Source organism: Sphingopyxis indica, assembly GCF_032879645.1.
Taxonomy (GTDB): Bacteria; Pseudomonadota; Alphaproteobacteria; order Sphingomonadales; family Sphingomonadaceae; genus Sphingopyxis; species Sphingopyxis indica.
The window spans coordinates 395,980-510,145 of the sequence record NZ_CP076394.1; the positions used below are offsets into that span (position 1 = coordinate 395,980).

Consider the following 114,166-nt stretch of genomic DNA (forward strand, 5'->3'; position numbering starts at 1 on the left):
TGTGGTCGTCGAAAAGGCGTCGCTCGCATGGGGCGACGACGGTACGCTGACCGGCAGCCGTCAGGTCAACCGCTGGGCGAAGGGCCGCCATATCCATTTCGCGATGCAGCTGTCGCGCAGGCCCGACCGCGTCCGCTTCTTCGGCGACGGCGACACGCCCGCGCCCGACGGCGCCACGGGAATCGCGGGCAACAGCACCAAGGTCGCACTCTTCTTCGACGAGGCGGGCGGCGAACCGATTCTCGTCAAGACCGGCCTCTCGGCGGTCGATGTTAAGGGTGCGCGCGATGCGCTGGCGCAGGAAGTTCCGGCGTGGGATTTCGACGGCGCGGTCAAGGCAGCGCGCGGCAGCTGGGCGAAGGCGCTGGACGGTTTTCGCGTCGCGGGCGGCACCGAGGACCAGCGCATAATCCTCGCGAGCGCGCTCTATCATGCGCAGCTCGCGCCGACGCTCTTCACCGACCGCGACGGCCGCTATGTCGGGCTCGACCGCAAGCTGCATCATGCGCCGAAGGGTGAAGAGGCGTTCAGCACCTATTCGCTGTGGGATACCTATCGCGCGCTGCACCCGCTGCTGACCCTGATCGACCCCGATCGCGCCGCGCTGCTGACCCGCGACATCTGCCGCCAGACCGCGCAGAGCCCCGCCGGCCCGCTCGTCTGGCCGCTGCAGGGCGTCGAGACCGCGTGCATGATCGGCTGGCACGGCGTCTCGGTGCTCGCCGAGGCGCACGCCAAGGGCATTGCCGCCGACTATGCCGCCGCCTGGCCGAACATCCGCCGCCGCGCCTTCGACCGCGATTACAAGGATATCGACAGCACATTGGGCCGGGGCTTCTATTACGACCTCGGCTATATCCCGTGCGACGAGGTGTGGGAATCGGTCAGCCGGACGCAGGAATATGCCTATGACGACTGGGCGATGGCGCATCTCGCCGACGCGGTCGGCGCGAAGGAGGATGCGGCGGCGCTGCGCGAGCGTTCGCGCAACTATCGCAACGTCATCGACGCCAGGACCGGCTTCGCGCGCCCGCGCTTCAAGGACGGCAGCTGGTGGAAGGATTATGATCCGATCCAGATCGGGCATGATACGGGCAAGTGGCGCGACTATACCGAAGCGAACGGCTGGCAGGCGACCTTCCTCAACCAGCATGACGTCTATGGGCTGATCGACCATTTCGGCGGCGATGCGGCGTTCGAGAAACAGCTCGACGCGCTGTTCAACGGCCCCTCGACCTTGCCCGACAACGCGCCGCCCGACATTTCGGGTCTCGTCGGCCAATATGCGCATGGCAACGAGCCGAACCACCATGTCGCCTATCTCTATGCCTATTGCGGCGCGCCCGCGAAGACACAGGCGATGGTGCGGCGGCTGCTGACCGAAATGTACCGGAACGACCCCGACGGGGTGATCGGTAACGACGATTGCGGCCAGATGAGCGCGTGGTTCATCCTCTCGGCGCTCGGCTTTTACCCGGTCGACCCGGTGAGCGGCGTCTATGTCTTCGGCTCGCCGCTGTTCGACGTCGCCGAAGTCCGCGTGGGCGCGGGCAGGATGCTGACCGTCCGCGCCGAAAATAATGCGCCCGACCGGCCCTATGTCCAGTCGGTGCGCTGGAACGGCAAGCCGCGGAGCCGGAACTGGATCGCGCACGCCGACCTGATCGACGGCGGCGAGCTCGTCTTTGAAATGGGCGCGAAGCCGTCGGCCTTCGGCACCGCGAAGCGCGACCGGCCACCGTCGTTCGGCGCGACGCCGAGCTGAGCCGCAGCCGATACCGACCCGGACATACGAACCGAAAAAAATGATAAGAATGGACTATTTAGTGACCCATGCCTCCCCGCTACCGCCGCGCACAATATCCTGTTCGCTTTCGGCCTTGCACCGTTCGGTGGCACCCTCCACAACAGGTGGTCGCCGGGTGAGGGGGGCGCGCTGATGGAAGATGTGACATCCGGGCGCGACGGCGCGCAGCTGTTCGCCGGCGTCGAACTCGGCGGCACCAAATGTATCTGCACCCTCGCGGCCGGCCCCGACGATATTCGCGGCCAGCGGACGATCGCGACCACCGTGCCCTGGGAAACGCTCCCCGCGATCAAGGCGGTGCTCGACGGCTGGGCGGCGGGCCCGGGCTTCTGCGGGCTTGGCGTTGCCGCCTTCGGCCCGCTGCAGCTCGATCCGGGCGCGGGTGACTATGGCCGCGTCGGCGCGACGAACAAGGCCGATTGGGAGGGCGCCGATCTGCTCGGCCCGCTGCGCGCCGCCTATGACGTTCCGATCGGCTTCGACACCGACGTCAACGGCGCGGCGCTCGCCGAGATTCGCTGGGGCAGCGGGCACGGGCTCGGCGATTTCGCCTATGTCACCGTCGGCACGGGGGTCGGCGTCGGCCTGATCGTTCACGGCCGCCCGACGCGCGGCTTCAGCCACAGCGAGATCGGCCACATCCGCGTCCCGCGCCTGCCCGGCGACGATGCGCCAAGCGTCTGCCGCTTTCACGACGATTGCGTCGAGGGCCTCGCTTCGGGCACCGCGGTCAAGGCGCGGGTCGGCGCGCGCCACCTGTCCGACGTCGCCGCCGACGATCCGGTCTGGGACCCGGTGGTGAACAGCCTGTCGGTGATGATCCATGCGCTCGCGGTGACCACCGGGCCGATACGCGTCGCGATGGGCGGCGGCGTGATCGCGGGCCAGCCGCATCTGCTGCCGCGGATCAACGCCGGAGTGGAAGCAAGCCTCGCGGGCTATATGCGCCTGCCCGAAGACGGTCCCTATGTCGTCGCGCCCGCGCTCGGCACGCTCGCCGGGCCGCTCGGCGCGGTCGCGCTGGCGATGGATGCGGCGCAGGGTCATCAGGCTCTAGAGCCATCGGGTTCTGGCCCCTGGATTTGATTTGCGGCGGAATGTGTCGCTCGTGCGACGGGCGGGGAGGCGATCCTAACCCATTCTTTACGACGATTGTTTAGACCGGAACCCGGGAATTCGAGGGGGCACTTCGCGGCGCGGGGCCGCGCGAACGGAGGTTCGTGGTGCTCGAACAACAGAAGATCCGGCCCGCATCAATCGTCGGGCCGACCGGCAGCATTATGACGCTCAGGGATTTGCCGAAGCGCAACACGCGGCGGTGGGTCAGCCGTCGCAAGGCCGAAGTGGTCGCCGCAGTCGAAGGCGGGCTGATCACGATCGACGAGGCGTGCGAACGCTATAATCTCAGCATCGAGGAATTCGCCTCGTGGCAGCGCGCATACGACCAGCTCGGTATGCCCGCGCTGCGCGCGACGCGCGTGCAATATTATCGCGAGAAGCTGAGTCATTGATCGGACAACGGGGCGCGGCCTTGGCCGCCGCCCCGTGCCGATAGTTGCCCTTGGTTAGAGGCTCATGGCCGTTTTTCGGCCCGGCCCTCCCTCGCTTCCTCGCGGCCGCGCTCGCGCAGCTCGTTCATGTCCTTGTTCAGGAAATAGTTGAGGAAGGTGCGGATCACCGCGATCGCGCCGAGCTTGCCGATGTCGTCCCACGTCGGCGCGAAGGTCGTTTCGACGATGTCGGAGGCGAGCTGAAAGGTCAGGCCCGCGACCAGCCAGCGCCCGAAGGCGAGCCAGACGGGGCGCAGATCATCCTCGCTCGCATTGGTCAGCAACCCGCGCGCGAGTCCGACCGCGCCCTGGATCGACCCCACCGCGATCGCCGCGATAGCCAGGATATTCACCCCGATCGCGACATATTCGGCGAGGATGTCGATTTCTTCCATGCAGGACTACTCCATGTGCTTGTCGAATAGCGGGCGCGGCAAATTTGCGGCCGGCCATCGCTGGCCGGCCGCACCCCTTTTGCCTTTTTGGCTCAGTCGACCGCCATCGCGGCGGCGGCGAGCTTTTCGAGGTCGAGATATTGCGTCTCTTCCACGGTGACCGCGACGCCAAAGATGCGACCATTTTTGAACTCGCCGGGTGAGCTATATTCCTCGCTCACCGCATCGCCGCTGTCGCGCCCGATGCAAAGGCCGTCGCCCGACAGGGTGAATTTGCCGAGCTGCGTCTTCATGTCGCCGTCATCGACCGCTTCGCTGTCGACATAGAGCGTCGTCTTGCCGAGCGATTCGCCATATTCGCCCTGGCCTTCGCGGATGAACTCCATGCCGAGCGTGTGCTTGCCGGGCGTCAGCTTGCCCGAGACGAACTTCTGTTCGGGCTTGATGCCTAGGAAGTTGTACACATAGTGCAGCTTGCCGTCCTTGATGAACAGCGAGTGCCCGCCGAAGCGCGAGCCATGGGCGAAGATCACGCCTTCGCTCTTGTCGGTCAATTCGACGTCGGCGATGATCTTGTACGACCGCCCGCGGACGTTGACCGCCACGCCCTCGGGCACCGGCGAGGTTCCCGGATAATAGATATAACGCTGGCGAGGCGGCTCGGTCGACGGCCGTTCGATAGCGAGCATTTCGGCGGCGCTGCGGTCGTCGAGCGGCAAGACATTGTTCGCCTCGGCTTCCTTCATCCACAGGTCGACGAGTTCCTTCAGCTTTTCGGGATGCTTGTCGGCAAGATTCACCGTTTCGGAACGGTCATTGTCGGTGTTGTAAAGCTCCCATTCGTCCTGATCGAAATGGCCCTTGCTCGTCAGCGGCGCGTGCAGTGCGACGGCCTTCCAGCCATCGGCCCACATGCCGCGCGTGCCGAGCATCGCATAATATTGTTTCTTCTTCTGCGTCGGCGCGTCGGGCTTGGCGTCGAAGCTGTATTTCATCGACACGCCCGACAGCGGATGCTGCTTCACGCCGCGGAATGTATCGGGCATTTCGACGCCGATGCATTCGAGGATGGTCGGCACGATATCGGTGCTGTGGTGATATTGATTGCGCACCTCGCCCTTCGCCTTGATGCCCTTGGGCCAGTGGATCACCAACGGGCAACAGGTGCCGCCGGCATATTCCGAATAGCGCTTGAACATCTTGTAGGGCGCCGAAAAGGCCGCGGCCCAGCCGGTCGGATAGTGGTTGTAGGTTTCCACCCCGCCGAGCACGTCGATATATTTGAGATTTTCCTCGAGCGTATCGGGATAGTTGTTGAAGAATTTATTCTCGTTGACCGAACCGTTCGGGCTGCCCTCGCCCGACGCGCCATTGTCCGAACAATAGAAGATGATCGTATTGTCGAGCTGGCCGCTTTCCTCCAGATAGTCGATAATCCGGCCGACCTGGGCGTCGGTATATTCGGAAAAGCCGGCATAGACTTCGGCCATGCGCGCAAAGAGCTTCTTCTCCTGATCGTTGAGCTCGTCCCACGGGCGCACGAAATCGCCTTTGTTGGCGATCGCGTCGGGCAGGAAATTGAAATCCTCGATCCTGGTGTCGGCGGGCAACAGACCCTTTTCGATCATCCGCGGCACCACCCATTTGCGATAGGCGTCATAGCCCTCGTCGAACTTGCCCTTATATTTGTCGGCATATTCCTTGGGCGAATGGTGCGGGGCGTGGTTTGCGCCGGGGCAGAACCACATGAACCACGGCTTCGACGGATTGCTCGCCTTTTGATCGCGGATCATCCGCAGCGCCTGATCGGCCAGATCCTTGGAAAGATGATAGCCGTCTTCGGGGCCATAGGGCTGGTCGATGAAACCGTTATCCTCGACCAGGTCGGGATACCAGTTGTTCGTCTCGCCGCCAAGGAAGCCATAGAAGCGGTCGAAGCCCTGCTGCAGCGGCCATTCGGAGCGCACGCCGCCCGAGCAGATATCCTGTTCGGGGACGTTATGCTCCTTGCCCAGCCAGAAGGTCGAATAGCCGTTGCCCTGAAGCATATAGCCGATCGACATGACATTCTCGGGCAGGCGGCCGCTCCAGCCCGGAAAACCCTGAGCGCCTTCGGTGATGCAGGACATGCCGCACAGATGGTGGTTGCGCCCGGTCAGGAAGGTCGAACGCGTCGGCGAGCAGAGCGCGGTGGTGTGCCATTGCGTATAGGTCAGCCCGTTGTCCGCCAGCTTTTGCAGGGTCGGCATGTTGATCGCGCCGCCATAGGGCGACCAGGCGGCTTGTCCGGTGTCGTCATACAGCACGATCAGGATGTTCGGCGCATCCTTCGGCGGCGTCGGCGGCGTGAACGGACTCCAATCGGGTGTCGAATCGCGCACATCGAGCTTGATGACGCCCTTGAATTCTTTCTCTGCCACAGCTGGCCTCCATGCGTTGGGTTGGTTGCAGGAAACGTCACCGACTCGCGGCGGAGGGGAGACTCCTGTCCCACCAGCATCGCCAAGCCCCCGATGATCGCCATCGGGGGGACTCCCTAGATGGACACGGGGATGGCCTGAGAGGGCAGGAACCGCGGCTGGAAAGCAGGAGATAACGGTCGAGGGCTGGGCCCGGCCCCCGGGGCGGTTGCGTGCGCGACCGCGGGTTTTTCGGCAGGCGCCGGCCGGTGGCGGCTCAATCGCGCCGGGGGAGCATCGCGGCGACGCTTGTCATGGCGATCATCGCGACCACCAGCGTCACGGCCGCGAACGCCATGGTGTAAATCGGCTCGCCCGGGAAAAAGGCTTGCATGACCGATCCCATCACTGTCGCGACCAGCAGCTGGGGGATCACGACGAAGACGTTGAACAGGCCCATATAGACGCCAAGCTTGGCCTGCGGCAGGCTGGAAGCGAGGATCGCATAGGGCATCGCGAGCACCGACGCCCAGAAGATGCCGATGAAGATTTCGCTGACGATCAAATGCATCGGGTCGCGCAGCACGAAGAAGCTCGCATAGCCGGCGGCGCCGCAGGCAAGGCCGGTCATATGCGTGCGCGCCTGTCCCAGCCGGCGCGCGAGCCAGGGGAGCAGGGTCAGCGCCGCGATCGCGGCGACGCCGTTGTAGATCGCGAAAAGTTCGCCGACCCAATTGGCCGCCTCCTGATAGGCGGCGCTCGCGGCATCGCGGGTGCCATAATGATATTGGGCGACGATCGGGGTCGTGTTGATCCACATGACGAACAGGGCCGACCAGCTGAAGAATTGCACGATCGCGAGGCGCTTCATCAGCGCCGGCATGCCCGAAAAATCGCCGACGATGCTCGACAGCATATTGGTACTGCTGCCGCGACGAGCGAGCGCGATCGCGAGCATCGAGGCGAAGCCATAGCCGGCCAGCAGCGCGCCGAGCAGCAGCACTTCGCGCAGCAGGCCAAGGCGTATCTGAACGAGCGCGACGACAACCCCCGCGGCGATCCATCCGAAGCTCGCCGCATAGCTGTGCGAGGCGAGCGCGCGCATCGGCGGCAGTTCGACCGCATCGCCCGCGGTTTCGAAGGCCGCCATGCGGGCGGGGTCATATTCGTCCGTCGAGACCACCGTCCACAAGACCGACAGCAGCAGCGCCGCGCCCCCGAACCAGAAGGCATAGCGCACCGTCTCGGGGATCTGGCCCGGCGGTGCGACATTCGCGACCCCGAACGCCTCCATGACCGAGGGAAAGAGCGAGCCGACGACCGCGCCGGCGCCGATGAAGGCGGTCTGGACCGCATAGCCCGCGCTGTGCTGGTCCTTGCGCAGCATGTCGCCGACAAAGGCGCGGAAGGGTTCCATCGAGATGTTGAGCGAGGCGTCGAGCAGCCACAGCATCACCGCGGCGAACCAGATCGACGGGCTTTCGGGCATCGCGAACAGCGCGATCGCGGCGAGGATAGCACCGGCGAGGAAATAGGGGCGCCGGCGGCCGAGGCGCCCGAGCCAGGTGCGGTCGCTCAGATGGCCGATGACCGGCTGGACGAGCAAACCGGTAAGCGGCGCCGCGACCCACAGGCCGGGCAGCTTTTCGATATCCTCGCCCAGCGACTGGAAGATGCGGCTCATATTGGCATTCTGCAGCGCGAAGCCGATCTGGATGCCGAAAAAACCGAAGCTGATGTTCCACAGGCCGGCGAAACCTTGCCGCGGCTTTTCCATCTCGCGCTCTCCCCAAACGGCCGCTCGGACGGCTCTCGTCATCCGGAAAGCTTTGCCGCGTGCGCGGGGCGGGGGCAAGCGGCGTGGTTCACGTATACGAATACGCAAAGGCGGGCCACGGGGCTGGAGAAGCCCTGAAAAGCGCCGCCGAACGCTAAACCGCCGTGCTCTGCCGCTTGATCAGCCGTGCGGGCAGCACGCTCGGCTCGACCGTTTCGCCGTCGATGCGGCGGAGCAGCGCATCGACGAGCAGCTCGCCCGCACCCTTCATGTCCTGCATCAGCGTCGTGAGAGTAGGAGAGGTCAGGCTGGCCGAGGGAATATCGTCGAAGCCGATCATCGCGACGTCGTGCGGCAGGCGCAGCCCCGCCTCGGTCAGCGCGCGCATCGCGCCGATCGCGATCAGGTCGCTCGCGGCGAAAATCGCGTCGAAGGCGTGGCCGCCCGCGAGCAAGGCGCGCGCCGCGGCATAGCCCGATTCCTCCGACGACACCGCACCATGCTGCAGCGCCGGGTCGGGGTCGATTCCGGCGGCGCACATCGCGCGGCAGAGGCCGGTGTAGCGATCCTGAAACTCGGGGGCATGGTCGGATGCATCGCCGAGGAAGGCGATCCGCCGCCGTCCGATTTCGATGAGATGCGCGCCCGCCTGCTCGCCGGCACCGACATTGTCCGAGCCGACGGTGAGCCCGATGCTGTCCTTCGACACCGATCCCCAGCGCACGAATTTCGTCCCCATCTCGACCAGATGCTCGAGCTTGGCGCGATAGAGCTGATAGTCGCCATAACCCAGCAGGATGATCCCGTCCGAACGGTGGCTGTCCTGATAATCGACGTGCCAGTCGCTGTGCATCTGCTGAAAGCTGATGAGCAGGTCATAGCCCCTCAGCGCGCACTGGCGCGTGATCGACCCCAGCATCGACAGGAAGAAGGGATTGATCATCGACTCGTCGGGGGTCGGGTCCTCGAAGAAGAGCAAGGCGAGCGTGTGCGTGCGCTGCGACCGCAGGCTCGAGGCGTTCTTGTCGACCGTATAGTTGAGCTCGCGCGCGATGCGTTCGATATTCGCGCGCGTCGCCGCGCTCACCGATTTGCTGCCGCGCAGCGCGCGCGATACCGTCGGCTGCGATACGCCCGCCAGATAGGCTATGTCGAACGACGTCGGCTTGGACGACGGCTGCCGTCCCATTGTCCCTCTCCTGCCGCGGCATCCCCTTGCGGCCAGATTAGCGGCTCGGCGCCGCCGCGCAAGAATTTGCGCCGGACCGCGCGACGGGCCGCGTGCCGTTGTGGCTTTTCGGCGACAGGCGCTCGGCGCGCATAATATGCGTATACGTATACCCTATGGCGGGCGGCGGCGATTGGTTCCAATTGCGAGGCCGCAGATGGGTAAACCCACGCAGGGGTGAGGATGCCGCGCGGACTAAGGTTCCGCGAACCCCCACCGCTGCGCGAAACACCGTCCCATCGCAGCCAGGGGAGCCAGATATGACCATGCCAGCCAGCCTTCGCCGCGGTGCCAGCGCCATCGCGCTGGGCTTCGCCATCACCGCCTTTTTGCCGCGCGCCGCGATGGCGCAGGATCCCGGCGCCGTTGCCGAAAACGAAGCGCCCGCCGACGGCGACATCGTCGTCACCGGCATCCGCAGCGCCATCAACAATTCGGTCAAGGCCAAGAAGGACAACACCTCGATCGTCGAGGTCATCTCGTCCGAAGACATCGGCAAGCTGCCCGACCAGTCGATCGCCGAATCGCTGTCGCGCCTGCCCGGTCTGGCGACGCAGCGCCTCGACGGCCGCGCCAATGTCGTGTCGATCCGCGGCCTTGCCCCCGACTTCACCACGACGCTGCTCAACGGCCGCGAACAGGTTTCGGCGAGCAACAACCGCGGCGTCGAACTCGACCAATATCCCTCGGAACTGCTGAGCGGCGCCATCGTCTACAAGACCCCCGACGCATCGCTGATCGGGCAGGCGCTCGGCGGCACGATCGACATGCAGACGGTGCGCCCGCTCGCTTATGGCCGCCGCGCGCTCGCCGCCGGCGCGCGCTTCGAGGTCAACGACCTCGGCCAGCTCAATCCCGATATTTCGAACAAGGGCTATCGCGCCAACATCTCCTATATCGACCAGAATGCCGACGGCACGCTCGGCTGGGCGATCGGCTATGCGCGTATGCAGTCGCCGACCGCCGAAGAGCGCTTCAACGCCTGGGGCTATCCCGAGGTCACCGACGGCACGGACACCGCCTTCATCATCGGCGGCGCCAAGCCCTATGTGAAGTCGAACGAGCTCAAGCGCGACGGCGTGATGGCGGTCCTCGAATGGGAACCCAGCGACCGGCTGCACACGACGCTCGACGGCTATTGGTCGAAGTTCAAGGACGATCAGCGCCTGCGCGGCATCGAATTCCCGCTCGCGTGGGGCAATTCGACGCTGCTCCCCGGCTTCACGGTCGAAGACGGGCTGGTGACGAAGGGCACCTGGTCGGGGACCGAGGCGGTGATGCGCAACGACGTCGTCCATCGCAACTCGACGATCCTCGCCGGCGGCTGGAACACCAAGTTCAAGCCTAATGAACGGCTGACGCTCGAACTCGACCTCGGCTATTCGCACCTCAAGAAGACCGAGGAAAATCTCGAAATCTATCTCGGCACCGGCCGGGGCCAGAATGTCGGCGCGCGCGAAACCGCACTCGGCTTCGAAATGCGCCCCAATGGCGGCATCCTGTTCGACCCGTCGCTCGACTATGCCGATCCCGACCTGTTCCTCATCACCGATCCGCAGGGCTGGAACAGCTGCGGCGGGACGGTTCCGAACTGCCAGGACGGCTTCGTCAACACGCCGAAGATCAAGGACGAGCTCAAGTCGCTGCGCCTCCAGGCGACGCAGGAATTCGACGGTGCGTTTCGCAGCCTGCGCGTCGGCGCCAATTATTCGGACCGCAAAAAGAGCCTCGACGATCGCGGCTATGTGCTGACCAGCAACAATTATCCGGCCGACACGCGCGTGCCCGACGACTATCTCTATGATCCGGTTTCGCTCGATTTCATCGGCATCCCGGGCATGGTCTCGTTCGACAGCTGGCGCTATTACAACGACGATAATTATACGCTGACCGACGAGGCGGGCTGGACCCCCGGGCGCATCTTCAACGACTATATGATCCACGAAAAGGTGCTGACCGGCTTCGTTCAGGCCGATTTCGACACCGCTGCGGGCAATGCGCCGGTGCGCGGCAATATCGGCATGCAGATCGTCCATTCGGACCAGACGGGATCGAGCTATTATGCGCAGGTCGTCGGCGGCCGGACCCAGTCGACCCCGGTCACCGACGGCGCGACCTATACCGAGCTTTTGCCCAGCCTGAACCTGACGGTCGAGTTCGCCGACAACACCTTCCTGCGCTTTGGTGCCGCGCGCGTGCTGGCGCGGGCGCGCATGGACCAGCTGAAGCCCGGCGGCGGCGTCAATTTCGACGCCTCGAAGCGCAACAACACCGACATCAACGCCTCGCCCTGGTCGCTCGACCTCGGAAATGCGAAGCTGCGCCCGTTGATGGCCGACACGGTCGACATCGCGCTCGAGAAATATTTCGGCCAGGGCGCCTATGTCTCGGTCGCCGGCTTCTACAAATATCTCGAAAATTACATCTATCGCCAGAACAGCGCATTCGACTTCACGGGCTTCGAGGTTCCCGACGGCGGTTCGGTGGCGACCTATGAAGGGATCGCCAAGCAATGGCTGAACGGGAACGGCGGCCATGTCTATGGCGCCGAGGCCTCGCTCTCGCTTCCCTTCGCGACCTTCTCCCAGTCGCTCGACGGCTTCGGCATTCTCGCCAGCGGGTCCTTTACCAAGAGCCGCGTTCGCGAAGGCAATGCCGACCCGATTTCGCTCCCCGGCCTGTCGCGCTGGGTCGTGAACGGCACCGCCTATTTCGAGAAGGACGGTTTTCAGGCGCGGGCGTCGGGCCGCTATCGCTCGAAATTCCTTGCCGAAGTGTCGGGGCTCAGCCTCGCGCGCGACATGTTCATGGCCAAGAGCGAGCTCGTGGTCGATGCGCAGATCGGCTACACCTTCCAGAGCGGCCCGCTCGAAGGGCTCGGCATCCTGCTCCAGGGGTCGAATCTCACCAACGAGCCTTTCGTCACCTATTATAATGACGATCCGCGCCAGATCCGCGACTATCAGAATTATGGTCGCAACTTCATGGCCGGCATCACCTACAAGTTCTGACGGCAAGGGCGGGCCGGCCGGTATGACCGGCCCGCTTGTTTCCGGCCCGCTTTGGCCGCGCCGGACGGGAGGAAATGGGCAGAGTGGGCGACAATCGCGTCACGAAGGTGGTGATCGTCGGGGGCGGAACGGCGGGCTGGATGGCCGCCGCCGCACTGTCGCGCATGATGGGCCATCTTTCGATCCGGCTGGTCGAAAGCGATGCGATCGGCACGGTCGGCGTCGGTGAAGCGACCATTCCCGCCATCCGCCTGTTCAACGCGCTGATCGACCTCGACGAGGATGAATTCATCCGCGAAACGCAGGGGACGTTCAAGCTGGGGATCGAGTTTCGCGACTGGGGCCGGATCGGCGATGCCTATATGCACGCCTTCGGCCAGATCGGACGCAGCCTCGGCATCCTGCAATTTCCGCAATATTGGCTGCGCGGCCGGCGCGAGGGCGTCGCGGGGCCGCTCGCCGACTATTCGCTGACCGAAACCGCGGCGCGCCGGAACCGCTTCGCGCGGCTGCCCCGGATTCCGAACACGAGCCTCGACGGCAGCACCTATGCCTTTCAGTTCGACGCGGCGCTCTATGCCGCGCATCTGCGCCGGATCGCCGAGCGCGCAGGCGCCCAGCGCACCGAAGGCCGGATAGAGGGCGTCCGGCGAAACGGCGAAACCGGCCATGTCGAGGCGGTCATCCTCGAAAATGGCGAGGAAATCGGCGGCGAACTCTTCATCGACTGCTCGGGCTTTCGCGGCCTGCTGATCGAGGAGGCGCTCGAAACCGGATTCGAGGACTGGTCGCACTGGCTTCCCTGCGATCGCGCGGTCGCGGTGCCGAGCGAAAATGCCGGCCCGCCGCGCCCCTATACACAGGCGATCGCGCAGCGCTGCGGCTGGCAATGGCGCATCCCGCTCCAGCACCGCACCGGCAACGGCCATGTCTTTTGCAGCGAATTCATCAGCGAGGACGAGGCGACCGCGACCCTGCTCGCCAATATCGAGGGGCGTCCGCTTGCCGAGCCGCGAACGCTGCGCTTCCGCGCCGGGATGCGCAAGCGGGCGTGGACCGGCAATGTCGTCGCGCTCGGCCTCGCGTCGGGCTTCCTCGAGCCGCTCGAATCGACGAGCATCCACCTGATCCAGAACGGCATCGCCAAGCTGCTCTCGCACTTTCCCGACCGCGATTTCGCAGCCGTCAACATCGACGCCTATAACCGGCGCGTCGCCTTTGACTATGAACGCATCCGCGACTTCATCATCCTTCACTATCACGCCAATCAGCGCACCGACTCGCCTTTCTGGGTGCGGTGCCGCGAGATGGCGGTCCCCGACACGCTGGCACGGAAGGTCGAGCTGTTTCGAAGCCACGGCCGCATCTTCCGCGAGGAAGACGAACTGTTCATCGAAATCGCGTGGTTCCAGGTGCTGACGGGCCAGAATATCGCGCCGCAGAGCTATCATCCGCTGGCCGACGCGCTGACTCATGACGAGCTGGCGGGCTTCTTCTCCGACATCGGAAAAATCGTCGCGAACACCGCATCGCGGCTGCCGTCGCACGCCGATTTCATCGCGCAGCATTGCGCCGCAGGAGTAAGCGCATGAGCCTCTTTGCATCGCTCGCCGCGCTGGCGGCCGCCGCGGCCGCGCTCGCACCGCCCGCGGATTATCGCGAACGCCCCGCGAGCGACGAGATCATCTATTTCGTCCTTCCCGACCGCTTCGAAAATGGCGATCCTTCGAACGATCGCGGCGGCTTGACCGGCGATCGGCTGGCGACCGGCTACGACCCCGCTGCCAAGGGTTTCTTCCACGGCGGCGACCTCGCCGGCCTGACGCGGCGGCTCGACTATATCCAGGGGCTCGGCGCCACCGCGATCTGGCTCGCGCCGATCTTCAAGAACAAGCCGGTGCAGGGGCCGAAGGGGCAAGAGAGCGCGGGCTATCACGGCTATTGGGTGACCGACTTCACGCGCGTCGATCCGCATTTCGGCACCAACGACGAGTTCAAGGCGTTCGTCGACGCGGCGCACGCGCGCGGGATGAAGGTCTATATGGACATCATCGCCAACCACACCGCCGACGTCATCACCTACAAGGAAGGCGCGGAGGGTGGATTTCGCTACCGCAGCCTCGCCGACTATCCCTTTTCGCGCCGCGGCGGGGTCGATGGCGCGCCGATCAACCCCGGCTTCGCGGGCGACGGCATCGCGTCGGCGGACAATTGGGCGAAGATGGCCGATCCGCGCTTCGCCTACACCCCCGTCGTACCGCAGGGCGAGGAGCGGGTGAAGCGGCCCGCGTGGCTCAACGATCCGATCTATTATCACAACCGCGGCAACAGCGACTGGGTCGGCGAATCCTCGCTCTATGGCGATTTTTCGGGGCTCGACGACCTTGCGACCGAAAATCCGCGCGTCGTGCAGGGCTTCATCGACATCTATGGCAAGTGGATCGACGATTTCGGCATCGACGGCTTCCGCATCGACACCGCGCGGCATGTGAATCCCGAATTCTGGCGGGCGTTCGTCCCCGCGATGCTCGCCCGCGCCAGGGCACGCGGCATCCCCAATTTTCACATCTTCGGCGAAGTCGCGCTCGGCGGCGTCGATCCGGGGGCGCTCGCCGCCTATACGCGGCGCGACGGGCTGCCGGCGGTGCTCGATTTCAGCTTCGCACATGCGCTGATCGACGCCGTGGGCGGGACGAAGGGCACCGACGTCTTCGCGCGGCTGTTCGACGGCGACACCCTCTATCGCGGCGGCGCGCCAGCGGCGCTGCAACTGCCGACCTTCGGCGGCAATCACGACATGGGCCGCTTCGCGATGTTTGTGCGCAAGGCCAATCCCGGCGCCAGCGACGATGAACTGCTCAAACGCATGATGCTCGGCCACGCGATGCTGCTGACGCTGCGCGGGGTGCCGACGATCTATTATGGCGACGAGCAGGGGTTCGTCTCCGACGATGGCGACCAGCTCGCGCGCGAGGATATGTTCGCCTCGCGCGTAGCCGACTATAACGACAATGACCTGATCGGCACGGACGCAACGACCGCCGCGGCCAATTTCGACCCCGCGCAGCCGCTCTACCGCGAGATCGCGGCGCTCGCGGCGATCCGGCGCGCGACCCCCGCGCTGCTCCACGGCAGCACCGCGCTGCGCGCCTTTTCGGACAAGCCGGGCCTGCTCGCCGTGTCGCGCTTCGATCCCGCGACCGGGCGCGAGGTCGTGCTCGCCTATAATACGTCTGCAACGCCGCTCACCGCGCGCATCGCCATCGACATGCGCAGCGCCGCCTTTACGCCGCTCTACGGCGATTGCCCGGCGGCGCCCGATGCCCCGGGCAGCCTGACCATCAACCTCCCCGCCTTCGGCACCCTGATCTGCCGAGCCGTCGATAAAATGGAACCATAGTGTGACGACGAAGCCGGTCCTCGCCGATCCCGCCCCCGCCCGCGCGGCCGCCGATCCCTGGTGGAAGGGCGCGGTCATCTATCAGATCTATCCGCGCAGCTTCGCCGATTCGAACGGCGACGGCATCGGCGATCTCGCCGGCATCACCGCGCGGCTCGATCATGTCGCGGGCCTCGGCGCCGATGCGATCTGGCTGTCGCCCTTCTATCCGTCGCCGATGGACGATTTCGGTTACGACATCGCCGACTATCGGGACGTCGATCCGATCTTCGGCACGCTCGCCGATTTCGACGCGCTCGTCGCGCGCGCCCATGCGCTCGGGCTCAAGGTCACGACCGACCTCGTCTTCGCGCACACCTCCGATCGCCACGCCTGGTTTGCGGAGAGCCGGGCGAGCCGCGACAATGACAAGGCCGACTGGTATGTCTGGGCCGACGCAAAGCCCGACGGGTCGCCGCCGACCAACTGGCAGTCGGTGTTCGGCGGCCCGGCGTGGACGTGGGACGCGCGCCGCGGCCAATATTATATGCACAATTTCCTCGCCTCGCAGCCGCAGCTCAACGTCCATAATCGCGGCGTGCAGGACGCGCTGCTCGATGTGGTGCGCTTCTGGCTCGATCGCGGCGTCGACGGCTTTCGCATCGACGCGATCAACTTCTCGATGCACGACCCCGACCTGCGCGACAATCCGCCCGCGCCGCCGTCGAACAAGGTGCGGACGCGGCCGTTCGATTTCCAGCAGAAAATCTACAATCAGTCGCACCCCGACATCGCGCTCTTCCTCGAGCGGATTCGCGCGCTCACCGACCAATATGAGGGCCGCTTCACCGTCGCCGAAGTCGGCGGCGAGAATGCGATGCGCGAGATGAAGCTGTTCACCGAAGGCGAGCGGCGGCTCAACAGCGCCTATGGCTTCGACTTCCTCTACGCCGACCGGCTGACGCCGCAGCTCGTGCGCGAGGCGGCCGAGGGCTGGCCCGATGCGCCCGGCGTCGGCTGGCCGAGCTGGGCGTTCGAAAATCACGACGCGCCGCGCGCGGTCTCGCGCTGGACCCCCGAAGGCGTGGATCGCGCGGACTTTGCGCGGATGAAGATGGCGCTGCTCTGCGCGCTGCGCGGCAATATCATCCTCTATAATGGCGAGGAGCTGGGGCTCGATCAGGTCGATATTCCGTTCGAACTGGTCAAGGATCCCGAAGCGCTCAAGAACTGGCCGCTGACCTTGTCGCGCGACGGCGCGCGCACGCCGCTGCCGTGGGTGGCCGATCGCGTCCATGCCGGCTTCTCCGATGCCGAACCGTGGCTGCCGCTCGGCGCCGGCCACGGCGCGCTCGCGGTCGATCGCCAGCACGCCGACTCCGAATCGATGCTGTCGCTCACCCGCCGCCTTATCGGCCTGCGCGCCGCGCACCCGGCGCTGCGGCGCGGGCGCAACGCCAATTGGGTCGCCGAGGGCGATCTGCTCGCCTTCGACCGGGTCGGCGAAGGGGAGACCGTGCGCTGCCTGTTCAACCTCGGCGTCGCGCCGATCGACGCAAAGGCGCTCGCCGCCGGCGGCACGCCGCTCGTCGCGCTGAACGGCGCCGAACCCGCCATGCTGCCGCCGTGCGGCGTGCTCTGGCTCCAGATGGAAGGATGATTTCGATGTTCCGTTTCGCCCCCCTCGCGCTGCTCGGCGCGATCACCGCTCCCGTCGCCGCGCAGGAAACGCCGGCGCCGCTGACTGCGACCTCGCCCGACGGCAGCCTCACGCTCACCATCGGGGTCGACAATGATGCGCGGCCAACCTGGTCGCTGTCGCGCAAGGGCAAGCTGCTCATCGCGCCGTCGAAGCTCGGTTTCCTGCTCACCGACGGCATCGCGCTCCAGCGCGGCTTCGCGATCGAGGGCAGCGAGCGGTCGAGCGGCGACGACAAATGGGAACAGCCGTGGGGCGAACGCCGCTATGTCCGCGACCATTACAACGAACTCCTCATCCGCTTCCGCCAGAATGAAAGCTGGGGCGGCCATGCGATGAACCTGCGCTTCCGCCTGTTCGACAATGGCATCGGCTTTCGCTATGAACTGCCCGAGCAGGCGGGGCTGAAGACGGCGAAGATCGCCGACGAGATCACCGAATTCGACATCGCGCCGAAGGGCACCGCCTGGTGGATCACCGGTGGCGAGTGGAACCGCTACGAGCAATTTTATCAAAAGACGCCGATCGACGCGGTATCGACCGCGCACACGCCGATCACGATGCGGCTGGAGGACGGCACCCACCTTGCGTTCCACGAGGCGGCGCTCGTCGACTATGCCGGCATGTGGTTCAAGCGCGTCGAGGGGCAGAAGTTCCGCGCGACGCTCGCCCCCTCTTCGCGCGGTGCGCGCGTCGTGCGCGACCTGCCGTTCGCGACGCCGTGGCGCACGATGCGCATCGCCGACGATGCGGCGGGGCTGGTCGAGAATGATCTCGAGCTCAACCTCAACGAACCGAACAAGCTCGGCGACGTCAGCTGGTTCAAGCCGATGAAATATATCGGCATCTGGTGGGGGATGATCCGCGGACCGTGGAGCTGGGCCGAGGGACCGAACCATGGCGCGACGACCGAGCGCACCAGGCAATATATCGACTTCGCCGCGAAGCATGGCTTCGGCGGTGTGCTCGTCGAGGGGTGGAACAAGGGCTGGAACGGCAACTGGTTCGGCCATGGCGACGAATTCAGCTTCACCGAGGCAACCCCCGATTTCGACCTGAAGGCGGTGACCGACTATGCGCGCGAAAAAGGCGTGACGCTGATCGGCCATCACGAAACCGGCGGCAATATCGCCAATTATGAAGCGCAGCTGGGCGACGCGATGAAGCTCTATGGCCAGCTTGGCGTCAAGGCGGTGAAAACGGGCTATGTCGCCGATGCCGGCGGGATCATCGCGCCGGGCGCGACGCCGGGAACGACCGCGATGGAATGGCACGACGGCCAGCGCCAGGTCGAGCATCATAAAAAGGTCGTCGAAACCGCGGCGAAATATCATATCGCGGTCGACGCGCACGAGCCGGTCAAGGACACCGGGCTGCGCCGCACTTACCCCAACTGGGTCGCGCGCGAGGGCGCCCGCGGAATGGAATATAATGCGTGGGGCGCCTTTGCGAACGGCCCCGATCATGAACCCACGCTCGTCTATACGCGGATGCTGTCGGGGCCGATGGACTATACCCCCGGCGTTCTCAGCCTGAAGGGGGCCGAGGACGTGCCGCTGGCCTCGACGCTGGCCAAGCAGCTCGGCCTCTATCTCGCCATCTATTCGCCGATCCAGATGGCGGCCGATTTCATCGAGAATCTCGAGGCGCACCCGCGCGAACTCGATTTCATAACCAAGGTGCCGGCCGACTGGTCCGAAAGCCATCTGATCGCGGGCGAGGTCGGCGACTATGCGATCTTCGCGCGCAAGGACCGGAACAGCACGGACTGGTATGTCGGCGGCGTCAACGACGCGACCGACCGGACGCTGACGCTGACCTTCGACTTCCTCGATCCCGGCAAGACCTATACCGCGACGATCTACAAGGATGGTGAGGGCGCGACCTATCTGACCGACGCGCGGCACCGGATCGCCTATGAAACCATCCGCGTCAAAAAGGGCGATACATACAAGCTGTGGCTGGCGCCCGGCGGCGGCGCCGCGATGCGGCTGGTTGAAACCCGATGAGGCGGTAACCGGGCTTGGCCCTTCGTTCACGGAACGCCGAGCCCGCAGCGCCTTTGCTGCGGGCGGTGGGTCGAGGCGCGCGCTGAGCAGCGCTTCGCCGCGGCTCTGCTGTCGAGAAGAATTGGGTAGTGTGCGCCCGCCGCGTCTGGCGGGATGGTGACCCCTACGGGACTCGAACCCGTGTTTCAGCCGTGAGAGGGCCGCGTCCTGGACCGCTAGACGAAGGGGCCGTTCGGCCGATTGCGATGGTGACCCCTACGGGACTCGAACCCGTGTTTCAGCCGTGAAAGGGCCGCGTCCTAGACCGCTAGACGAAGGGGCCGTCAATCGGTGAAGCGGCGCCTTAGACGGCCATTCGCGCGGGGTCAAGCGCATGAAGGCGGCCTCTGCGCAAAAATATTGCGCGGCCGCGGATCAGTCGGCCCAGGCGGCATCCTCGAGGTGGAGTTCGGCCGCGGGGCGGCTGCCCCAATCGTCGCGTTTCGCGCGCCCTGCAAGCCACAGCCGCCGTCCGCCGCGTGCGTGGAGCAGCGTCTGCCCCAGCTCGCTCCCGGCGCTGCGGAAGGCGATCGCCTTGAAGCGTGCGCCGTCGTCGCCCGCGACGATCAGGCGGACATGATCGGTGCCGACGATCCCCGATTCGACGATCCGCACCGGCCCCGTCGCGACGCGCGGCGCGGGCCAGCCGGCGCCGTAAGGGCCAGCGCTCTCGATCGCTTCGCACCACAGCGGGTTGATCCCCCTGGGCGCGAGCACCGCGTCGATCAGCAGCGACTTGCCGCCGCTCGCGCGCTCGACGTCGGCGGCGAGGCGATCGTTCAGAAAGGCGCCGAGCGCGTCGATCCGGTCGGCGGCGACGGTCAGCCCTGCCGCCATCGCATGGCCGCCGCCCGCGACGAGCAGCCCCGTCTCCTTCGCGGCGAGGATCGCGGCGCCGAGGTCGACGCCGCCGATCGAGCGCCCCGATCCCTTGCCGACGCCGTCTTCGTCGAGTGCAATGACGATTGCCGGGCGGTGGAGCTTTTCCTTGAGCCGCCCCGCGACGATGCCGATCACCCCGGGGTGCCAGCCCGGCGCGGCGACGATCGCGACCGGCGCATTGGCGCACGCGGCGCTCGCCTCGATCGCCGCTTCGAGCACCGCGGCTTCGATCGCGCGGCGTTCCTCGTTCAGCCGGTTGAGCTCGGCGGCGATGTCGGCGGCCTCCTGCGGGTCGCTCGTCGTCAGCAGCCGCACGCCGAGGTCGGACTTGCCGACGCGCCCGCCGGCGTTGATCCGCGGGCCGAGCGCGAAGCCCATGTCGCTCGCGCCCGGCGGCTTGGTCAGCCGCGCGGCGTCCATCAGCGCCGACAGACCGATATTGCCGCGCCGTGCCATCACCTTCAGCCCCTGCGTGACGAGCGCGCGGTTGAAGCCGGTGAGCCGCGCGACGTCGGCGACGGTGCCGAGCGCGACGAGGTCGAGCAGCTCGATCAGCGCCGGTTCGGCGCGCGATGCGAAAAAGCCGCGCGCGCGCAAGGTGCGGAGCAGCGCCGCGCCGAGCAGGAAGGCGACCCCGACCGCGGCGAGATTGCCGTGGATCGCGGCGTCGGGCGCTTCGTCGAGCCGGTTGGGGTTCACCACGGCGAGGGCTTGCGGAAGGGTGGTCGCGCATTGGTGATGATCGACGACGATCACCTCGACCCCCGCCGCCTTTGCCTCGGCGATCGCGTCGAACGCCTGTGCGCCGCAATCGACCGTGACGACGAGCCGCGACCCCGCCTCGCCGATCTTGACCAGCGCGGCGCCCGAAGGGCCATAGCCCTCCATCAGACGGTCGGGGATATAGGCGCCGACGGGCACGTCGAGCGCGCGCAGCAGCCGGACGAGCAGCGCCGCCGAGGTCGCGCCGTCGACGTCATAGTCGCCGAAGATGGTGATTGCTTCCTTTGCCTCGACCGCGTCGGCAAGGCGCGCGGCGGCGGCGTCCATGTCCCGGAAAATCGACGGGTCGGGCATGAAACTGCGCAGCGTCGGCACGCGCTGGCGATCGACATCCTCGCGCGCCACTCCGCGCGCGAGCAGCAATTGCGTGACGAGATCGTCGGGGACGAGGCTGTCGCCGCCCATGTCGGCGCTCGCGCGGCGCCAGTGCCACGGCTGGCCGAGGATCGAGCGGTCGATGCCGAGCGCGGTGCTGCTCATGCTGCGCCCCTTTCGCCGAGGATGCGCGCGCGCAGCGCCTTCGCGATGTCGAGCGGGATCGCCGGAATCTCGTGGCTGCCGAGCGCGCTGCCGCCCGGCACGCCGAACCGCAGCGTGGCGAGGCCCAGCGGGCGCAGGATGAAATCGGTCGCAAGGTCGACGCTCTGCACCGAGGCGAAGGGGAGCAGCGTCGTCTTGGGCTTGATCCAGCCGCTGCGGATCGCGACCATCTCGCCGACCTCGGCCCAGCCGTGAAAATGCGCGCTGATCCATGCGCCGGCGGCGATCAGCGGTGCGATTGCCAGCGGAATCCAGCCGGTGGGCTGTCCGACCGCGAGTGCGATGACGCTGCCGAGCGCCGCGATCCCCGCGCCCACGAAGCCCCCCAGCGCGACGATGCGGTGGCTGTGCGCCCAGGGCCGGTCCGCACCCGGCCTAGCGATACCGATCTCGGCAAGCACGGCGTCGATCTCGCCCAGCCTGCCGAAGGGGACGACCTGATGGTCCTTCTCCTTCTCGCCGTCGCTCGCGAGGCTTTGCAGGCGCAGCTCGTGCCAGCCGAAGCGGCGCCGCAGCCAGCCGGTGACGATGATCGCAGCCTGCACGCGGCGCACCGGCAAGGCGACGTCGGTGCGCGTCGTCAGGCCGCGCGTGCGGCGCAGCGCGCGCGGCTCGCGCGTCAGGCGGAAATCCCAATTGGCGAGGAAGGTCATCGCGATGCCGCTCGCAAAGCCGATGAAGAGCAGCGAGATCGCCGCGCCGACCCCCGCGACCCAGCGGTGCGCGACGACCCATTGGTCGAGCCCATATTGCTCGGCGATGTCGATCCAGTCGAGCGGATTGAAGATGTTGAAGTCGAACGGCAGCACATTGTCGAACAATTGCATCGCCGCGCCGACCACCGCGAGCGCGGCGAGCGAGAAGTTGAACAGCCCGGCGACCAGCAGCCGCTTCGGCGACATCGCGAAGAGCAGCCGGTCCTCGGTCGCCGGCGCGGCCGCTTCGGCCCCGCCGCCGGCGCCGGTCGCGATCACCGGAACCGCCGTCCCGCGGTGCGCGCGGATCGTCGCGCGCAGCGCCTGCGCCGCGCCGAGCCCGATCGCGTCGAGCCGCGCGTCGTCCTTCTTGCCGCCGCCCGCACCCGTCTCGAACCCGACCGTGGCGATGCCGAGCGCGCGCGCGACGAGGCCCTGTTCGATGCTGACGTCCTGAATGCGGTCGAAGGGGATGGTGCGGTGCTGGCGCGCGAGGACGCCGCTTTCGATCACGATCTCGTCGGCGCCGACGGCAAAGCGGAACCGCAGCCACGCGAGCCAGGCGAAGACCAGCGAGAGGAGCAGGAACAGGCCGAGCGCGGGGACGACATAAATCCATTTGCCCGCGATGCCGATCGCCGCGAGCGCGGGCAGGAAATTGACCGAGCGCGGGCCGAGCTTGACGATCGCGAGCAGCAGCGTCGCGGGGTGCAGCCGCTGCCAGTCGGTCTCGGCGACCGCGTCGTCGGCGGGCAGGGCGGCGGCGGCTTCGTTCATGCGAAGTCGGTCTGGATGTGCCGGCGGATCGTCTCGCGCATCGCCGCGGCCAGGTCCGAATGGAGTCCGGGCAAGGTCACCGTGCTGTTGTGCGTGCCCGAGGTGTGGACGACGAGGTGCGACAGGCCGAACCAGCGCTCGATCGGCCCCTGCCCGACGTCGATATGCTGGACGCGCACGAAGGGGACGATCGTGTCGACGCGGAACAGCCAGCCGCGCGCGACGCGCAGCTGCCCGTCGCCGATCTTGAACCCCCAGCGCTGCGCGCGGCGCGAGGGGAAGGTGACGACGATGATCGTGCCGAGCAGCCACGCCGCGACGGTGAGCAGGCCATAGGGACCGCCCTCCGGCCGGATCGCGAGCATGTCGACAAGGGTGGCGGCGATCGCGACCGGCAGCGCCTTGAGCAAGGTCGCGATGCGCAGCACATGCGTATAGGCGGGGTCGACGGGATCGAGCCCCTCGCCGGCGTTGAGCGCGTCGGCCGCGAAGGGGTCGATCGGGTGAGCGGCGATGGTCTCGGTCATCGCCCTTCGATAGTCCCGCTGCACCCCCGCGGTCCATACTCAATCAGAACGCCGCACATGTCGATAGGCGCGGAAATGGCGCGCGCTGCTTCGATGCTTCCGGGTTTTCGGTTGGAGGCTAGGACTGCCGGCCCGTGATCCGCCCGATTTCCTTCGCGACCATGGTTTCGACCATCGCGGGCAGATGGGCGTCGAGCCACTCCTTCAGCATCGGACGCAGCGCGTCGACGACGACATCCTCGATCGTGCGGCTACCCGGAACCGCCGGGGCTGGTGCGCTCGCGGCGGGCGGCGGCGCGATCGCGGCGGTCAGCGCCTCGAGCGACTGGCGCGCGGCATCGGCGCTCGCGGCCGAGACGAGTTCGTCCGCCTCGGGCTGCGAATCGTCCGGCGAATCGGCGGCGGGCTGCTCGTCCTGCAGGTCGAGGACATCGTCGGCGGCGCGATCGTCGCGCGCGGCGCCGGGTGCGTCATCACGCGCGATCACGCGCCGGATCGACGACAAAATATCTTCCATCGACGGCTCTCGCGACATGTCGCCCATAACAGCCCCCTTCGAACCCGCCCAAAATCGGGCGATTAACCACGTCTTACCGGGGCAGGGCAGGGCTTGCCAAGCCCTATTGTCCGTTCTCGCGGTCGATCGGGCCGATCAGCGGGTTGTCGCCGGCGGGGACGCTGGCGTCGGCGGCGGGGACATCGCGCGTCGAGGTCGTCTGCTGCTGCGGCGCCGGATCGTCGGCCCAATCCCAGATCTGCCCCTTCACGCGCTCGTAATTGGCTTCGGGGTCATAGAGCGCTCCACCCTCGATCCCGAGGTCGCGCGCCTCGGCCTTGCCCATCGCGGCGAGCACCGAAAAGGCGGCGACATAGCTGTTGCGCTTTGCCGAGACGAGCTGGACCTGCGCGTTCAGATATTCCTGCTCGGCGTTCAATATGTCGAGGATCGAGCGCGTGCCGACGCTGTTTTCGGCGCGCACACCCTCGAGCGACAGCGCGTTGGCGCCGACCGCCTGCTCGGTCGCGGAGATGATCTGCTGGTTCGCCTTCCACGCGGCATAGGCGCCGCGCGTCTGCGCGATCACCTGCCGCTCGGTCGCGACATAGGTTTCGATCGCCTGGCTGGTGCGCGCCTGGGCCTGGCGCACCTGCGCCGAGGGGCGCCCGCCCTGAAAGATCGGCAGGGTCAGCGTCACGCCCGCGGCGGCGCTCGTCGTGGTGTTCTGCGCATCGACGACCTGACTGGAGATCGAGTTCAGGAAATTATTGTAGCTGCCCGAAACAGTGCCCGACAGCTTTGGCATACGCGACGCGCGTGCGACGCCGATGTCGGCGCGCGAGGCATTGAGCAGCTGGTCGGCAGCCTCGATGTCGGGATTGTCGTTGAGCGCGATGGCGACGGCTTCGTCGGCGCTCGCCGGCAGGTTCGGCAACTGCGGCGGCGGCTGCAGGTCGACCGGGGCTTCGCCGACGAGGCGGGCATAGAGTTCGCGGCTGGCGATCAGCTGCGCCTCGGCGGTGCGCAGGTCGCCCTCGGCGAGCGCGAGCCGCGCCTGCGACTGCGCGACGTCGGTGCGGGTCAGGTCGCCGATTTCGAAGCGGTCGCTCGTCGCCTGCAGGTTGGTCGTCAGGACCGAGACATTCTTGCGGTTGAGCTGGACGATCGCCTGGTCGCGCAGCACGTCCATATAGGCGCCGACGACCTGTGCGAAGATGCTCGCCTCGGTCGCGCGCAGGTCGGCCTGTCCCGCCTCGACGCGGAACTTCGCCGCCTTCACCCCGTTGCGCACCGCACCGCCCTGATAGATCGGCACCGCCACCTGCCCGCCGACCGAAGCATAGCGCATCGGCGAGGTGAAGCTGTTGCCCGGAACGACGAGATTTTCCTGATAGTCGGCCTGCGCCCCCACCGAAGGAAGTCCCGACGCCTTCTGGATCGGCACATTCTCGTCGTTCGCGCGCTGACCCGCGCGCGCCGCTGCCAGCGTCGGGTTGTTCTCATAGGCCTTGGCGAGCGCGCCCTGCAGCGTTTCGGCGGCGGCCGGCGGCGCCAGCGTCAGCGCGCCGAGCGCGAGTCCGGCAAGCCATTGGCCACGGCGAAGCGTCTTGGTCTTGTCACGGGTCTGCATGGTCGCGTTCAGCCTGAAAGTCGGAAAAGGGGAGAGGGGATTTCAGAAGCGAAACCCCGTCGGCGCGGCGAAGCCGGGAAGCGGCGCGACGTCCATGTCGGCAAAGCTGCGCAGCGCGATCGCGCCGCCGGTCTTTACCCCCTGAACGAGCCGCGTCACCGATCCGTCGCGGCGCGCGGCGACCAGGCGGCCGCCCTCGGCAAGCTGGGCGGCGATCGCTTGCGGAAGCACCTCGATCGCGCCGTCGATGACGATGCGGTCGAAGGGGGCATCGGCCGGATCGCCTGCGGCCAGCGGCCCCGCGACCCAGTGGATCGAATCGCTCGCCGTCGCCTGCTGCGCCGCTGCCATCAGATCGGCATTTTCCTCGACCGCATGCACCTCGGCGCCGAGCCGTGCGAGCAGCGCAGCCATATAGCCCGTCGCGCTGCCGATCAGCAGCACGCGCGTGCCGGGGCGGATCGCCGCCGCGACGAGCATGCGCCCCGCGACGAGCGGCGGGTTGAGGAAGCGCCCGCCGCCGAGGTCGATCGCGCGGTCCATATAGGCGACGCTCGCGAGCGCCGCGGGCACGTGCGCTTCGCGCGGCGCGGCGCCCATCGCCGCGACGACCGCGGGGTCGATCACATCATTGGTGCGCAGCTGGCTGTCGACCATCGCCGCGCGCATGTCTGCCGCACTGATTTCGCTGTATCTGGTTGCCATGGGTCGCAATCCGGTTCCTGCAAGTTTCGATCTCGCGAGAGGGCTTCTAGCCGAAGCCATGCTGTATTGCAATAGTAATACAGCCCTGCCCGCGCGCTGGTGCCGCGCATAGCCGCGCAGCCCGGCCCCGCCAACCCCGCATCGCATGGGCGGGGGCGTTGGGCGCGGCGCGGCGAATCCTTGACAAGCACGGCAAAGCCCATCACTAGCGGCGCCTCGCACTTCCCCCGGCCGCGCGCCGGGACGCGGGATAGAGGCCCGATGGCGGAGTGGTGACGCAGCGGACTGCAAATCCACAGATTTTCGGCAGTATGCTAGGTCGTTTCGCGACTTTCGCCTTTCGTTCTATTCACGCTTTTTTGCGGCTTTCGCTGCCCTAGTGCGAAACGAAAAGGCCCTGAAATCGTGCTCGGTAGAGGCGCGATGACCTCGGTGTTACACAGACGCTCGGAAATCGCCCAGATGTCCGACAGGGGTCATTCCCGCCACACCCGGACCGCGACCGCCCCGGCTTCGGCGTCCAGCTTCCGTCGTTGCCCTGAATGCGCCGAGCCGTTCAAGGCGGCGCATCCTCGGCAACTCTTCTGCTCGAATGAGCACAAGACCGCCTTCCACAACCGCGCCACCGTGCGCGGGCGTGCGCTGACGCCGATCGTCATGGCGGCGCGAATCACGCGCGACGGCTCGCGGGGAGACGTCGAGACTGGCAAGGAAGCGCGGCGCGAGGGGCAACAGATGATGGATCGCTGGGCGCGCGAGGATCGAGAGGCCGGCCGTCTGTCGATGGTCGATTATATGCGCGAGCGGCGGCGCATCGGCTACTAACGTCGCGCTGCCCGAGCAATTTGCGCGTTCTGCAAATTGCTCCGAGAGGGTGACTTCTTTTCAGAATGCGCAATAAAGGCCCATGCCCCGCCTTTGGCCCGACCCTCACGACGACAAGCCGGAACCCCCATGGCTCGCATGGTTCGTCGGTGCGACGATCGCCGCGATGATGCTTGGTAATCTGCTCAATGGCCTCTCCGGCCAAGGGTGGAACTGGTAGAGCAAGCCGTCAGGCGTATCCGCGGAGCCCGACATAAACCGCCTCATGGGCCTTCATTTTCCCACGATGATTGACGAAGGCTTTGAGGCGGATAAGGAGTTTTGCGAAATACAGCAGCGCTCCGAACAGCGGGTTCACTGCTGCGATCGAAGCATGATAGCTTTCAATCAGCTCGCGCACCCTGCTATCCGCCATAAAAGCGTGTTCCCGTTCCATCTCAATGCATTCCTGCTCGAGCTTAGGCCCGGGGATCATCAGCGCGATCATATAGGCGAGGAACCGAATGGGCGCGGCGCGCCAAGAATAGGCTGTTCGCAGGTAGTTTGTGCAGAACAGGCGCGCCAAGTCGTCATCGGGATAGTCGGCAACAAGGTCCGCGGCCAACTCCTTCAAGCGGGCACGGTGCGGATTGGCGATAGCGAAGAGCAACGCCAATATGCCGAAATAGGCGGCAACCAAGGCGATAACTGTCATCATGGTCCCTCCAAAGGTAGCTCTGGTTCATCACCTTTGCAAGAAGCCGAAGTCAAATCCGGCCTAATCGAAATCTCTACACAATCATATATCGCACTAGCTGCAAGGCAGATTAACACCGAGCCGATGCAACCATCGATGGTCCCGACGATATCCGAAAATCGGGGGAAGACGCCGATGAAGTCCAGAAAACCACCGACCGCTCCGATCTCGCCGGTGCGGCCGATACCTCTGCGAAGCAGCGAAAAGACATGGATTGCGTCCCCCAACACTAGGGGGAATTGCCCTATTTTTATGCCCGCGTCAATTTCGACAACAATCAATCCGCGTTGACCGAAAACGAAAAAGGCGGGCGCCGAAGCGCCCGCCCTCTTGCTCTATGCCGGCCGTGACTATTCAGGCCACGCGTCGATTGCGGCCTGTCGCCGCGCATCGCATTTAGCCAGGTCGATGTCGCGCGTCCGCAAGGCTGCTTCGCTCTGCGCGCTCGACAGCGACCCGTCGGGATTACGGCGGATCGGGGATCGCGGGCAAGGGACTGTCGCCACCTTGGGCGGCGGCGGCGGGGCGTAGGCCGAGGGCGGCGGCGTCCGCGTCGATCCCCAGCACGCGGTCAGCAGAAAGGCACTCGGCAGAACCAGCAGAAGTTTGAGCATATTTCGTCACCGTGTCGGTTGAGCGGACGATCACCGGCTCGATCGCCGCGATCCTGTCCGCATAGGAGTTCACCGCCTGCGTGACCCGCTGCTCTGCGCTGACGCGCAGGTCCGCGATCTCGCGTTCCTTGTCGGCGATGACGGCTTGCCACTTGGCTTCCTCGGCATTGGCGCCCGCGTCATAGCGCGCTTCGCCGAACAGCCACGCGAGTGCCAGGACGAGCGCAAGCGCGCCCGTCCCGGCCAGCACGCGCCCGAGCATCAGGCTTCGGGCTGTTTGTCGTGGAGAAGCACCGCGATCGCACCCGCAATGCCGGCGACGGCCGCCGAGATGGCCGCCCACTGGTTGTCGGAGAGGCCGAGCGCGAGCGCCAGACCGGCAAAGCCGGCATAGGTCGACGGTTCGCGAAGGCGGTTCAAAAGCCAATCGAGCATAAGAGCTCCTTTCATGGATCGCGCACGCCGCCAGCTTCGGCGCGTCGCAGAGAGTTCCTGAACGCTGGGGAAAGGCGTGCGCTCAGCGCGCGAGCTCGAAGTGCGGACTGTCGCTTTCACCGCGCTCGCGCGGCTTGCCGTCCTGATCCCAGTCGGCGCCCCACCGAATCGGGACGCCCTCGATCGTCGCGGCGCGCAGCATCAGGTGGGCGACCGCGTCGAAACGCTTGAGGTCGTTCCAGTCGATCGGCCATGGTGCGAGGTCGACCGCGTGGCCGAACCCGTCGAACATCTTGCGATGGTTGCTGGCGAACGGATTATTGAGCCACGTCACCTTCGCGGCGCGCGGCTGCGCATATTTGCCCGGGACGCCCTTTGCCTCGCACTGCGCGGCGGTGCGCCCCTTGCCATAGTTGATGCACATCTGCTCGCGGCTGCGGACGCCCTCGAGGACGGTGAAGTCTTCGGCAGGCGTCGCCATGGCGGCGGCGCGCTTCACGACGCGCACCAAATCTGGATGCACGCCAACGAGCCGGGACAGCGACCGCTGCCCGAGCGTAATAGCCATGTCTCTTTCTCCTGATGGTCGACCGCACACGCGGTCAGTCGACGAAGCCCACTTCGTCGTTGCTGATTTTCAGATCATCGAGCAGCTTCTTTGCCCGGACCAACACCATGCTCTCAGGCGCGATCCGCTGAACCTCCTGCCACAGCAGTTCGATCGCGGTCAGTTGGACCGACCGCCGCTTCTGACTTTCGAGCTCACGCTGCTTGCTCTCGAGCTCGCGCTTCTGGCATTCCTCGAGCTTCGTCTCGATCTCGCTGAAGCGCTTCTCGATCTTATTCCAAACGAAGGCGATACCGCCGCCGAGCGTCGTCAGGACCGTCACGCTCGCGGTGATGATTTCCGTGGCGCTCATGCGCTCCCTCCAATGTCGATAAGCCTGAGCGATGCGGCGGCCGCCTTCGCGTCCAGCTTGAACCCAGCGCCCGCCAGCACCGCGCGGCGCATCGCGTCAACCCATGGATCGGCTGCACCGCGCGCGGCGCGTGCCGCCGTATAGACGCGCGCCAGTTCGTCGCGATCGAGCATGACGCCGCGCTTCCGGTCGACCGCCCCGCGCAGCCGGCGAATGAGGGGAGTTCGCATCACGCCGCCCCTTCCAGCGCCGCAAGGCGCGCTTCATGGTCGTTGATCATCGCCTGCTGCGCTGCGATCAGGAAGAGCGCAAGCTGATCAGCGCGGATGCCAAAGAGGTTGCCCGCTTCCGCGATCATGATCGTCTCGATCTCGCCCGTCGGCTCACCGGTTTCGGGGTTGATGACCGGACGTTCCTCGGTTTGATCCTCCCACTCGTCCCAGCAGAGGAAGGCATATTGGCTGTCGGGTGCGATACCGGAGGTTATGGGATCGATCAGCCCCTCATCGGCCATGATCGCCCACACCGATTGCGCCTTGACGCCGAAGTGATAGCGCGCGTTCGCCGCGCCCTTTTTGGCGATGCTATCGTTCCACTGAAAGAAGCCCAGTTCTCCGACGATCCGTTTCGCAGCCGCCAGCTCGGCCGTCGTCATCGCGCCGCGCCACGTCTTTTTGCGTTCATCGGAGGTGCTGATCGTGCTGGACGCCGCGAAGATCACGGAAGGGCGGGCTGGCGCCTGCCCGATGCTATAGGCGTTGTCGACTATAGGAGTGAAATGACCGGCAGCGCTCGAAACATACCAACCACCCCCGGCCGTCGTCAGCTTCAGATTGACCGAGTTTAGGGACGCGCACTCAGATGTGAAAACCTTGTTCCATTGCTTCACGGAGCTTCCGAAATCTTGAGCAAGGTTCGCCCCGGGAACGACCGCGCCGACCGCCGATATGCGAAAGCGCTCGGTTGATGCCGCGCCGGTTTTGAAAGCCAATTCGCCCGTAGAGGCGTCGTTGGTCACTGTAACGATGCCAAGGCCGCCGGCTGCATCGGTCTCCATACGCATTCGGATGGCGCCAGCCGAACCGAGTTGCACCGACCGATTTGCGCCGCCGTTGACCCCTCCCACCGTCAGGTCGGCCGCCCCGACCGTCGTTCCGAGCAGATATTGCCCCGCAGCGTTTTTCCACACAAAATCCGAGCGCAGCGAATAGCCGCCGCTGTTCGCTCCGGTCGCCGCGGGGAGACGATCGGCGGCGGCAGGCGCCGCAATCGGCCCGCCCAAATTCCAGACTTCGGTGTCAGCCACCCATATTCTCCTTCAATACCGATTTTCAGATGGGCTAGGTGCCGGTGACGGATACTCCGCCGCTCAAGCTCAAGGTCTTGGCTGGGGTGCTGCTGTCTCGGGACGCCCAAAGCTCGACGACATAATCGGTGTTGGGCGTGAGGCCCGTCACGCTTCGCGCGACGTTGATAGACCCCGGAGTTCGGACATAGCCCGGCGGATCGAAGACTTCGGTTACTTGAAGCGGCGAGCTATCGTTGATGGCGGCGCCCGCGTTGGTAAAGGATCCTGCACCAACCAGCTTGTATTTCCATTGCGCAATTGCGCCGAAACTGCCAGTTGGTGCATCCCTCGCGCCCATGATGCCGAGGTTGCCGGAAAATTCGATCTTGCCGACCGATCCGGTGTGAACCGTCATCGTGTCGCTGACCTTGACAAGCGTCGTCGTCGAAAACGGATCGAGCGATGCATCGTTGACGATCGTCCCGCCCGTCGCCGTCCCTGTATCGGGCTTGGGCGTGTCGGTTCGGCTGACCGCGATGTCCGTAAAGATGTCGAAGCCCGCGCGGCTCGATTTCACTCGGACGACCGTCGACGTCGGAATGTTGAGCCCGGCAGGGAAATTCACGTTTCCGCCCGAAACGGTCACCGTGCCGCCGGTGATCGCGCCTTGGCTAACAATCGACCATGTCGTGCCCGCGTCGGTCGAGACGTTGGTAGTGCCGACGTAGCGCTTGATGCTAACGCTGTCGGGCAACTGATCGGACGGCGTTATGGTCCCTTGATAATCCGCGACGAACGATAGCGTCGCGCTCGCGGGCTCATGACGCGGCAGCGCCGCGGCCGTGAGGTCGACCAGCGGATCGCCCCATGACGAGCCGGTCCAACGGCGCAGCGCGCCGGTCGACTGCTTGAACCACAGGTCGCCGGCGACTTGCGCCGTCGGCGTGCTTTCCGAAACGAACGTCGTAACCTTGCCGTCCGCCGTCGCCTGCGCGCCCGCGGCGGCCGTGATCGCCGCGCCGATGCCGCTATCCTGCGCAACGACCCACGACGTCCCGTTGTGGCGATAGACCTTGTTGCCGTCATCGGTGTCGAACCATAGATCGCCAAGGGTGCCGCTGCCGGGGGCGCTGGTCTGATAGAAGCTATCAATCTTCCCGTCGGCCGTCGCCTGCGCATAGGCGGCGCTGGACAGCGCCGACGATATGTCGGCCAGCTGCGATGCCGTCGCGCCGACGTTCGCGACGTCTGTCCACGATGCGCCATCCCAGCGTTTCAGATAGCCGGTCGAAGGCTTGAACCACAGGTCGCCGATTGCCTCCGCGGTCGGCGTGCTCTCGCTGAAAAAAGTGCGGACCTTCCCGTCGGCGGTCGCCTGCGCGCCGGCCGCTGCGGTCAAGGCGAGGCCGATACCGGTATCCTGCACCGGCGTCCACGCACTTCCCGACCAACGATACTGCTTGTAGCCATCGTCGGTGTCGAACCACAGGTCGCCGATCGACGCGGCGACGGGCGGCGATGCCTGATAATAGGTGTCGATCTTGCCGTCCGCGGTCGCCTGCGCATCCTGCGCGAGTTGCGCTGCAGCGGCCGTCGCCGAGAGCGCGACCGACAGTGCCGCGTCGATCTGGTTGCGCACCGGCTGAACCGGGGCGGGCGTCCACGTCATCGTCAGCGCGTTGCCGCCGATCATCAGGCGATTGCCGCCGATCGACAGGTGCGTGTCCTCGCGCCTGATCCAGTATCGGCCGTCGGTATCCTGCCAAACATCGCCCGCGATGCTGTTCTCGGCACTCGGCGGCTCGGGCAACAGGATAAGCCGACCGTAACCGCTCTGCGCTCCCACCGTGATCGGGCCAAGCGTCCGCCGCTCGCCAAGCACACCGCGCGAGACATAGGAAACGCCGATCTCATAGGCCGTCAGGGGAGTGACGGCCGCGAACTCCTGAACGGTGACGCCTGCATCCTGCGTCGCCTGCATCAGCCACCGGCGCGCCCAACCGCCCGCTTCATAGACGAACTCGGCGCCGGTCGCGTCGGTGGCGATGTCGCCGATCTCCGGGTCCGCAGGCATCGCGCCGACTGGATCGACCACCGGGCGATATTCGAAGACGACATGGCTGGCGTTCGGGTTGTCGGTGGCGCCGCGCGCCACGATGATCGGCACCGCCGTCCCGTCGGGCGCGTCAATCTGAATGCCCTCGGCAATCCACGCGCCAATCCCCGGCGCGGCGACCTGCGAAATGTCGATCGGCACAAGGCCCGGCGACGGTGCGACCGTCGTGGTCCGGCCGAGCGCGACGTCATGCTTCGACGCTGTTTCCGATCGCAGCGACAGCGCGACATTGCCCGTTCCCGGATCGACGCCGCGGGCGAGCGCGAGCGCCGGCTGCATCGCGAGGCCGACGCGCGGCATGTCGAGGGTGACGAGATCGCCGGGTTCGATCCCGAGCCACTGGATTTTGAGCTCGAGGTCGATCGGGCCGAACTCGCGCGAGTTCAATACCTCATAGGCGGCGAGCTCGGCGCCCTGCTTGATTTGCTGGACAAGCACGAACTCGGTTTCGGCCGTGCGCCGGCCGCCATCTTCGGTCACATAGGTGTCGAACCGCACCGGATCGCACGGCACCTGTTCCCAGCCATGCGCTTCCGATCGGATGATCGGCACCACGCCATTGATGCGCGATCGCTCGAACTGCGTTCCCGCGATCGACGCCGCTCCGACCAGGTCGGTTTCGCGGATCGTGGCGATCGCGACGCGCGGCGCTTCGACGAACGCCGTCAGCTTCGCGCCCAGGCGGATGCACTGCCCGCCGCCCGCCTGGGCGAACATGGTCAGCACGTCCCACTTGTCGTCGACCGAGGAAACGACGCCGCCGCATTTCCAGCTATTCGCGTCGGCGACGTTCGCGGCATCGACGAACGACGCGACCGCGATTTGCTCGATCGGCATCCCGACGCCGATCACCTTCACGCCATTCTCCCAGCGGCCGAGCGCCCACGTCAGTGCGTGCAGCCACGGGTTCTCCGAATAGACATAGGTGTCTTCGTCGAGCGGACGACACGATCCTGACCCTCCCGGATAGGTGCTGTCGAGCCGCGGGTCATAGACCTTGACCGCGCGAATAACCGCACCCGGCCGCCCGAGCCCCGCCGCGAACTTCTTGCCCTTCTTGTCGAACTTTACGACCCAGACGCCGGCGGCATAGCCCGACAGCTTCGACGACGCCCCCCAGCCGGGATAACCGGCGACGGGCGACGTCAGCGCCGGAGAGGGGCAGGCGCCCAGCTGCGTGCGCAGCCACATGAAATCCTTGTAACCGCCGATCGCATTTCCGGCGCCGTCGAAGCTGATCGTCGCCTCGTCGTATCGGAACGCCTCGATCGCGTCGATCGGACCGCCGCCGCCCCACACGATCGTGAAGCCCTGATACTGATTGTCGGTGCCCCACGTATCGCGATGCACCGCATTGCCCGCGAAGAAGGTCCGGCCGACGGGATAGGGAATTCCGGCCGCCGGATCGAGCTTGAAGCTGGTTTGGGAGCCGGCGATCGAAGATTTCGGCTTCGGCGGCGAAATCATGTTGAGCGCCTGAGCCGCGACGGAAGCGACCGTTCCTACCGCTGCGACCGTCGCGAGAGAGGCACCGGTTGCGGCGGCGAAGGCACCGGCGCCGACAATCGCGCCCACGCCCGTCGCCACCGCTGCCACCGCACCGATGACGAGCGCGACCTTCTTCAGCGCTTTCGCCATTAGATGATCCTCCAGCCCCGGAGCGCGGAAATAATGCGACAGGAAACGGGGCCTTCGGTCTCTTCGTGATACATGAAGGCCGCATTGTTCCCGAGCGCGATACCCATCGCGCCGAGCGGATTATCCGCCTCGAACTCGATAATGTCGCCGAGCAGGCACGCCGCCGGCGGGATCGCATCGAACTTGCTGTCGATCAGCGATCCCAGCGTGTCGTGCCCCAGCCGCTTCAGCGCACGCGCGGCGCCGAGCGCGTCGGCATAGCGCCCGGCCTTGGCATAGGGGATCGGTCGGCGCAGGCCGCGAAGCTGATGCGCGACCATCTTCGCGCAGTCGAACTTGCCCCATTCGAACGGATGCCCGTCGAACCGGTCGATCGTCGCCTGCGTTGCGCGCCGGCGACGCTCCAAAGGATGCGTCATAGGAGATTGGGCCGCTTATGATAATTGTCGTTCCAAGGCGAACGGCCGCCGCCGCCACCGCTACCATAGACCGGGCCGTTACCCGGTCGCTCGCCCGGACCCCAGATGATCGTGCGCGTGATGCCGGTGACATAGATCAGGCCCGTTTCGCCGGGCCAGACTTCTTGATGCGAAGCGTCGGCAAGCCGCTGGCCCTCGGTGTCGGCGAACAACTTTTCCCAGCCGCCGCAATCGAATTCGACCGAACGGACGCCGCGGTCGAGTTTCAGCAGCGGGCGGTCGAGCGTGCCGTCGAACAGCGGATAAGGCTCGAGCAGCGCGCCAGCCGCGTCGAGCCCGCCGACCCAAAGCCGCGTGCGCGCGCCCTGATAGAAGGGCGAGGCGAGCAACGCCGCCGCCGTGTCGTTCGGCGTCGCGATCTCGAACGACATTGTCGGCGCTTCGTTGCCGACGCCGTCTTCGGGCGGGTCGAGCGCGGTCAGCGCGCCGAAGCGGCTATCCTGTCCGACAAACGTATCGCCGCTCCACACGATCTCGCCCGAACCATAGAGCAGCATCAGCGGGTCGATCGACGGCAAGTCGATGCGCAGCAACAGCACCGGCAGGCACCGGCCGCTTTCGAACGACGCCGCCAGCGCGGGCGGCAGATGACCGGCCATCAGGCGATTTCCTCAATCTGGAATTGCAGGCCGACCGTGCGCGCTTCGTCGAGCGTCCAGCGCTGTTCGTTGCCGATCAGGCGGCCTTCGATCTCGAGCGGCGAAAAGACGATCGTGTCGCCGACGACGAGCGAGACACGCGTGCGCGGATGCACCGACAGGTTGAAGGATCCTGACGCGCCCGTGTTCGCGTCGGTGTTGACCGTGTGGAAATAGCGCCGTCCGGTCGCTGCCTTGATGATCGTGCAGCCGATCCCTTCGGGGATCAGCTTGTTGGGCGTCGCGCCCGTTACCGGGATCAGCGTCGCTTGTGCCGCCGCGGCGCCGAGGTTCGCGGAGTTGATCGGCGGCGCATAGTCAGGCTGGATGAATTGCAGTCGGACGCCCTCCGACATGCCGCGCTTCAGTCGCGATATCCACACGCGGCCGTGCTTCGTCCCGGCCGTGTCGTCGAACTTCATCGGCGGCAACTGGACGGTGATGCCGTGCCGGTCGCCCAGATGGTCGATGCGCACGGCGTCGCCGCCGCCGACGGTCGGCTCCTGCCAGCCGCCCATGTCCTTGAAATAGGGCTCGGCGACCTTCGGCCCCGGTGTCGTCGGCAGGATGATCATCGGCGCCCCAGGCGGTTGCGGGACCGCTTGTTCATCGAGTTTTGGACCATGTTCGCGCCGCCGAGCGAGCCGCGCATCGCGGCTTCGTCATCCATCGACTTGATCTTGTCCCAAAACTCCGGCGTCAGCAGGTTGCCCGAGAAATAGTAGCTGTTTCCGCGCGCCCGCGCTCCGTTCAGGTTCGGCTCGATCCGCCCCGATGTCGACGGCACGAAAAGCTCGGCGCGCTTCTCGCCGACGATATACGGCTGGTTCGCCATCACCGGCCCGCCGGCCGCGCGAAAGCTCGGCGCGCTCGCGATGTTCGACTGGATCGTCTTGCCAAAGACGCCCAACTGGCCAAGCTGCATCCCGAAGCCGATGATGCCGCTCAGGATGTCGAGGAAGCCGCCGGATTTGACGCCCCGGATCAGCCGATCCAGTTCGCTGAGCGCGCCCTGCGTCATCTGTGCGAAGCTCTCAACCACCTGAACCTTGGTGGCTTCGGCATTTTTGCGCAGCGCGCCGAACGCTTTTTCTACGCGTTCGGGCAGGTCGTTCAACATTCCCGCAGTCGTTTCCTCGAGCGTCTTCTGGCCGTCGACCACGGTAATGCCGACGCGAGGGTCTTCGCCCGCCGCGACGCCGCGATAATCGCGCGACAACCCGAGGTAGGCGCGCTGCAACGCCTCGACCGCGGCGGCGCGCTGCTTCTCGAGCGCCAGCGCATCGCCGCCGCGCGCGATGAGCGCATCATAATAGTCGTTCAGCGACTTCGTATCGCGATCGAACTGATTGCGCTCGGCGCGCTCGGGAAACAGGCGGTCGAGGATCGCCGACACGTCCTGTTGCAGGGACCGGAACTCTTCGGCCGCCTTCGACGTCGCCTGCTGGATCGGCTTGAGCATTTCGGCATCGAGCCGGGCCATATGCGCCCCGATCGCGTCGACCATGTCGGGGATATAGCTGTGCCCGACAACGCGGTCCCAAAGCTCATGGAACCAGTCGCCCGCGGCCTTAATCTTGGCGCGAAGATCGTCGAAGATGGCATTGAGCTTCGCGCCCAGATAATCGCGCACACCGGCGACCAGTTTCGCCACCGACGAAACCGCCGATGTTGCGGCCTCCGCGAACGCCGATTTTATACCTTCCTGCCAATCGACTAGCCGATCGTTGAATGCCCGCAACTCGTCCCACGCGGCGCGCAGCGTGGATTTGATGTTATCGCCCCACCTGTGTTGCTGCTCGTTGAAGTCGCTGAAGTCGGCCCACGCGCTCTTGGCGCCATCCCCGAACGCGTCGAAGAAGTCGATGACGGCAACGCCGGCGTCGAGTGCGCCGAGCTTGATATCCTGCCAGGTCGTCTCGATCTTGCCGATGCTTTCCGCCCGCGAAGAAAGCAGGGCGTTCATGCGCGCTTCGAGCACCGCATCCTGCGCCGCGAGCTGATCCGCGATCTTGTCGGCGTTCGCGATGGTTTCATCGCTGATCACAACGCCCATGCGGCGAGCCTCGTCGGCCCACTCGCGCATCTTGTCCTTGCCTTCAATCAGCAACGGCAACAGCTTCTGCCCCGAACGGCCGAACAGGTCCGCCGCGATAGAGGCTTGCATCGTCGGGTCTTTGAGCCGCTTCATACCTTCCGCGACTTCGGGCAGGACATCTTCGGTGTTGCGGATTCTCCCGTTCGCATCGGTCAGGCTGATGCCGAGCTTCTTCAACGCGTCGGCTGGCTCCTTCACACCAACGGCGGCATCGCCGAGGCGGCGGGTCAACTGCGCGACAGTGTTGTCCATCTCTTCGGTCGACAGGCCGACCTGCGTCGCCATGTAGCGATATTCCTGAAGGGCGCCGGTGGTGACGCCGACTGCCGCTGCGGCTTCGCCAAGGCCGCCGACCGCGTCGAGCGCGGCACGGCCCATCTGCCGGAACTCGTTAATGGCAGCGACGCCGATCAACCCGGCCAGCGCACCCTTGAGCGCGCCGGCGGCCTTGCCGAAGCCGGACATCTCCTTCTTCGACCGCTTCATCCCCTTTTCGAACTCGGCGCTGTCCGCGCTGAGCGAGACGCGAAGCGCGCCGATCAAGGCTCCGAGCATGGCGCCTCCCCTTCCATCTTCGCGTTTTGAACGGCCGCCCAACTGCGCATCGCAGCGAGAATTTCATCGTTGCTTTGGCGCGACGTCATTTGCGTCTGCGCCGAGCGCCCAAGCACCTTCGCGAGCGGCGGAAGCCGCTTCATGCGGGCGAAGATTTCGACGTGCCACGCCAGCGCGAGATGCTGATCCATCTCGATCCGGCGGCGATTGATATAGCCCGACAGGGCGGCGTCGATGCGGCGCGGCGTCTGACGCCAGAAGGCGTCGGGATCGAACCCCGCTTCGCACCACAGGATCAGGAGCTCATCCCACTCCCAGCCGCCGCCCTCGACGCGTTTCCCTCGGCGCTTTCCCCTGCCTTCCTCTGGTCGGGGAACGCCGCGATCACCGCTTCGACCAGCTTGCCGACGGTCGCGATCAAGCCGAGTTCGTCGATGACGTCGCCCGCTTCGGCGGGCGTGATCTCCGGCTCGCTCTGGCGAAGGCACGCCCACACCGCCGCGCGGACGAACTTCAGCGAGGGGGCATTGTCGAGCGTCTCGAGGATTTCGAACATGCCTTTACCGGTCGCGTCTTCGAGGTCGCAAAAGGCATTGGCGCTAAAGCGAAACTGACGGGTCCGGCCGCCTGCCTGGACGATTACGCCGTCGTTCCTCATACCGCCGCAGCCTCGGTGATCGCGCCCGACACCTTGAACGACAGGAGCGCGGTCATCTTGTCGTCGATGACGACCTCGTCCTTTTCATAAGAGGTCACGACGCAGTTGCCGGAGAACTTCCATGCGCCGGCCGAACCGGGCACGGTCATTTCCCATGCGCGGACTTCGCGCGAGACTGCCGCTTCGGAGAAGTTGAGATCGGTCGCCGATCCCGCGAGATAGTTCACGCGGACCGTGCCTTCACCGGTGTCGATCAAGCCGGCGATGAACTCGCGCATCGCGCCCGCCGAACCGTGGTTCGTCGTGTCGATCGTTTCGATCGTCGGGCTCGGCGGCGTGACCGCCAGAACCTCGGCGGCGGCCACAATCGCCACCCCATCGTGCAACCCAAAGGTCGCGCCAAAACCGTGCTTGCCCGCCATGGGTCAGTCTCCTTCTGAAAGAAAATGGGCGCCGCCCGTCACGCGGCAGGGGAAAACCAGACGATAAAATCCATCGAATAGCGCTGCGCCTCTGCGCCGCCGCCGATGTCCTCGGTCACCGGCCCGCGCTCGGCGTCCTGAACCGATATCGAGAAGTCGATGCCGTCGACGATCGCCGGAATTTCGAGAAGGTCGCGGATGGCGCGCGCGCCCGCGAGCGCCTGCGCCGCGGTGGCGGCATAGATGTCGACCTGTAGGCGCGGATTGCCGATACCGTCGGCACCGGCCTGCGTATACATCCGGCCCGGATAGATCACCTGAAGCACCGCGCCGGGCAAGGGGTCGCCCTGCGGCCGCACGCCCCAACTGATGCGATCGGCGAAGATCGCCGATATGGTCGGAGCGGCGAGCAGGCGGGCGGTGAGGGCTTCCTGCATCACTTCGCCCTTCTCGCTTGCCGGGCCGCCTTTCTGGCAAGCCGGGTAGCGGCCTTTTCGATTTCGCCGCCGAGTTCGTTCTTGATGATGTCGAGAGCCTGATCCTGCGTGCTGTCCCACGCGGGCCGAAACCAAGGCTTTGCAGCCTGGCGAGCATTGCCGAACTCGGTCTGGATGCCGGCAGGGTCGGCGACGCCGACATGGACCTCAGCGGTGAACTTGCCCTGACGGCGCGCAGTGGCCGCTTGGCGACGCGTGAGGCGGGTTCCGGTTTTTACGTCCCGTTTCAACGCACCCGAGAACTCGGGAGCCTTTTCCTCCGCGGCCTGTTCGACGGGCTCCGCAGCCTTGATGAGCGTCCTTTTCAGGACATTCTTGCCGGTTGTCTTCGGAAGCTGGGAAAGCGCGCGCTCGAGCTCGCGCAGGCCGTCAACCCGGACCCGGTTCGCCATCGGTCACCGGCGTCTTTTTGGCGGGAGATTTGGGCGCGGGCTTTCGCTTGCCCGCCACCTTTTTCGCCGTCGCCTTCGGCTTCACCGATTTACCCTTGTCTTCGACGACATGGCCGCTGGCGATCAGCGAGCGGGCCTGATCCTCGGGAACATCGTAGGTGTCGTCGACGTCTTTCCGGCGCTGCGCGCCGAAAACATTGTGATGCTCTTTGATGACGCGAACCTTCATGGTGCAATTCCTCCTTCGGAATAGGCGATGGCAACGATCTGGATGATGGTGCGGCGCACCGGTTCGGTGACGCCGATGATTTCATAGGTCAGTCCGCCGCACCGGACGCGCTCGGTCGGCAGGATCGTCTTCGCGCGCGCGCCCCACCGGATACGCCAGACCTTTTCGACTTGCGCGGCAGTCTGCCCGGCCTTCCAGCTTTCGGTCGGGCGCTGTTGCAGTTCTTCGGCCCAGAAGGTCGCGAACTCGGTCCACTCGACGACTTCTTCGTTCAGCGCGTCGCGCGACGGGTTCGATTTGCGCAGGATCGTGATCCGGCGATTGAGACGACCGAGACGCATGGCTCACGCCACGAAGGGAATACGGTAAGGGTCGATCAGCGCCGTGAAGGTCTGCTCGACCTCCGCCGAGACCGCGCCGACGTTGACCGCCTCGCGGTTCTGATCCCAATGCGCGACGAGCAGCTTCATCGCGTGGACAAGGTCGGCGGGAACGTCGGCGGCGGTCGCCCAGCCGCCCTGCCATTCGACCTGCACGGATCCTGCGCGGCAAAGGGTCGACGGCCATGCGCGCGATGGCGCCGGCATCACGGTTGCGGGACGGCTGACCGCATCAACGACATAGTCGGTCGTCAGCATCGTCTGCTGGACGCCGGCTGCGTCATAATATTTGATCGATTGAACATCGATCGCTTCGCCGCCGCCAAGCCAGATGGCGCCGCACGGGAAGGAAAAAAGGTGCGTCTGGCGCGTCTGTCGCAGGATCGGAATACCCAGTTCATTCTCGACCTTCTGGCGCGCGGCGGCGATCAGCGTGCCGATGTGCGCATCCTGATCGACATCTTCGGGCTCGATCCGGAGTTGCCGTTTCGCCGCTTCCAGCGTCAGCGGCTCGCCGACGGGCGCGACGGTGACAATCGTTCCTTGGCGCATGTCACCCCCGTTCGGGCAAAAGGGCGGCCGCCGCGAACGCAGGCGCGCGCGGCGGTCGCAGTTCCAGCGAGGAGCCCGTTACTTCTTGATGTTCGCCGCGACGACGGCCGCCACCTTGGCGGCATGATCGGCGTCGTCGGCAATCTTGACCTTCTTCGCTTTGATCAGCTTGTTGAGGTCGGCGTCCGACATATCCTTCAGGTCGTCGGCTGTGAGGGTAGGAGCGGGCGCGGTAGCACCCTTGCCCTTGTGAAGCGCGGCAATCTTGCGCTCGATCAGGTCGTCCGCGATTTCGTCGGAGAAGCCGGCGATCTCGTCGGTGTTATAGAGAGCCCCGATGGTGTGGGGCATCAGGAATTTCACGGTCTTCATGGGGTGTCCCCTTCGAAGGTTGGAATGGAGGTCGGCGGGCTGGAAGCCGGGCGGGGCCGAAGCCCCGCCGCGGATCACATCGCCCAGGTGACGCCGGTCAGCACCGCGAAGGCGGTGTCGTAGCGGACCTGCGTATCGTGCTCGGCGATCAGGCGAACGACGGTTTCGTCGTTGCTGAACGCCGCGCGGATCGTGCCGCCGTCGTCATAGGCCGCGACGTCCGACGCCGCGATCGCGACGCGCTCGGTGTCGCCGATCAGGAACTGCGCGAAATCACCGAAATAGATTTCGCTCTCGTTCGTGCCGGCGCCGAGATTATCGGGCACCGACGTCGTGACGCCGATCGGATAGATGCCGAGCCTGCCCTGCGCGACCTCGGGGAACGCCTTGTTCCCGTTGCCGTCGCGCAGATTTTCGAGGAAGAGCAGCGTCCGCGGCGACATGATGTAACCGCACTGCGTCATCGGAATGTTCGCCTGCAGCACCGCGAGGCGCAGCTTGCCGAGGTCGTTCGTGACGGTGGCGAGGTCTTCCGTTCCCGTGGCCGCGATGACGTTGCCCGCCGCGATCAGGTTGCGAAGACCAGCCGGCGCGGTGGCCGACCCGACCCCGCGAAGGAACTGCTGATCTTCCTTCACGGCGACGCCCTCGACCAGATCGTCGCGGATCATCATCTGGACGTTCATCGACGAACGGCGGATCAGCTGGTTCGTGATCGGAACCAGCGCGGTCAGCCGCTTCGCCGCCATGGTGATCTGGCCGACGGTAACATCGGTCACCGGCGCCGGCACGCGCTCGCCGACATAGCTGGCGGTGGTGCCCGCAGTCTTCTTGCGCGTGGTCAGATTGCCATCGGGCATCGGGATCGAGCGCGCGCCGAGCTGGCGGATAACCACGCGCGGACGCAGGATGTCGATGAAGTCGGACGAATAGTCGGTATCGACAAGGAAGCCGCCCTTGGTATCGGTCGACTGTTCCATGTTGGCGACGATCTGGCCCATCTCGGAGCCGTAAAGCGTCTCGGCAGCCGCAGCGATCGCGCGCTGGTCGGCGCCGCCGATCGCCACCGCCTGCGCCAGACGCGCGACGATGATGCCGGGCTTCACCTCGGCCTTCGGCTGCGCCGGCACCGTCCGCGAAGCCGGCTGACCGGGGACGGTCACCGGCGCAGCGGCCGACGCCTTCAGCGCGAGCATCTCTTCCTCACGCTTGATCTGCGCCTGAATGCCCGTCGCCTTGGCCTTCAGTTCGTCGAACTTGGCCTGCTCGTCTTCGGTCAGGTCGCGGTGATGCTCGGGAGCATCGTCGGTGGCGGCGACAAGGGCGCCGTCGATGATGGCGTCCATGCTCGCAAGAACGGCCGCCAGGCTCTGCTTGAGCGCGGTGATGCGCATTTTCAGTCTCCTGTTACAGGGAAGATGAAGCGCGCAACTGCGCGACTTCGTTGGAAAGCACCGCGGCGGCCCGCCGTGGCGTTGCTGAACGGCTCGGCCTCGAAAGGCGGGCGAGGACCGCGGAGAGGCCACCGGCCTCCACCTTGTCGATCATGCCCGCTTCCTTGGCCTGCCGTGCAGACTTCGTGCCGCCCGCGCCGAAGTCCCGTTTCACCGTCGAAACAGGGACACCGCGGCCGCGGGCTACGTCGGCCAGAAACACTTCTTCGATCCCGTCGAGCATCGCGCGGACCTTCGCCCGGCCCTCTTCGGTCGACAGGTCCGGGCGCTTGTCGGGCGCGTTCGAACTGACGATGGAGATTTCACGACCGCCGTCACGGTCGAGATCTTCCTGCACCCGGGCAGACATCATCACGCCGATCGAGCCGATCAATGCGAACGGATCGGCGATGACCTCCTTTGCCTGACTGCAAATGTGATAGGCCGCCGAGCAGCAGAGGCCGCTCGCGAAGACGGTCACCGGCTTCTTCGAAGCGGCGACGATCGAACCGAAGGCGCGAACATCGGTGATCTGGCCGCCGGGGCTGTCCGCCACGATCAGGATATTGTGCACGTCGGGGTTGGCCTCGAGCTTGCGGAAGTCGGCGGCGAGCGACGCAAGCGAGGTCGCGCCCGACATTTCGGTCATCATGTTCGCGCGCGGGAAGACGGGGCCGAACAGCGGCATACTCGCGACGCCATCGCGGATCGCCGCGCTGCGCGTTCCCGGCATCGGCGCGCCCATCTCGGCGACTGCTTCGGCCATACGCTCCTGATGCCCGTCGATCTCGACGCCGACGAGCGCGGGATTGTCGAGCGCGCGAACGGCGATGGCTTCGATCGCCTCGAGATACTCAGGCAGGATCGCCCAGGGCTGCGACCGGATCGCAGCCAGAATGCGGCTGTGCATGGTGACAAGTCCTTTACGGCTGTTCGGGGTCCGACGTGTCCGCGCCGGGCTGGTTGGGCTCGCCGGACACCGCCATGTTCGCCGGACGCCAGCGTTCGTTGCCGGCGGCCCCGCCGATCGCATTCATGTTCTCGCGGTTGCGGATTTCGTCGGCGTTCAAGACGCCGGCCTCGCGCGCGGCCTTGTAGGCTTCCCAGCGGGTCTTCACGTCGCCCTTGAGCAACGCGTCGGGCAGGAACTCGAAGAAGTGCCCTTCTTCAGCGAAATAGTGCGTGGCCGCGCTGGCGACGCGCTCATAGTGCGGCATCATGCAATAGGTGATGAACTCGAGGCTCTGCTGCTCGATGTTGCTGAATGTCGCCCGGGTGAGTTCAAACAGAAGGTGCGGCGGCACACCGAATGCGCGGGCGACCTCAACGACGTTGAACGCGCGGACCTCGACGAACTGGCTATCCTTGTTCGTGGCGCCGAGCGTCTTTGCGTCCATTTCCTGATCGAGCACCGCGACATCACCGGCCTTGCGCGGGCCGCCAAACATGCGCTTCCAGTCGATCTTGAACTTCGTCTTGTCCTCGGGCTTGATCTTGCCCTTCGCCGTCAGCAGCGTCGCCGGCTGCGCGTTATTTTCCCAGAAGTGGCGCGCATATTCCCCAGCCGCGACGGCCGCCCCCAGCATGTCGTCGAGCAGACGAACGCGGTTGACGCCGAAAATGCCGTCGCGGCTGAAGCCCGGCACGTGCCAGATGTCCGTGCGCGTGAAGCGGCCGCTGCTCCCGTCCGGCAACTGTGCATCGTAAAAGAGCTCGAGGCCGTCGTTGCGATCCCAGAACTGCGCCGGCAGCACGGAGCGCGGATTGAGGCGGGACAGCGATTTCGGCCGATACATGCCGTCCCGGTGGACATAGGTGGCGAACTGGCCTGCCATCAGCATGTCGCCGAGCATGACTTCCTTGAACAGAAACGCCGATTGAACGTCGTTCGGCCTGTCGTGAAAAATCGTGAACAGCGGCGACGTCTCGACGCGCTGCTTCCCTTCGCCCTCGCGGCGATAATAGATCATCGGCGTCATCGCGAAGACGCCGGTCAAGACCTCGAGCGCGCGAAGCACCGCCGGCAGTCCGAGCGACGTCTGCTCGTTGATGACGACACGCGATCCTGAACGGCCCGAAAGCGCCCAGAAGGTGTCGCTGTTCGTGTCGACGAGTTCCGACGACGCCGAAGGCGCGCCGGCTTCCGGCGTCCCGCCGATCATGCGGGCGAGCGAAGCGCGCAGTCCCATCAGAGCCCCGTGTGCTCGACGACTGCCGCGCCGTCCTGTTCGACCATGACGATCGGTGCCATTCCGTTTATCACAGCGTCCACCCCGTCGATCTTGTTCGGGCTCTCCGGGCTTTCCTTCTTCGGGATGATCGTGCCGTTGACGTGGCGAGTAACCACGGCGTTCGACACCATCCACGTCAGGACCGGATTGCCATCATGTCCAATGTGCTTCGAAGGATCCTTGGCGCGCACGCGCGCCTCCAATTCCTTTGCCGGGTTCGTCACGTTCGCGGCGGACTTGTGCAGGATGACCGCGAGTGGATCATCGGGGCTCGCAAGGTCTTCATTCAGGCGCGAAGCCATCGCCTGCGCGGCTGCGAACTGATCGAAGGTGACCTTGCGAATCGACTGCGTGGCGATCAGCCATCGAATGAACATCTCGACGAGATTATGATCGACGAAGTCTCCGGGCGTGACGAGCATGGATGCGCGCCACTGCTCGGGCAGTTCGGCAAGCGGTTTGGACCAATCGATCTCACCCGCGTCGTCGAGCTCGAACAGTGACGGCAAACCGATCTCGGCGTCGTCGAGTGGCGGGCCTCCGTTGTGACCCGCCCATTCTCCATAGGTCGACTGCCCGGTGTCGCTCTGCGTCTCCCGAACCAGCGCTTCCGAAGGGATGAAAAATACGGGCTTAATCAGGATGCGGCCATCATCGGTCTGCCCGATCAGGGCGACCGCGGTGATATCGTCCTTATCCGCAAGGTCGGCGCCGATCGTGCATTCGAGCCCGTGGAAATCGCTCCAATCGAGCCCTTCGATCGTCGCCTTTTTCCATTGGGCGACCGATAGCCAGGCACTCGCGGCATTCAGCCAGACATTGAGGCGCTTCGTCAGGAACTCGCCGAGCGAAGCGGGGCTGGCCTTTGCTTCCACCGCATAGCCGCGAAGCTCGTCGAGATCGACCGCCGCGCCGAGCAGCGGATTAGCCTTTCGCCACACCCGCTCATCGAAAAAGTCGTCGCCTTCGTCGATCGTGAAGATGATGCCAAAATAGTGATCGGCGTCGACCGTGCCGTTCAGGATTTTGACCAGAAGCGTCCGCTGTTCGTAGCAAACGCCGCGAACATCATAGCCCGCCGTCGTGATCATCCACATCAGCGGCTGCTTGCGCGCGCCGAAGGCAGAGCGGATGACGTCGAAAAGACCGCGATCCTTGTGCGCGTGGAGCTCGTCCAGAATGCCGACGTAGGGGTTCCAACCATCCTGCGTCGAAGACTTCGCATTGATCGGCTGCACCGAACCGCCGTTGTCGGAGCAACTGATCGAACGCGCCCAAGCCTTGAGCCCGAAAGCTTCGCGCAACGCGGACGTGCGGTCGACCATCAGCTTTGCGGGCTTGAAGACCTTATCGGCCTGCGCCCCCGTCGTCGCGCCGATGATGATCTCCGGCCCGAGCTCGTCTTCGCAGGTTAGGCAATAGAGCGCGATACCAGCGGTCAGCGTCGACTTTGCGTTCTTGCGCGCGACCTCAATATAAGCGCGGGTGAAACGACGGCGATCATCGCTCTTTCGCCGAAAACCGAACACATTGACAAGGATGAAGACCTGCGCCGGGTCGAGAGTGAGGGTAGGGCTGTCCCACGAACCTTGAACGTGCGGCATCTTCTCGATGAAGTCGCAGACGTCTTCGGCGTGCCACTCGCTGAAATAGAACGGGCAGTCCCGCCGCTTCGCTCGCTTGAGGTCGCTCAGAAAGCGCTTCGCCGTCAGCCGGACCAGCTCGCAATGGTCGCGCCGTCTTCGATCGGCGACGGCCGCGCGAGCATAATCCAGCGCGATCGCGACGAACGGGCTATCCGCCTCGACGGCCGTTGCGACTGAACGGGTTTTGGCTTTGCGCGCCACCCTGCTTTGCTCCCTGGCGGACGCGCGGCCCGGCGATGCCGAGCAGTTCGCGAAGGCGCCTCAGTTCCGTCAGATAAGCGGCGGGCGGCGCCTCGCCGGCGATGAAGGCGGCGCGGACCAGCGCCTCGGTCGCGCAGTAGGTTGCGAACATCGAGCTATCGAGCTCGGCGACGCCGCCCAGCATCACGCGCGGCAGTTCTTCGATCCAGATTTCCCGTGCTGCCGGTTGCAGATAGTCGGGCATGACAGGCGGGTCGCCCGCCACGATAAGCGATACCGGACCCGAAACCGGCTCGTCCCCGTCCCGGTCTCTCCGCAGCGTCCCCCTCTGCGCCTTCGTCGCCGGCAGGTCCGGCTTACGCCCGCGCTTCATCTTGGGCTTCGACGATATCGACGGCGAGCGGACAGACGAATGCCGCCAACCGGATGATCAGGACGGCAATGCGGGTGCGCAGAAAGAACGAACGCCGCACCGAAACCTGAAGGCGCAGGCGCTCGCCGACGGCCTCGGTTGCGTCGAACGTGTGCAGCTTCACCATGACCCGACCTCCCGCCTCGAAATTTTATTGCGGGCGAAACTTCTATTCGACCGCGCAAATTTTTGACCCCACCGCCGGTCCAGAAGGCCGCCGCTGCCAGAGATTTGACCCCCCATCCCTCCGGACAGGAAATCTCCGACAACGGCGGCCGAGCCGGGGTGCGCGGTGCAAGGGGTTCTCGCGCTCGCCGGCGGATGATGTCAGCCGCGCGATCCGCGCCGTGCGCGTCCCTCGCGAGCCGTCTTGACCTTGTGGCAGGGGTTGCAGATTGCTTCCAAATTCGTTTCGTCGTCGGTGCCGCCGAGATGCTTGGCCAGCCTGTGATCGACTTCGGTAGCGGGCGTGACGCGATCGTTGCGCAAGCAGGGCTGGCACAGATGCTTGTCGCGATCGAGGATGCGAGCGCGAAGCTTTTCCCATTCCCAACCATAGCCGCGCTGATGTCGGCTCTGGCGAGTGGTGGCAGTCCAATTGCGGGATGACCGGCCGCGCTGCGCCTTCAGGTTGGGCGGGCGCTTCGGCATCAGGATACAGAAAAGCCCGCTGGACACGTATCCTGCGGGCGCACTGATTGACGATGACGAAACACTAGCATGTCCTGGCCATCCGTCAAGCGCGAATGCGCCCTTCGGCGACCTCGGTTATCAGCGGCAGCACCCCGATCGTCAGCGCCTTTGCCGCACGAACGAACTGCTCGCGTTCGATCTGCCGCTGACGGCGCACCGACACGCGCACATAGCGTCCCGCGCACAGACGCCGAGCGCTCTCGATGAAGCTCACCCCGTCGACCATAACGCTGTCGAACGCGGCAAGGCAGTCGCGCGGGATCAGGCCGCGAGCCCAATCGACATCGCGCCGTGCCCACAGCGCCGCTTCGCTCGCCGGGACATGCGAATGCACCGATCCGCCGCCGCTGCCCGACACGTCGAGCCCGCACCGGATCAAGCCCGACTGCGCGAGCTCGGCACGATCCGCATACCATTCGAGGCATAGGAACTGCTGACGGTCGATCACCTTCGCCCGATAGAGCGTTTCGAAGTGCGGCACGCGGCGCACCGCCTTGTGCCGATGGACCTGATCGCGAACGACGACCTCTTTGCCATAGGGGTTCGCTACCGTCGTGACCTCATACTCGCCGCGGTCGAGGCGTGCGCCGTTCCCCTTCGCCTGGGCGATCAGCGGGTGGACGTTGCCCGCCATCGGCTCCCCGGCCGCAACGCGCTTCCCCTTGTTCTTCTTCCGCGCGTGCGACCTAGCCATTGTCTGCGATCCTTTCCTTTGCTGCCGTTTCGACGATAAAGCGAAGCCCGTTCGGCTCGCCGGGGCGGGCGGCACGGGCAAGGGCGACGGCAATGCGCTGCCCGAGGTTGGTTTCGGCGTAGGACCGCTGGAACTCGGAGCCGAACGTCACGATCGCCCCCTCTTCGTCGAACGTGATCGCCGCAGGCTTGATCCATTTCGCGTAGGTCCGGCCGCCAAGGTCGCGTTCGAGCAGGTTATGCACGATCGCCGAACGATCATCTTCCCCGGCCTTGGCGGCGACCGGCCGCTGATCCTGCGGTGCCGTGGTGGCTTTCGGCGGCGCTGCGGGCGCGAAGTTGGTCCCGGCCTTGGCGGCCCGCATGATCTTGTCATGCTCGGTGATGATCCACTTCGACCACGCCGCGCGCCAGTTTGACTTTTTCGCCGTCCGGCCCTCGGCTTGCTGCCAGTGGGCGATGAACTGCGCTTCGACGGCCTGATACGCGCCATCCGGCCAAAGCTCGGCGAGGCGGCGCGCCACGTCGCCAAGCTCGGCGATCGGCGGCGCTGTCCAGTCGTCGGGCAAGCGGTGCGGCTTGACCGTCACCGGAGGCGGGGGCAGTTCGACAGGTGCCGGGCTATCCCCGTCCCGATCATCGTCCAAACCGGCCGCGGGGGCCTCTCCGCCGTCAGGCGGAGAAGGGGTAAATGGTTCCAAGGGGGGTTTGGGTGTAGCAGCTACACCGGTAGGGGTGTCGTTGCTTGACCGGTCACGTTCCTTCACCGGTGTAGCTGCTACACCGGTATTGCGTCGCGCTTCTTTCCGCTGCCAGCAGCCGACCATCGGCAGCGCGCGCAGCGCTTCGACGTCGATAGCGTATTCGACGGTATGCCCGTTCACACAGGCGCGCTCCCCAACGACGATCAGCAGGCCGTCGTCGATCAACCCTTGGATCAGCGTGATGACCGTCTTCTTCGTCGTGTCGAGCTCGTCTGCCATCGTCTGCTTCGACGCATAGATACCCCGGCCGTCGTCGCTCGCCTTGTCCGCGAGATAGGCCATCATCGCGAGCCGCGTCATGCTTCCCAGCTTCCGCTTGTGGCACTCGGAGATCAGGTGGTTGCTCACGGCCTCGCGCTCCCCGGTGCGACAAGCCGGTTCGCCGGGTCTTCCCACGCCTTCTCCTCGGTGCACGTCGGGCAGAAGTGGCACCATCCATGCCCGGCGCCGCAATGGACCGCTTTCCAGCCCTCTCGGCCGATGATGGCGAGCGCGGCGCCGAAGACCTTCACACGCGTTTCGAGCGAGGCCGGACAGGCGTCGCAATGGGCTACGAGAGGTCCGCCGTGGAAGTTCGGCCTGATCATGCCGCCAACCTCTCATCTGCAATGCCAGGCTGGTTCGCGGCGACCAATGCGCGCGCGACCGGCGGGCAGACGCTGTTACCGATGGCGCTGATCTGTTCGGCGATCGTCAGGGGCTTCTCGACCCATTTGCCGCGCACGAGCTTCCGAACGACAGGATCGAGCACATAGTCATCGGGAAAGCCCTGCGCGCGGGCAAGCTCGCGGGGTTTCAGCATCCGCAGGCCGATGTCGACGATGACATAGGTCTTGGCGTCGATCGTCACGGTGACGACGGCGAAGCGGTCCTTCGTGGTGACCGTGCCGATCGGCTGGTCGAGCCCGTGCCCGTCGCTCTCGTTGCCATAATATTTGATCAGGAACGCCGCGACCCGCACCGCGCGCTCCATCAGCTCAGCCGGCAGCGCGTCACGCTCGATCATGGTCGTCTCGACGATGCGCTGAGTGCAGCCCTTGCCGACGATCGTCGACAGCGGCTTGCGCGGCGTGTGACCGACCATGCCGGTGTTCGCCTGCTCGATATGCGCGGCGACGACGGCATGGTGCTGGCCACCGGCGCGAGCGGAGCGCAGCGGGCGTTCGGGGTCGCCGCTGCCGTTCGTCTTGTCGCTGCCGTAGAAGCTCGACAGGAAGGCGGTCACTGCGGCTGCCTGCGACCCTTTGGCGGTGACCGTTCCATAGGGCTTGGCGACGTCGAGCGCGCGCGGTGCCTGCCCCTCGCGCTCGCCGTTACCCATCTTGACCATGGTCGCACCGACAAGGCCGAGCGGCATCGCGCCGGCCGGGCGCACAGGCTGGCCGTTGGCGGTGACTGTCGGCATCGGTTCCGTCATGTCGCTACCGACCGCGCCGCCGCGAAACTTGGTGATGTGCGGCGCGAGTTCGCAATCGACGGCGCCATATTCGGGTTGCGTCGTGACCGTGCGCAACGGATCCTGAGGATCGAAGACGCGCGAGGCGCGGGTGTTGGTGAAAGCCCGGCCGACGATGAACGGGTGAGCCGCATTGACGACATAGCGCATGACGCCGTGAGCGATGCGCCGCTTCGTCGCTTCGGCAAGCTCGCGGTCGCGTTCGAAAATCGACGGGCACGGGATCGTCCAGTCGATGCACTCCGCCGCGGTGCGATAGGGCAGCAGCTCGCCGCGCAGGACGCGATTGTCGTTCGCGGGCGCGTGCGTCGGCTTCGGCCACACGATCGGCAGGCCGTCTCGGCGATAGATCATGTAGAGCCGCTTGCGGCTCGTCGGCGCGCCATAATCGCAGGCTTTCAGGATGCGCCACTGCACCCGGAAACCGAGACCGCGCAGCGCGCGGACGAACCGCTTGAACTCGCGCCCCTTCTGGTCGGCAATCGGCACGCCTTCGCCGTCGAGTGGCGCTGCATATTGGAATTCCTCGACGTTCTCGAGGAAGCCGACTTCGGGCTGGGTCTCGCGCACCCATTCGATCACTTCCCAGCACAGCGCGCGGATGGACCGATCCTTGACCGGGCCGCCCTTCGCCTTGCTGTATTCCTTGCAGTCCGGCGAGAACCAGACGCCCCAGACCCTCCGGCCGCGGGTCGCGGTTCGGGGAAGGAAGGGCAGACGAATATCGCAGCAATGATGATCGGTGCCCGGATGGTTGGCGCGGTGGATCGCGATCGCCGCCGAACTGTGGTTCACGGCGATATCGGGGTCGCGGCCGATCGCCTGCGCAATGCCGGTGCTGGCGCCGCCGCCGCCGGCGAAACCGTCGATGAAGAGACCGGGGATGGTCATACCAGCCCCTCCGCCTTGTTGCATTCGCGACAATAGCGCAGGCCCGCGCACTTGATCGGATGACCGTTCGCCTGCCGATAGATGTGCATCTCCCGCACCGGCCGGCCGGGCGCGAGATAGTCCGGCCGGACCTCGATCTCGATGTCGTCATGGATGGTGCCCAACGGCGGTTTCGGTTTCATGCTTCAGCCCCTTCGATCCGCGCCGCCTGCGGAAGCACGCCGGTCGCGTGATACCGGCGCGCGTCGGCTTCGATCATCGCCTCGATCATCCGGCGCGCCTCGGCGGCCGGGATATTCTGGCGCTTGATCAGACGCTTATATTCGTCGCGATACTCGGGCGGGCACCATGCGAGCTTCGTCGCTGCGGACTTCTTGCCATTGGAAATGCGCAGCGGGCTTCCGGCCGGGTGCTTCGACATGCCGCGCTTCAACAGGCCGGTGCGGCGGCCGAGTTCGCGGCGTTTCTCGACGAAGGCAGGATCCTTCATTGCCTCGCGCAGCCCGGCATTCGCGCGCGCGAAATGATGCGCGCGGACGGTGGGGTCGGACAGGTGCGCCTTCATCGCGGCACTCGCCTTTGCGCGGCGCTCCGGCAGGCGGCTGGTGTGCCGGCCGACGCAGCGACGGCAATAGGGCGACTTCTTCGGCTTCTTGGAGAAGCGCGGGACGCCGCAGTCGGCGCAGGTGGGAACGGGCAGGTTCATGCCGCCACCTGCGCTTCTTCGTCGCCGCTCTCGTCGGCGAGCAGGTCGAACAGCGACGGCACCGCGCGCTGACGCTCCGCTTCGCTCAGATAGGCGACGCTGTGGCGGAAATAATCGGGGTTTAGCTCGCTCCCGGCGCCGCACCGCCCCTTCAGGATGGCGCGCATCGGCACGGTGCCAAGGCCGCAGAAGGGGTCATAGACGAGCTCGCCCTTCATGCTGAACCGGTCGATCAGCCGGTCGACGATGTCGAACTGCAACGGGCAGACGTGCTTTTCGCGGCCCTTCTGGACTTGCTCGGCGTTCAGGGTGCGCATCCGCACGATGTCGTCCCAAGTGTTCGGATCGTGCGAGCCCGGCGCGAGAGACATGAAGGTGCGCGGCAGATGACCCCGGCCATCGTTCGGGTCGCGGGCCTCGATCGCTTCGCCGATCGCGACATGCGCCTCATGGTCGTGGATCACGGCACGGTCGGCCGTCGTGAAGGCCTTGACCAGCTTGCCGACGTCCATTTCGGCGAAGTCACCGGCAAGTTCGATCAGTTCGGGCGGCGTCGCCGGACGATCGCCCGACGAGCGCCAGAAGGCGTGCGCGTCGATCTGCCAGCGGGCGAGGCTGTAATCGTCGGCATCCTTCACGACCGGCCGATCGGCATAGCCGCGGCTGCGGTCGCTCTGCGGCTTGCGCATCAGCAGGATATATTCGGGCGATCCGACGCCCATCTTGGTCCCGTCCTTGAGCATTTCGCTGTAGGAGAGGCGATAGGTCTGATTGTTCTCGCGCACGACGTCGGTGTTGACGTGGATCATGCCGAGATACTGGAAACCGTGCTTCATGAAGTGGAAGGCGGTCTTCATGTGAAAGGGATTGACCGTCGGCACCCCTTGCCCCGTCACCGCCCCGAACATGATCCGGTCCTTGACGTGGATGCAGGCGAGCCGCCCCGGCGCGAGCGCGCGGAGCAGTTCGGGCGTCAGAAAGTCCATCTGCGCGAAGAAATGATCGTCGTCGTCGGTGTGGCCGAAGTCGTTATAGCTCGGCGTATATTCATAGTGGTTGCTGAACGGGATGCTGGTGACGATCAGGTCGAGGCAATCATCCTCGAGCAGCTTCGCTTCTTCGACGCAGTCGTTATGGGCGAGCGCCCAGCCGTCGCCGGCGACGATCTCGCGCTCGACGCCGATCGACCGGCGCATCTGGTCGCGCGCGGCGCCGTGATTGAGGCCGTAGCGCCGGATAATCTCCGACATGCGCGCCTTCATTTCGTCGTCGCGCTTCCATTTGGCAATGAGCTCCCGCCGCACCGTGTCCTCCGTCTCTGCGTAGATGATGTCGATCTCGACCGGCTCGCTCTGAAGGAAGCGCTGCAACCGGTGGATCGCCTGGATGAAGTCGTTGAACTTGAAGCCGACGCCCGCGAAGATCGCGCGGTGGCAATGGCGCTGGAGGTTCGTGCCAGAGCCGAGCATGACCGGCTTGGCTGCGAGCATCGGCGTCTTGCCGTCGGCGAACCAGCCGATGATCTCTTCGCGTTCGTCGAGCGGCTGCGCACCGAAAACGGACTTGATCGGAAACGGCAGCGCCTCGATCGCGCGTCGTTCATCCTCGAGGTCGTGCCAGATGATGAAATGATCGGTGGGGCTCGCGGCGATGATGTCGCCGACCTTCGCGATGCGCTCGTCGAGCGTGCGACGCTTTTCGCGCGACGCCGAGACGACGCCGAGGGCCATGTCGCGCACAAGGTTCATCTGGCCGTCGCGGTCGACCGAGGCGTCCGAAATGTCGGCGGCGACCTTGTGCCAGCGGACGGTGATCGGGGGAAGCTCATAGCCTTCGTCGCTGAAGCCGAGATCGGAAGGCCGTTGCAGGAAAACCGCCCAGCTATTCACCCACAGCCAGAATTCGTCTTCCTTGTGCGGATATAGGGTGAGGTCGTTCGCCTTCTCGCTGTTGCGCTGGAAGAAGCGGGTGAGCGCCTGCCCGGTGTCCATGATGCCGAGGAACCCGGCATAGTGGATCAGTTCCTTGAACCGGTTCGGCGAGGGCGTGGCGGTAGCGACAAAGCGATAGGGCACCGCTTCGAACAGCGGCATGAACTCCTGAAACGTCTTGCTGCCATAGCTGCGCAGCACCGATGCTTCGTCGAGACTGGAAACGGTGAACCGGCCGACCGCAATCTTGCCTTCGCGCACGCTCTCGTAATTGGTCAGGAACAGGTGCGTCGCACCCGTGTCGCCGGCCGCCACGATCGCATCGATCTCGGCGTCCGACTGGACGAAGTGGAGCGTGATGCCGAGCAGCGCCGCATCGTGCATGAACTCGCGGCGCACGCCGAGCGGGGCGACGATCAGGCCGAGCGCGCCGAAGTCGACCATCCGAAGGATGATATCGGCGATCAGCAGTTGCTGGATCGACTTGCCGAGCCCGAAGGCTTCGAACAGCGCGCGGCGGCCGCCTTCGACCGCCCAGCGGACGATATGACGCTGATGCTCCCTGATCGGGCGGCCGTCGGTCAGATGCGTCGGAATGTCGTCGAGCGAGCAGGGCAGGCCTGCGGGCAGCGCGAGCGGCGCTTTCGCCTCGAGGAAGTCGCGATAGGCGGTCGGGGCGGTCATTTGACCTCCCGAAGTTCGATATGGGGGAAGAGCGCGCGGAAGATCGCCTTGCGCAGCGTCCAGGCATCGTCGCGGTAGCCGCCCTTCACGTCCTCGACGACCTGGCGCCCGCGCTCGACATAGGCGAAGTCGCCGCAATATCCGACCCGGCGGCCGCTTTCGTGCTTCATCTGCACGCCGCCGACGGCGAACCAGAATTGCGGCTGAACCTCGAGGTCGGTGATCGCGCCGCCGCGTGCGAGCAGATGCAGTTCGTTGCACCGCCGCGCCTCGGCCTTGCTGTCATGCCGGTGACCGTGCTGGCAGTCGGTCTTCTTCGCGTCGAACTTGTTGCCCTTCGCGGGCGCGGACGCGCCAAGAGCAGCGCCGAAGCGCGCCGCTGCGGCCTTGCCCGTCCGCCTTGCCGGCTGAAAGATGGCGCGCTTCGGCATCACGCGCCCTTCGCGATCTTGGCGAGGTCGGCGCGCAGGCTGGCAATCTGCTCGGCGACGAGCGTTTCGAGCGCGGTGATGTCGGCGCGAAGCTGCACGATCTCGGGCGCATCCTTGAGCTCGCCGAACCCGGCCGTGCGAAAGGCGGCGACCATGTCGGGCGACAGGCCCGTTTCCGCCGCGATCTTCGCATCCGACCAGCCCTTGCCATATTGGCCGACCTCGCCGTCGAAATGCTGCGACAGCAGCGTGAACATTTGCGCCTGCGCCTTCATCGCGGCGGGCGAAGCGTTGGTCGCCATTTCGGCTTTCTCCTCTTTGGCTTTGCGGATGCAGTCGGGGCAGATGTTCGGATCGGTCCGCCATCCCGACTGCCGGAACTTCTGGTCCATCTGCTCGGGCGGCATCATCGCGCGGCATCCGAGCAGGCCGATCTTCGGGCATTTGGAGCAATGGAGCTTGGCAGTGATCGACACACCGCCGACGCCGCTGTGGGTTTCGATGCCCCGGCCGCGCAGTCCCTCGCGGTAACTGTGCTTGCGGTGCTTCATCGCGAGGCCTTCCGCGCCGCTTCGGCGAATTTGTCGGCGGCCGCGCGCACCGCCTTCGGCGGCAGCGCGTTGCACACGCCCTTCACCTGCACGGCGCGCGCCGCGGGGAAACCGACGAACTCGGCGGTCGCGACGCGCCGGCCGTCCTTGCGGATCGAGTAGATGTAGAGCGATCCGCCGATGCTGGTGACGCCCGGCAGGTCGCAGGTCGCGCCCGCGCGGACGTAGAGCGATCCGCCGATGCTGGTGACGCCCGGCAGGTCGCAGGTCGCGCCCTCGCTGACGTAGAGCGATCCGCCGATGCTGGTGACGCCCGGCAGGTCGCAGGTCGCGCCCGCGCGGACGTAGAGCGATCCGCCGATGCTGGTGACGCCCGGCAGGTCGCAGGTCGCGCCCTCGCTGACGTCGAGCGATCCGCCGATGCTGGTGACGCCCGACGCATCATCATTTTTGCCGAGGATCAAATCGCCGGCGATCTTGCCCTTGTATGTCGTCATTTTCGAAACTCCCTTCGCTGGTGGGGAGCTTCGGCGAGCGATCGGCCGCCCGCCGAAGCGGGCTTATTCAGGCGTGCCGAACAGGAGCGGCAGGTCGGTTTCCGCCTGCGCGTAGAGGCACGCTTCGCGGAACGCATGGTCGAAGACGCGATCCTCGCGCCAAAGCTCATACCAGAACAGCAGGCCCTCGGACGTCTTGCGATAGCGAAGACGCGCCGCGATCCGATAGAAGGCCCCGTTCTTGAAGACCGGAATGGCGATCAGGAACAGGTTCGGCACCTTCAGCGGCGCGCCGCCGTCGTCGACATGCTCGGACGTGAACCGGATATGCCCCTCGCCCGACGAGAGGTTGACCGTCTCGCTGACGGCCGCCTTTTCGTGGACCTTCAGACCGACCGACAATTCCAGCAGGCGCGACGGGCTGGCGATCCGGCCGCCGATCGCGTTCACGAACTTCTGCATGTCTTCGGGCAGGCTGTCTTCGTCGGGGATCATGTCGAGCACGTCGACGATGCGATCCTCGAGGAAGGCCGCGAAGTCGGACATCTTCATCGGCACGCGGTTCGTGCCCTGCCACGCCTTCCACTCGTCGGAGATCGGGAAAGCGAAGATCGAGCGATGCCTGCCGAAGCGCGGCGCCGCCGTGGCGGCATCACCTGCGCGGTGATAATCGAGCACGGCCGTGATCGACGGCTTGCTGCGGTCATCGACAGCGAACAGGACGCTGTCGTCATCCTTGAAGCGGTTCACATGCTCGACCAGGCTGTCGATCGCCGTGAAGTTCGCCGTGCCCTCGCGCGAGCGCGGTTCTTTCAGATAGCCGTCGAACGTCGTCGAAGGCAGCGGCAGGATTTGACTGCCCGAGATATAGGCGAGCGCTTCGGTGCCCGTGCGCGGATCGGTGACCGTTACCGGCTTGGCGACGGTATATTCGTCGACCAGCGCGCGGACCTGCGCGATCACCGGGCCGATGTCGCTGTTCTGGGTTTCGACGATCAGGTCGCCGCGCGGAGTCTCTTCGGCTTTGTCAGCCATCTTCAGTTCCTTTCCGTTGCTTGGGGATCAGGCGGTGACGTGCTTCACCGCCCACATCACAGCTTCCTCGATCTTGGTTTTCGCGAGGGAGAGTTCGCGGCTGGACCCTATGCTGTCGAAGAAGTTCCAGAGGGCGAGGCCGTCGTCTTTGATGCGCTGCATCTGCGCCTTCTCGCCGTCGGACAGGACGCGATAGGCGTGGCGCATCACGTTATTGACTGTCCGCTGATCCGAAGTGCTGGCAACCATCTGGTCGCGCTGGTCGTCCATCGTATTTCCCTTTCTGTGGGGCCGTCAGGCGTCGCGGAGGTCGGACGAACCCGACACGTCGCGAATGCCGAACAACTCATTCTGACCCGGCCGCGAGCGGGACAGGCGATTGTCTTCGGTCGACCACATGATCGACTTCGGACGGCGGGCCTCGGGGCTGGTGACCTTGAAACTGGCCTTGATCGCGGTGACCGCGCCTTCCTGCTCGAAGTCGAGCGTCAGCGTGACCTTGCCCTTGGCCTTCCCGCCGCTGGTCATCGCGGACGACTTGAGCGCGGCGGAAAGCTTCTTGATCGCGGTGTAGGCATCGGCATCGAACTGCCCGTCCTCGAGCGACCGGATGAAATCGCCCAGCGTGTTACACGCGCCGGGGACGCGCCCGCCGTCGGCCGCCCGCCCGGGCTGGTCGATCGTGACGGGCGCGGATGCACTGTCATTCATGGCTTTAGCTCCCTTGCTGTCAGCCCTTGGTTGGTCGGGTCCGGCGAGACTCCATCGCGGGGACATGAAGCCGCCGAGGCCGTCAGGGCTTCGAATCGTTCCCCGCGATGGAACGGAGTTGCAGGCGCAGCGTGGCGCTCGCTTCGTCGAGTTGGTTGAGCTGCTCGATCGCGACCGCGGCTTCCGCCGGCGTCACCACCTGATCGCGCAGCGCGTCGTTGATGGCCTGCGCGACGTCGCCGAGCTCGGCCGTCAGCGTCATCACCGATTGCAACAGGCCGTTCGCATCGTCCGTCGCCTCGGGCAGCTTGATCATCAGGAAGCCGAGCAGCCGGGCGCGGGCACGCAGGATATGCGGATGCCCGGACTTGCCGTGCGCCATGTCTTCGATCGTGTGCGCGTCGCGGACGGTCAGGCTGTCACGCTGATAGGGCGAGCAACAGCGCGAAAGCTGGCTGGTCGAAATGCCCGTCTCGCGCGAGCAGACTTCAAGCCCCCCGGCCGCCTGAATGGCCTGCTTGGTCGCGCGGGCGAGAACCTGCTCGTCGGTCGTAAGGTCTTCGGTCGAACTCACTGGCGAACCTCGGGGGGAAAAGCTGCCGCCGTTTCCCGCTGACGCGCGGCGAAGCGCGCGGCATTGTCGGGGCATGACGAACGAAGGGGGGAATGGTTTGCGTGGCGAGGGCCTTGGGAGAGGAGGGGGAGCGGCCCCCGCCACGCGTGCACCCCGCGCGCCGCCGGGGCCGACACGCGCGCGGGAAACTGGAATTGGGAACGGCTACGCATCACGCCGCCTCTTTCTGGCGCAGCCCACAATCGCTGCGCGTGCAGGCCTCGCACTCCGGCCGATCGGCCCGGCGATCGCAGACGCCGCACGTCGCGACGGCTTCAAGAACGCTGAACGCCGCCTCGATTTTCTGGATACTGGCAAGGGTCATTCCCCCCTTGCCCGTGCGCCAGTTGGAGAAGTTTGCAGCGTGAACACCGGCCTGTTTGCGCACATCCGAAAGGGCGAAGCCGCCAGCGATGGCGCGCTTTTCCCATTCGGCGAAGATTTCATCGTGGGTCATGGTTAGCAATGCATATTAGCATTAATGCTACATCGCAAGAGCAATTTTGCAACAAGATTGCTAATAGCAATTTTGCTAACATCGTTCAGATGAACGATGGTGATGAAGATAAGGCGCTGATCCATGCGCTTAGCGAGTGGGCGAAATTGTCGCCGTCGGAGGTCGCGCGGCGTGCTGGCCTCGCGGTGTCGACCTTAACGCGGCCGCTCAACCATCCAGTAAAGCACAGGCTTTCAGGAACCACTCTGCGAAAGCTGCGGGCGAAATTTCCGGACTTCCCAGGCTGGGCTGATCAATCTCCCGACATACCGGACGGCGACCCTCAAATCGACTATGTGCAGGTGGAGGTGTTGCCGACCTATGCTGGCATGGGCGGGGGCGGCACCGGCGAGGGCGAGCCGGAGATGGCGCTGGTCCCGCGTTATCTGATCAAGAACGTCTTTCGGGGCGACCCGAGTGACTTCGTCCTGATCCGCGTGCGCGGCAACTCAATGGAGCCGGTCTTTCGACACGACGATGAACTGCTCGTCGACAAACGCGATAAATCGCCAACGCAGCCCGGTCCGTTTGCTCTATGGGATGCCGAATGGGGCGAGTATCTGGTAAAGAACGTCGAGCGGTTGCCAGGCGGACGCGTGCGAATATTTCCTTCAAACGCCGAATTTTCGGCTAACGAGGTGACGCACGAAGAAACACGTATTTTGGGACGTCCAGTTTGGTTTGGACGACGACTCTGAACATTAACGGGGGGGTGAGTAGTATGAAAAACATTTGGGTATGCGCGCTCTTGGCAATTGCTTTAGCGGGGTGTGCTTCGACCCAGACGGTGCTCTCCAAGGCGCCGACCGAGGTCTATCATTCTGACAAGAGCCAGAATGAGGTCGCCTTCTGCCTTGCGAACAAAAACAATACCGGCGCCCTTGAGCGCGATGACGGGTCGAAGGTGGTTCTCATCAAGAACGGTTATGGCGGCGTGTCGTTGGCCTTCACCATCTGGCCTGAAGGAGAGGGAAGCCGGATCGAATATCGGCGCCAGTTCGGAACCATCGGCTCCATTTGGAAGCAATGCGTCGGGATTGACGACGACAAGGAAGCATGATGGGCCGACACTGAACCTTTGGGGAGGGGGCGATGAAATCATGGATGGCAGCGATCGCCGTTCTTGCGTTGGCGCCGGCCGCGTCACCGCTATGCGGAACTGCGCAAGCCTATGCCTGTTGCAAGGTCTGCAAAAAGGGAAAGGCATGTGGAAACAGTTGCATCCCTAAGGACAAGAAATGCCACCAGCCGCCGGGATGCGCCTGCGATGGGTAGCTGATTCGGCCGCGCCAAGCATCGAGATTAGCATTATTGCAAATTTTCAGTTGCACAAATTAGCAATGATGCTACTAAATGACCTCGCCGGGATCGTCCCGGTGGAGGTCATTCGATGCAAACCACCAACATCATCCCTTCGCAGCTCTGCGCAGACGCCGATCGTCGCGAGCGCCTGACCCTGATGCTCGCCGCGGCGGCGATCGCGTTCGCCGCTACCATCTTCGGCTTGCAATTCATCCGCTGGGTGCTGTCGTGAGCGACGACATCGGGAAGACCGAATTTCGCCGGGCAGACGAGCGGGACAACGCGCAGGTTCACGCATTCGCCGAGCGCTTTCGCGCCGCCACTCTCGAGATGGCGGATACGATCCCCGACACGCGGGTATTGCTGTCGCAGTCGATGACCGCAGCGATCGTCTTCGCCGGCATCCAATATGGCGGGCTGGTCGCGATGGGCGACGTCCCCGACAACGAAGACGAGCTCCACTCGATGTTCGCCGCCGTCCGTCACAACTTCGACGTCGGCATCGCCTTGGGAAAGGCGCACGCCGCACGCGCCATCTCGCAAAACGGGATGTTGAACTGATGACCGACACCCCCAGCAAGCTGAAACCGTGCCCGTTTTGTGGAGGCGAGGCTGAGTGGAAAGACGAGCCCGGCATTTGCGGCGTTCCGTTCGGCCTCGTCGTCGATCATGGGCCTTCGTGTTTTCTCAGCATCCCGATGAGCGACGAGGCGATGGTGGCCGCATGGAACACCCGCACCGCCCGTTCAGGCGAGGGCCGCAGCAAGGGGGCGGGGGATGATGTGGTCGATCCTAAACGCCTTGCCCGCGCGATGAACCCGCCGCTGTGGGCCGACGATGAAGAGACGGCGCGCATGGCCGCCAGCCCGCTACAGGTCTGTCACGCCCGCGAACGCGGCATTGAAGCAGCTAAGTTGGTCTTGGTTGAACTCGCCACCCACCAAGGCGAGGGGGAGAGTCGTGGGTGCCAGTTCGTTCTCGAAACCGGCAAAATGGCCGAAAACTGGACAGTCCCGATGATCCTGCACTGCCCTGAATGCGGCGAACGCCACATCGACGAGCAGGAATTTGCCGAGGTCGCGCACCACACGCACGCCTGTCAGGGCTGCGGTTTCGTCTGGCGACCGGCAAAGGTCAACACGCACGGCGTCCGGTTCCTGCCGGGGTATCGCAACGAGGATGCCGCCGCCCTCGCTCAGCCCGAAGCGGGAGGGGATCGGTGAGCGCCGTCTTCTCCACCGGCCAGCGTGTGCGCCACGTCCGCACCGGGCAGCACGGCACCGTCGTCGAACAGCTTTCGCACTGCTGGGTTGATTGGCGGCCCGACGTTTTCGACGGCCCGCCCGATGGCGCCTGTCGCACCGACCCGTCCAACCTCGAGCCGGCCGCGCCGGTGATGAAGCCTATCCGGCATGAAGAGGCGATCGAGCTGCGTTCGCTGGCGGGAAAGACCGTCCAGCATGTCGGCCGCTATCTCTATGGGTGGCGTATGCGCTTCACCGACGGAACCGTGATTTGCGTCAACGAAGGTCAGACCTTCGATCGCGCCGGCAATTTTGTGAGGGAACCCGGATGCCTGTAAACTCGAACGATCCGCGCGCCGAGCAGCGCGACCGCATATATGCCGCCGACCTGCTCAACCGCGCCGGCATTGCCTTCGACGCGCGCGACCTTGCCGTCGTTGCCAAGCTGGTCCCGCTGCTCGAGGATGACGTGGCGCGCTGGCTCGCCCGGTCGCTGCGCATCGCCGTGTCGCGCGAACTGACTGTCGCCGCGGTCCGCGAAGGCCAGCACCGGCCGTCCTACGAGCTCAGGAACGAAGACGGCTCCGTCGCCTCGCGCCACGACGGCGACGGCTCGATCCGGGCGGGAGCGGGCCGGTGAGCGACGTCAGCACCCGCGAACGCGCCGGGGCCTATGACGGCCTTGAAAACGCAAAGCCCGGCGAGCCGATCTTCACCCTTCAGGGCGGCGATCCCTTCGCCCCGCCGACGATCCTGCATTGGGCGGGGCTCGCGCGCGCTGCGGGATTGCAGTCGGCCGACAAGGCCGAGGCGGCGCGACTTCTCCGCAAGGCGGCATCCGCCGAAGAGGCCGCGTGGGCGTTCGTCGACTATCAGAAGGGGGCGGAACCGCTCGCCGGAAGTCGCGCATCATACAGCGGCGCGGAAGACGATGATCGGAAGTTGGAGATCGCAGGCCTCGCCGCGGTGGCCGATCACATCTACAACGCTGTCGCGCACCTTGCCGATGCCGCCGATGGGCTCAAGGCGCTTCAAGCGTGCCCGGAGGCGGAAGTAGCGCTCCGCGAGGCCCTGGAGCCCATCAACGAGGCTGTTCGCGCAGTCGAGCCGCGCCGCCATCTGCGGAGGCGGCAAGGATGATTGTCGTTCGCGTCGAACTCTGGTCGGCCGTCACGGGCGAGCGCACCGAACTCGCGCGCGCCATGATCCACAATGTCGGCGGCACGCTCGATGTCGGCGACTATGAGGCCGAAACCTATCGCGGTCGGTCTTCCGACGCGCTGGACGCCGCGATGCGCGCGCGTCAGGTTACGCGGCGCGGCAAGGTGACCGGCCATCGGCGGCAGGCGCTGCACGTCTGGCATCTGGTCGGCAAGGCGCTCGCCAGCATGGGTTATGGAGGGCAGGGATGACAGAAGCTGTCACCCTTGACGAACCTTGGACGGGATCGAAGCGGCAGCGCGAGGCTCTGCGCGCGAAATATGATGGACGCTGCGCCTATTGCGGAAATGTGCTCGACAAGATGCACGCCGACCATAAGGAGCCCGTCACTCGAATTACGCGTGACCCTTGGGGAAAGCCGCTGCCGGCAGATGAATGTCGCTTGGTCAATCCAGAGCGCAACGTCGTCGCCAACATGATGCCCGCATGTGCGCCCTGCAACCTGCACAAAGGCGGATATTCTCTGGAAGGGTGGCGGGACATTCTTCAGCGATCCGCCGCGATAATGCGTCGAGATACCTCGACATTTAGGGCAGGGGAGCGCTTCGGCATCATCGTTGCGAATGAGCAACCGGTCATCTTCTATTTCGAGAAACTGTCTCTGCAAGCAGAGAGGCTGTCATGAGCGCAGCGCGCGCCGAACATCTGCCCTACTGGCCGCGTCTGATGAACCGGCCGCTCGCCGCCGCCTATCTCGGCATCGGCGAAACCAAGCTGACGATCGAGGGTCCGGCGCCGAAGCGGCTCGGCAAGCGCGTTCTCTATGATATTCGCGATCTCGATCGCTGGGCCGACGCGCTAGACGGACAGCCTCTCGACGACGCGCAGAGAAAAGACGAAGGTGACGACATCGAGCGCCGCGTCCGCGAGAGGCTGATGAATGGCAAAGGCTGACCTGCCCTACACCTACAAGGTGCGTCGCAAGCTCGCTTCGGGCAAGTGGAAGGACTATTACCGCTTCCGCCGCGACGGCACCGATGCCGCGCTTCCGGGCGCGCCCGGCGAGGCCGCTTTCCATGAAGCCTATGCCGAGTTCATGGCGCGCGAGGACCGCATCGCCGAGGAAAAGGCGGAGGCGCCGCGAGAGAGCTTCAACTGGCTGCTCGATCAGTATCTCGAAAGCATGGAGTTCAGGATCCTCGCCGACGCGACGCAGACGGACTATCGTCGCACGATCGACCGCCTGCGCGGGCCGCTCGGCGTAGAGCGCTATGACTGCATCACGCGCGGCGCGGTGAAGGCCGTGCGCGATGTCTATGCGGACCAGCCGCGCACGGCGCACAAGATCAAGCAGATGGTCAGCCGCGTCTATAGCTGGGCCGACGAAAGCGACCTGGTCGACGAGGGCTTCAATCCTGCCGCCAAGCTGAAGAAGCCGAAGGCGAAGGTGACGCCGATCACCATCTGGTCGCAGGAAGAAATCGACCTGATGCTGTCGAAGTGCGAGCCGTTCATCGAGACCGTGATCCTGCTCGCGCTCTATACCGGGCAGCGCCGCACCGACCTCGTTCGGATGGAGTGGAAGGATTATCAGGGTCGCATGATCCGCGTCCGCCAGAACAAGACCGGCGAGCCGTTGATGATCCCCTGCCACAAGGCGCTTCGGACGCATCTCGACAAGATCAGGACGCGCTTCGGCGGCCCGATCGTGCGCGCCAAGGATGGCAAGGCGCTGAACGCCAACGCGCTGTCGTCGGCAATGAACCGGGCCGTCGCGGCGATCGACAACATGCCGCACCGCACGCTCCACGGCCTGCGCTATGCGAGCGCGGGCGCGATGGAAGAGGCGGGATGCACGGTCACCCAAGTGTCGTCCATTATCGGTCACCGCACCTATCAGATGGCGATCAAATATATGAGCCAGCGGCGCGACGCCGAAGCGGCGATCGAGCGTTTGGAAAAGAGCGCCGGATGAGCGTCCCGTTCAATCGCGCTCGTCCGGGCCACCGGAACGCCATTCTGGCGTCGATCTTGCCAAAGGGTGCGGATGGACCTTGCATCTATTTTCTCGGGTGGGCCGGCGGACCGATAAAGATCGGCTACGCCCGCAACCTCGGGAGACGCTGGCAGGAAATTCAGATTGCGGCGCCCTATCCCATCTCGATCTGGGCGGCGGTGAAGGGAGATCGCCGTTTGGAGCGCGAGTATCACCACCGTTTCCGTGCCCATCGATTGAGGGGAGAATGGTTCGACCGAGTTCCGGAGATTGAGGCGGAAATGGCACGGCTCAACAAAGGCACCGTGAACGGCCATCTGGTTATCGTGAAATCCGACGAAAACGCGAAGAATGCGAAATGAACGGATTGCCAGTGCGAAACGAAGCCGCTAGTGGCCCTCAAACCCGCAGAAAGGCCCGATGGCGGAGTGGTGACGCAGCGGACTGCAAATCCGTATACGCCGGTTCGATTCCGGCTCGGGCCTCCAGTATCCTGTCGGCAGACGACTGCTGATGATCCAAAAGACCCCGGTTTTCTGCTGCTTATTAAGCAGTCACTGATTGCCGGCGATCGTCTTTGATTGTCCGCAATGGCAGCCCGTTGGGGGCTTTTTTCGGGGCAGGCGCTGCCCCGAAATGCACGAGGCAGGGTCGTGAACGCAAGACAGGCCGAGCGATTATATCTCGATCATGATGTGAATCTTGTCGGCCGTCGTGCCGACAATCCTGGCAATATGCTGCTTCGCCTCCGCCAGAATCTCCGGTACGTCGGCCCTTGCGTCGCTCCCCACAAGGTCAGCAATCGACACGTCAAGGAGCCGGCTCAAGGTTTCCATCCGGCCCATTCGAGGGCGCGATCTGCCGAGTTCCCAAGCACAGACAGCAGGCTCGCTGACACCGAGAGCCTCCGCCAGATCGGCCTGTGTCAGACCCTTTCGATTCCGCAGGCGCTTCAATCTTGCGCTGAAGCGCTCTGTGGCCAGCGCCGTCGGGAGCAGATTTTCGGGCATGTCACCCGCGTCGCTACGCAGTTCGACCGCGCTCAGCGTCGCTTGCGAGATCGGTGCGGCAAAGATGCAGCCCATCTGGCCTGCGCTCGACCACACAATTTTCGCACGAACGCGTCCCGCTTGCGGGAGGTCGATGTCGATGGTTTCGCCTTTGGCGAACTCGACCTCTCCTGCGATCAGCATCCCCGCCGAGGATATGTTGAGGATGGTCAACGGAATTGCGTCGCCGTCGGGTTTTCCGCCCGTCGAAGACAGGCGCAACGTGCGCCTCGGATGGCGCCGGCGTTTGGCGGGGGCCGCGGATTCGAGATAGGCTGCAAGGGGCATAAGGGTCGTCGATTACCGATCATTCGGGCCAGGAATTAACAGGGGTCACCGGTTGCAACGCGAAGACGGCCCGGCCATCATATCCTTGCATTCTAGCGCCGAGACCAGCGATGGAGCGCACAGCCGGTCTTCCCGGGGGCTCGCACGGTCGCATTTTCCTTTCTGAATTCGCCGGCCTCTTCGCCCGGGTCGCGGATCGAGCGGCGTATGCGATCGCTCGTCGATTTGAACGCAAAAGCTGCGCGAGGCGGTCCCTTGGCAGGTCTGCCGGAAGTCCTATGGACGTCATCAGCTGAACGGCAAAAATGCCAACATGAAAGCGAATGCCGCCAGGAACAGGGAAAACAGGATTGTAATGGCATAGGTCGCGGCCAAGCTGCTCCCCTGCGGTCCTGCTGCGCGAAAATCTTCAGAGAGGCTTGCGGTGTCCCGTTCGGCCTGTTGGCGCTGGTCGATCCCGAACGAAGATTTGAGGAGTGCGGCGCTCAGGGCCCCCTGCGTTACTGGCGACAGAAACTCACAGCCGAACATGCGGCCCTGGCTTCGCCTGGCACGAGCGGGAGTGGGTCCGATCTCCGGAAGCTCGAGCCAGAATATCTCGCCGATTTCAAACGCGGCTTCGGACTCGATCAAAAGCCCGGTGCGCGAAAGATTATAAATCCGCACCGCGGAATCACGATCGAGCGAGCGCCGCGCCGTGCCGTCGAGCGCCACAAGGCGACGCGCATTTCGCCGTCTTTCTTCGCTCTTCTCGGGCGTCAGGATATGAGCGAGCAACGCCAAGCCGGGCTCCTTTGCCCGGAAAATGGCATGGGGGCCTTAATTTTGGGTTATTGAATTCAGGATGGCGACCAGGGGTAGGTCTGGAGGAGCGTCACGATTCCCCCGGCAGCTATGGCGATGCCATAAGGAATTTTGCGTTCGAACAAGCGGCGGCGATGCTCCGGTGGCCCCGAGTCGAAAGCGAGCGCACGAAAGATGTGAAAGAGCATTCGCACCACGACGACAAGCGCGCCCGTGAGCGCCGTAAGCAAGAGCAGCAAAACGGCATCGCCCAGGCCGAACCACAGCGCCACCGCCGCATAAAGTTTGGCGTCGCCGCCGCCGAACCATCTGAAATGGAAAAGAGCCATGCCGGCCGCGAGCGCGAGCGCAAAATGGGCCAGATGTGACCAGATCGGGTCGCGAAACGGAAAACCCCAAACCCAGGCCGCAAGGAAAAGCACTATCATCAGCGCCGGAAGCAAATTCGGAATCCGCAGGCTGCGAATATCGCTTGCGGTCGCGAGCAGCAGGATGGCGACAAAGGCGACTTGGAAAGCGAGCAAATCAGTCATGATGCCCCGCCGCTTCGTCATATTGCCGCCAGAGCCGCTCATCGTGGCGCGGACGTTCGAGAAGCGCCTGCGCATAGAGGGCTTCGGCCAGCTGGACGTGGCCGGCTCGGCGAGCGCCGGCCCCCGCCGACTGCAGACGCCGGCTCCACTGCATATCGTCGTCGCCTTCGGTGCGCCGGGGCAAGCGTCCGAGCATGCCGTTGGCGAAATCCAGATTCAGGGCGATTCCTGCGTCGTCGGGATGTAGCGGCGCGATGGTCGAAAATATCGCCGCCGCTTCCGCCGGAGCGTCATTTGCCAGCAAGGCAACCGCCAGGTCATTGGCGACATCGCTGCTGTGCGGGCGCAAAGAATGCGCGCGGCGTAGCGCGGCCACCGCCAGCGCTGGGCGGCCTGCCTCCAGTTCGAGCCTGCCGAACAGGCGCCAATAGGAGAAATCGTCGCGGCAATCGCCTTCCCGGCCGGCCAAATAGTCTCGGCCGGCTTCGATCCTCCCCAACCGAAACTGCGTCGTGGCGAGAGCGATCGTCCCTCGGCAGGACATGCGCTCCTCGATCGGGAGCCGATCGAGGAGCTTGGCAGCATCTTCCGAACGCCCTGTGAAAAGCAGGAGTTCGCCCCGCATGAGCAGCACCCGTCCGTCATTGTTCGCGCCCAGCCCGTCGAGCAGCACTTTGGCTTCGACCAGACGCCCGCCGTGCAACGCGTCGTCCGCAGCCTCGAGGACATCCATATGGCCCTGCACGGCATCGCCGGTCATCGCGGGCTGAGACGCGGCGAAGGCCGGTCCGACCGGCGCCGACAGCAACATGAGCAATGGCGCAAACGCACGCGCCGCCCGACGACGCGTTGCTGCCAGATCCGCGCCGTCCATATCAATCAACCCTGAACGCAGACCGCCAAAGCGCTGCGATCTGGACGGCCCGCGGGTTTCGGTTCAATTCGTCGAGATAGGCAGCCACCAGTCCCAGATATTCGGTATTCGACATCGGCTGCGCCGCTGCCGCGGGGTCGGCGATCCGACAGATGGTATTGAACGGCTGTCGGCTGATATAGACTTCACCGATGCTCAGGCGGAACATCCTGACAGGCTCTCTGGTCGACGGCGCGGCCTTCGCGCCGGTATCGCTGTCCAGGCAAAGGACCGAGGCCGCCTCCGCGACCGAGGCCGCCGGCATTGGTCCAGAGGACGGCAAGCCGGCCTGTACGAGCAGAGGGCCCAAAGTTCCGCCAAGCGGACTTTCGGTATCGACGATCTCGAAGGACGCAGCCCGAGGCGCGGCAGTCGATGCCGGCCCCCGCCCGTCGTCCGGATCGGCGGCCTGGGGCCGGTTCGCCGGAGCCGCTTCCTCGACCTCGGCCATCAATCTTTGTCGCTTCGACGAACGGCCGATACGCTCATAGAGTCTGGCCAGATTCCGGCGCGTGCGCATATCCCCCGGCCGAGCCGCCAGCGCCTCTTCGAAATAGCGCTCGGCAAGGTCGCGGCGACCGATTCCATCATATGCGATCGCAAGGCCGTTAAGGCTTTCGGGCTTCAAATCCGGGTCGCGACTTGCCGACTTGAACAATTCGATCGCCAAACCGAATTGCCGCGCGGCCAGATATGCCCGCGCCCGTGTCAGCGATGCATCGGGCGACAAATTGGCGAGCACGGGCACGTCGCGCACCTGCGGGAGCGCCGAATGCAGACGCGGGCCAAAGGAACAACCTGCTGCCGTGGCCGCGCAGACAATGAAGAATGCAGATTTTCGCAAGGCCATGTCAGCCGCCTCCTGCCAAAGCGGGCGCCACTTCGCGGATTACGCGAATGACCGCCGGGAGCATCAGAACGCCGATCATTACCGGTAACATGCATGCTACCAACGGTATCGATAGGAGAACGGGCAAGCGGTGCGCTTTCTCTTCGGCGCGCATCTTCCGTTTTTCCCTCATTTCGGCGGCGTAGACGCGCAATGTCGCAGCGATGCTCGAGCCAAGCTTGTCCGACTGGATCAACAGGGTCGCAAATGCCCTGATCTCGTCGGCCGCGGTCCGGTCCGCCATGTTGCGCAGCGCTTCCTCGCGGCTCGCGCCGGCCCGGAGTTCCAGCGTCGTGTGCGAGATCTGCTCGGCAACGAGCGGGTGCGACAGGGCCATCTCGCGCCCGACCCGGTCGAGTGCGGCTTCCAGCCCCATTCCGGCCTCGACGCAGACGAGCATCAGGTCAAGACAATCCGGGAATCCATTCAGAATTTCTTGCTGACGGCGATCGGCCTTTGCCGTCAGGAAAAGGTTGGGGACAACAAGTCCCATCAGCGCAAAAAATGCACCTTGGAGATAGAGGCTCAAAAGCGAAATCGGCTTGCCGGAAACAAACTGCGGCAGAAGGATGATGCTGGGCAGCGCGAAGATCAGGACGATGCGAACGAGGGTGAAAATCTTCGGTGCGTTTGGCGAACGAAAACCGGCCGCCAACATCCGCCGCCGCAGACCTTTTGCATCGGAGTCGGCGAGAGAGAGGCCGCCTCTTTCGATACGTTCGGCGATCTTCGCCCAGCTTCCCTGGATTGCGTCGGCCGAACGCAAAGCCTCGCGCCCCGCCTTTTCACCGCCCGAAACCGGCGTTGTCTCCAGACGTCCCAGAATTTGGCGCCGGTCCTGAAAGACGCGGATGACCGCGAAGAAGAATGAGGTGACCCCAATGAACAGAAAGGCCAGAAAAGCGGTTTTCAAAAAGGGTGAAGAGGCAAGAATCTCGGTCATATCAAACCTTCAGGTCGATCATATGCCGGATCGAGACGAAGCCGATCACATACAGCAGAATCAAACCGCCAAAGCCGATGAAGAAGATCGGATCGGTCGCCACTTCCAGGTAGAAGCCGGGATTGGTAAGAAAGAGCCCGGCGAACGCCAGGATCGGCAGGGCAGTCAGGATGATCGCGGTCATGCGTCCTTCGGAACTGAGCGCCCGCACCTTCATGAACATGCTCGCACGCTCGCGGATGACTTTGCTGAGGTTTTCGAGGATTTCGGCAAGATTTCCGCCGGTCTCCATCTGCACCGAAACCGAAACGACGAACATGTGAATGTCGGGCAGCCCCCAGCGCTCCGCCATGCGCGCCAAGGCTTCGCGGAGATCCAGACCAAAGGCGATTTCGTCGCTTACGATCCCGAATTCCGATCCGACCGGATCGTCCATTTCTTCGGTGAGCAGTTGAAGCGCGGTCGGAATAGGATGGCCTGAACGCAGACCCCGGACGAAAATGTCCAATGCGATCGGAAACTGGCTTTCCATGCGCCGTCGTCGGGCATCGGCCAGCCTGCCGATGACCATCCACGGGAGAAGAAACGCCAGAACGACGGCTATGGCGAACGCGAGCTGGACCACCCCCAGCGTGATCTGAAAGCCCGAAAGGGCCGCTCCCACGATGATCAGGCAGGCCACGGCGGCGGCACCAACCGCCATATAGGCGGCGACCTGCAGTTCGGATGCCCTGATATTGGCGGCATTGAGCGTGCGGCGGAAAGATTTCATCCACCTTGATAGCCAGGGCGGCGCGCTTGCCAGCCCGCGCGGCACCTCCTTGCGCAGCATCGCGACGACCACGTCGCGGTCAACGCCCGATTCGATCAGTCGAAGTCGTTTGTTGACGGCGCGCCGCTTGCCGCTGCGCTCGACGAACCGGCCGACCAGAAACTGCGTTATCAGCACCACAAAGGCGAACAGTGCCAGCATCGTCGCGAGGCGAAGGACAGCGTCGCCCATGTCAATCGAGCTTCCGGTCGGGGCGGAACAAGTCCGCCGGAAGGTCAATGCCATAGGCCGACAAGGTATCGAGGAACTTCGGCCTGATCCCTGTCGCCTCAAACTGTCCGAGCACATTATTGTCGGCGTCGCGCCCCATCATGCGGAATCGGAAAATATCCTGCATGGTGACGACCTCACCTTCCATGCCCGTGATTTCGGAGAGGCTCATCAATCGCCGCCGACCATCGGACAGGCGCCCGATCTGCACGACGACATTGATCGCCGAGGCGATCTGAGCTCGCGCAGCGCGCGCCGGCATGTCGACGCCGCTCATCCCGATCATCTGCTCGATGCGCGACAGGGCGTCGCGCGCCGAGTTGGCGTGAACCGTCGTCATCGATCCGTCGTGCCCCGTGTTCATGGCCTGAAGCATGTCGAAGGCCTCGCCGGCGCGGACCTCACCGACGATGATGCGGTCGGGCCGCATGCGCAGCGCGTTCTTGACGAGGTCGCGCTGCGATATTTCGCCCCGGCCTTCGATGTTCGCCGGCCGCGTTTCCAGGCGAGCCACATGCTCCTGCTGCAGCTGCAATTCCGCCGAATCCTCGATCGTGACGATACGCTCGCGCTCATCAATGAACGAGGAGACCGCGTTGAGCAGCGTGGTCTTTCCTGACCCGGTGCCGCCCGAAATCAGGATATTGCGACGGGCCTGGACGACGCCTTCGAGAACCTCGGCCACGGCTGCCGGAATGCTGCCGAGCGCGATCAGCTTCGCCATGTCGATAGGAATGCGCGCGAATTTTCGGATCGACAGCAGCGATCCGTCGATCGCGAGCGGCGGCACCACGGCGTTGACGCGCGAACCGTCCGCAAGACGCGCATCGACGAAAGGCGAGGCTTCGTCGATGCGTCGCCCGACGGCGCTCGCAATCTTCTGGATGATGCGAAAGAGATGCTTCTCGTCCTTGAAGCGCGTTTCGACTTTTTCCAGCAGCCCCATGCGCTCGACGAACACGATGTCATGGCCGTTGACCAGAATATCGGTGATCGTTTCGTCCTGCAGCAGGGGTTCGAGGGGGCCTAGTCCGAGCAGTTCGTCGAGTACATCGGATACCATCGCCCGCCGTTCATTGGCATTGAGCGCCATCCGGTGACGCTTGATGATGTCCGTGATGAGTTCGCCGGCTTCGGCGTCGATCTGTGCTCGCGAAAGTTTTTCGAGCTGCGCGAGATTGATTTCGTCAAGCAGCTCGCGATGGACCTGGACCTTGAACGACAGCAGATCCGCCTGGCGATCATCCCGCACCTCGCCATGTCTCGCGGCGGCGAATTCGACGGGTTCGGGCGCCGGTTCGGATACGGCGCCGGAACTCTTCTGTTTTTGAAGCTGCCACATTGCCACGGTCAATTCCTGTCCAAACGGTCACCGATCGCGTCGGCCAGCGCGGCGAGGTCGATCGCAACACGATTCTTGCGCGCGACATCCCCGACAAGAACGCCTTGATCGTGCGCGGATTGGACCACCGGGTAATCGCTATGAACGGTGGCGAGGATCGGGTAGCGGAGCGCATCTTCGGCATCCTTGACACTGATGGTCCGGAAAAGCCGCTTTTCGACGCGATTGGCGACGATCGCGATCCGCGAGCGTTCGATTCCCGTTTCCTCGAAAAGCTGAATACGCCGCCGGGCCTGCCGCAGGCTCCCGATCGACAGATCGACGACCAGCAGGATCAGATCGGCCTTGTCGATCGCCGAGAGTGTCCAGTTCGCCCAATTGCCCGGCAAGTCGAGAACGACATGATCATATTCCTCGCGAGCGACCTGCAACACGCGAAGCAACTGGTCCGTATCGATCGATTCCAGCGGCGCGATCCGCTCGGGCGCCGCCACGACGGCGACGCCGCCCGCATTGCTCGCGGCGACGGTTCGCAGCAACTGGCCGTCAACGCGCTGACCGGCAAGCAGGAGATCGTCCATCGTCAGCGTCGCGGTCGCCCCGAGATAGGACGCCGCATTGCCGAACTGCAAATCGAGATCGACGAGGCAGCAGCCGCGTGCTCCGCCCTTCTGCCCCAGATAATGAGCGATATGCGTGGCGACCGTGGTCGCGCCGATGCCGCCAACACTTTGCGCCACGGCAATGATCGGCGCCAACCGCGGCGCCGGCACATGCGATTTCGTCGTGGAAGCGAGCAGGTTGGTAACCGCGTCGCCGAACTCGGCCCGATCGATGGGAAGCGCGATCACATCGTCGACGCCCTGGCGGATCAGCGCGCGCGTCGTGGCCAGATCCGCATCGCGCATGGCGACGATCAGCGGCAGCTTTGGCGCGTGCGCGCGGAGCGCCTGCAACCGCTGCATCGAACGCGGGTCGTGGCCGCGCAATTCGACGATCAGCAGCGCGGCGTCGCCGATCTGGTCCGCGCTGATCGGCTCGCCGGCATCGAGAAGGACGAGTCCGACGGACAGTTCGGGATAATCGCTTTGCGACATGGCCGAACGGGAAAATTCGTCCGCGGAAATGATGAGCTTGATTTTGCCGTCCAAATCCAAGGATCCATTTCCCTCAAGAGAGCCGAAATTTTCATTTTTTCCCATCGATCGTTCCTTTCAGTTCGACCAATCGCCGTCGCCGTCTTCCATCGTCAGCGAATAGCTGAAGTCGGGAAGAGCGATCGAACCGCCGAACAGGATCAGCGTGATCGGGACGAATTGCATGTTCTGAAGGCGCACCGAGATGATCGGGGCGACGTCCGGGCCATTGGGGTCGCCGGCGAAACCGAGCCCCGAATAGCGATAGTCGACGACGACGTTGCCGGCCGCGATGCCCGGCATGATATCGTTCATCCGGTCGACCAGGTTCGTGAAGGCGTCATTGTCGGCCGTCGTCAGAAAATTGCACGTTCCCAAACAGGTGCAACTTGCCGATATGCCATTGCTCGTGCAACTGAGGCCGGGGAACGCCGTTTCCGGAACCGGGGTCCCGGCCGGAATCAAATCATCCCCCGTGGCAAAGCTGTAATCGCGAAGATCGCTGGCGATGATATCGGTCGCCGCCGCCCAGCGCGCGCCGATCTGTGTCGCCTTCTCTGCCCGGTTGATTTCCCACGCATAGCGGCCGACGTCGATGAGGCCGAGCAGGAACAGCAGGATCAGCGGCAGGACCAGCGCGAATTCGGCGGCCGGGCCGCCCCGCTCGTCATGCCAGAGATTCGACCGCCGGATCATGATCCCATCACCGCGGCATTGGCGCTCGCCTGAACGACGGCACCCTTGGTGTCGAAACCCAGCGTCGCGAAGAACGACGGATAGGGAACCGTCGCGGAAACGGTTACGTGAATGGCCCCGTCCGGCTGCTTTTCATAGAGGCCGCCGGCGGTATAGGTGTCCGCCACGGGCGCCTGGCATGCGACGCTCACGGTCACGTCATCGTCGCTCCAACCTGAGATTTTTGCGGTACCCGACGAAAGCTGCCCCGTCCGCGTCAGATTCTTGATCTGCGTTTCGAGGTCCGAATCGACGCCGTCGCAGGTATAGAGGCTGAACGACTGGCGTCCCGCGAACCGCGCGCCGTCGCGGACGCCCTTGATGACCTTCTGCTCGGTCCACAGATAGGCGCCGGCTTCGAAGCTGCCGAATAGGATCACGAGCAGCAACGGCAGGATGAGCGCCAGCTCGGCGGCGGCGGCGGCGCGGTTGCAAGCGGTGAATTGTCGGACGATTCCCATTGTGCCGTCACTCGATCAGGTAGGGAATGTCGCGGCGCACCGTGTTGTCGGTCGTGCCGCCGCCGCCGCCGAGGCGGGTTTCGCCGATGATTTCGCCATAGACATCCTTGTCGCTGGTCCGGTCGCGCGCAAATGAGGGTTCCACCAGAAACATGTCGATCCATTGCGTGACATGAACCCCCGACTTGCGCCCCGACAGCCCTTCCGCGCCGCAGTTGATGACCGCCACCGACAGGACCCGCCGGTCGGGAACCGTTTCGGAGCCGACGATTCCCGGCGGTGAACAGGATGGCGTGCCGTCAGAGAAGTTTCCGTTACCCGCAGCCTGACGGTCGAGGGGCTGCAAGCCGCCCGCCTCGAGCTGCTGCTCCACTTCCCACTTGTAGACGTCATAGCGTTTGGGCGTATCCGTCCCGAAGGTGGCAAGGGGGGAGAAACCCGCGCCATAGGTTGCCTTGTTCGATTCGAAATAGGCTGCCCGGTCCCAGTCGCCGTCGCCGATGCGACCCCCGCAATTCATGGGGCTGACCGCGTGGCATATGTCGCGCGGAAAGCCCATCGGCGCCAGCTTGGCCCGGTCCGCCGCGCTCAGATAGCCGCTGGAAGGCAGATACCGGGCGCCTGAGGCAGGCTGCACCCAGGTATTGCCGTTGCATTTTCCGTTCCCGTTGCCGCGCACCAGATCCTTGCGCGTATTATACGCCGGCGGGCAATATTCGCCGTCCTTGCCGCAGGCGTTGTTCAGCCCGTTGGCATAGACGTCGAAGCGGGTGTTCAAGGCGTCGCGCACCTTCGACATGGCGCCGGGCTCGGTCGTCACGCCGTCGATCGAGATGCAGTTTCCCGGCGGCGCTTCGCGTCCCATCGCTTCCGCCAGCGCCTGCGCACCCTGATCGGCCTTGTCGTTGACCGGATCGGAGATATTGCTGGCGAGGAATCCGAAATTCCCCGGGGCATAGCCGCCATCCGCAATCAGCAACATGCCGTCGCCGATATAGTTGTCGACCGTGAAGTCGGGGTCGGTCGCCTCGGCCGGATTGCACATCATGACCGGCGGCACCTTGCAGATCGCGGAGCCTACACCGGCAAATGCCAATGCGCCGAGATCACCCCTCATGGCCCCCGCAAGCGGGGTGAAGGCGTAATTGGCCGTCCGCGCTCCGATTTCCACCTCGATGAAATGGGCGTTGCTATCGTCGTCTGCGGCCTGCGTCTTGCCCTTGTCCTGCCAGAAGCGGATGTTGCCGTCGGCGTCGCAATCGGGCTCCGGCGCCAGCGTCACGGCGGTGCCGTCCCCATCGTTCGCCAGCAAGGTCATGTTGGCGACGAGCGTCGAGGCGGCGGCGGATGCGCGCATACAGGTCCCGACTTTCCCGTCGAGCTGCGAGGCGCCCGCCAGCGCCGCCTGGTCGGCGGCATTCTGCAATTCGCTGTCCATGCCCGCGAGGCGCGCATAATCGAAGCCGAGGCCGCCGATGGCGACGAGGGCGAAGAGCGACAGGCCGAATACCGCAGCCGTCGCTCCGCTTTCATCCTTCAGCAATCGCTTCGATCGCACCCTCCGCATGATGCCAACTCCCCACCGGCTCCATCGTCACTTTGGCGAACCCGAAGAGCCCGATTGCCCCGACGTCGTTCGAATGCCGACCGGCTTTTTGACCCTGTCGGTTCGATAGCGCTCGACCGCGGCTCCCGCCTTGGCGCCGTCGGTGGTTGGAATCGGATCGTCATATTGCGGGTCGGGGTCGACGACCTGGGCCGCCATCGTCGTCCGCACGGCATTGCCAAGCGTGACGTCGGTCGGCGTGCAGCCGGCGATCAGCGAAAGGGCGGCACCCGCCGCCAATGGCCGCCTAAAATTCATAATCGTCTCCCGTCGTTTGCGCCGGCGCGGGCGCAGCGGCCGGTTTCGGCGCCGGGTCCATCTGCTGCTGCACCGGCGGAATCGGCGGCACAGCGTTATCGGTGCGCCCCATAAGGAAGAGGTCAAGTTCGGTCGGATCGCCAACCCGGTCGGTCGGCAATGCGACCTGCGCGGGTTTGATCGGCTGCACCAGCCGCGGCGTGACGACGATCAGCAATTCGGTTTCGCCGCGTTTGAACCCCGACGACCGGAACAGCGACCCGATGATCGGGATCGAGCCGAGCAGCGGCACCTGGCGAACCGTCGTCGAAAAATCCTGTCGGATCAGCCCGGCGATCGCAAAGGATTCGCCGTCGCGCAGCTCGAGCGTGGTCGAAGCGCGCCGCGTCTGCAGCCCGGGAATGGTAATGTCGTTGAGCACGATCGAGGCGCTGGGGTCGATCGAACTGACCTCGGGCTCGACCACGAGATTGATGATCCCGTCGGCAAGAATCGTCGGAGTGAAGCCCAGGCTGACGCCGAACGGCTTGAACTCGATCGAGATCCCCTGGCTTCCCCCGTTGCTGCCGCCGGTTCCCGAGCCGCTCTGCACGACCGGAATCGGGAATTCCCCGCCCGCCAGGAACGAAGCCCGCTCGCCCGAGAGCGCGACGAGAGTCGGTTCGGCAAGCGTCTTGGCCAGACCCTTGCTTTCGAGGCTGTCGAGCACGCCGAGAATATCGAGGCCGCCGATGCTGAAGGCGTGCCGGACGATGCCGAAGCTGTCGGTAATGGCCCCCAGACGGAGCACGCCTTCGCCCGTGTCGGGGTCGGGAACAAGCTGTGCGCCATTGCCCAGCACGCCGTCCCAGCTGCCCGATTCGTTGCGGAAGAAGCTCCGGACGCCGATCTCCTTGCCGCTCTGGCGATTGATCTCGGAAAAGCGGACCTCCAGCATGACCTGCTGGCTCGACCCGATACCCATCATGTTGACGACCTTGTCGCCCGCATAGGTGCCCGCAATCTGGACCGCATTCTGTGCCGCCGCGGCATTGCTGACCACACCCGAGAGGACCACGGCATCGTTCGAGATGCGCGCGTCGACATTTTCCCCGGGCATCAGCTCGGCGAGCTGACGGCGCAGTGTCACGACATCGGGGCCGACCGCGACGTCGACGATGGTGATGACGCGCCCGCCCTTGTCGAAGATTGTCAGGCTGGTCGTCCCCATCTTCTTGCCAAGGACATAGACCGACCGATCCGAGATCGGCATGATGTCGGCGATTTCATCCGACCCGATCATCGCACGGGCAAAGGGACGGTCGAGCGTGACGGTCTGACTCTTGTTCAGCGGCACGTCGAGCTGACCGGCATGGACGCCGTTCGCGGCGCTGTTGAACTGAGCCTGAGCAGGCAGCGCCAGAGTGGCCAGCGCGAGCGCCGGGGGCGCCGCCAGCATACGCATCAGGATGCGGTGGTGATTACGAGCCATGGCGTTTGACCTCATAAACGGTGGGCTTGGTGCCACGGACGATTTCCACGGTCGGACCGGAAAGACGCGGCGGAAGCGAAGGGCGCGATGCGTGGGCACGCGGCGCCGGCGCTTCGGAATAAAATCCGGGCGGCAGATCGGCCAAAGCCGGCGACTGGGCGCGCCGTGACCGCCATCCGCTGCCGAGATCGCCTTGCGTGATCGTCATATTGGCACCGTCCTCGATGCTGGTGACGTTGCGCAGCGCGAGCGACAGCGTGCCGACGGATTGTGCCAGTGCCAGCTTTTGTGCGCTGACGGGGTCGACCTCGAGCGTCGCGGTCTTCGCGACCTTGGGTTCGGTCTTGCTCTCGTCGGCGCGCTGGTCGATCGCGATCACGCGGATCTTTTCGAGCAGTATATCGGTGGTCTTGTCGTCGCGGCCCGCCCCGTCGCCGTCCATCTGCCGCGTCAACAGGACGTCGACGACGTCGCCGGGCGTCACCAGTCCCCCGACGCCGGTCACATCGTTGACGCGCACCGCGATGGCGCGCATGCCCTGGGGGAGCAGGTCCGAAATGCTCGCGCGGCCATCGCTGCCGCTGATTTTCGAAGAAAGAATGGGTTCGCCGACCGCAATCGGCCGCAGCGCGACGCGCGGGCCGCGCGGATTGTCGACGACGCCGATCGACGTCCTGAACACCCCCGCCGGAAGCGAACTGGCGGGCCAGCCGACCAGTTTCGTGTTCTGCGCCGTCAGCACGGTGCCGAAGGCGAGCGGCTGCGTGGCCACCAGCACCTGCACCAGCTTGAGCTGTTCGACCTGGCGTTGCTGCCGTTCTGCGATGCCGCGAAAATATGTGTTCGCCAGAAAGACGACAAATAGGCCCAAAAGGACCGCGATGCCCAATATGATTGGCGTTCGTCTCGATGCCACCGTCAAGCCCCCCCCTTAACTAGCGACTCCCCAGCTATGCTACCCCACCGGAACTCTGTCCGGTGGGGATGAGCTGGTCTTAGCAGCCGCCGGTAGTCGGGCCGTTTTCGATGCAAGTGGTGGCCGTCTGCATCGCGCCGCTGATCGCGCCGCCCAGAGCGAAAGCCGCGCCGGCAATGCCCGTGCCGACGATCGCGAGGATCAGTGCATATTCCGCGGCCGAAGCGCCGCTTTCGTCACGGACGAAATCTTTCAGAAAATTCTTCATGGTCTGACTCCTAAAATCGCACCGCATCCTGGCGGTGATGTCTGCCCTCCCCCCCCATGGAGTCGGCCAGACATTCCAGCTGAAGGAGTGCATAGGAACCGACGCGACCCGGTATTGAACTCTCCGGCTGGCGCCGGTTCAACCTGTCAATGCGGTCCTCAGCAAGGAACGGCCCGATTCAACCCAATTCCGTGTCAACCGTCAACAGAATATTAACTTGTATTCACAAAAACTTAACTTTTATTTTCTGTTAACCATTCCGTTCAAAACGGCCGCAAAATGGTTAATGCCCCCAAGGACTTGAACTTGATTCGAGCCTGAGTCGAAAAGTTCCGGTCCGCCCAAAATCCGATCGACGAACCGGTGACCGCAACTTCCGGATACCGTTCCTTAACCAAGAGAGTTTACAGCAGATCGGAATTGGAGGAAGTAATGGCCATGACGAACGCGGCATTTGCGCGTATTCAGGCGAACCTCTACGCCAGGAGCGTCCGGTTCGTCGCGCCTCTCGAGGACAAGGTCCGATCGCTCCTGCTCGGCTGGATCGTCGTGGTGACCCTCGCCTGCCTGACGCGCACGATGTTTCCCGTCGTGCCCGGCAGCGGGACCGCCTCATGGCTCCTCCTCGTCGTGCCGCACGGTCTGATCATGGCCAGCCCCTTTCTTGCCTATTGGGCCGCCAATGCCGCCTTTCCGCGCGGTGTCGATTTCGCGCAGCCCGAGATACGGCTGGCGCTTGTCGGCAAATGGCGCAAGCTCGATGCGCTGTCGGTGCGCGACCATCGCGCATTCGGCCCGACCGGCCTGATGGCCTCGCTGCTGCTCGGCATGCTGTTGAACGTCCCCGTGCGCACCGCCGAATTCATGGCCGCGGTTCCGGCGATGACGAGCACCGCGCCCTTGTGGGGCCAGATGATCTATCTGGGGATGGCGGCCGACCTGATCGTCATGAACTTCCTCTACACGCTCTGCTTCTTCATGGCGCTGCGCCGCATGCCCTATTTCCCGCGCGTCCTGCTGCTGGCCTGGGGCATCGACGTCGTCTCCCAACTGCTGATCGCTCATTATATCAGCGGCGCACCCCACCTGCCGGCGGCGGTTGGCGAAGCGATCCAGCCGCTCCTCACCAGCAATATCAAGAAAGTCTTCATCAGCGTCGTGATCTGGCTCCCCTATCTGTTGCTGTCGGAACGGGTGAATGTAACCTATCGCTGGCGTCAGCCAGCGTAGGCACGCTGCGCTCCGTCGGAAAGGTTCGCCGTCCGCGTTAGCTGGACCCGTCGCGCCTTCTCGCTGCCCATCCAACCGGTCGGCGGTGTCGCACACCCCAAACCGAAATCGTCTTGCCAGCACCATTTTTCAGACTATTAATATGCTTTCGGCAGGCGCTAGGGGGAGCGAGCCGTAATGTCTGGCGAAGCGCGGTTCAGCTTTTTCTTTCTTGGCGTAATCGGCGTCTTTGGACTTGCGTTGCTTTCCAAAGGAATTTGGCCATTCGCCTTTGGTACAATTGCTCTTAACGCCGCCCTGTTCATGTCCGGGTGGATATTGATAGCGATTACTCATTGCCTGCCTGAGCTTGTTCGCGAGCGTCCCGACTATCCGATTCGACACCTTTGGAAGACAGAACTAGGTCCAGAGTATCGTAGGAGATTCAATCAATCTTGGCCGATTCTGGCAGTGTCAATTCTCTTCTTTTCTATCTTTTCTATGATGAAGAGTGCGATACCATTATTCAATGATTTCAGTTGGGACGCGAGATTCATCGCGTGGGACCATTATCTGCACGGGAAAGATCCATGGCGGATCCTGCAACCCTTCGTCGGCTATCCGCTAATCACCTCTTTGCTTTCTGTCGCCTACCACACGTGGATTCTCTTGATCTATGTCGGAACAATCTATTTCGCGCTCTACGTGACCGACCGAAGACTCCGGCTTCGTTTCTTTATATCGAGCTTCGGCATATGGACGATAAATGGCGTCGTTCTCGCCATCATCTTCTCGTCCGTCGGACCATGCTTTGTGGGGCCGTTGCTTGGCAACGATCACTATGCCGCGCAAATGACTTATCTCCGCCAAGCAAATGAGAGCTTTCCCATTCTCGTTCTTCCCGTCCAGCAATTGCTTCTGGACTGGCAACTGCACGGGTCGCATGGTCTCGGTCGTGGAATCACCGCGATGCCTTCCATGCATGTGGCCCTTGCTTTTCTCTTTTTTCTGGCAGTCAGGCAGATAAGCCACCGCCTTGGCCTATGTTTTCTGGTCTTCCTCCTGATCATTATGATCGGCTCGGTTCATCTAGCCTATCACTATGCGATTGACGCCTACGCTTCGCTCTTCGTCACCTTTCTCGTTTGGACGGCAAGCAGTGTCGCGATGAGGGGCATCGAGAGCGAAGGGGGAGCAGCGAAGCCACCATCGGCCGCCGCAACGGCTAAGTGTGGAGCGACCGAATGAGCAATGCAGGCAATTCGGGAACGCCGGTTCGACCGATTGCGCTTACAATCGGCCTTGCGCCCGCGGTCTTGTTCGTCTTGACCATGGGGCAAGACCTATCGGATTATCAGTCCATCATGAAAACCTTGGCGATGCCGGTCCTGGTCGTCGAGATCGCGATCGCATCCCTCGTCGCTCCACGGCTCAAGTCCGTTCCACACGCGCCGTTGCCAATCGTTCTCTGCCTGATCGCCTTGGGACTAATCGCACTCGTAACTGCAGCCACGGCGGACGATAGGACCGTAAGTCTCCTCAAAACCGCAATCTGGTTTGTTCACTTGGCCTTCGCATTCAGCATATACTGCCTCTTTCGATCTGGCGGGTGCATCGACGCGAATATTCTTGCTCGAGATATCGCTTTCGGGTTCATATTATTTACCTGCCTTGCGCTCGTTTATGCCGCAAGCAACCGCGAAGCAGATTATAATTGGACGTTGTACTTTCCGGCTTATAGTTGGATCCGATGGTATGGCTATTACGCGGCAGCCGTCACAGGTCTCTGTTTGTGGGGATGGGTCAGGGGCGACAAGGTCAGCGGCGCGATCGCCGCATTTGCACTAGGCGCGGCACTCTGGACTGGATCACGCGGAACGCTTGTAGCCATCGTGGGCGGCTACGGCTGTAGCTATCTGCTGTTTCGGTTTGCAAGAAACGGAATCTCCCATATTTTTGCTGTCGTCATTGCAGGAGTGCTGCTGTCGACTGCATTGGCTGCCCTCGTTCCGCTTGGGGATTTCGGCCCCCAACGTTTGATTGGCGACGATGCGGACAGTGGCCGCGTTGCCATTTGGGCCAAGGCGCTACAAGTTGTGCTTCAGCGTCCTTGGTTTGGTTGGGGCGAATCCCAGTTCGCTGCCCGGTTTCCCGAAATGAATCTCGTTCAGCCGCATAACGTCTTTCTGCAAATCCTCTTGTCCTGGGGTTTCGTCGGCGCGGGCCTTGTCGCGATCCTGTCGATCTGGCTGGGATGCAAAGTCTATCGGGCGGTCAACGAGCAAAATGCGGCATTCTTGCTGGCTGCCATGAATATCGCGGTATTTTCACTGTTCGACGGCAGCCTCTATCATGTCCAGTCGGTCTCGATCTTCGCCCTGTGCATTGCTGTCGTTCTCGCCACGAAGTCCGGCGATGCCGCCGGCGGCTGCCGGGCGCCGCAGCCCGGCTGAGCGCGCACCGGCAGCCGGTCGTTCGCTTGCTCCCAAACGCACGGATTTTACTTCGCTTTCCTTTCGATGCCGTGCCGAAAAGGGACGACGATCGGACCCCGAAGCGGCGGTGTATCGGGCCGAATCCATGCACACAGCCATTTGATTTCATGTGAAATTCAGCGATCGAGCGCGGGCGGCGGCTTGCCGCAGATCCGCTCGTCCATGTCTGACTTAACTAAAAGTTAACATGCTTGCAGATTCGAAAGACTCTGTGGTTTGCTCGCCCATAGGGAGATGTCCGAGTCGATTCGGACGGAAGGGTCGCACCGAATCTGATGAATCGAGCCTGCGCCGCGTTGCGGTGCAGGGGGGTGGGACTGTGGGGATGCTATGATGGATGCTTTCGACAATGTGGCGAAGAGCGGCAGGCCGGCGGCGCCGGGCGCGGAGCCGGACACCCGGGGCAGCCAGGCGATCGCGGACAACGGGGTTCATCCCGCTTCGGCAGGCGTAACCGCGACCGCGGCGGCCATTCCGCTGGCCATCCAGGCGATGCTCGTTCCGGATGCCGGCGGCCGGATCATTCTCCCCCCGGGGGTCTCGATCGACGATATCGGCGTATCCGGGCCCGATCTGATCATCGCATTGCCCGACGGGCAAATACTGGTCATTCCCAATGGCGCGATCGACATTCCGGCAATCGTCGTGGACGGCGATATCGTGCCGGCCAGCACCGTCGCTCAGCTGCTCGAGAATCTTCAGGATTTCAACCCCGAGGCGGGCGTTCGCAGTTCGGGCGGCAATTTCGCCGAGGACGAGGGGGCGATCGGCGACCCCTATGCGATCGGAAACCTGCTCCCCTATACCGAGCTGAACTTTCCGGAACCGGAAGACCGCGAGGTCATTCCGGCCATTCCCGATTCCGACGAAGAGCCGACCATTTCCATCGTCACGCCCGATCAGCCTGCCGGTTCGGTGGACGCGACGGCAAGCGTCGACGAAGCCGGTCTGCCGGCGCGCGACGGGGAACCTGCGGGCAGCAATAGCGCTGCCGACGGCGAAACGACCTCGGGATCGATCCGGTTCGACGCGCCCGACGGCCTGTCGTCGGTCACGATCAACGGCGTCGCGGTCTCCGCGGTCGGCCAGGTCTTCTCGACGCCGTTCGGCCAGCTCGTGATCACCGCCATCAATGCCGGCAGCATCGATTACAGCTATACGCTGCTCGACAACAGCGATGCGGCGGCGAATCCGGCGGACCTGTTCACGGTGGTCGTCACCGACAGCGACGGTGACACGGCAACTGCCAATCTCACCATTTCGATCATCGACGACGCGCCGGTCGCGCGCGCCGACACCGATACGGTGGCGGCAGCGACCTTCACCGCCGAAACGGGCAATGTGATCAGCGGCGAGGGCACGGACAGCGGCGCGGCGGGTGCCGACACGCCGGGCGCCGACGGCGTGTCGCTCACCGGCGCCGCCGCGGGAACGGGCGCGACATTTTCGGCTCCCGGCACGGCGATCCACGGCCAATATGGCACTTTGACGATCGATGCGCAGGGCAATTACAGCTATGTCCGCGATACCAATACGCCGGGCGGCGTGAGCGACATATTCACCTATCAGCTCACCGACGGCGATGGCGATACGTCGACCGCCACACTGACCATCGCGATCGGGGACAGCCCCAGCGTCATCGATTTCGTGCCTGGCCAAGGGGACGGCACCGTCGTCGACGAAGCCCATCTGCCGCCCCGAGGCGGCGAGACTCAAGGGTCCGCATTCGACGGCACCGACGAAACGACATCCGGCACGATCGGCTTCACCTCGCCCGACGGCGTTGCCAGCGTGACCATCAACGGGGTGGTCGTCACGCCGGGATCGCTGCCGCAGACGATTTCGAGCGACGGCACCGGCACGCTGGTGATCGACGCCTACAGCTATGACCCGGCGACCGGCAAAGGTTCGATAAGCTACACCTATTCGCTCAACGACAATACGGCCGATCCGGACGGCACCACGGTGAACTTCGACATCGTCGTTACCGACCTCGACGGGGATATGGCGAGCGACGTGCTCGACATCACGATCGTGGACGATGTTCCGACCGCTTTCGACGATGCGGACAGCGTGACCGAGGACGGACCGCTCGTTGCCGATGGCAATGTGCTGACCGGCGCGGGCGGCAGCGACGCCAATGCAACCGATGGCGTCGCCGACACGCAGGGGGCCGATGGCGCGAGCGTCACCGCGGTAGCGGGCGGCAGCGTGGGCACGAGCTTCGCGACCGCCTATGGCACGCTCACGCTCAATGCCGACGGCAGCTACACCTATGTCCTCGATAATGCGGCGCAGCCGGTCCAGGGCCTCTCGGCCGGCGAGACGCTGACCGAAAACTTCGACTACACCATCACCGACGGCGACGGCGATACCGCGACCGCGACGCTCACGATCACCATCAACGGTGCCGACGACGGCGTCACCATCAGCGGCCTCGACGCGGCGGGCGGCGAACTGCTCGTCGATGAAGATGATCTTCCCGGCGGCTCGTCGCCCGATGCAGCGGCGCTGACCCAAAGCGGCAGCTTCGACGTATCGACGCCCGACGGGCTCGGCGACGTCACCATCGGCGGAGTCCAGGTCGTCGCGAACGGAGTCTTCACGGCGGTGACCGTGACGAGCTCGCTCGGTGCGGTGAACATCACCGGCTTTACGCCGGTCACCGGTGCCGACGGATCGGTGATCGGCGGCAGCTTCACTTACGAATATGTGCTTTCCGACAATACGCTGATGCACGGTGCGGCCGGCGAAGACGGCGTGACCGACAGCTTTGCGGTGGTGGTCACCGACAGCGACGGATCCGCCGCCAACGCCAGTCTGGACGTCACGATCGTGGACGATGTTCCGACCGCTTTCGACGATGCGGACAGCGTGACCGAGGACGGACCGCTCGTTGCCGATGGCAATGTGCTGACCGGCGCGGGCGGCAGCGACGCCAATGCAACCGATGGCGTCGCCGACACGCAGGGGGCCGATGGCGCGAGCGTCACCGCGGTAGCGGGCGGCAGCGTGGGCACGAGCTTCGCGACCGCCTATGGCACGCTCACGCTCAATGCCGACGGCAGCTACACCTATGTCCTCGATAATGCGGCGCAGCCGGTCCAGGGCCTCTCGGCCGGCGAGACGCTGACCGAAAACTTCGACTACACCATCACCGACGGCGACGGCGATACCGCGACCGCGACGCTCACGATCACCATCAACGGTGCCGACGACGGCGTCACCATCAGCGGCCTCGACGCGGCGGGCGGCGAACTCGCGTTCGACGAGGATGACCTTGCGGTGCGGGGCGGCGAACCCGCGGGATCCGACACGACGCCCGATGCCGTAAATGGCGACGGGGCTTTCTCGGTTTCGACACCCGATGGCATGGGAGCCGTGGTGCTCGACAGCTTCAACGGATCGCCGATCACGCCGCTGACGCTTGTCGATACCGATGGCAGCTTCACCCCGCAGACCGTATCGACAAGCTATGGCAGCCTTGCCATCACCGGCTTTACGCCGGTGATCGGCGCCGACGGCTCGGTGATCGGCGGCACTTTCACCTATAGCTATATCCTTGCCGACAACCGGCTCGATCATGCGTCAGCGGGACAGGATAGCCTTGCCGACAGCATAGGCGTGACGGTCACCGACAGCGATGGTTCGAACGCCGGTGCGACGATTGACATTGTCGTCACCGACGATGTGCCGACGGCGATCGACGATGCTCTGGTGCAGGGCGTCGAGAACCAGCCGGTTACGATCAACGTCCTGGCAAATGATGTGCAGGGTGCGGACGGCGTCCAGCCGGCGGCGGTTTCCATCGTCGCCGGATCGCTTTCGGGCGGCGGTGTGCTTGTGAACAACGGTGATGGAAGCTTCACCTATACCCAGGCGCCCGGAGAAGTGGGCGACGTCAGCTTTCAGTACCAGATCACCGACGGCGACGGCGATACGTCCACAGCAACGGCCACGATCACCCTCATCGCCGATTCGATGCCGATCATACGCAGCGCCGCGAATGTGACGGTCGACGAGGACGGGCTTGTCGGAGCCAATCTCGACGATGGCCTGCCCGGCGAGGTCACGTCGACGGGCAGCAACAGCGCGACTGGCACGATCGTGGTCGATTTCGGCGGCGACGTCCCGCCGGCATTGACGGGTTCGATCGTCTTGAACGACGCCGCAGCTCTCGACACGCAACTGACCGTCGATGGCAATCCGGTGACTTTCGCCAAGGATGGCGCCGATCTCGTCGGTTCGGTCGGCGGATCGGAGGTCATCCGCATCAGCCTGACCGGCGCGACCGCCGGCCCGGGCGCGACCGAAGTAACCTACAGCTATTCGGTTACCCTGGCCCAGGCCGTCGATCAGGCCGCACCCGGCAGCGAAGACAGCGACATTCTGTCGGGCATCGGGTTTACGGTGACGGATAGCGACGGATCGTCGGGTTCCGGGTCGTTCGACGTCACCGTCATCGACGATATTCCCACGCTTCTGGTGTCCGACACGCCCACCCACGCGGTCGAGGGCGGCCCCGCCGTCGACGGTAGCTGGTCGCTCGACGCCGGTGCCGACGGCGTATCATCGGTCGTCGTGACCTTCGGCAGCGGCTCGGCAGCGCTGTCGCTCACGCCGGGCAGCTCGGTAACGATCGGGCAGTCCACGGGCGTCCTGACCGTACGGGCCGATGGAACGTTCAGTTTCGCGGCAGCTGGCGATCAGGACAACAGCCTGAATCCGGCAGCGAGCTTCACCTTGTCGGCGGTTGATGGCGACGGCGACCCGACATCCGACACGCTGACGATCCTGATTGACGACGGCGCCGCCCCCTCGGGCGGCGACACTCTGACCCTGACCGTCGACGAGGCCGCGCTCGACGCTGGAGGAAGCACGCCGCTCAGCAATGCCGAGGTGGCGAGCGGCACGCTCGACTTCACCGCGGGCTCCGATACGCTGTCGGGCTTTGCCTTCACCGGCGTCGATGGCCTCGTCGCCAATCTCGACGGCGCCGGCAGCGATATTTTCTGGTCTCTCTCTCCCGATGGCCAGACGATCACCGGATCGTTGACCAGCGGCGGCCCTGCGGCGATCACCATCAGCCTGTCGGCGCCTGCCAGCATTGCTCCGGGCGCGACCGAAGCGGTCGCGGTCACCGTAACCCTCGCCGACAATCTGCCCCACGAACTCGCAATGGCAGCGCAGACACAGGCCCTTGGTTCGGTCACCGTGCAGGGCTCGGACACCGACGGCGACATCGCGACCGGCGCCGTCACCGTCCAGGTTGCCGATGATATTCCCACGGCGACGGCGGAAGCGTTGCAGTCGCTGGATGAGGGGACGACGATAACGGGGACGTTCGACTTTGCGGCGGGCGCCGACGGGGCGGGCCTGACCCATGTCAACGGCGGCGCGGTGTCGTTCAACCCCGACGGCTGGTCGGGCTGGATCGACCTTGGCGACGGCGAGCTGCGCGTGCGGGCCGACGGCTCCTACGAGTTCAGGGCCGATGCCGCGACGCTGAGCCCGGTGGCTCCGATCGCGGGCACCTTCACCGTCACCGACGGCGACGGCGACACGGCGAGCGCCGGCTTCAGCTTCCAGATCGACGATGCCAATGCGCCGACGGGGGGGACGGCGAGCGCGGCGGTCGATGACGACGGGCTGGCCGGCGGCAACCCCGCGAGCGTGGCCGGGGACCTCGGCGCCAATGCGGGCGACGATCCCGGCGACACCAGCGAAGCGAGCTTCACCGGCACGCTCGGGGGCTCGGTCGGCGGCGACGGCGCGGGGGCCAATGGGTTCGGCTTCGGCACCAACACGAGCGCGACGATCGGGCTCGAGACGGTCACCTACTCGCTCGTCGGCACTGTGCTGACCGCGACGGTGTCGGCGAGCCCCGATGCGGGCCGCGTCGGCACCGCGCTGTTCACGGTCGAGATCACCGACCCGGCGACCGGCGCCTACAAGGTCACGCTGCTCGACAATGTCCTGCACGCCGGCGGCCCCAACGACGAGGGCACCGACGCCACCGCGACCATCGCCTACAGCATCACCGATGCCGACGGCTCCACCGTCCCCGGCAACAGCCTCACCATCACCTTCGACGACGATGCGCCGAGCGCGACGGCGGAAGCGTTGCAGTCGCTGGACGAGGGGACGACGATAACGGGGACGTTCGACTTTGCGGCGGGCGCCGACGGGGCGGGCCTGACCCATGTCAACGGCGGCGCGGTGTCGTTCAACCCCGATGGCTGGTCGGGCTGGATCGACCTTGGCGACGGCGAGCTGCGCGTGCGGGCCGACGGCTCCTACGAGTTCAGGGCCGATGCCGCGACGCTGAGCCCGGTGGCTCCGATCGCGGGCACCTTCACCGTCACCGACGGCGACGGCGACACGGCGAGCGCCGGCTTCAGCTTCCAGATCGACGATGCCAATGCGCCGACGGGGGGGACGGCGAGCGCGGCGGTCGATGACGACGGGCTGGCCGGCGGCAACCCCGCGAGCGTGGCCGGGGACCTCGACGCCAATGCGGGCGACGATCCCGGCGACACCAGCGAAGCGAGCTTCACCGGCACGCTCGGGGGCTCGGTCGGCGGCGACGGCGCGGGGGCCAATGGGTTCGGCTTCGGCACCAACACGAGCGCGACGATCGGGCTCGAGACGGTCACCTACTCGCTCGTCGGCACTGTGCTGACCGCGACGGTGTCGGCGAGCCCCGATGCGGGCCGCGTCGGCACCGCGCTGTTCACGGTCGAGATCACCGACCCGGCGACCGGCGCCTACAAGGTCACGCTGCTCGACAATGTCCTGCACGCCGGCGGCCCCAACGACGAGGGCACCGACGCCACCGCGACCATCGCCTACAGCATCACCGATGCCGACGGCTCCACCGTCCCCGGCAACAGCCTCACCATCACCTTCGACGACGATGCGCCGAGCGCGACGGCGGAAGCGTTGCAGTCGCTGGACGAGGGGACGACGATAACGGGGACGTTCGACTTTGCGGCGGGCGCCGACGGGGCGGGCCTGACCCATGTCAACGGCGGCGCGGTGTCGTTCAACCCCGATGGCTGGTCGGGCTGGATCGACCTTGGCGACGGCGAGCTGCGCGTGCGGGCCGACGGCTCCTACGAGTTCAGGGCCGATGCCGCGACGCTGAGCCCGGTGGCTCCGATCGCGGGCACCTTCACCGTCACCGACGGCGACGGCGACACGGCGAGCGCCGGCTTCAGCTTCCAGATCGACGATGCCAATGCGCCGACGGGGGGGACGGCGAGCGCGGCGGTCGATGACGACGGGCTGGCCGGCGGCAACCCCGCGAGCGTGGCCGGGGACCTCGGCGCCAATGCGGGCGACGATCCCGGCGACACCAGCGAAGCGAGCTTCACCGGCACGCTCGGGGGCTCGGTCGGCGGCGACGGCGCGGGGGCCAATGGGTTCGGCTTCGGCACCAACACGAGCGCGACGATCGGGCTCGAGACGGTCACCTACTCGCTCGTCGGCACTGTGCTGACCGCGACGGTGTCGGCGAGCCCCGATGCGGGCCGCGTCGGCACCGCGCTGTTCACGGTCGAGATCACCGACCCGGCGACCGGCGCCTACAAGGTCACGCTGCTCGACAATGTCCTGCACGCCGGCGGCCCCAACGACGAGGGCACCGACGCCACCGCGACCATCGCCTACAGCATCACCGATGCCGACGGCTCCACCGTCCCCGGCAACAGCCTCACCATCACCTTCGACGACGATGCGCCGAGCGCGACGGCGGAAGCGTTGCAGTCGCTGGACGAGGGGACGACGATAACGGGGACGTTCGACTTTGCGGCGGGCGCCGACGGGGCGGGCCTGACCCATGTCAACGGCGGCGCGGTGTCGTTCAACCCCGATGGCTGGTCGGGCTGGATCGACCTTGGCGACGGCGAGCTGCGCGTGCGGGCCGACGGCTCCTACGAGTTCAGGGCCGATGCCGCGACGCTGAGCCCGGTGGCTCCGATCGCGGGCACCTTCACCGTCACCGACGGCGACGGCGACACGGCGAGCGCCGGCTTCAGCTTCCAGATCGACGATGCCAATGCGCCGACGGGGGGGACGGCGAGCGCGGCGGTCGATGACGACGGGCTGGCCGGCGGCAACCCCGCGAGCGTGGCCGGGGACCTCGACGCCAATGCGGGCGACGATCCCGGCGACACCAGCGAAGCGAGCTTCACCGGCACGCTCGGGGGCTCGGTCGGCGGCGACGGCGCGGGGGCCAATGGGTTCGGCTTCGGCACCAACACGAGCGCGACGATCGGGCTCGAGACGGTCACCTACTCGCTCGTCGGCACTGTGCTGACCGCGACGGTGTCGGCGAGCCCCGATGCGGGCCGCGTCGGCACCGCGCTGTTCACGGTCGAGATCACCGACCCGGCGACCGGCGCCTACAAGGTCACGCTGCTCGACAATGTCCTGCACGCCGGCGGCCCCAACGACGAGGGCACCGACGCCACCGCGACCATCGCCTACAGCATCACCGATGCCGACGGCTCCACCGTCCCCGGCAACAGCCTCACCATCACCTTCGATGACGATGCGCCGACCCTGGCGGAGACAGCCGGTCCCGAAATGCTGACCCTTACCAACGCGGTCGGCTCGGCAAGCGGGTCCTTCGATGCCGCATTCGGAGCCGACGGAGCCAGCTATTACCACATTACCGGTCCGACGATCGAAGGCATCACTTACACCGAGACCAATATCGTGGACGGTTCGGGCGACTTTTTGCGCACCGAGCTTTTGGCCGAAACTTCGGACGGTACCGATGTCTTCAGGATGACCGTCCACGCCGACGGCAACTACGAATTCGATTTGATCACGCCCAATGCGGCAACGCAGGAAAGCATTTCCTTCGCCAATCTGTCGGCAGGCGGCCCCGGCTTCCGCGAACTCGACGACGATCCAGACACGGCACTCAATGAAGCCGGTCGGGTCGAGTTCCAGTCCAACGGATCTGGGGTAAACGCCAGCACCCAAGGCTTCGGGGTCAGCAATCAGTGGACCGATCATGGCGAGTGGTTCGAACTCGAATTCCATGATCCCGGCAATTTCGGCGTCAACGACGCACCACAGACCAACGCCGACCTTCTCGATTCGATCACGCTCAATGTTCAGCAGGTGAAATCGGGACCTGTCGATTTCGAGTGGACAGCGACGCGCTATAATCCCGACGGAACGGTCGCGGCCACCGAAACCGGCACCTTTGCGGTGAATTCGGCCGGGCAGGTCACCATCGATCCGTCGATCCAGTTCAGCGTCTTGAGGATCGAAAATATCGACACAAGCGACAATGCCGCGGTACGATTTGCAACCGACGTCACCGTTGCGCGCACGATATTGCCCCCCGACGTCACCTATGATTTCACGGTCGTGGGCACCGATGGCGACGGCGACACGAGCAACCCGCTCCAGATCAGCGTCTTCATCGACGAACCTTCGGTTCCGCCGCTCGCGCTGGACCTCGATGGAGACGGGGTCGAGTTCGTCTCGCGTTCGGCGGGCATCAGTTTCGACTATTTCGGCGACGGCGAACGTCAGAATACGGCGTGGGTCGGTCCCGACGATGGCTTGCTTGCCATCGACGCGAACGGCAACGGAATGGTCGACGGCGGATCGGAGATCGTGTTCGGCGGTAATGGACTGACCGACCTCGAAGGCCTCGCGGTCCACTATGACTCGAATGAAGACGGCGTTCTGGACCGCCAGGATGATGCCTTCGCGAGCTTCGGCGTGTGGCAGGATGCCAACAGCAACGGCGTCACCGACGAAGACGAATTCCGCAGTCTCGTCGAGGCCGGAATCGTATCGATCAGCCTCGAATCGGATGGCAGAAGCTATACGACGGCGCAGGGCGATGTCCGGGTCTATGGCGAAACCAGCTACACGCTCGAAGACGGAACCGTTCGTGTCGCAGCCGATAGCGCCTTCGCCTATTCGAAGGCCCCCGTCGTCGAGGGAACCGCGACTCGTAGCCCGGAACGCACGGGTGGCACAGCGCCGGTCGCCGATGCCCTCGTTGCGGCGTCGCTCGTTACTATGGTGCAAGCAGCCGGGCAGGCCGAACATGGCGCGCCTGCACCGCTTGTGCATGACCAGCCTGCGCAGATCGCTCCGCTGCCGGCGCTCCCGCCGGTTGCCGAAGCTCAGGAAGGCGTTTTGCAGCCGAGGCTCGCCACGGCCTTCGAGCGCATCGAAACGAGGGGGGAGGCGCCCGCAAACGACCATGCGCTGCGCACCGCTGGCGACGAGGGCCCGATCCATCGGGGTATCGAAGACAATGCGAGCGATGCGAGCCTGCGCGTCGACGCACAGGCTAGCGCCGGCGATCACGCATCCGATGCGCTATTCGACATGGCTGCACCGCGGATCGCCCTGCCGTCGACGGCGATGGACGGCCTCATCGCGCTGCGCGCTGCGACTCCTGACATTGCGGCAAAGGTTGCCGGCGCCGACGCCGATCCAGCCGCGGCCGCCAGAGTTCTCGCCGAAGCCATCCATCACGGCAGCGTCGACAAGCTGATCGACGCGATCGTCGATGGGCAGGCGCAGGATGCGCATGCAAGCGACGCGAAGGTCGATCTCGCGCAGATGCTCGAAGCGAATGTGACGAGCGAGATAGCAATGTTCGTGCATCAACCGATCGAGCATGACCTGCATCAGCTCGCTTCGGCCTGACCGGCAGGCTGGACCGGACTCATATTGGACAGGGGAGGGGGCATCACCGATGTCGAATCAAAGAATGACTGGAATAGCAGGAGCGATTGCCGCATTGGCGCTCGTTCCTTGCTATGGCGCTTCGGCGCAAGCGCTGACCGATCTTTCGGTCGACCAGCTTCGCGGGGAAGTCCGGACTCGTTATGATGCGGCGTTGGCCACGTCGACCGATCCAACGGTCGTGTCGGCCGACAACAATGTCCACACCTGGGCGAGCGAAGCGAAGGTTCAGTGCGGAATAGCACTCGGCTTCCTGAAATCGGGCAGCAAGGACGATGACAGTCTGCGCCGGTGCGATTTCGCCTATGGGATGATGACGCGCGCGCCGCAACCGGCGGCCGAACCGCTGTCGCCGCCGCCTCCGCCACCGGTCGACAATTGTCCGCCGGAGGTTGCTTCTACCTTTTATTTCGACTGGGATTCGACGGTTGCGCCGGCCGACGCGGCACGGGCCATCACTTTCGTGGCCGACAATCGGGAACGATGCGGATGGATGGCCTTTACGGTCGTCGGGCACACCGATCGCTCGGGTTCGGACGCCTATAACGACGCGCTTTCGGTCCGGCGAGCGCGGACAATCGCAGACATGATGGTCGCGAGCGGCATTCCCGAAGCGATTATTGCCGTTTCAGGCCACGGCGAGCGCGACCTGAAGGTTGAAACGATCGACGGAGAGCGCACGCCTGCAAACCGGCGTGTCGAAGTCCGCGTGGACGAGTTGGGGGAACGCTGATGAAACCGAACTACAGGATCGCCGGCATGGTGTCCGCGCTTGCCCTTGGCGCTCTCGCGGCGCCCGCCGGCGCGCAACCCGTGACCATGCAGAATGCGATGGCCGTCGCCATTGATTCCAATCCGCAAATCAACCAGGCGGAGATGAGCAAGGAAGCGATCGAATTCGAGATGGAGCAGGCGAAAGGCCTGTATCTTCCGCGCGTCACGCTCGAGGCATCGGCGGGTGTCCGCCGCCTGGAAAACGCCACCCGGCGTGCGCTTGGCATTTCAAATCAGGAACTCTATCCGCTCGAAGCCTCGATCCAGGCCGAGCAGACACTGGTCGATTTCGGTCGGCGCCGGGGCGAAAAGCTCCGACAGGCGGCCCGCGTCGACGGCGCAGCGCTTCGCGTGCTCGAGCGTTCGGAATTCATCGCGCTGCAGACGGCGCGCCAGTATCTCGATGTCCTGTTGCAGCAGCGCGTCGTAGCCGCGGCCGAGGATAATCTGACTTTTCATAATAGTCTGGTTTCCGATCTCTCGAACGGCGTCTCGGCGGGTTCGATCAGCGTTGCCGATCTTCAGCAAGCTCAGGAGCGTGCCGAAGCGGCCAGCGTTCGCGTCTCGGAGGCCAAAGAGGCGCTCGCCAATGCCAAGATCGAACTTCTGGCCCTGACCGGTCTCGAAGTCGACGACGTGCAGATGCCACCGCCGATGACCGACCAGGTTCCGGGGAGCCTCAGCGAAGCCGTGGGCCTTACGCGCGCCAAACACCCCAAGGTACTCGAAGCGATGGCCGACGTCGACGCGGCGAACGCCGACGCAGCCAAGGCCAAAGGCGACTTCTATCCTACGATCGGCCTTGAACTCAGCGGACGCGTGGGCGACGACATCGACGCCTTTCGCGGAGAGACGAACGATCTGCTCGGTCGGGTCGTGATGCGCTGGAACATCTTCGATGGGGGGATCAATCGCGCAAAATATCAGGAGATGGTGCGGCGCGCGAGCGAAGCGCGATTCCAAATGCACCAGACGACGCGCGAAGCCGAAGCCGATGTTCGCCGTGCCTGGAACAGGAAGGAAACGCAAGCAACGGTGCTGCGCGACCTGCTCGACCAGAGCAAGGTGACCGACGAGTTGATTATTTCCTATCGCGAGCAGTTTTCCGTTGGCCGCCGCTCGCTTCTCGACGTTCTCGATGCGCAAAATACGCGTTTCAACGTGCAAGTCCGCGCCGAAACAGCGCGCTTTTCCGAAATGTTCGCCAACTATCAGGTTCTGGCTTCGACCAACAGCCTGCTCGACGCCTTCAACCTGAGCGCGCCGGAATCACGACGCGTCTATGCACGGGAACAGGCGGGATATGGTCCGCCGACACCCGCCGAACTGCAACGCCGCCGCTATCCTCGATAATGCATTGTGAGATTTGATTTCCTCTAGAATGAAAACACGGGCAAATGCGAAATCAAATCCCGCAAGACAAGCTGCGTGCTGCGCCCGCGGAAGATCCGCTGATCGCTTGCATCCAATTTGTCGCGACACATTTTGGGCAAAACTTCCAGCGGACAGCGCTTTCGGCACTCGCCCGGGATGAAAGCGGGCGGCTTCCCTTCCACCAAGCGGAGGCCGCGCTCGATCTTGCCTTCATCAACAATGAAACGCTCTGGAGTCGCCAGATCCGGAAGCTTGCGCGCAAGCTTCCGGCAATCCTGCGTACTCGCGATGGCGGGTGCGCCGTGCTTCTCGAACACCGGGCCGATCAATATCTGTTCTGGCGGCCGGGTGACGGCGATCCGGTCTGGACAGGCGAGAAGACCGTCGAGGAAATATATGCGGGTGAGGCGATTGGTGTCGCCGCCGATCCCACTTCGGTCCGCGCCGACGAGCGCCCGTGGGACGAGATGGCGAAGCGTCACTGGTTCTGGGGTGAAGTCTATCGCATGAGGCGATCCTTCTACCCGGTGCTCGGCGCCGCGCTGATGATCAACCTGCTCGGGTTCGCGCTACCGCTGTTTACGATGAACGTCTATGACCGGGTAATGCCGAACAAGGCCGTGGCGAGCCTCTGGGTCTTGGCGATCGGCGCTCTGCTTGCTTTCGCGGTGGAATTTGCGCTGCGCCTCGCGCGGGCGACCCTGCTCGACGATCTGGGCCGCGAGCTCGATATCAAATTGTCGGAGAAGATATTCTCCAAAATCCTCAATATTCCGCTGGCGGATCGTCGCGGCAGCACCGGGATGCTGGCCCGTCGGGTCTCGGAATTCGAGACAGTACGCGATTTTTTTGCCTCGACGACGATCGTGCTTGTCGTCGATCTTGCCTTCCTGTTTCTCTTCATCGCGATGATCGCCATCCTCGCCGGCTGGCTGGCAATCGTTCCGCTTGCGATCATTTCGGCCATGATTGTCGCGGGTTTCTTTCTGCAACGGCGAATGACCGTGGCGGCGCTCGAAAACCAGGCCGATGCGAGCATTCAGCATTCGATGCTCGTCGAGAGCATCGGCGGCGCAGAGACGGTGAAGAGCTGTGCGGCGGAAGGCCAGATGCTGGGCCGCTGGCACCAAATGGTCGATGCGAGCGCGCGGACGCAGTCCAAACTGCGTCGTTCCAGCGCCGCCGCGATCAACCTCGCATCGCTGGGCCAGCAATTCTCGAGCCTCTCGCTTATAATCGGCGGTTTCTACCTGTTCGATGCCGGCAAGATATCGATGGGCGCGATCATTGCGATCGTGATGCTGGCCGGCCGATCAATGTCGCCGGTGAGCCAGCTCGCGTTTCTGATCACCCGCGGGCGCCAGGCCTGGACGACTATGGCCAGCATCCAGCAGATGATCGAGTCCGACGACGAGCGGCGGATGGGCAGCAGTTCGCTCGATATCGCCATTGGCCGCGGACAGGTGACGCTGGACGATATGTCCTTCACCTATCCCGGCGCGGCCGTCCCCTCGCTCAGCGACATCAACCTCAAGATCGAGCCGGGCGAACGGATCGCAATCGTCGGACGGGTTGCGTCGGGCAAATCGACGCTCGGCCGACTGATCTGCGGCCTTTATGCGCCGACGCGCGGAAGCCTCTACGTCGATGGATTGGATAGTCGGCAATATTCGCCGATCCATTTGCGGTCGCAGCTGCGGTTCGTCGGCCAGGATTCGGTCCTGTTCAGCGGCTCGATCAAACAGAATCTGAAGATGTGCGGGACCTCGACGTCGGACGCAGAACTGCTCCGGACCCTGCAAGCGATCGGCGCGGACCGGTTTCTCAGCCGCGACGGGGGTGGCCTCGATCGCGTCACAGGCGAGCGCGGCAGCCTGTTGTCGGGCGGCCAACGCAGCTTTCTGGCAATCGCCCGCGCGCTCGCCTCACCCTCACGCCTCCTGTTCCTCGACGAACCTACCGGGGCGATGGACACGCAAAGCGAACGGTTTTTTCTCTCGGCGCTGACGACGCGCCTCGACCGGTCGCAGACCGTGGTGATCGCGACCCATCGGGAGGCCGTGCTGCAGCTTTGTGACCGCATCATCGTGATCGATGGCGGCAAGATCGTTGCGGACGGTCCCCGGGAGAAAATATTGACGCAAGCGAAGCCAGGGGAGGTGACCCCATGACCGCATCCGTCGGTGATTCGCCCTCTCGAATGCCCGCATTCGGGTCCGTCGCCCCCCTGCTGCCGAAAGTCGCTCAAACGCGTGCCGGCATCATTGTCTCCCTGCTTGCCGCGACCGGACTTGCGGTGACGGCTGCGAACGACCCGCGGGTGCAGCGCCTGATCGGCCTGTCGTTCGCCGGCGGCGACAATGTGAAGGCCGAGGAAGAAGAAAGGGCCGAGGCGATCGCCAAGCTGATCGCCGACACCGGGGTCGACGAGCCGGCACCGGCCGTCGAAGGAAAGGACGCGGTGGCGCGAAATGCATTGCTGCCCGCATCGAAATTGCCCGTTGAGGCGGCACGCCCCTTCTACATGCCCAAGGTCTCCGCGATTCAGGAAACCAACGCAGAGCGCTGTCTCACCCAGGCGATTTATTACGAAGCGGCGACCGAATCGGATTCGGGCAAAGCGGCAGTTGCGCAGGTCATCCTCAATCGACTGCGGCATCCCGCCTTCCCGCGCACCGTTTGCGGGGTGGTGTATCAGGGCAGTTCCAGACCGGGATGCCAATTCAGCTTCACTTGCGACGGGTCGATACGACGGGCACCGGTCCCGGCGCTTTGGCGTCGCGCGGCGGAAATAGCCCGCGCCGCGCTTGCCGGTCATGTCGAAGCGGACGTGGGCATGGCCACCCACTATCATGCGAATTATGTTCTTCCGCGGTGGGCGCCGAAGCTGACGAAAATCGAACAGTTGGGAACCCATATCTTTTATCGCTGGCCGGGAGGCTGGGGCAAGCGGGCGGCTTTCATAACCCCCTATGGCGGAACCGAATGGATACCGTCGCTCGACACGCTGTATCGAGGGTCCGCGGCCGCCTCTGCGGTGGTCTCCGCATCGGCGGACGGGACGACGATGGCGCTGAGGCGCGACCCCACCGATCGCCGCGCCGACAATGACGTCGGCGGGCGCGTTGATCCGACAAAAGGTTGGACACCCAGCCTGCCCGATCTCTCGCAAACCGAATCGCGTTTCGAGGCGATGGCCAGCCAGCAGGCCATGCCGTCTCCCGTCGCGAGCAGCAGCGGCGACTAGGGTCAGGACCCATTAATTCCACGTTCGAGGTTTGAAGCGATTTTGTTCAGGGCAAGGAGGAAAGGCGCAGGAATATGAATATATTTCAAGGCTTTTCGACGCAGCCCTGGGCAAAATCGGTCAAATCCCGAAGGGACGCCGAAATGGCTTCGATCTCGGACCTTCGCGGCCTTGCGGGTAGCGATGCTACCCGCTGCACCCGCAAAGGCCCGATATCTTCGCCATTTCGACGCCTCGAACGTGGAATTAATGGGTCCTGACCCTAGGGTCAGGACCCAGGGTTACGAAGAGGCAGAATCCAATGTTGAAATACTGGCTACGCTTGCGGGGGGCCGAACAGATCATCGTAGCCGCGGCGGCGGGGTTCGTCCTGTTCCTGCTTTGGGCGAGCATCGCGCGCGTCGACGAGGTGACGCGCGGTCAGGGGCGCGTGATTCCGTCATCGAAAGTGCAGATCATCCAGTCAGCGGAGCCGTCGACAATCAAGGAAATCCTCGTGCGATCAGGGCAGACCGTCAACAAGGGGCAGCTGCTCGTCCGCCTCGACAATACATCGTCGCAGTCCGAGCTGGGCCAGTTGGAGACGGAGAACGAACGCCTTGCCCAGCGCGCAGCGCGGCTTGCCAGCGAAGCCGGTGGCGGAAACTGTTCGGGAGACGCCTGCGGTGACGAGGCAAAATTGCTCGATGTAAGACGATCTGCGCTCGAAAGTCAGCTATCCGCCATGTCTGCGGCGGTCGAACAGCGAAGACGGGACCTCGGAGAAGCGCAGGCCACGGCCAACTCGCTCGAATCCAGCCTCAAGCTCGCGCGCGAAGAGGTGAAGATGCTCGAACCGCTTGCGGCGAAATCGGTCGTGCCGCAGACGGAGCTCCTGTCCGCCCGACGCGAGGTGGTCGACTTGCAGGGGCGACTGGCAGCAGCGCGACAAGCGATCTCGAGGTCCGAAGCGGCGGTGCGCGAGGCTCAGGCCGAGATGGCGCGCGCGCGGTACGATTTCCAGCAGGAAGCGTTGAACGAGCGGAGCCAGGTAACGACCAAGATGGCCGTCAACCAGGAAACGATCAGGGGCGCAGAAGGCCGTCTCGCCCGCTCGGAAATCCGTTCGCCGGCCCGCGGGGTCGTGAACGATCTGCTCGTCAACACATTGGGTGGCTATGTCAATGCCGGCGAGCAGATCATGCAGATCGTGCCTTTGGGCGAAAAGCTTCTGGTCGAAACGCGGGTCACGCCGCGAGACATTGCTTTCATCAAGGTCGGCGACCCAGCCAACGTCAAGGTTACCGCCTATGATTTTTCGATCTACGGCGGGCTCAAGGGCAAAGTCGTCCGCGTATCGCCCGACAGCATCTATGACGAGGTCGAACGTCAGGCCTATTTCACGCTTGTTGTGGAAACGAGCGATGCGTTTCTCGTATCGAACGGCAAGCAGCTTCCGATCACGCCGGGCATGCTCTGTGACGTCGAAATCCTGACCGGTAAAAAATCGGTCCTCAGCTATCTGCTGAAGCCCGTCTTGAAGATCAGCGGCACGGCACTCACGGAACGCTGATCGACTGACGCCAGAGCCACCCGCTGTCCGGTAGCAGGAATCGAGGCGATGACGGGCTGTCGATCTTCGTTTCGATAGCCATGGACCCATTGCCCGGTTGCGCCGAACGACAACACGGGCCTCACGGCCACCGCTTCGCGCCCGCTGTAGACACGGTCCGTGGTGTTATCGAGAACCACATCCCCCTTGTCAGTCCGAACCAGGAGGAAGGCATGATCGGCGTTCGCTGCCAGATCGCGCAGCAATACCAGCTTCATGCGCGTGGGCGCAATTCCGGCGGCGCGTAGCATGTGCATCTTGAGAATTGCGAAATCCTCGCAGTCGCCGCTACCGCGCGCGATCGTCTGTTGCGCCGTTGCCCAAAAGTCCCGCTGACGATAATTCTGATCGTCGGCGCGATACGCGATCCGACGATTGACCCAGCGATTGACGCGCGCGAATATATCCTCTTCGTTCAGTCCGCTACGCACATCGGCCTTGCCGAGCTCTGCTCGCATGAGCTGCGGCGGAGCCGCCCGTCGGACCCTCGCCCATCGCGCATCGAACCGCGTGTGCTTGATGGCAATCGGCCTCGTTCCGAGTTCCATCGAAGTATCGAACTCCGGCGCCCGAGCGGGAATATATGCGGAAGCGGCGTCGATTTTATCGGAAGGCGCTTTTGCGCCGATTCCGCAGGCGTCCGCCGCGCCGTCATGCCAAGGCTGGTTGAAAGGGCGTGGCGTCCGACTTGCCGGCGCCAAAAGCCCTCTCCCCGCGGCGCCCTCGGGCCCGGCGGATGCGATACGCCCGATCGGCAACGCGTTTTCCGACGGGACAGCACCGGCTGTCTGACTGAGCCTGATCCGGTCGAGCGCACTGGGCGATCCGCCCAATATCCGCCGCGAAAGCGTGTCTTGTGAAACCTCGGAAATCGGGCCGGTAGCCGAGCACGGAAACTCGCCGCTCAAGGCCGGTTTTACATTGTCGATCTTCACAGCGGCCCCGGCAGGTGCGGACCCAAATCCGACAACAGTTGCGCTGGCCACGGTGGCGCCGGCCAAGCAACGCAGACTGTTTGCGGCAAGGGGCGTTCCTATCCTCATATTGCCACCTATGGGGCAGCAGTGTGAGGATAGGCTTCATGGTCATGGTTAACGGATGATTCGGGATCTGCCGCCGATCGGAGACGGGTCGTCGAATTCGAGGATGGCTCACTCCGCGGGCGGCGGCGTGTCCCTTTCTTCGCGGCGCATGCGGCGCGCAGTGCGTTCGTGCCGGATCGCCGCTTCGCGCAGGCGGCGCGCGAGGAAGGGGTCGTCGGTCAGCTCGGCCTTGCGCCGCGCCACCCGCGCCATCTGTTCGTGATAGATTGCGTCGCGAATCTGGTCCATTGCCGCCGTTTATACCGTGACAGGGTAAGCGACGCCCTGACCATTCCGGGTGTGATTAGCGCCGATAGCGCCTGCATTTTCGCCATTTGTCCGCGTTTCCCCGCCGCATCGTTTACGCGGCCTTTACCACTTCGGGCGCATGGCATGACCCGATATTCGCCAGTGGGGATGAATGATGGACAGCATGCGCGGACTGCTTTCGGGCAGCCACGACCGGGAGGACGGCGGCATCGACGCGCCGGCCGCCGTCGGCGTCGACGAACGGCGGATGCAGGTTCGGGCCTATAATCACTGGGCGTCGCTGCTCGGCAACCGCGCCTATCCGTCGGTCGAGGATCTCGATCTCGATAGCGCGGGCGATTTCGGTCCCTATTCGGTGCTTCTCGACTTCACCGCGGGCATCGAGGATCCGGCGATCGCCTTTCTCGGCGATCGCATTCGGGGCGAATCGCGGATCGACGAAGAAGTCCATTATATCAGCCAGATACCGGGGCGTTCGCTGCTCTCGCGGCTGACCGACCATTATCTGCAGATTATCGCCAACCGGGCGCCGATCGGTTTCGAGGCCGAGTTCGAAAGCGATCGCGGCGTGACGATCATGTATCGCGGCATCCTGTTGCCCTTCTCGTCCGACGACGACACGATCGACTTCATCCTCGGCGTCATCAACTGGAAGGAAGCCGCGCCCGCCGATCAGGCGGCCGAGCTTCAGCTGTCGGTCGATCAGGCGCTGCGCACCGCCGCGCCGCTGACCGCGCCGGTGCCGGTGTGGGCCGACGGTCCCGACTCGGGGCATATGGACGAAGAAGAAGAAGCGCGAAGCGACGGCGCGGCGCCGGGCTTTGCGGTGCTCGACGACGCGCCCGCGCCGCCGGATGGGCCGCTGGTGCCGCGTGGCGCCGCAGCCGCAGCGCCGGTCGAAGACGATGCACCAGCCGAGCCCGCGGCCGACGCCGAACTCGCCGACTGGCTCGCGCTCGCGCGCGAAACCGCCGCGCGCGCCATCGCCGCCGACAGCCGCAGCCGCAGCGCACTCTATCAGGCGGTCGGCAAGGCTTGGGATTTCGCGCTCGCCGCCGAGGTGCAGCCGGGCGCCTTTGCCGAACTGCTGGACGACGCGGGGCTCCGCGCGCAGGAGCGCGCGCCGATGACGCCGGTGGTCAAGCTGGTGTTCGGTGCGAATTACGACAAGACGCGGCTGGCCGAATATGCATGCGCGCTCGGTCATGCGAAGGAAGAGCGCGTCGGCCGCGGCGAGCTTGCGGCCTATCTCGATCGCTATCCGGGCGGACTCAAGGGGCTCGTCAAGGATGCGCGCGCGCGGCGCAAGCCCGACAAGCCGGCCGAAACCGCCGCGGACCCGGCGCTCGACGCCCTGCGCACCGCGCACCCCGCGGTGATCCTCGAACATGATCCGGGCGAGGCCGAGTTCGTCGTGCTGATCGCCCGCGCGATGCCGGGCGGCCACATCGGCATCGTCGCCAAGGCGGCCGATGACGCGGCGCTGGTTGCCAAGCTCGCTAGGAAGGCAATTCCGATCACGCCGGGCGGCTGACCCTTTCGTGTTGCAGCGCAACAGAAGAACCAATCCTTGAAATATTTTTACGCGAGGGGCGCCGGGGGGACTTGAGCCGCGCGCGCGGCAGGCGCATAGGGGCGCAAGCGACTGGGCCCGCCGCCCGCTGGCGACAGGCCCGCCTTTTGGTTCGGATGCTGCACCCTATGCCTGAAAATTCGGAATCGGACGCCCCCACCGTCTCCGCTCCTGCTCTTCCCAAGAAAATCCAGTCCGCCTTCCTGACCGCGCTGCGAGGCAGCGCGCTTCCGGGCGAGGGCGACGATATGGACGAGGCCGCGCTTGCCGAAGCGAGCGCCTTCGTCGCGCGCACCGCGCTCGACCGGCCCAAAGGCACGCCGGTGCTCGCGCTCGAACCGCTCGCGGCCGACGGCACCGACCGGCGGATGCGGCTCGCGATCGTCAACGACGACATGCCCTTCCTCGTCGATTCGACCTCGCAGGTCGCGGCGGCGCAAGGGCTGGTCGTGCACCGCATCCTGCACCCCGTCGTGTCGGCGAAGCGCGACGCCAAGGGGCATCTGACCGAAGCCGGCGCCCCCGAAAAGGGCGCGGCGCGCGAATCGGTCATCTATATGGAGGTCGAGCGCGGCGACGCGCGCGCGCGGCGGCGGCTGCTCGACGCGATCGAGGCGGCGCTCGCCGACGTCCGCGCCGCGGTCGCCGACTGGAAGGCGATGCGCGCGGCGATGCTCGCCGACGCCGCGATGCGCTGCGACGACGAGAGCGCCGAACTGCTCCGCTGGTTCGAGGGTGGCGCGATGACCCAGCTCGGCCATGAATGGCGGACGCGAAAGGGCGGCGCAGAGGATGCGCTCGGCATTTGTGCCGCGAGCAAGAACCCGCTCCTGTCCCCCGAAGCGCTCGACGCTGCCTTCGCCTGGTTCGACGCGGGCGGCGCGGGGCCGCTGCTGATCAAGTCGAACCGGCTGTCGGCGGTGCATCGCCGCGTGCTGCTCGACCTCGTGATCGTTCCCGAGATGAAGGGCAAGGCGGTCGAACGGCTGTCGATCCACGCCGGGCTGTGGACGAGTCAGGCGCTTTCCACCCCGCCCGCGAAGGTGCCCGTCCTGCGCGCGCAGCTTGCGGCGCTGATGGACAAGTTCGATTTCGATCCCGCGGGTCACGCCGGCAAGGCGCTCGCGCACGCGCTCACCGCGCTGCCGCACGACCTGCTGATCGCCTTTGACGCCGCCTCGCTCGAACGGCTCGCGCTCACCTCGATGTCGATCACCGACCGGCCGCGGCCGAAACTGGTGACGGTCAGGAGCGCGCTCGGGCGGCATTTGTTCGTCTTCGTCTGGTTGCCGCGCGACGAGGTATCGACCGGCCGCCGCCTTGCGATCGAGGCGATGCTGGTGCGCGAGGCGCGCGCCGGGGTGATCGGCTGGACGATGGTGCTCGAGGATGGCGGCGCGGCGCTCTTGCGCTACACGCTCGACCTCAGAAGCGGCGGGGTGATTCCCGACGAGGAGGCGCTCGGCACGATGCTCGAGCAGATGGTGCGCGGCTGGCAACCCGAGGTCGAGGCGGCGCTCGCGCGGCGCGGCGACGCGGGGCGCGCGGCGGCGCTGGCATCGCGCTTCGCGCCGCTCTTTCCGCCCAATTACCGCAACCTCTATGACCCCGAAGAGGCGGCACGCGACATATTGCGGCTGCGCGACCTCGACGCCGAGCATCCGCGCGGCGTGCGCCTCGCACTCAAGAGCCTCGACGGCGACGACCGGATGCGGCTCAAAGTCTATAGCGCGTCGGGCGCGCTCGCCTTGTCCGACGTCGTCCCGGCGCTCGAACATTTCGGCTTCGAGGTGCTCGAGGAAATTCCGACCGCGCTGAATTACGGTCGCCCGGCGCCCGGCGCCGACGACGAGCCGCCCGCCTTCATCCACGACTTCACGCTCGGCCTTCCCGCCGCGGTCGACGAGACCGCGCTGCTGCCGCACGTCCCGGTGATCGAGGGGGCGATCGCCGCGGTGCTCGAGGGGCGCGCCGAGAATGACGCGTTCAACGAGCTGGTGCTCGTCACCCAGACCGATCCGCAGGCGATCGTGTGGCTGCGCGCCTGGTTCCGCTATCTGCGCCAGGGCGGCTCGGCCTATGGCATGGACACCGTCGTCGCGGCGCTGCGCCACGCGCCCGATCTGACCCATGCGATGATCGAGCGCTTCTGCGCGCTGCACGATCCCGGGCGCACCGATGCGGCGCGCGCCGAGGCGTTGGCGGCCGACATTCAGGCCGATTTCGCCGGCATCAAGTCGATCGACGACGACCGCATCCTGCGGCTGTTCAACGCGGTGATCGGCGCGACGCTGCGCACCAACGCCTTTTCCCCCGCAGCGGCCGAAGCGCTCGCCTTCAAGATCGATTCGAGCCAGATTCCGGGGCTGCCCAAGCCGCTGCCGTGGCGCGAGGTGTTCGTCTATAGCCCGCGCGTCGAGGGCATCCACCTGCGCGCCGGCCCGGTCGCGCGCGGTGGCCTCCGATGGTCCGACCGGCGCGACGACTTCCGCACCGAAATCCTTGGGCTGATGAAGGCGCAGCGCGTCAAAAATGCGGTGATCGTGCCGACCGGCGCGAAGGGCGGCTTTTATCCCAAGGCGCTCCCCGACCCGGCGCTCGACCGCGACGCCTGGTTCGCGGAAGGCACCGAATGCTATCGCATCTTCATCCGCTCGCTGCTGTCGATCACCGACAATATCGTCGGCGGCAAGGTCGTGCATCCGAAAGGGGTGACGATCCGCGACGGCGAGGACCCCTATTTCGTCGTCGCCGCCGACAAGGGCACCGCGACCTTCTCCGACGTGGCGAACGGGCTGGCGATGGAGCGCGATTTCTGGCTCGGCGACGCGTTCGCGAGTGGCGGCTCGCACGGCTATGACCATAAGGCGATGGGGATCACCGCCAAGGGGGCGTGGGTCTCGGTCCAGCGGCATTTCGCCGAGATGGGCGTCGACGTGCAGAGCGAGAGCATCCGCGTCGTCGGCTGCGGTGACATGTCGGGCGACGTGTTCGGCAACGGGATGCTGCTGTCGAAGGCGATAAAGCTCGTCGCGGCGTTCGATCATCGCCACATCTTCCTCGACCCCGATCCCGATCCGGCGAAGAGCTGGAAGGAACGGCAGCGGATGTTCGACCTGCCGCGATCGAGCTGGGACGATTATGACAAGAAGCTGATCTCGAAGGGCGGCGGGGTCTTCCCGCGCAGCCAGAAGAGCATTCCCCTGAGCCCCGAAGCGCAGGCGCTGCTCGGCCTGTCGCAGCCCGAAATCGACCCGTCGGGCCTGATCTCGGCGATCCTCAAGGCGCCCGCCGATCTGCTCTGGTTCGGCGGTATCGGCACCTATGTGAAGGCCGCGGGCCAGAATAATGCCGAGGTCGGCGATCCCGCCAACGACGCGCTGCGCGTCGATGCCGAAGATCTGCGCGTCCGCGCCGTCGGCGAGGGCGCGAATCTGGGCGTCACGCAGGCGGCGCGCATCGCCTTTGCCGCCAAGGGCGGGCGGATCAACACCGACTTCATCGACAATAGCGCCGGCGTCGACTGTTCGGACAATGAGGTCAATATCAAGATCGCCCTCAATCGCGAGATGGCCGAAGGGCGGCTATCGCAAGAGGCGCGCGACGCGCTGCTCGTGCGGATGACCGACGATGTCGCGGCGCTGGTGCTGGAGGACAACCGCCTTCAGGCGCTCGCGCTGTCGATCGCCGAAAAGGGCGGCGCGGGCGCGGTGCCGTCGCTCGTGCGCACGATGGAGACGTTCGAGGCCGCCGGCCGGCTCGACCGCAAGGTCGAAGGGCTCGCGGTCAATGACGAACTGCTGCGCCGTTCGGCCGAAGGGCGCGGGCTGACGCGGCCAGAGCTTGCGGTGCTGCTCTCGACCGCGAAACTCGCGCTGCAGGATGCGATCGAGGCGAGCGAACTGCCCGACGACCCGGCGCTCGACCGCGACCTGCGCGCTGCCTTCCCCGAAGAGATGCAGCGCGACTATGCGAAGGCGATCGAAGAGCATCAGCTGCGCCGCGAGATCATCGCGACCAAGCTCGCCAACCGCATCGTCAACCGGCTCGGCATCGTCCATCCCTTCGAGCTCGTCGAAGAGGAAGGCTGCGCGCTCGGCGACGTCGCGGCCGCCTTTGTTGCGGCCGAACGGCTGCTTGGTCTCGACGCGATCTGGGCGGCGCTCGACACCGCGGCGATCGACGAAAGCATCCGCCTGTCGCTGTTCAACCAGGCCGCGGCCGCGATGGCGTCGCAGATGGCCGACGTGCTGCGCGTCGCGCCGACGGGCGCGCAGCCGGGGCCGATCGTCGCGCGGCTCGCGCCCGGCGTCGAGCGGCTGAGCGACTGTGTGGACAGCCTGCTCGGCGAATCGGTGCGGCGCCAATGGGAGGCGCTGAGCCAGCAATTGCTCGATGCCGGCGCGCCCGAGGCCCTGACGCATGCGGTGGTCCGCCTGTTCAAGCTCGACGGCGCGATCGGCATCGTCGACCTCGCCGAACGGCGCGGCGACGACGAGGTCGCGGTGACGCACGCCTTCACCCATCTCGGCGAGGCGCTCGGGCTCGACTGGGCGCAGACGCTCGCGGCGCATATGAGCCCGAGCGACCCGTGGGAACGCTTGCTCGTCAACAGCCTGGCGCGCGATTTTCAGCAGATGCGGCTCGTCTTTCTCGCGGGGCTGCCGGGTCAGAATCTCGACAGTGCGGTGACCGCATGGCTGGGCGAACAGGGCGCCCGCGTCGCGCAGTTTCGCGCAACGGTCGACCGCGCGCGGACGATTCCCAACCCCAATGGCGCGATGCTGTCGCACATCGCGGGGCAGGCGCGCGGATTGCTGGCACGCTGATGCCATTCCAGCCGCGCGTCGCGCTTCTGACCCCCGGCGCCGATTATGGCGAGCACTGGCACCCCGCGCTCGCGCGCAAGACCGGTGCGCTGACCGCGGCGGGGCTCGCGGTCGAGACGCGAGCGTGGACCGATCCCGGCGATCTGTCGGGCTTCGACCTCGTGCTGCCGCTGATCGCGTGGGGCTATCCGCGCGCGGCGGCGCGCTGGTATGCGCTGCTCGACCGCTTCGAGGCCGAAGGGCTGCGCGTCGTCAACCCGGTGCCGGTGCTGCGCTGGAACAGCGACAAGGCCTATCTCGCCGAGCTGGGAACCAACGGCGTCGCGGTGGTGCCGACGATCGAGGTCGCAGCGCTCGACGAGGGTGCGCTCGCCGACGCACGCGCGGCGTTCGGCACCGGCGAGCTGGTGATCAAGCCGCCGATCTCGGCCGGATCGGACGGCACGCACCGGCTCGCGGCGGGGGCGGGCGTTCCCGCCGATGCGCTGGGCGAGCGGCGGCTCGTTCAACCCTTCATGCCGGGCATCCTCGCCGCGGGCGAATATTCGCTCTTCTTCTTCGCCGGCCGCTACAGCCACGCGATCGTCAAGCGCCCCGCGGCCGGAGACTTCCGCGTCCAGCCGCAATTCGGCGGGCGCGAGGAGGCGTGGGACGCGAGCCGGCCTGCGCGCGAACTCGCCGCCGCAGCCCTCGCCGCCGCGCCGGCGCCGCCGGTCTATGCGCGTATCGACATGGTCGAGGACGGCGCCGGCGGGCTCGCGATCATGGAGCTCGAACTGATCGAGCCGCAGCTGTTCCTGCACCTCGCACCCGACCGGGGTGCGGCCTTCGGGCAGGCGATCTACGCCGCCGTCTAGAGTGATTTCGAGTGAAATGGAGCATTTCACGGCTCGGAAATCACGGCAAAACAGGAATCTAGAGTGCCGGTTTTGATTCTATCAAAATCGAACGCACTCTAGAATTTGTCCGGTTCAAGCTGAACGGGACAGACTCCAGAACAAGATCATCTTTGGCTGAATAAACCGTGTGCTCCCGCGGAGGCGGGAGCCCATCTCCCGACGGCTCTATGTCCAACCGGCAGGAGATGGGTCCCCGCCTCCGCGGGGACACACGATCTTTGACACGGGCTTACTCAGTCAAGGTCGATCGGGACACTGGCCGCTCTCGCGATTGCGCCACAGCCATTGCCGGATCGCCGAGGTCAGGTTCGGCGGATCGTCGGCGGTCATCCGCTCGACGTCGATCCGCGCCACGAGGGCGTTGACGGGGAGCGTCAGCCGTTCGGCCGCAGCTTCGAGTGCGTCCCAGAAGAGCGGCTCGAGGCTGATCGACGTCGGGTGGCCGGCGATCGTCACCGAGCGTTTGACGGGGGGGTGATAGGCGCTCCGCATGGTCGCAGCCTACAACCTGTGCGCGACGTCGATACGATTTATTTGGGGTAGATCGCGATTTCGGCACTTCGTAAACCTTGGGCTGATCGGGCGCGAACAGCAGACAGGCCATGGCAACGGGAATTCAATCGCTCAGCGAAAAGGAAAAGGAGACGCTGCGTCTGCTCGTCGATGGCCATGATGCGAAGTCGATGGCGCGGCATCTGGGCCTGTCGGTCCACACGATCAACGAACGGTTGCGCGACGCGCGGCGCAAAATGGCGGTTTCGAGCAGCCGCGAGGCGGCGCGGCAGTTGCGGGCGATCGAGCGCAGCGACCCCGAATCTTTTGGGGGCAAGCTTTTGGGGGATGTGGCGGGCATCCCCGCGAGCGAAGACCGGCCCGTGCCGGCCGAGGCGCCCCGCATGGTGCGGCCGCCCCGCATGGTGCGGCCGCTTGGCTGGATCGTTGGAGGTCTTCTTATGTCGCTTGCCCTGGCCCTGTTCGCTTTTTCTTCAATGACCGGTACCCCCGATACGCCCGCGGCGGCGCCCTCTACCGCACCTGCCGAAAGCGCTGCGGTCGCGGCGGCGCGGAGCTGGCTCGCGCTGGTCGAAAAGGGCGACTGGAACGGCAACTGGGAGGCGACCGGCCAATCGTTCAAGACGCTCAACACGGTCGAAACCTGGGCGCGGGTGGCGCGACAGGTGCAGGAACCGCTGGGGGCGGTAAAGTCGCGGGTGCTGCTCAGCGAAGAGACGGTGCCCGCGCCGCCCTATGGCTATCAGATGGTCAAGTTCCGCACCAACTATGCAAACAAGACGGGCGCGATCGAGACGCTGTCGCTTGTGCGCGAAGGCGGGCAATGGCGCGTGGTGGGGGTGACGATCGAGTGAGAGAGCCGTCGTATTCTTGACTCGTCATTCCCGCGAAAACGGGAATCCAGCCTTTATCATGCGGCTGGATAGCCCGGAGGTCGGTCCAAAGCCCTTTGCGCTCTCTGCGCCTTTGCGTGATCCCGAATAATCTCACGCAAAGGCACAAAGGCACAAAGAAGAAAAAGCTGGATCTCCGCCTTCGCTGGGATGACGATGAAGGGGTGCGGGGAGGCCAAGTCGACCTTTCCGGCTCGCCTCAATACATATGCTGGCCGCCGTTGATGCTCATCGTCGATCCGGTGACGAACCCCGCGTCCTCGCTGCACAGGAAGACGACCCCGCGCGCGATTTCCTCGGCGTGGCCGAGGCGGCCGACCGGGATCTTGGCGACGATCTTTTCGAGCACCTGCGGCGGGACCGCGGCGACCATGTCGGTGTCGATATAGCCCGGCGCGATCGCGTTCACGGTCACGCCCTTCTTCGCGCCTTCCTGCGCGAGCGCCTTGGTGAAGCCGTGGATGCCCGATTTGGCAGCGGCATAATTGACCTGCCCGTACTGGCCCGCCTGGCCGTTGATCGAGCCGATGTTGACGATGCGGCCCCAGCCGCGCTCGACCATGCCGGGAAAGCAGGCCTTCGCCATGTTGAAACAGCCGCCGAGATTGATGCGCATCACATCGTTCCAGTCGTCGAAGCTCATCCGCGCGAGGGTGCCGTCGCGGGTGATGCCGGCGTTGTTGACGACGATGTCGACCGGCCCGACCTCTTCGGTCACCCGCGCGCAGCCGTCGAGGCACGCCTGATGGTCGCCGACGTCCCACTTATACGCCTTGATTCCGGTGCGGTCGGTGAAGGCCTTTGCCTTTTCGTCGTTGCCGCCATAGTTGGCGACGACGGTGACGCCCTGCGCCTTCAGCGCGAGGCTGATCGCCTCTCCGATGCCGCGGCTGCCACCGGTGACGATTGCGATGCGTGCCATGAAAACTCTCCCACAAGATTGTTCGGCCCACACCTAAGCGGGGCGGCAGCGGCCCGCAAGTTTACCGGAACGTCAAGCGTAATGGGAGGCGTCAGGCGCGGGAGCGGCGCGTCGCGACCTTCGAGAAATCGCCCGCCGCAAGGTCGGCCTTGCGGATCGTCAGCACCAGATTTTCACCTTCGCCTACAAGCCGGCTCATCAGCCCGCTCGTCGGCAGCTCGATGAGCACCGCCTCATAGTCGGGATCGAAACCGACGAGCGGCTGCGACGGCGCGCCGCCCATCGTCGCGGCCTCCGCAGCCGCGAGCTGCCGCCACAGCGGCTCGAACCACGCACGCGCGGGTGCCGACAGCCGCGCCGGGTCGGCGAGCCAGGCGTGCTTGGCGGCGTCGAGCAGCAGCGCGCGATAGTCGTGCACCCACAGCGGCGCGCGCGGGTCGTGGCGGGTGAGCGGCAGGGTCAGCGTTTCGATGCGATCTTCGCCTGTCTCGGGATCGGGGTAGCAGAGGACATGCTTCCAGCGCACCGCGTGCAGCGCCGCCATCACCGCCGTCGCGTCGGACGGCGTGAATTCGTGCTGGCCCGCGCTGTCGCGAATGATCGCCACGATCTCGGTGGCGCCGGCCGCGGTCGCGCGGTTGGTCTCGGTCGCATCGGCGAGTGCCGCAAGATATTCGTCGCTGGCGTCGGCGGGGGCTCCGGTGCCCGTTTGCAACCGCGCGATGCGCCGGTCGAGCACCGCCCCCAGCATCCGCATGCTGTCCCAGTCGAACGGATGGAAGGCGGGGTCCGCGATGTCATATTCGACCGCGTCGCTCGCGAGAGCGTCGTCGAACGCGGGTGGCGCTTCGGCCCCGGCGACGACATCGACCGGCCATTCGGGGAAGGCGCGGACCGCGAGCGTCGCCAGGTCGCCGAAGCGCAGCCCGCCCCAAGGACCGAACAGCGCGTTGCCCGCACCCTGCGGAGGATCGCGCGGCGGGCCTTCTTCGGCGACGTGGATCGCCGATCCGACGCCCGTTTCGGGATGCGCGAAGATCGCAAGCCAGCCCGTGCGCGGCCCGAGCCCGTCCCACAGATCGGCGGGCAGGTCGGCACAGGCGATCTGCGCGAGGAAGTCGCCCTTTACCCCGTCGATGCGCGGCCAGTCCATATCG

Annotated in this window: 110 protein-coding genes and 3 tRNA genes (2 of these 113 running past the window's edge); 37 read left to right on the top strand and 76 right to left on the bottom strand. The window is 64.9% G+C overall.

The annotated features are described in order from the left end of the window. The 3 genes from KNJ79_RS01880 to sciP form a co-directional block, all read left to right on the top strand. Positions 1–1,765, top strand: partial view of a GH92 family glycosyl hydrolase gene (locus KNJ79_RS01880; RefSeq protein ID WP_317152563.1) — the 3' portion only. Its footprint begins 569 nt before the window's first position; only the last 1,765 of its 2,334 coding nucleotides appear in the window; the start codon falls outside the window, past its left edge; the stop codon is at positions 1,763–1,765. A gap of 174 nt (positions 1,766–1,939) precedes the next feature. Continuing rightward, positions 1,940–2,893: an ROK family protein gene (locus tag KNJ79_RS01885; RefSeq protein ID WP_317152564.1), complete on the top strand. Its 954-nt coding sequence runs from the start codon at positions 1,940–1,942 to the stop codon at positions 2,891–2,893. 137 nt (positions 2,894–3,030) lie between these two features. Continuing rightward, entirely contained in the window at positions 3,031–3,318 is a 288-nt protein-coding gene (gene sciP, locus KNJ79_RS01890) for a CtrA inhibitor SciP (RefSeq protein WP_089216655.1), read from the top strand. Between the two features lie 62 nt (positions 3,319–3,380). Here the strand turns inward: sciP and KNJ79_RS01895 are convergent, their stop codons facing one another. From KNJ79_RS01895 to KNJ79_RS01910, 4 genes are all read right to left on the bottom strand, one after another. Then, entirely contained in the window at positions 3,381–3,752 is a 372-nt protein-coding gene (locus KNJ79_RS01895) for a DUF1622 domain-containing protein (RefSeq protein ID WP_089216656.1), read from the bottom strand. A gap of 92 nt (positions 3,753–3,844) precedes the next feature. Beyond that, positions 3,845–6,172 carry an arylsulfatase gene (locus KNJ79_RS01900; protein ID WP_317152565.1) on the bottom strand — a complete coding sequence of 776 codons (2,328 nt, stop codon included), beginning with the start codon at positions 6,170–6,172 and terminating at the stop codon, positions 3,845–3,847. 256 nt (positions 6,173–6,428) lie between these two features. Then, positions 6,429–7,928, bottom strand: a complete 1,500-nt coding sequence (locus tag KNJ79_RS01905; RefSeq protein WP_317152566.1) for an MFS transporter — start codon at positions 7,926–7,928, stop codon at positions 6,429–6,431. A 154-nt stretch (positions 7,929–8,082) separates the two neighbouring features. Continuing rightward, a complete protein-coding gene (locus KNJ79_RS01910; protein ID WP_317152567.1) occupies positions 8,083–9,117 on the bottom strand; it encodes a LacI family DNA-binding transcriptional regulator in 1,035 nt (344 codons plus the stop codon). A gap of 299 nt (positions 9,118–9,416) precedes the next feature. Between KNJ79_RS01910 and KNJ79_RS01915 the strand changes: the two genes are divergently transcribed. The 5 genes from KNJ79_RS01915 (at position 9,417) to KNJ79_RS01935 (ending at position 19,254) form a co-directional block, all read left to right on the top strand. Next, positions 9,417–12,167, top strand: coding sequence for a TonB-dependent receptor (locus tag KNJ79_RS01915; RefSeq protein WP_317152568.1), 2,751 nt, complete (start codon positions 9,417–9,419; stop codon positions 12,165–12,167). A gap of 83 nt (positions 12,168–12,250) precedes the next feature. Further along, the gene (locus tag KNJ79_RS01920) at positions 12,251–13,759 is read left to right on the top strand and encodes a tryptophan halogenase family protein (RefSeq protein WP_317152569.1); all 1,509 of its coding nucleotides are present in this window, start codon (positions 12,251–12,253) and stop codon (positions 13,757–13,759) included. After that, positions 13,756–15,567: an alpha-amylase family glycosyl hydrolase gene (locus KNJ79_RS01925; RefSeq protein WP_317152570.1), complete on the top strand. Its 1,812-nt coding sequence runs from the start codon at positions 13,756–13,758 to the stop codon at positions 15,565–15,567. The genes KNJ79_RS01920 and KNJ79_RS01925 overlap by 4 nt, the downstream gene beginning before the upstream one ends. A gap of 1 nt (position 15,568) precedes the next feature. Continuing rightward, positions 15,569–17,206: an alpha-amylase family glycosyl hydrolase gene (locus KNJ79_RS01930; RefSeq protein ID WP_317152571.1), complete on the top strand. Its 1,638-nt coding sequence runs from the start codon at positions 15,569–15,571 to the stop codon at positions 17,204–17,206. A gap of 5 nt (positions 17,207–17,211) precedes the next feature. Beyond that, positions 17,212–19,254, top strand: coding sequence for a glycoside hydrolase family 97 protein (locus tag KNJ79_RS01935; RefSeq protein ID WP_394357144.1), 2,043 nt, complete (start codon positions 17,212–17,214; stop codon positions 19,252–19,254). A 154-nt stretch (positions 19,255–19,408) separates the two neighbouring features. On the opposite strand, the gene KNJ79_RS01940 is transcribed toward KNJ79_RS01935, so the two are convergent. The 8 genes from KNJ79_RS01940 to KNJ79_RS01975 form a co-directional block, all read right to left on the bottom strand. Next, positions 19,409–19,484, bottom strand: a tRNA-Glu gene (locus tag KNJ79_RS01940). 16 nt (positions 19,485–19,500) lie between these two features. Next, positions 19,501–19,576: transfer RNA gene (locus tag KNJ79_RS01945), tRNA-Glu, on the bottom strand. 92 nt (positions 19,577–19,668) lie between these two features. Continuing rightward, positions 19,669–21,438 carry a single-stranded-DNA-specific exonuclease RecJ gene (gene recJ / locus KNJ79_RS01950; RefSeq protein WP_317152573.1) on the bottom strand — a complete coding sequence of 590 codons (1,770 nt, stop codon included), beginning with the start codon at positions 21,436–21,438 and terminating at the stop codon, positions 19,669–19,671. Beyond that, on the bottom strand, positions 21,435–22,970 hold the full coding sequence (locus KNJ79_RS01955; protein ID WP_317152574.1) for a PH domain-containing protein: 1,536 nt from the start codon (positions 22,968–22,970) through the stop codon (positions 21,435–21,437). The genes recJ and KNJ79_RS01955 overlap by 4 nt, the downstream gene beginning before the upstream one ends. Further along, positions 22,967–23,497, bottom strand: coding sequence for a PH domain-containing protein (locus KNJ79_RS01960; RefSeq protein WP_317152575.1), 531 nt, complete (start codon positions 23,495–23,497; stop codon positions 22,967–22,969). The genes KNJ79_RS01955 and KNJ79_RS01960 overlap by 4 nt, the downstream gene beginning before the upstream one ends. Positions 23,498–23,615: 118 nt before the next feature. Then, the gene (locus KNJ79_RS01965) at positions 23,616–24,041 is read right to left on the bottom strand and encodes a DUF2497 domain-containing protein (protein ID WP_317152576.1); all 426 of its coding nucleotides are present in this window, start codon (positions 24,039–24,041) and stop codon (positions 23,616–23,618) included. A gap of 76 nt (positions 24,042–24,117) precedes the next feature. Further along, positions 24,118–25,626: a TolC family outer membrane protein gene (locus KNJ79_RS01970; protein ID WP_317152577.1), complete on the bottom strand. Its 1,509-nt coding sequence runs from the start codon at positions 25,624–25,626 to the stop codon at positions 24,118–24,120. Positions 25,627–25,668: 42 nt separating this feature from the next. Further along, a complete protein-coding gene (locus KNJ79_RS01975; RefSeq protein ID WP_089216891.1) occupies positions 25,669–26,331 on the bottom strand; it encodes a protein-L-isoaspartate O-methyltransferase family protein in 663 nt (220 codons plus the stop codon). A 462-nt stretch (positions 26,332–26,793) separates the two neighbouring features. On the opposite strand from KNJ79_RS01975, the gene KNJ79_RS01980 reads away from it, so the two are divergent. Then, the gene (locus KNJ79_RS01980; protein WP_317152578.1) at positions 26,794–27,156 is read left to right on the top strand and encodes a hypothetical protein; all 363 of its coding nucleotides are present in this window, start codon (positions 26,794–26,796) and stop codon (positions 27,154–27,156) included. An 82-nt stretch (positions 27,157–27,238) separates the two neighbouring features. Then, positions 27,239–27,376, top strand: coding sequence for a hypothetical protein (locus tag KNJ79_RS01985; RefSeq protein WP_317152579.1), 138 nt, complete (start codon positions 27,239–27,241; stop codon positions 27,374–27,376). Between the two features lie 9 nt (positions 27,377–27,385). Here the strand turns inward: KNJ79_RS01985 and KNJ79_RS01990 are convergent, their stop codons facing one another. The 43 genes from KNJ79_RS01990 to KNJ79_RS02200 form a co-directional block, all read right to left on the bottom strand. Beyond that, positions 27,386–27,853, bottom strand: a complete 468-nt coding sequence (locus KNJ79_RS01990) for a hypothetical protein (RefSeq protein ID WP_317152580.1) — start codon at positions 27,851–27,853, stop codon at positions 27,386–27,388. Positions 27,854–28,357: 504 nt separating this feature from the next. Further along, a complete protein-coding gene (locus KNJ79_RS01995) occupies positions 28,358–28,768 on the bottom strand; it encodes a hypothetical protein (RefSeq protein ID WP_317152581.1) in 411 nt (136 codons plus the stop codon). After that, positions 28,768–28,941 (bottom strand): hypothetical protein, encoded by a 174-nt coding sequence (locus KNJ79_RS02000; RefSeq protein WP_317152582.1) that lies wholly within the window; start codon positions 28,939–28,941, stop codon positions 28,768–28,770. Before KNJ79_RS02000 ends, KNJ79_RS01995 begins: the two co-directional genes overlap by 1 nt. Positions 28,942–29,023: 82 nt before the next feature. Then, positions 29,024–29,509, bottom strand: a complete 486-nt coding sequence (locus tag KNJ79_RS02005) for a M15 family metallopeptidase (protein ID WP_317152583.1) — start codon at positions 29,507–29,509, stop codon at positions 29,024–29,026. Positions 29,510–29,543: 34 nt separating this feature from the next. Then, a complete protein-coding gene (locus KNJ79_RS02010; RefSeq protein WP_317152584.1) occupies positions 29,544–29,861 on the bottom strand; it encodes a hypothetical protein in 318 nt (105 codons plus the stop codon). Beyond that, positions 29,858–30,091 (bottom strand): hypothetical protein, encoded by a 234-nt coding sequence (locus KNJ79_RS02015; RefSeq protein ID WP_317152585.1) that lies wholly within the window; start codon positions 30,089–30,091, stop codon positions 29,858–29,860. The genes KNJ79_RS02010 and KNJ79_RS02015 overlap by 4 nt, the downstream gene beginning before the upstream one ends. Next, entirely contained in the window at positions 30,091–30,879 is a 789-nt protein-coding gene (locus KNJ79_RS02020) for a tail fiber domain-containing protein (RefSeq protein WP_317152586.1), read from the bottom strand. The genes KNJ79_RS02015 and KNJ79_RS02020 overlap by 1 nt, the downstream gene beginning before the upstream one ends. 322 nt (positions 30,880–31,201) lie before the next feature. Then, positions 31,202–34,903, bottom strand: a complete 3,702-nt coding sequence (locus KNJ79_RS02025; protein WP_317152587.1) for a phage tail protein — start codon at positions 34,901–34,903, stop codon at positions 31,202–31,204. Continuing rightward, on the bottom strand, positions 34,903–35,322 hold the full coding sequence (locus KNJ79_RS02030) for a DUF6950 family protein (RefSeq protein WP_317152588.1): 420 nt from the start codon (positions 35,320–35,322) through the stop codon (positions 34,903–34,905). The genes KNJ79_RS02025 and KNJ79_RS02030 overlap by 1 nt, the downstream gene beginning before the upstream one ends. Next, the gene (locus KNJ79_RS02035; RefSeq protein ID WP_317152589.1) at positions 35,319–35,981 is read right to left on the bottom strand and encodes a hypothetical protein; all 663 of its coding nucleotides are present in this window, start codon (positions 35,979–35,981) and stop codon (positions 35,319–35,321) included. The genes KNJ79_RS02030 and KNJ79_RS02035 overlap by 4 nt, the downstream gene beginning before the upstream one ends. Further along, positions 35,981–36,595 (bottom strand): hypothetical protein, encoded by a 615-nt coding sequence (locus KNJ79_RS02040; RefSeq protein ID WP_317152590.1) that lies wholly within the window; start codon positions 36,593–36,595, stop codon positions 35,981–35,983. The genes KNJ79_RS02035 and KNJ79_RS02040 overlap by 1 nt, the downstream gene beginning before the upstream one ends. Beyond that, the gene (locus KNJ79_RS02045) at positions 36,592–38,673 is read right to left on the bottom strand and encodes a phage tail tape measure protein (protein WP_317152591.1); all 2,082 of its coding nucleotides are present in this window, start codon (positions 38,671–38,673) and stop codon (positions 36,592–36,594) included. Before KNJ79_RS02045 ends, KNJ79_RS02040 begins: the two co-directional genes overlap by 4 nt. Beyond that, on the bottom strand, positions 38,658–38,864 hold the full coding sequence (locus KNJ79_RS02050) for a hypothetical protein (protein WP_317152592.1): 207 nt from the start codon (positions 38,862–38,864) through the stop codon (positions 38,658–38,660). Before KNJ79_RS02050 ends, KNJ79_RS02045 begins: the two co-directional genes overlap by 16 nt. 104 nt (positions 38,865–38,968) lie before the next feature. Beyond that, positions 38,969–39,331: a hypothetical protein gene (locus KNJ79_RS02055; protein ID WP_317152593.1), complete on the bottom strand. Its 363-nt coding sequence runs from the start codon at positions 39,329–39,331 to the stop codon at positions 38,969–38,971. Beyond that, positions 39,328–39,753 (bottom strand): phage tail tube protein, encoded by a 426-nt coding sequence (locus KNJ79_RS02060; RefSeq protein ID WP_317152594.1) that lies wholly within the window; start codon positions 39,751–39,753, stop codon positions 39,328–39,330. The genes KNJ79_RS02055 and KNJ79_RS02060 overlap by 4 nt, the downstream gene beginning before the upstream one ends. Positions 39,754–39,791: 38 nt before the next feature. Continuing rightward, positions 39,792–40,190, bottom strand: coding sequence for a tail completion protein gp17 (gp17, locus tag KNJ79_RS02065; RefSeq protein WP_317153977.1), 399 nt, complete (start codon positions 40,188–40,190; stop codon positions 39,792–39,794). Continuing rightward, the gene (locus KNJ79_RS02070; RefSeq protein ID WP_317152595.1) at positions 40,190–40,642 is read right to left on the bottom strand and encodes an HK97-gp10 family putative phage morphogenesis protein; all 453 of its coding nucleotides are present in this window, start codon (positions 40,640–40,642) and stop codon (positions 40,190–40,192) included. The genes gp17 and KNJ79_RS02070 overlap by 1 nt, the downstream gene beginning before the upstream one ends. Then, the gene (locus KNJ79_RS02075) at positions 40,620–40,871 is read right to left on the bottom strand and encodes a hypothetical protein (RefSeq protein ID WP_317152596.1); all 252 of its coding nucleotides are present in this window, start codon (positions 40,869–40,871) and stop codon (positions 40,620–40,622) included. The genes KNJ79_RS02070 and KNJ79_RS02075 overlap by 23 nt, the downstream gene beginning before the upstream one ends. After that, positions 40,868–41,212 (bottom strand): phage head closure protein, encoded by a 345-nt coding sequence (locus KNJ79_RS02080; protein WP_317152597.1) that lies wholly within the window; start codon positions 41,210–41,212, stop codon positions 40,868–40,870. The genes KNJ79_RS02075 and KNJ79_RS02080 overlap by 4 nt, the downstream gene beginning before the upstream one ends. A 3-nt stretch (positions 41,213–41,215) precedes the next feature. Continuing rightward, positions 41,216–41,803, bottom strand: a complete 588-nt coding sequence (locus KNJ79_RS02085) for a head-tail connector protein (protein ID WP_317152598.1) — start codon at positions 41,801–41,803, stop codon at positions 41,216–41,218. A 78-nt stretch (positions 41,804–41,881) separates the two neighbouring features. Beyond that, on the bottom strand, positions 41,882–42,175 hold the full coding sequence (locus tag KNJ79_RS02090; RefSeq protein ID WP_317152599.1) for a hypothetical protein: 294 nt from the start codon (positions 42,173–42,175) through the stop codon (positions 41,882–41,884). Between the two features lie 74 nt (positions 42,176–42,249). After that, positions 42,250–43,569 carry a phage major capsid protein gene (locus KNJ79_RS02095; protein WP_317152600.1) on the bottom strand — a complete coding sequence of 440 codons (1,320 nt, stop codon included), beginning with the start codon at positions 43,567–43,569 and terminating at the stop codon, positions 42,250–42,252. 13 nt (positions 43,570–43,582) lie between these two features. After that, positions 43,583–44,518, bottom strand: coding sequence for a S49 family peptidase (locus KNJ79_RS02100; protein WP_317152601.1), 936 nt, complete (start codon positions 44,516–44,518; stop codon positions 43,583–43,585). A 13-nt stretch (positions 44,519–44,531) separates the two neighbouring features. Continuing rightward, positions 44,532–45,797 (bottom strand): phage portal protein, encoded by a 1,266-nt coding sequence (locus tag KNJ79_RS02105; RefSeq protein WP_317153978.1) that lies wholly within the window; start codon positions 45,795–45,797, stop codon positions 44,532–44,534. After that, complete coding sequence (locus KNJ79_RS02110; RefSeq protein WP_317152602.1) at positions 45,797–47,686, bottom strand: terminase large subunit; 1,890 nt, start codon at positions 47,684–47,686, stop codon at positions 45,797–45,799. The genes KNJ79_RS02105 and KNJ79_RS02110 overlap by 1 nt, the downstream gene beginning before the upstream one ends. Further along, a complete protein-coding gene (locus KNJ79_RS02115) occupies positions 47,634–47,930 on the bottom strand; it encodes a hypothetical protein (RefSeq protein WP_317152603.1) in 297 nt (98 codons plus the stop codon). Before KNJ79_RS02115 ends, KNJ79_RS02110 begins: the two co-directional genes overlap by 53 nt. A 112-nt stretch (positions 47,931–48,042) precedes the next feature. After that, positions 48,043–48,225 (bottom strand): hypothetical protein, encoded by a 183-nt coding sequence (locus KNJ79_RS02120; RefSeq protein ID WP_317152604.1) that lies wholly within the window; start codon positions 48,223–48,225, stop codon positions 48,043–48,045. A gap of 200 nt (positions 48,226–48,425) precedes the next feature. Further along, positions 48,426–48,749 (bottom strand): HNH endonuclease, encoded by a 324-nt coding sequence (locus KNJ79_RS02125; protein WP_317152605.1) that lies wholly within the window; start codon positions 48,747–48,749, stop codon positions 48,426–48,428. A gap of 85 nt (positions 48,750–48,834) precedes the next feature. Next, positions 48,835–49,485 carry a hypothetical protein gene (locus KNJ79_RS02130; RefSeq protein WP_317152606.1) on the bottom strand — a complete coding sequence of 217 codons (651 nt, stop codon included), beginning with the start codon at positions 49,483–49,485 and terminating at the stop codon, positions 48,835–48,837. Beyond that, a complete protein-coding gene (locus KNJ79_RS02135; protein ID WP_317152607.1) occupies positions 49,478–50,596 on the bottom strand; it encodes a DnaA N-terminal domain-containing protein in 1,119 nt (372 codons plus the stop codon). The genes KNJ79_RS02130 and KNJ79_RS02135 overlap by 8 nt, the downstream gene beginning before the upstream one ends. Further along, positions 50,593–50,835, bottom strand: coding sequence for a hypothetical protein (locus tag KNJ79_RS02140; protein ID WP_317152608.1), 243 nt, complete (start codon positions 50,833–50,835; stop codon positions 50,593–50,595). Before KNJ79_RS02140 ends, KNJ79_RS02135 begins: the two co-directional genes overlap by 4 nt. Next, positions 50,832–52,595 carry a DNA cytosine methyltransferase gene (locus KNJ79_RS02145; RefSeq protein WP_317152609.1) on the bottom strand — a complete coding sequence of 588 codons (1,764 nt, stop codon included), beginning with the start codon at positions 52,593–52,595 and terminating at the stop codon, positions 50,832–50,834. The genes KNJ79_RS02140 and KNJ79_RS02145 overlap by 4 nt, the downstream gene beginning before the upstream one ends. Beyond that, positions 52,592–52,777, bottom strand: coding sequence for a hypothetical protein (locus KNJ79_RS02150; RefSeq protein WP_317152610.1), 186 nt, complete (start codon positions 52,775–52,777; stop codon positions 52,592–52,594). Before KNJ79_RS02150 ends, KNJ79_RS02145 begins: the two co-directional genes overlap by 4 nt. Further along, on the bottom strand, positions 52,774–53,301 hold the full coding sequence (locus tag KNJ79_RS02155; protein ID WP_317152611.1) for a hypothetical protein: 528 nt from the start codon (positions 53,299–53,301) through the stop codon (positions 52,774–52,776). Before KNJ79_RS02155 ends, KNJ79_RS02150 begins: the two co-directional genes overlap by 4 nt. Then, positions 53,298–55,916: a DNA methyltransferase gene (locus KNJ79_RS02160; protein WP_317152612.1), complete on the bottom strand. Its 2,619-nt coding sequence runs from the start codon at positions 55,914–55,916 to the stop codon at positions 53,298–53,300. Before KNJ79_RS02160 ends, KNJ79_RS02155 begins: the two co-directional genes overlap by 4 nt. Continuing rightward, positions 55,913–56,347: a DUF1064 domain-containing protein gene (locus tag KNJ79_RS02165; RefSeq protein ID WP_317152613.1), complete on the bottom strand. Its 435-nt coding sequence runs from the start codon at positions 56,345–56,347 to the stop codon at positions 55,913–55,915. The genes KNJ79_RS02160 and KNJ79_RS02165 overlap by 4 nt, the downstream gene beginning before the upstream one ends. Further along, positions 56,347–56,898 carry a hypothetical protein gene (locus KNJ79_RS02170; protein ID WP_317152614.1) on the bottom strand — a complete coding sequence of 184 codons (552 nt, stop codon included), beginning with the start codon at positions 56,896–56,898 and terminating at the stop codon, positions 56,347–56,349. The genes KNJ79_RS02165 and KNJ79_RS02170 overlap by 1 nt, the downstream gene beginning before the upstream one ends. After that, positions 56,895–57,395, bottom strand: coding sequence for a hypothetical protein (locus tag KNJ79_RS02175; RefSeq protein WP_317152615.1), 501 nt, complete (start codon positions 57,393–57,395; stop codon positions 56,895–56,897). Before KNJ79_RS02175 ends, KNJ79_RS02170 begins: the two co-directional genes overlap by 4 nt. A gap of 63 nt (positions 57,396–57,458) precedes the next feature. Then, entirely contained in the window at positions 57,459–58,430 is a 972-nt protein-coding gene (locus KNJ79_RS02180; protein ID WP_317152616.1) for a DUF2303 family protein, read from the bottom strand. Between the two features lie 27 nt (positions 58,431–58,457). Then, entirely contained in the window at positions 58,458–58,700 is a 243-nt protein-coding gene (locus tag KNJ79_RS02185; protein ID WP_317152617.1) for an Acb2/Tad1 domain-containing protein, read from the bottom strand. Positions 58,701–58,724: 24 nt separating this feature from the next. Further along, positions 58,725–59,141 carry a hypothetical protein gene (locus tag KNJ79_RS02190; RefSeq protein WP_317152618.1) on the bottom strand — a complete coding sequence of 139 codons (417 nt, stop codon included), beginning with the start codon at positions 59,139–59,141 and terminating at the stop codon, positions 58,725–58,727. A gap of 82 nt (positions 59,142–59,223) precedes the next feature. Then, positions 59,224–59,715: a phage regulatory CII family protein gene (locus KNJ79_RS02195; RefSeq protein WP_317152619.1), complete on the bottom strand. Its 492-nt coding sequence runs from the start codon at positions 59,713–59,715 to the stop codon at positions 59,224–59,226. Between the two features lie 211 nt (positions 59,716–59,926). After that, positions 59,927–60,211: a hypothetical protein gene (locus tag KNJ79_RS02200; RefSeq protein ID WP_317152620.1), complete on the bottom strand. Its 285-nt coding sequence runs from the start codon at positions 60,209–60,211 to the stop codon at positions 59,927–59,929. Positions 60,212–60,300: 89 nt separating this feature from the next. Here KNJ79_RS02200 and KNJ79_RS02205 point away from each other — a divergent pair, with 89 nt between their 5' ends. From KNJ79_RS02205 to KNJ79_RS02270, 14 genes are all read left to right on the top strand, one after another. Continuing rightward, entirely contained in the window at positions 60,301–60,948 is a 648-nt protein-coding gene (locus tag KNJ79_RS02205; RefSeq protein ID WP_317152621.1) for a S24 family peptidase, read from the top strand. Between the two features lie 23 nt (positions 60,949–60,971). Further along, positions 60,972–61,310 (top strand): hypothetical protein, encoded by a 339-nt coding sequence (locus tag KNJ79_RS02210; RefSeq protein WP_317152622.1) that lies wholly within the window; start codon positions 60,972–60,974, stop codon positions 61,308–61,310. A 330-nt stretch (positions 61,311–61,640) separates the two neighbouring features. Continuing rightward, positions 61,641–61,784: a hypothetical protein gene (locus KNJ79_RS02215; protein WP_317152623.1), complete on the top strand. Its 144-nt coding sequence runs from the start codon at positions 61,641–61,643 to the stop codon at positions 61,782–61,784. Then, complete coding sequence (locus tag KNJ79_RS02220; RefSeq protein WP_317152624.1) at positions 61,781–62,113, top strand: hypothetical protein; 333 nt, start codon at positions 61,781–61,783, stop codon at positions 62,111–62,113. Before KNJ79_RS02215 ends, KNJ79_RS02220 begins: the two co-directional genes overlap by 4 nt. Then, positions 62,113–62,775, top strand: coding sequence for a Lar family restriction alleviation protein (locus KNJ79_RS02225; RefSeq protein ID WP_317152625.1), 663 nt, complete (start codon positions 62,113–62,115; stop codon positions 62,773–62,775). Before KNJ79_RS02220 ends, KNJ79_RS02225 begins: the two co-directional genes overlap by 1 nt. Next, positions 62,772–63,134, top strand: coding sequence for a hypothetical protein (locus tag KNJ79_RS02230; protein ID WP_317152626.1), 363 nt, complete (start codon positions 62,772–62,774; stop codon positions 63,132–63,134). The genes KNJ79_RS02225 and KNJ79_RS02230 overlap by 4 nt, the downstream gene beginning before the upstream one ends. Continuing rightward, positions 63,125–63,436, top strand: a complete 312-nt coding sequence (locus tag KNJ79_RS02235) for a hypothetical protein (protein WP_317152627.1) — start codon at positions 63,125–63,127, stop codon at positions 63,434–63,436. Before KNJ79_RS02230 ends, KNJ79_RS02235 begins: the two co-directional genes overlap by 10 nt. After that, the gene (locus tag KNJ79_RS02240; RefSeq protein ID WP_317152628.1) at positions 63,433–63,936 is read left to right on the top strand and encodes a hypothetical protein; all 504 of its coding nucleotides are present in this window, start codon (positions 63,433–63,435) and stop codon (positions 63,934–63,936) included. The genes KNJ79_RS02235 and KNJ79_RS02240 overlap by 4 nt, the downstream gene beginning before the upstream one ends. After that, positions 63,933–64,208: a hypothetical protein gene (locus KNJ79_RS02245; protein ID WP_317152629.1), complete on the top strand. Its 276-nt coding sequence runs from the start codon at positions 63,933–63,935 to the stop codon at positions 64,206–64,208. Before KNJ79_RS02240 ends, KNJ79_RS02245 begins: the two co-directional genes overlap by 4 nt. Next, positions 64,205–64,642, top strand: coding sequence for an HNH endonuclease (locus KNJ79_RS02250; RefSeq protein WP_317152630.1), 438 nt, complete (start codon positions 64,205–64,207; stop codon positions 64,640–64,642). Before KNJ79_RS02245 ends, KNJ79_RS02250 begins: the two co-directional genes overlap by 4 nt. Beyond that, positions 64,639–64,911, top strand: a complete 273-nt coding sequence (locus tag KNJ79_RS02255) for a hypothetical protein (RefSeq protein WP_317152631.1) — start codon at positions 64,639–64,641, stop codon at positions 64,909–64,911. The genes KNJ79_RS02250 and KNJ79_RS02255 overlap by 4 nt, the downstream gene beginning before the upstream one ends. Continuing rightward, on the top strand, positions 64,898–65,932 hold the full coding sequence (locus KNJ79_RS02260; RefSeq protein WP_317152632.1) for a tyrosine-type recombinase/integrase: 1,035 nt from the start codon (positions 64,898–64,900) through the stop codon (positions 65,930–65,932). The genes KNJ79_RS02255 and KNJ79_RS02260 overlap by 14 nt, the downstream gene beginning before the upstream one ends. Next, positions 65,929–66,315, top strand: a complete 387-nt coding sequence (locus tag KNJ79_RS02265; RefSeq protein ID WP_317152633.1) for a GIY-YIG nuclease family protein — start codon at positions 65,929–65,931, stop codon at positions 66,313–66,315. The genes KNJ79_RS02260 and KNJ79_RS02265 overlap by 4 nt, the downstream gene beginning before the upstream one ends. 52 nt (positions 66,316–66,367) lie before the next feature. Next, positions 66,368–66,441: transfer RNA gene (locus KNJ79_RS02270), tRNA-Cys, on the top strand. 189 nt (positions 66,442–66,630) lie between these two features. Here the strand turns inward: KNJ79_RS02270 and KNJ79_RS02275 are convergent. The 16 genes from KNJ79_RS02275 to KNJ79_RS02350 all read right to left on the bottom strand — a co-directional run bounded on the left by KNJ79_RS02275 (position 66,631) and on the right by KNJ79_RS02350 (position 80,607). Beyond that, positions 66,631–67,290 (bottom strand): helix-turn-helix transcriptional regulator, encoded by a 660-nt coding sequence (locus KNJ79_RS02275; protein ID WP_317152634.1) that lies wholly within the window; start codon positions 67,288–67,290, stop codon positions 66,631–66,633. A gap of 288 nt (positions 67,291–67,578) precedes the next feature. Next, complete coding sequence (locus KNJ79_RS02280; protein WP_317152635.1) at positions 67,579–68,073, bottom strand: PilZ domain-containing protein; 495 nt, start codon at positions 68,071–68,073, stop codon at positions 67,579–67,581. A 56-nt stretch (positions 68,074–68,129) separates the two neighbouring features. Next, positions 68,130–68,648, bottom strand: coding sequence for an A24 family peptidase (locus KNJ79_RS02285; RefSeq protein WP_317152636.1), 519 nt, complete (start codon positions 68,646–68,648; stop codon positions 68,130–68,132). Beyond that, on the bottom strand, positions 68,620–69,501 hold the full coding sequence (locus KNJ79_RS02290) for a tetratricopeptide repeat protein (RefSeq protein WP_317152637.1): 882 nt from the start codon (positions 69,499–69,501) through the stop codon (positions 68,620–68,622). The genes KNJ79_RS02285 and KNJ79_RS02290 overlap by 29 nt, the downstream gene beginning before the upstream one ends. A gap of 1 nt (position 69,502) precedes the next feature. Continuing rightward, the gene (locus KNJ79_RS02295) at positions 69,503–70,390 is read right to left on the bottom strand and encodes a tetratricopeptide repeat protein (RefSeq protein WP_317152638.1); all 888 of its coding nucleotides are present in this window, start codon (positions 70,388–70,390) and stop codon (positions 69,503–69,505) included. A 1-nt stretch (position 70,391) separates the two neighbouring features. Beyond that, positions 70,392–71,372 (bottom strand): type II secretion system F family protein, encoded by a 981-nt coding sequence (locus tag KNJ79_RS02300; RefSeq protein WP_317152639.1) that lies wholly within the window; start codon positions 71,370–71,372, stop codon positions 70,392–70,394. A gap of 1 nt (position 71,373) precedes the next feature. Then, positions 71,374–72,345 carry a type II secretion system F family protein gene (locus KNJ79_RS02305; RefSeq protein WP_317152640.1) on the bottom strand — a complete coding sequence of 324 codons (972 nt, stop codon included), beginning with the start codon at positions 72,343–72,345 and terminating at the stop codon, positions 71,374–71,376. Between the two features lie 31 nt (positions 72,346–72,376). Further along, complete coding sequence (locus tag KNJ79_RS02310) at positions 72,377–73,756, bottom strand: CpaF family protein (RefSeq protein WP_317152641.1); 1,380 nt, start codon at positions 73,754–73,756, stop codon at positions 72,377–72,379. Positions 73,757–73,764: 8 nt separating this feature from the next. Continuing rightward, positions 73,765–74,907, bottom strand: coding sequence for an AAA family ATPase (locus KNJ79_RS02315; protein WP_317152642.1), 1,143 nt, complete (start codon positions 74,905–74,907; stop codon positions 73,765–73,767). 63 nt (positions 74,908–74,970) lie between these two features. After that, positions 74,971–75,588, bottom strand: a complete 618-nt coding sequence (locus tag KNJ79_RS02320) for a TadE/TadG family type IV pilus assembly protein (protein WP_317152643.1) — start codon at positions 75,586–75,588, stop codon at positions 74,971–74,973. Further along, entirely contained in the window at positions 75,585–76,088 is a 504-nt protein-coding gene (locus KNJ79_RS02325; protein ID WP_317152644.1) for a TadE/TadG family type IV pilus assembly protein, read from the bottom strand. Before KNJ79_RS02325 ends, KNJ79_RS02320 begins: the two co-directional genes overlap by 4 nt. A 7-nt stretch (positions 76,089–76,095) precedes the next feature. Then, complete coding sequence (locus KNJ79_RS02330; RefSeq protein WP_317152645.1) at positions 76,096–77,655, bottom strand: pilus assembly protein TadG-related protein; 1,560 nt, start codon at positions 77,653–77,655, stop codon at positions 76,096–76,098. A 27-nt stretch (positions 77,656–77,682) separates the two neighbouring features. Beyond that, positions 77,683–77,952, bottom strand: coding sequence for a hypothetical protein (locus KNJ79_RS02335; protein WP_317152646.1), 270 nt, complete (start codon positions 77,950–77,952; stop codon positions 77,683–77,685). After that, positions 77,942–79,423 carry a type II and III secretion system protein family protein gene (locus KNJ79_RS02340; RefSeq protein ID WP_317152647.1) on the bottom strand — a complete coding sequence of 494 codons (1,482 nt, stop codon included), beginning with the start codon at positions 79,421–79,423 and terminating at the stop codon, positions 77,942–77,944. The genes KNJ79_RS02335 and KNJ79_RS02340 overlap by 11 nt, the downstream gene beginning before the upstream one ends. Beyond that, entirely contained in the window at positions 79,413–80,294 is an 882-nt protein-coding gene (gene cpaB, locus KNJ79_RS02345; RefSeq protein WP_317152648.1) for a Flp pilus assembly protein CpaB, read from the bottom strand. The genes KNJ79_RS02340 and cpaB overlap by 11 nt, the downstream gene beginning before the upstream one ends. A 124-nt stretch (positions 80,295–80,418) precedes the next feature. Continuing rightward, positions 80,419–80,607: a Flp family type IVb pilin gene (locus KNJ79_RS02350; RefSeq protein WP_317152649.1), complete on the bottom strand. Its 189-nt coding sequence runs from the start codon at positions 80,605–80,607 to the stop codon at positions 80,419–80,421. A 438-nt stretch (positions 80,608–81,045) separates the two neighbouring features. Here KNJ79_RS02350 and KNJ79_RS02355 point away from each other — a divergent pair, with 438 nt between their 5' ends. From KNJ79_RS02355 to KNJ79_RS02395, 9 genes are all read left to right on the top strand, one after another. Then, complete coding sequence (locus KNJ79_RS02355; RefSeq protein WP_317152650.1) at positions 81,046–81,837, top strand: DUF2569 family protein; 792 nt, start codon at positions 81,046–81,048, stop codon at positions 81,835–81,837. Positions 81,838–82,014: 177 nt separating this feature from the next. Beyond that, a complete protein-coding gene (locus tag KNJ79_RS02360; RefSeq protein WP_317152651.1) occupies positions 82,015–83,064 on the top strand; it encodes a phosphatase PAP2 family protein in 1,050 nt (349 codons plus the stop codon). Next, entirely contained in the window at positions 83,061–84,269 is a 1,209-nt protein-coding gene (locus tag KNJ79_RS02365; RefSeq protein ID WP_317152652.1) for an O-antigen ligase family protein, read from the top strand. Before KNJ79_RS02360 ends, KNJ79_RS02365 begins: the two co-directional genes overlap by 4 nt. Positions 84,270–84,641: 372 nt before the next feature. Then, complete coding sequence (locus KNJ79_RS02370; RefSeq protein ID WP_317152653.1) at positions 84,642–95,003, top strand: beta strand repeat-containing protein; 10,362 nt, start codon at positions 84,642–84,644, stop codon at positions 95,001–95,003. Between the two features lie 94 nt (positions 95,004–95,097). Beyond that, positions 95,098–95,775, top strand: coding sequence for an OmpA family protein (locus KNJ79_RS02375; protein WP_170935585.1), 678 nt, complete (start codon positions 95,098–95,100; stop codon positions 95,773–95,775). Further along, the gene (locus tag KNJ79_RS02380) at positions 95,775–97,169 is read left to right on the top strand and encodes a TolC family protein (protein WP_089216870.1); all 1,395 of its coding nucleotides are present in this window, start codon (positions 95,775–95,777) and stop codon (positions 97,167–97,169) included. Before KNJ79_RS02375 ends, KNJ79_RS02380 begins: the two co-directional genes overlap by 1 nt. A gap of 44 nt (positions 97,170–97,213) precedes the next feature. Continuing rightward, entirely contained in the window at positions 97,214–99,361 is a 2,148-nt protein-coding gene (locus KNJ79_RS02385) for a type I secretion system permease/ATPase (protein ID WP_317152654.1), read from the top strand. Then, a complete protein-coding gene (locus KNJ79_RS02390; protein WP_317152655.1) occupies positions 99,358–100,437 on the top strand; it encodes a cell wall hydrolase in 1,080 nt (359 codons plus the stop codon). Before KNJ79_RS02385 ends, KNJ79_RS02390 begins: the two co-directional genes overlap by 4 nt. Before the next feature lie 301 nt (positions 100,438–100,738). After that, complete coding sequence (locus KNJ79_RS02395) at positions 100,739–101,989, top strand: HlyD family type I secretion periplasmic adaptor subunit (protein WP_317152656.1); 1,251 nt, start codon at positions 100,739–100,741, stop codon at positions 101,987–101,989. Here the strand turns inward: KNJ79_RS02395 and KNJ79_RS02400 are convergent. Together KNJ79_RS02400 and KNJ79_RS02405 are read right to left on the bottom strand one after the other, a co-directional pair. Next, positions 101,935–102,963, bottom strand: coding sequence for a transglutaminase-like cysteine peptidase (locus KNJ79_RS02400; RefSeq protein ID WP_317152657.1), 1,029 nt, complete (start codon positions 102,961–102,963; stop codon positions 101,935–101,937). The genes KNJ79_RS02395 and KNJ79_RS02400 overlap by 55 nt on opposite strands. A 216-nt stretch (positions 102,964–103,179) precedes the next feature. After that, positions 103,180–103,359 (bottom strand): hypothetical protein, encoded by a 180-nt coding sequence (locus KNJ79_RS02405; protein ID WP_089216865.1) that lies wholly within the window; start codon positions 103,357–103,359, stop codon positions 103,180–103,182. A 175-nt stretch (positions 103,360–103,534) separates the two neighbouring features. Between KNJ79_RS02405 and KNJ79_RS02410 the strand changes: the two genes are divergently transcribed. From KNJ79_RS02410 to KNJ79_RS02420, 3 genes are all read left to right on the top strand, one after another. Further along, entirely contained in the window at positions 103,535–104,914 is a 1,380-nt protein-coding gene (locus tag KNJ79_RS02410; RefSeq protein ID WP_394357190.1) for a hypothetical protein, read from the top strand. Between the two features lie 167 nt (positions 104,915–105,081). After that, on the top strand, positions 105,082–109,782 hold the full coding sequence (locus KNJ79_RS02415) for an NAD-glutamate dehydrogenase (protein ID WP_317152659.1): 4,701 nt from the start codon (positions 105,082–105,084) through the stop codon (positions 109,780–109,782). Further along, positions 109,782–110,639: an ATP-grasp domain-containing protein gene (locus KNJ79_RS02420; RefSeq protein WP_317152660.1), complete on the top strand. Its 858-nt coding sequence runs from the start codon at positions 109,782–109,784 to the stop codon at positions 110,637–110,639. The genes KNJ79_RS02415 and KNJ79_RS02420 overlap by 1 nt, the downstream gene beginning before the upstream one ends. 279 nt (positions 110,640–110,918) lie before the next feature. On the opposite strand, the gene KNJ79_RS02425 is transcribed toward KNJ79_RS02420, so the two are convergent. Beyond that, positions 110,919–111,173, bottom strand: coding sequence for a ribbon-helix-helix domain-containing protein (locus tag KNJ79_RS02425; RefSeq protein ID WP_317152661.1), 255 nt, complete (start codon positions 111,171–111,173; stop codon positions 110,919–110,921). 110 nt (positions 111,174–111,283) lie between these two features. Here KNJ79_RS02425 and KNJ79_RS02430 point away from each other — a divergent pair, with 110 nt between their 5' ends. Beyond that, on the top strand, positions 111,284–112,048 hold the full coding sequence (locus KNJ79_RS02430; protein WP_317152662.1) for a helix-turn-helix domain-containing protein: 765 nt from the start codon (positions 111,284–111,286) through the stop codon (positions 112,046–112,048). A gap of 238 nt (positions 112,049–112,286) precedes the next feature. Here the strand turns inward: KNJ79_RS02430 and phbB are convergent, their stop codons facing one another. Together phbB and KNJ79_RS02440 are read right to left on the bottom strand one after the other, a co-directional pair. After that, positions 112,287–113,009: an acetoacetyl-CoA reductase gene (phbB, locus tag KNJ79_RS02435; RefSeq protein WP_089216860.1), complete on the bottom strand. Its 723-nt coding sequence runs from the start codon at positions 113,007–113,009 to the stop codon at positions 112,287–112,289. Between the two features lie 91 nt (positions 113,010–113,100). Then, on the bottom strand, positions 113,101–114,166 hold the 3' portion of the coding sequence (locus KNJ79_RS02440) for a DUF1963 domain-containing protein (RefSeq protein ID WP_317152663.1). Its footprint extends 497 nt past the window's final position; 1,066 of the gene's 1,563 nt are visible here — the last part of the coding sequence; the start codon falls outside the window, past its right edge; its stop codon occupies positions 113,101–113,103.

Coding starts and splice junctions, on each gene's coding strand:
- KNJ79_RS01885 (WP_317152564.1), top strand. CDS start 1,940: ATGGAAGATGTGACATCCGGGCGCGACGGCGCGCAGCTGTTCGCCGGC.
- KNJ79_RS01895 (WP_089216656.1), bottom strand. CDS start 3,752: ATGGAAGAAATCGACATCCTCGCCGAATATGTCGCGATCGGGGTGAAT.
- KNJ79_RS01905 (WP_317152566.1), bottom strand. CDS start 7,928: ATGGAAAAGCCGCGGCAAGGTTTCGCCGGCCTGTGGAACATCAGCTTC.
- KNJ79_RS01910 (WP_317152567.1), bottom strand. CDS start 9,117: ATGGGACGGCAGCCGTCGTCCAAGCCGACGTCGTTCGACATAGCCTAT.
- KNJ79_RS01915 (WP_317152568.1), top strand. CDS start 9,417: ATGACCATGCCAGCCAGCCTTCGCCGCGGTGCCAGCGCCATCGCGCTG.
- KNJ79_RS01925 (WP_317152570.1), top strand. CDS start 13,756: ATGAGCCTCTTTGCATCGCTCGCCGCGCTGGCGGCCGCCGCGGCCGCG.
- KNJ79_RS01935 (WP_394357144.1), top strand. CDS start 17,212: ATGTTCCGTTTCGCCCCCCTCGCGCTGCTCGGCGCGATCACCGCTCCC.
- recJ (WP_317152573.1), bottom strand. CDS start 21,438: ATGAGCAGCACCGCGCTCGGCATCGACCGCTCGATCCTCGGCCAGCCG.
- KNJ79_RS01955 (WP_317152574.1), bottom strand. CDS start 22,970: ATGAACGAAGCCGCCGCCGCCCTGCCCGCCGACGACGCGGTCGCCGAG.
- KNJ79_RS01960 (WP_317152575.1), bottom strand. CDS start 23,497: ATGACCGAGACCATCGCCGCTCACCCGATCGACCCCTTCGCGGCCGAC.
- KNJ79_RS01965 (WP_317152576.1), bottom strand. CDS start 24,041: ATGGGCGACATGTCGCGAGAGCCGTCGATGGAAGATATTTTGTCGTCG.
- KNJ79_RS01970 (WP_317152577.1), bottom strand. CDS start 25,626: ATGCAGACCCGTGACAAGACCAAGACGCTTCGCCGTGGCCAATGGCTT.
- KNJ79_RS01975 (WP_089216891.1), bottom strand. CDS start 26,331: ATGGCAACCAGATACAGCGAAATCAGTGCGGCAGACATGCGCGCGGCG.
- KNJ79_RS01980 (WP_317152578.1), top strand. CDS start 26,794: ATGTCCGACAGGGGTCATTCCCGCCACACCCGGACCGCGACCGCCCCG.
- KNJ79_RS01985 (WP_317152579.1), top strand. CDS start 27,239: ATGCCCCGCCTTTGGCCCGACCCTCACGACGACAAGCCGGAACCCCCA.
- KNJ79_RS01990 (WP_317152580.1), bottom strand. CDS start 27,853: ATGATGACAGTTATCGCCTTGGTTGCCGCCTATTTCGGCATATTGGCG.
- KNJ79_RS01995 (WP_317152581.1), bottom strand. CDS start 28,768: ATGCTCGGGCGCGTGCTGGCCGGGACGGGCGCGCTTGCGCTCGTCCTG.
- KNJ79_RS02000 (WP_317152582.1), bottom strand. CDS start 28,941: ATGCTCGATTGGCTTTTGAACCGCCTTCGCGAACCGTCGACCTATGCC.
- KNJ79_RS02005 (WP_317152583.1), bottom strand. CDS start 29,509: ATGGCTATTACGCTCGGGCAGCGGTCGCTGTCCCGGCTCGTTGGCGTG.
- KNJ79_RS02010 (WP_317152584.1), bottom strand. CDS start 29,861: ATGAGCGCCACGGAAATCATCACCGCGAGCGTGACGGTCCTGACGACG.
- KNJ79_RS02015 (WP_317152585.1), bottom strand. CDS start 30,091: ATGCGAACTCCCCTCATTCGCCGGCTGCGCGGGGCGGTCGACCGGAAG.
- KNJ79_RS02025 (WP_317152587.1), bottom strand. CDS start 34,903: ATGGCGAAAGCGCTGAAGAAGGTCGCGCTCGTCATCGGTGCGGTGGCA.
- KNJ79_RS02030 (WP_317152588.1), bottom strand. CDS start 35,322: ATGACGCATCCTTTGGAGCGTCGCCGGCGCGCAACGCAGGCGACGATC.
- KNJ79_RS02035 (WP_317152589.1), bottom strand. CDS start 35,981: ATGGCCGGTCATCTGCCGCCCGCGCTGGCGGCGTCGTTCGAAAGCGGC.
- KNJ79_RS02040 (WP_317152590.1), bottom strand. CDS start 36,595: ATGATCATCCTGCCGACGACACCGGGGCCGAAGGTCGCCGAGCCCTAT.
- KNJ79_RS02045 (WP_317152591.1), bottom strand. CDS start 38,673: ATGCTCGGAGCCTTGATCGGCGCGCTTCGCGTCTCGCTCAGCGCGGAC.
- KNJ79_RS02050 (WP_317152592.1), bottom strand. CDS start 38,864: ATGGATCAGCATCTCGCGCTGGCGTGGCACGTCGAAATCTTCGCCCGC.
- KNJ79_RS02055 (WP_317152593.1), bottom strand. CDS start 39,331: ATGAGGAACGACGGCGTAATCGTCCAGGCAGGCGGCCGGACCCGTCAG.
- KNJ79_RS02060 (WP_317152594.1), bottom strand. CDS start 39,753: ATGGCGGGCAAGCACGGTTTTGGCGCGACCTTTGGGTTGCACGATGGG.
- gp17 (WP_317153977.1), bottom strand. CDS start 40,190: ATGCAGGAAGCCCTCACCGCCCGCCTGCTCGCCGCTCCGACCATATCG.
- KNJ79_RS02070 (WP_317152595.1), bottom strand. CDS start 40,642: ATGGCGAACCGGGTCCGGGTTGACGGCCTGCGCGAGCTCGAGCGCGCG.
- KNJ79_RS02075 (WP_317152596.1), bottom strand. CDS start 40,871: ATGAAGGTTCGCGTCATCAAAGAGCATCACAATGTTTTCGGCGCGCAG.
- KNJ79_RS02080 (WP_317152597.1), bottom strand. CDS start 41,212: ATGCGTCTCGGTCGTCTCAATCGCCGGATCACGATCCTGCGCAAATCG.
- KNJ79_RS02085 (WP_317152598.1), bottom strand. CDS start 41,803: ATGCGCCAAGGAACGATTGTCACCGTCGCGCCCGTCGGCGAGCCGCTG.
- KNJ79_RS02090 (WP_317152599.1), bottom strand. CDS start 42,175: ATGAAGACCGTGAAATTCCTGATGCCCCACACCATCGGGGCTCTCTAT.
- KNJ79_RS02095 (WP_317152600.1), bottom strand. CDS start 43,569: ATGCGCATCACCGCGCTCAAGCAGAGCCTGGCGGCCGTTCTTGCGAGC.
- KNJ79_RS02100 (WP_317152601.1), bottom strand. CDS start 44,518: ATGCACAGCCGCATTCTGGCTGCGATCCGGTCGCAGCCCTGGGCGATC.
- KNJ79_RS02105 (WP_317153978.1), bottom strand. CDS start 45,797: ATGGGACTGCGCGCTTCGCTCGCCCGCATGATCGGCGGGACGCCGGAA.
- KNJ79_RS02115 (WP_317152603.1), bottom strand. CDS start 47,930: ATGCCCGACTATCTGCAACCGGCAGCACGGGAAATCTGGATCGAAGAA.
- KNJ79_RS02120 (WP_317152604.1), bottom strand. CDS start 48,225: ATGGTGAAGCTGCACACGTTCGACGCAACCGAGGCCGTCGGCGAGCGC.
- KNJ79_RS02125 (WP_317152605.1), bottom strand. CDS start 48,749: ATGCCGAAGCGCCCGCCCAACCTGAAGGCGCAGCGCGGCCGGTCATCC.
- KNJ79_RS02130 (WP_317152606.1), bottom strand. CDS start 49,485: ATGGCTAGGTCGCACGCGCGGAAGAAGAACAAGGGGAAGCGCGTTGCG.
- KNJ79_RS02140 (WP_317152608.1), bottom strand. CDS start 50,835: ATGATCAGGCCGAACTTCCACGGCGGACCTCTCGTAGCCCATTGCGAC.
- KNJ79_RS02145 (WP_317152609.1), bottom strand. CDS start 52,595: ATGACCATCCCCGGTCTCTTCATCGACGGTTTCGCCGGCGGCGGCGGC.
- KNJ79_RS02150 (WP_317152610.1), bottom strand. CDS start 52,777: ATGAAACCGAAACCGCCGTTGGGCACCATCCATGACGACATCGAGATC.
- KNJ79_RS02155 (WP_317152611.1), bottom strand. CDS start 53,301: ATGAACCTGCCCGTTCCCACCTGCGCCGACTGCGGCGTCCCGCGCTTC.
- KNJ79_RS02160 (WP_317152612.1), bottom strand. CDS start 55,916: ATGACCGCCCCGACCGCCTATCGCGACTTCCTCGAGGCGAAAGCGCCG.
- KNJ79_RS02165 (WP_317152613.1), bottom strand. CDS start 56,347: ATGCCGAAGCGCGCCATCTTTCAGCCGGCAAGGCGGACGGGCAAGGCC.
- KNJ79_RS02170 (WP_317152614.1), bottom strand. CDS start 56,898: ATGAAGCACCGCAAGCACAGTTACCGCGAGGGACTGCGCGGCCGGGGC.
- KNJ79_RS02175 (WP_317152615.1), bottom strand. CDS start 57,395: ATGACGACATACAAGGGCAAGATCGCCGGCGATTTGATCCTCGGCAAA.
- KNJ79_RS02180 (WP_317152616.1), bottom strand. CDS start 58,430: ATGGCTGACAAAGCCGAAGAGACTCCGCGCGGCGACCTGATCGTCGAA.
- KNJ79_RS02185 (WP_317152617.1), bottom strand. CDS start 58,700: ATGGACGACCAGCGCGACCAGATGGTTGCCAGCACTTCGGATCAGCGG.
- KNJ79_RS02190 (WP_317152618.1), bottom strand. CDS start 59,141: ATGAATGACAGTGCATCCGCGCCCGTCACGATCGACCAGCCCGGGCGG.
- KNJ79_RS02200 (WP_317152620.1), bottom strand. CDS start 60,211: ATGACCCACGATGAAATCTTCGCCGAATGGGAAAAGCGCGCCATCGCT.
- KNJ79_RS02205 (WP_317152621.1), top strand. CDS start 60,301: ATGAACGATGGTGATGAAGATAAGGCGCTGATCCATGCGCTTAGCGAG.
- KNJ79_RS02210 (WP_317152622.1), top strand. CDS start 60,972: ATGAAAAACATTTGGGTATGCGCGCTCTTGGCAATTGCTTTAGCGGGG.
- KNJ79_RS02215 (WP_317152623.1), top strand. CDS start 61,641: ATGCAAACCACCAACATCATCCCTTCGCAGCTCTGCGCAGACGCCGAT.
- KNJ79_RS02225 (WP_317152625.1), top strand. CDS start 62,113: ATGACCGACACCCCCAGCAAGCTGAAACCGTGCCCGTTTTGTGGAGGC.
- KNJ79_RS02235 (WP_317152627.1), top strand. CDS start 63,125: ATGCCTGTAAACTCGAACGATCCGCGCGCCGAGCAGCGCGACCGCATA.
- KNJ79_RS02245 (WP_317152629.1), top strand. CDS start 63,933: ATGATTGTCGTTCGCGTCGAACTCTGGTCGGCCGTCACGGGCGAGCGC.
- KNJ79_RS02250 (WP_317152630.1), top strand. CDS start 64,205: ATGACAGAAGCTGTCACCCTTGACGAACCTTGGACGGGATCGAAGCGG.
- KNJ79_RS02255 (WP_317152631.1), top strand. CDS start 64,639: ATGAGCGCAGCGCGCGCCGAACATCTGCCCTACTGGCCGCGTCTGATG.
- KNJ79_RS02260 (WP_317152632.1), top strand. CDS start 64,898: ATGGCAAAGGCTGACCTGCCCTACACCTACAAGGTGCGTCGCAAGCTC.
- KNJ79_RS02265 (WP_317152633.1), top strand. CDS start 65,929: ATGAGCGTCCCGTTCAATCGCGCTCGTCCGGGCCACCGGAACGCCATT.
- KNJ79_RS02275 (WP_317152634.1), bottom strand. CDS start 67,290: ATGCCCCTTGCAGCCTATCTCGAATCCGCGGCCCCCGCCAAACGCCGG.
- KNJ79_RS02285 (WP_317152636.1), bottom strand. CDS start 68,648: ATGACGAAGCGGCGGGGCATCATGACTGATTTGCTCGCTTTCCAAGTC.
- KNJ79_RS02290 (WP_317152637.1), bottom strand. CDS start 69,501: ATGGACGGCGCGGATCTGGCAGCAACGCGTCGTCGGGCGGCGCGTGCG.
- KNJ79_RS02295 (WP_317152638.1), bottom strand. CDS start 70,390: ATGGCCTTGCGAAAATCTGCATTCTTCATTGTCTGCGCGGCCACGGCA.
- KNJ79_RS02300 (WP_317152639.1), bottom strand. CDS start 71,372: ATGACCGAGATTCTTGCCTCTTCACCCTTTTTGAAAACCGCTTTTCTG.
- KNJ79_RS02305 (WP_317152640.1), bottom strand. CDS start 72,345: ATGCTGGCACTGTTCGCCTTTGTGGTGCTGATAACGCAGTTTCTGGTC.
- KNJ79_RS02310 (WP_317152641.1), bottom strand. CDS start 73,756: ATGTGGCAGCTTCAAAAACAGAAGAGTTCCGGCGCCGTATCCGAACCG.
- KNJ79_RS02320 (WP_317152643.1), bottom strand. CDS start 75,588: ATGATCCGGCGGTCGAATCTCTGGCATGACGAGCGGGGCGGCCCGGCC.
- KNJ79_RS02325 (WP_317152644.1), bottom strand. CDS start 76,088: ATGGGAATCGTCCGACAATTCACCGCTTGCAACCGCGCCGCCGCCGCC.
- KNJ79_RS02330 (WP_317152645.1), bottom strand. CDS start 77,655: ATGCGGAGGGTGCGATCGAAGCGATTGCTGAAGGATGAAAGCGGAGCG.
- KNJ79_RS02335 (WP_317152646.1), bottom strand. CDS start 77,952: ATGAATTTTAGGCGGCCATTGGCGGCGGGTGCCGCCCTTTCGCTGATC.
- KNJ79_RS02340 (WP_317152647.1), bottom strand. CDS start 79,423: ATGGCTCGTAATCACCACCGCATCCTGATGCGTATGCTGGCGGCGCCC.
- KNJ79_RS02350 (WP_317152649.1), bottom strand. CDS start 80,607: ATGAAGAATTTTCTGAAAGATTTCGTCCGTGACGAAAGCGGCGCTTCG.
- KNJ79_RS02355 (WP_317152650.1), top strand. CDS start 81,046: ATGACGAACGCGGCATTTGCGCGTATTCAGGCGAACCTCTACGCCAGG.
- KNJ79_RS02360 (WP_317152651.1), top strand. CDS start 82,015: ATGTCTGGCGAAGCGCGGTTCAGCTTTTTCTTTCTTGGCGTAATCGGC.
- KNJ79_RS02365 (WP_317152652.1), top strand. CDS start 83,061: ATGAGCAATGCAGGCAATTCGGGAACGCCGGTTCGACCGATTGCGCTT.
- KNJ79_RS02370 (WP_317152653.1), top strand. CDS start 84,642: ATGATGGATGCTTTCGACAATGTGGCGAAGAGCGGCAGGCCGGCGGCG.
- KNJ79_RS02380 (WP_089216870.1), top strand. CDS start 95,775: ATGAAACCGAACTACAGGATCGCCGGCATGGTGTCCGCGCTTGCCCTT.
- KNJ79_RS02385 (WP_317152654.1), top strand. CDS start 97,214: ATGCGAAATCAAATCCCGCAAGACAAGCTGCGTGCTGCGCCCGCGGAA.
- KNJ79_RS02390 (WP_317152655.1), top strand. CDS start 99,358: ATGACCGCATCCGTCGGTGATTCGCCCTCTCGAATGCCCGCATTCGGG.
- KNJ79_RS02395 (WP_317152656.1), top strand. CDS start 100,739: ATGTTGAAATACTGGCTACGCTTGCGGGGGGCCGAACAGATCATCGTA.
- KNJ79_RS02405 (WP_089216865.1), bottom strand. CDS start 103,359: ATGGACCAGATTCGCGACGCAATCTATCACGAACAGATGGCGCGGGTG.
- KNJ79_RS02410 (WP_394357190.1), top strand. CDS start 103,535: ATGGACAGCATGCGCGGACTGCTTTCGGGCAGCCACGACCGGGAGGAC.
- KNJ79_RS02415 (WP_317152659.1), top strand. CDS start 105,082: ATGCCTGAAAATTCGGAATCGGACGCCCCCACCGTCTCCGCTCCTGCT.
- KNJ79_RS02420 (WP_317152660.1), top strand. CDS start 109,782: ATGCCATTCCAGCCGCGCGTCGCGCTTCTGACCCCCGGCGCCGATTAT.
- KNJ79_RS02425 (WP_317152661.1), bottom strand. CDS start 111,173: ATGCGGAGCGCCTATCACCCCCCCGTCAAACGCTCGGTGACGATCGCC.
- KNJ79_RS02430 (WP_317152662.1), top strand. CDS start 111,284: ATGGCAACGGGAATTCAATCGCTCAGCGAAAAGGAAAAGGAGACGCTG.
- phbB (WP_089216860.1), bottom strand. CDS start 113,009: ATGGCACGCATCGCAATCGTCACCGGTGGCAGCCGCGGCATCGGAGAG.